The sequence below is a fragment of the Streptomyces sp. NPDC059092 genome (genome assembly GCF_042756365.1).
In the GTDB taxonomy this organism is placed as follows: Bacteria; Actinomycetota; Actinomycetes; order Streptomycetales; family Streptomycetaceae; genus Streptomyces.
Genome location: NZ_JBHZEJ010000035.1, coordinates 1 through 81,291 on the forward strand (window position 1 = coordinate 1; position 81,291 = coordinate 81,291).

The 81,291-nt window shown below is 73.0% G+C and carries 77 protein-coding genes; 39 read left to right on the forward strand and 38 right to left on the reverse strand.

What is annotated here, in order from left to right; translation table 11 throughout:
* Positions 1-129 precede the first annotated feature (129 nt).
* Both ACFXPL_RS20820 and ACFXPL_RS20825 read right to left on the reverse strand, forming a co-directional pair.
* Complete coding sequence (locus ACFXPL_RS20820) at positions 130-1,659, reverse strand: DEAD/DEAH box helicase (RefSeq protein WP_384921351.1); 1,530 nt, start codon at positions 1,657-1,659, stop codon at positions 130-132.
* Between the two features lie 144 nt (positions 1,660-1,803).
* Positions 1,804-2,007: a cold-shock protein gene (locus ACFXPL_RS20825; RefSeq protein ID WP_023543603.1), complete on the reverse strand. Its 204-nt coding sequence runs from the start codon at positions 2,005-2,007 to the stop codon at positions 1,804-1,806.
* A 597-nt stretch (positions 2,008-2,604) separates the two neighbouring features.
* Here ACFXPL_RS20825 and ACFXPL_RS20830 point away from each other — a divergent pair.
* From ACFXPL_RS20830 to ACFXPL_RS20890, 13 genes are all read left to right on the forward strand, one after another.
* Positions 2,605-3,258, forward strand: a complete 654-nt coding sequence (locus ACFXPL_RS20830; RefSeq protein WP_384921355.1) for a DUF6629 family protein — start codon at positions 2,605-2,607, stop codon at positions 3,256-3,258.
* A 100-nt stretch (positions 3,259-3,358) separates the two neighbouring features.
* Complete coding sequence (locus ACFXPL_RS20835; RefSeq protein ID WP_384921358.1) at positions 3,359-3,760, forward strand: hypothetical protein; 402 nt, start codon at positions 3,359-3,361, stop codon at positions 3,758-3,760.
* A gap of 169 nt (positions 3,761-3,929) precedes the next feature.
* Entirely contained in the window at positions 3,930-4,718 is a 789-nt protein-coding gene (locus ACFXPL_RS20840) for a beta-glucanase (RefSeq protein ID WP_384921361.1), read from the forward strand.
* 66 nt (positions 4,719-4,784) lie between these two features.
* A complete protein-coding gene (locus tag ACFXPL_RS20845; protein ID WP_384921364.1) occupies positions 4,785-5,555 on the forward strand; it encodes a VOC family protein in 771 nt (256 codons plus the stop codon).
* Between the two features lie 443 nt (positions 5,556-5,998).
* On the forward strand, positions 5,999-7,681 hold the full coding sequence (locus tag ACFXPL_RS20850) for an ATP-binding protein (protein WP_384921367.1): 1,683 nt from the start codon (positions 5,999-6,001) through the stop codon (positions 7,679-7,681).
* 2 nt (positions 7,682-7,683) lie between these two features.
* Complete coding sequence (locus tag ACFXPL_RS20855; RefSeq protein ID WP_384921370.1) at positions 7,684-8,094, forward strand: roadblock/LC7 domain-containing protein; 411 nt, start codon at positions 7,684-7,686, stop codon at positions 8,092-8,094.
* Positions 8,091-8,465: a DUF742 domain-containing protein gene (locus ACFXPL_RS20860; RefSeq protein ID WP_384921373.1), complete on the forward strand. Its 375-nt coding sequence runs from the start codon at positions 8,091-8,093 to the stop codon at positions 8,463-8,465. The genes ACFXPL_RS20855 and ACFXPL_RS20860 overlap by 4 nt, the downstream gene beginning before the upstream one ends.
* Positions 8,443-9,051 (forward strand): ATP/GTP-binding protein, encoded by a 609-nt coding sequence (locus ACFXPL_RS20865; RefSeq protein WP_384921376.1) that lies wholly within the window; start codon positions 8,443-8,445, stop codon positions 9,049-9,051. Before ACFXPL_RS20860 ends, ACFXPL_RS20865 begins: the two co-directional genes overlap by 23 nt.
* An 83-nt stretch (positions 9,052-9,134) precedes the next feature.
* Positions 9,135-10,340: a cytochrome P450 gene (locus ACFXPL_RS20870; RefSeq protein WP_384921561.1), complete on the forward strand. Its 1,206-nt coding sequence runs from the start codon at positions 9,135-9,137 to the stop codon at positions 10,338-10,340.
* A gap of 146 nt (positions 10,341-10,486) precedes the next feature.
* Complete coding sequence (locus ACFXPL_RS20875; RefSeq protein ID WP_384921379.1) at positions 10,487-11,506, forward strand: alpha/beta hydrolase; 1,020 nt, start codon at positions 10,487-10,489, stop codon at positions 11,504-11,506.
* Positions 11,507-11,569: 63 nt separating this feature from the next.
* On the forward strand, positions 11,570-12,607 hold the full coding sequence (locus tag ACFXPL_RS20880; RefSeq protein ID WP_384921382.1) for a helix-turn-helix domain-containing protein: 1,038 nt from the start codon (positions 11,570-11,572) through the stop codon (positions 12,605-12,607).
* A gap of 117 nt (positions 12,608-12,724) precedes the next feature.
* Positions 12,725-14,188, forward strand: a complete 1,464-nt coding sequence (locus tag ACFXPL_RS20885) for a PLP-dependent aminotransferase family protein (RefSeq protein WP_384921386.1) — start codon at positions 12,725-12,727, stop codon at positions 14,186-14,188.
* A 34-nt stretch (positions 14,189-14,222) separates the two neighbouring features.
* On the forward strand, positions 14,223-14,948 hold the full coding sequence (locus ACFXPL_RS20890; protein WP_384921389.1) for a class I SAM-dependent methyltransferase: 726 nt from the start codon (positions 14,223-14,225) through the stop codon (positions 14,946-14,948).
* Between the two features lie 24 nt (positions 14,949-14,972).
* On the opposite strand, the gene ACFXPL_RS20895 is transcribed toward ACFXPL_RS20890, so the two are convergent.
* Together ACFXPL_RS20895 and ACFXPL_RS20900 are read right to left on the reverse strand one after the other, a co-directional pair.
* Positions 14,973-15,908 (reverse strand): serine hydrolase, encoded by a 936-nt coding sequence (locus ACFXPL_RS20895; protein ID WP_384921392.1) that lies wholly within the window; start codon positions 15,906-15,908, stop codon positions 14,973-14,975.
* Positions 15,909-16,005: 97 nt separating this feature from the next.
* A complete protein-coding gene (locus ACFXPL_RS20900) occupies positions 16,006-17,307 on the reverse strand; it encodes a D-arabinono-1,4-lactone oxidase (RefSeq protein ID WP_384921563.1) in 1,302 nt (433 codons plus the stop codon).
* 161 nt (positions 17,308-17,468) lie between these two features.
* Between ACFXPL_RS20900 and ACFXPL_RS20905 the strand changes: the two genes are divergently transcribed.
* Entirely contained in the window at positions 17,469-18,158 is a 690-nt protein-coding gene (locus ACFXPL_RS20905; RefSeq protein ID WP_384921395.1) for a YoaK family protein, read from the forward strand.
* Positions 18,159-18,239: 81 nt separating this feature from the next.
* Here the strand turns inward: ACFXPL_RS20905 and ACFXPL_RS20910 are convergent, their stop codons facing one another.
* From ACFXPL_RS20910 to ACFXPL_RS20920, 3 genes are all read right to left on the reverse strand, one after another.
* Complete coding sequence (locus tag ACFXPL_RS20910) at positions 18,240-18,803, reverse strand: NUDIX hydrolase (RefSeq protein ID WP_384921398.1); 564 nt, start codon at positions 18,801-18,803, stop codon at positions 18,240-18,242.
* A 137-nt stretch (positions 18,804-18,940) separates the two neighbouring features.
* A complete protein-coding gene (locus ACFXPL_RS20915) occupies positions 18,941-19,570 on the reverse strand; it encodes a DUF6461 domain-containing protein (protein WP_384921400.1) in 630 nt (209 codons plus the stop codon).
* Between the two features lie 12 nt (positions 19,571-19,582).
* Complete coding sequence (locus tag ACFXPL_RS20920) at positions 19,583-20,383, reverse strand: SAM-dependent methyltransferase (RefSeq protein WP_384921566.1); 801 nt, start codon at positions 20,381-20,383, stop codon at positions 19,583-19,585.
* 145 nt (positions 20,384-20,528) lie between these two features.
* On the opposite strand from ACFXPL_RS20920, the gene ACFXPL_RS20925 reads away from it, so the two are divergent.
* The 5 genes from ACFXPL_RS20925 to ACFXPL_RS20945 all read left to right on the forward strand — a co-directional run bounded on the left by ACFXPL_RS20925 (position 20,529) and on the right by ACFXPL_RS20945 (position 24,479).
* On the forward strand, positions 20,529-20,729 hold the full coding sequence (locus ACFXPL_RS20925) for a hypothetical protein (protein WP_384921403.1): 201 nt from the start codon (positions 20,529-20,531) through the stop codon (positions 20,727-20,729).
* A gap of 203 nt (positions 20,730-20,932) precedes the next feature.
* Entirely contained in the window at positions 20,933-21,733 is an 801-nt protein-coding gene (locus tag ACFXPL_RS20930; protein ID WP_384921406.1) for a sulfite exporter TauE/SafE family protein, read from the forward strand.
* Positions 21,734-21,748: 15 nt separating this feature from the next.
* Entirely contained in the window at positions 21,749-22,906 is a 1,158-nt protein-coding gene (locus ACFXPL_RS20935; RefSeq protein ID WP_384921409.1) for an ABC transporter permease, read from the forward strand.
* Positions 22,907-23,020: 114 nt separating this feature from the next.
* Positions 23,021-23,551: a DUF4232 domain-containing protein gene (locus ACFXPL_RS20940; protein WP_384921412.1), complete on the forward strand. Its 531-nt coding sequence runs from the start codon at positions 23,021-23,023 to the stop codon at positions 23,549-23,551.
* Between the two features lie 145 nt (positions 23,552-23,696).
* Positions 23,697-24,479, forward strand: coding sequence for a VOC family protein (locus ACFXPL_RS20945; protein WP_384921569.1), 783 nt, complete (start codon positions 23,697-23,699; stop codon positions 24,477-24,479).
* A gap of 83 nt (positions 24,480-24,562) precedes the next feature.
* Here ACFXPL_RS20945 and ACFXPL_RS20950 read toward each other — a convergent pair whose 3' ends face one another.
* A complete protein-coding gene (locus tag ACFXPL_RS20950) occupies positions 24,563-24,880 on the reverse strand; it encodes a UBP-type zinc finger domain-containing protein (protein WP_384921415.1) in 318 nt (105 codons plus the stop codon).
* Positions 24,881-24,975: 95 nt separating this feature from the next.
* Positions 24,976-25,749, reverse strand: a complete 774-nt coding sequence (locus ACFXPL_RS20955) for a polysaccharide deacetylase family protein (RefSeq protein ID WP_384921418.1) — start codon at positions 25,747-25,749, stop codon at positions 24,976-24,978.
* 526 nt (positions 25,750-26,275) lie between these two features.
* Here ACFXPL_RS20955 and ACFXPL_RS20960 point away from each other — a divergent pair.
* Positions 26,276-26,755, forward strand: coding sequence for a hypothetical protein (locus ACFXPL_RS20960; RefSeq protein ID WP_384921421.1), 480 nt, complete (start codon positions 26,276-26,278; stop codon positions 26,753-26,755).
* Positions 26,756-26,910: 155 nt separating this feature from the next.
* On the opposite strand, the gene ACFXPL_RS20965 is transcribed toward ACFXPL_RS20960, so the two are convergent.
* Positions 26,911-28,179 (reverse strand): RICIN domain-containing protein, encoded by a 1,269-nt coding sequence (locus ACFXPL_RS20965; protein WP_384921424.1) that lies wholly within the window; start codon positions 28,177-28,179, stop codon positions 26,911-26,913.
* Positions 28,180-28,598: 419 nt separating this feature from the next.
* Here ACFXPL_RS20965 and ACFXPL_RS20970 point away from each other — a divergent pair, with 419 nt between their 5' ends.
* The 5 genes from ACFXPL_RS20970 to ACFXPL_RS20990 all read left to right on the forward strand — a co-directional run bounded on the left by ACFXPL_RS20970 (position 28,599) and on the right by ACFXPL_RS20990 (position 32,783).
* Complete coding sequence (locus ACFXPL_RS20970) at positions 28,599-29,447, forward strand: endonuclease I family protein (protein ID WP_384921427.1); 849 nt, start codon at positions 28,599-28,601, stop codon at positions 29,445-29,447.
* A 95-nt stretch (positions 29,448-29,542) separates the two neighbouring features.
* Positions 29,543-29,905 (forward strand): DUF1304 domain-containing protein, encoded by a 363-nt coding sequence (locus tag ACFXPL_RS20975; protein ID WP_384921430.1) that lies wholly within the window; start codon positions 29,543-29,545, stop codon positions 29,903-29,905.
* On the forward strand, positions 29,902-30,471 hold the full coding sequence (locus ACFXPL_RS20980; protein ID WP_384921433.1) for a TetR/AcrR family transcriptional regulator: 570 nt from the start codon (positions 29,902-29,904) through the stop codon (positions 30,469-30,471). Before ACFXPL_RS20975 ends, ACFXPL_RS20980 begins: the two co-directional genes overlap by 4 nt.
* 65 nt (positions 30,472-30,536) lie before the next feature.
* Positions 30,537-31,049: an SRPBCC family protein gene (locus ACFXPL_RS20985; RefSeq protein ID WP_384921436.1), complete on the forward strand. Its 513-nt coding sequence runs from the start codon at positions 30,537-30,539 to the stop codon at positions 31,047-31,049.
* A 177-nt stretch (positions 31,050-31,226) separates the two neighbouring features.
* The gene (locus tag ACFXPL_RS20990) at positions 31,227-32,783 is read left to right on the forward strand and encodes a PP2C family protein-serine/threonine phosphatase (protein ID WP_384921440.1); all 1,557 of its coding nucleotides are present in this window, start codon (positions 31,227-31,229) and stop codon (positions 32,781-32,783) included.
* A gap of 142 nt (positions 32,784-32,925) precedes the next feature.
* On the opposite strand, the gene ACFXPL_RS20995 is transcribed toward ACFXPL_RS20990, so the two are convergent.
* Positions 32,926-34,413, reverse strand: coding sequence for a hypothetical protein (locus ACFXPL_RS20995; protein WP_384921443.1), 1,488 nt, complete (start codon positions 34,411-34,413; stop codon positions 32,926-32,928).
* A 232-nt stretch (positions 34,414-34,645) separates the two neighbouring features.
* Here ACFXPL_RS20995 and ACFXPL_RS21000 point away from each other — a divergent pair, with 232 nt between their 5' ends.
* Positions 34,646-35,770 carry an aminoglycoside phosphotransferase family protein gene (locus ACFXPL_RS21000; RefSeq protein ID WP_384921446.1) on the forward strand — a complete coding sequence of 375 codons (1,125 nt, stop codon included), beginning with the start codon at positions 34,646-34,648 and terminating at the stop codon, positions 35,768-35,770.
* A 288-nt stretch (positions 35,771-36,058) separates the two neighbouring features.
* A complete protein-coding gene (locus ACFXPL_RS21005; protein WP_384921449.1) occupies positions 36,059-38,038 on the forward strand; it encodes an N-acetylmuramoyl-L-alanine amidase in 1,980 nt (659 codons plus the stop codon).
* Positions 38,039-38,142: 104 nt separating this feature from the next.
* Here ACFXPL_RS21005 and ACFXPL_RS21010 read toward each other — a convergent pair whose 3' ends face one another.
* The 4 genes from ACFXPL_RS21010 to ACFXPL_RS21025 all read right to left on the reverse strand — a co-directional run bounded on the left by ACFXPL_RS21010 (position 38,143) and on the right by ACFXPL_RS21025 (position 42,657).
* Positions 38,143-39,252, reverse strand: coding sequence for a chemotaxis protein (locus tag ACFXPL_RS21010; protein ID WP_384921452.1), 1,110 nt, complete (start codon positions 39,250-39,252; stop codon positions 38,143-38,145).
* 99 nt (positions 39,253-39,351) lie between these two features.
* Positions 39,352-41,706 carry a glycoside hydrolase N-terminal domain-containing protein gene (locus ACFXPL_RS21015; RefSeq protein WP_384921455.1) on the reverse strand — a complete coding sequence of 785 codons (2,355 nt, stop codon included), beginning with the start codon at positions 41,704-41,706 and terminating at the stop codon, positions 39,352-39,354.
* A gap of 103 nt (positions 41,707-41,809) precedes the next feature.
* Entirely contained in the window at positions 41,810-42,310 is a 501-nt protein-coding gene (locus ACFXPL_RS21020; RefSeq protein WP_384921458.1) for a hypothetical protein, read from the reverse strand.
* A 104-nt stretch (positions 42,311-42,414) separates the two neighbouring features.
* A complete protein-coding gene (locus ACFXPL_RS21025; protein WP_384921461.1) occupies positions 42,415-42,657 on the reverse strand; it encodes a DUF397 domain-containing protein in 243 nt (80 codons plus the stop codon).
* Between the two features lie 369 nt (positions 42,658-43,026).
* On the opposite strand from ACFXPL_RS21025, the gene paaK reads away from it, so the two are divergent.
* A complete protein-coding gene (gene paaK / locus ACFXPL_RS21030; protein WP_384921464.1) occupies positions 43,027-44,322 on the forward strand; it encodes a phenylacetate--CoA ligase PaaK in 1,296 nt (431 codons plus the stop codon).
* Between the two features lie 22 nt (positions 44,323-44,344).
* Here paaK and ACFXPL_RS21035 read toward each other — a convergent pair whose 3' ends face one another.
* Entirely contained in the window at positions 44,345-45,451 is a 1,107-nt protein-coding gene (locus ACFXPL_RS21035) for a calcium:proton antiporter (protein ID WP_384921466.1), read from the reverse strand.
* 149 nt (positions 45,452-45,600) lie between these two features.
* On the opposite strand from ACFXPL_RS21035, the gene ACFXPL_RS21040 reads away from it, so the two are divergent.
* On the forward strand, positions 45,601-47,421 hold the full coding sequence (locus tag ACFXPL_RS21040; protein ID WP_384921469.1) for a serine hydrolase: 1,821 nt from the start codon (positions 45,601-45,603) through the stop codon (positions 47,419-47,421).
* Positions 47,422-47,445: 24 nt separating this feature from the next.
* Here the strand turns inward: ACFXPL_RS21040 and ACFXPL_RS21045 are convergent, their stop codons facing one another.
* The 3 genes from ACFXPL_RS21045 to ACFXPL_RS21055 form a co-directional block, all read right to left on the reverse strand.
* On the reverse strand, positions 47,446-48,978 hold the full coding sequence (locus tag ACFXPL_RS21045; RefSeq protein WP_384921472.1) for a phytoene desaturase family protein: 1,533 nt from the start codon (positions 48,976-48,978) through the stop codon (positions 47,446-47,448).
* Between the two features lie 149 nt (positions 48,979-49,127).
* The gene (locus ACFXPL_RS21050) at positions 49,128-51,422 is read right to left on the reverse strand and encodes a tetratricopeptide repeat protein (RefSeq protein WP_384921475.1); all 2,295 of its coding nucleotides are present in this window, start codon (positions 51,420-51,422) and stop codon (positions 49,128-49,130) included.
* Positions 51,423-51,441: 19 nt separating this feature from the next.
* Positions 51,442-51,708, reverse strand: coding sequence for a hypothetical protein (locus tag ACFXPL_RS21055; RefSeq protein ID WP_384921478.1), 267 nt, complete (start codon positions 51,706-51,708; stop codon positions 51,442-51,444).
* A 419-nt stretch (positions 51,709-52,127) separates the two neighbouring features.
* On the opposite strand from ACFXPL_RS21055, the gene ACFXPL_RS21060 reads away from it, so the two are divergent.
* Positions 52,128-53,687 carry an ATP-dependent DNA ligase gene (locus tag ACFXPL_RS21060; protein WP_384921481.1) on the forward strand — a complete coding sequence of 520 codons (1,560 nt, stop codon included), beginning with the start codon at positions 52,128-52,130 and terminating at the stop codon, positions 53,685-53,687.
* A 61-nt stretch (positions 53,688-53,748) separates the two neighbouring features.
* Here the strand turns inward: ACFXPL_RS21060 and ACFXPL_RS21065 are convergent, their stop codons facing one another.
* From ACFXPL_RS21065 to ACFXPL_RS21115, 11 genes are all read right to left on the reverse strand, one after another.
* A complete protein-coding gene (locus tag ACFXPL_RS21065) occupies positions 53,749-54,795 on the reverse strand; it encodes a phosphatidylinositol-specific phospholipase C domain-containing protein (RefSeq protein WP_384921484.1) in 1,047 nt (348 codons plus the stop codon).
* Between the two features lie 577 nt (positions 54,796-55,372).
* A complete protein-coding gene (locus ACFXPL_RS21070; RefSeq protein ID WP_384921487.1) occupies positions 55,373-55,579 on the reverse strand; it encodes a hypothetical protein in 207 nt (68 codons plus the stop codon).
* Positions 55,580-55,653: 74 nt separating this feature from the next.
* Positions 55,654-57,606, reverse strand: coding sequence for a potassium channel family protein (locus tag ACFXPL_RS21075; RefSeq protein ID WP_384921572.1), 1,953 nt, complete (start codon positions 57,604-57,606; stop codon positions 55,654-55,656).
* Positions 57,607-57,785: 179 nt separating this feature from the next.
* On the reverse strand, positions 57,786-58,949 hold the full coding sequence (locus ACFXPL_RS21080; protein ID WP_384921489.1) for an NAD-dependent formate dehydrogenase: 1,164 nt from the start codon (positions 58,947-58,949) through the stop codon (positions 57,786-57,788).
* A gap of 248 nt (positions 58,950-59,197) precedes the next feature.
* Complete coding sequence (locus ACFXPL_RS21085) at positions 59,198-60,151, reverse strand: LysR family transcriptional regulator (RefSeq protein WP_384921575.1); 954 nt, start codon at positions 60,149-60,151, stop codon at positions 59,198-59,200.
* A gap of 159 nt (positions 60,152-60,310) precedes the next feature.
* Complete coding sequence (locus ACFXPL_RS21090; protein WP_384921492.1) at positions 60,311-62,299, reverse strand: ABC transporter permease; 1,989 nt, start codon at positions 62,297-62,299, stop codon at positions 60,311-60,313.
* A 151-nt stretch (positions 62,300-62,450) separates the two neighbouring features.
* Entirely contained in the window at positions 62,451-63,263 is an 813-nt protein-coding gene (gene modA, locus ACFXPL_RS21095; protein ID WP_384921495.1) for a molybdate ABC transporter substrate-binding protein, read from the reverse strand.
* Between the two features lie 99 nt (positions 63,264-63,362).
* Positions 63,363-63,758, reverse strand: a complete 396-nt coding sequence (locus ACFXPL_RS21100; protein WP_384921498.1) for a molybdopterin-binding protein — start codon at positions 63,756-63,758, stop codon at positions 63,363-63,365.
* Between the two features lie 105 nt (positions 63,759-63,863).
* The gene (locus ACFXPL_RS21105) at positions 63,864-65,066 is read right to left on the reverse strand and encodes a methyltransferase (protein WP_384921501.1); all 1,203 of its coding nucleotides are present in this window, start codon (positions 65,064-65,066) and stop codon (positions 63,864-63,866) included.
* A 50-nt stretch (positions 65,067-65,116) separates the two neighbouring features.
* On the reverse strand, positions 65,117-65,362 hold the full coding sequence (locus ACFXPL_RS21110) for a hypothetical protein (RefSeq protein WP_384921504.1): 246 nt from the start codon (positions 65,360-65,362) through the stop codon (positions 65,117-65,119).
* A gap of 4 nt (positions 65,363-65,366) precedes the next feature.
* Positions 65,367-66,167: a TetR/AcrR family transcriptional regulator gene (locus ACFXPL_RS21115; protein WP_384921507.1), complete on the reverse strand. Its 801-nt coding sequence runs from the start codon at positions 66,165-66,167 to the stop codon at positions 65,367-65,369.
* A 280-nt stretch (positions 66,168-66,447) separates the two neighbouring features.
* On the opposite strand from ACFXPL_RS21115, the gene ACFXPL_RS21120 reads away from it, so the two are divergent.
* Together ACFXPL_RS21120 and ACFXPL_RS21125 are read left to right on the forward strand one after the other, a co-directional pair.
* A complete protein-coding gene (locus ACFXPL_RS21120; protein ID WP_384921510.1) occupies positions 66,448-67,824 on the forward strand; it encodes a DUF2252 domain-containing protein in 1,377 nt (458 codons plus the stop codon).
* Positions 67,825-68,037: 213 nt separating this feature from the next.
* Positions 68,038-68,613 carry a transposase gene (locus ACFXPL_RS21125; RefSeq protein WP_384921513.1) on the forward strand — a complete coding sequence of 192 codons (576 nt, stop codon included), beginning with the start codon at positions 68,038-68,040 and terminating at the stop codon, positions 68,611-68,613.
* Positions 68,614-68,798: 185 nt separating this feature from the next.
* Here the strand turns inward: ACFXPL_RS21125 and ACFXPL_RS21130 are convergent, their stop codons facing one another.
* The gene (locus ACFXPL_RS21130) at positions 68,799-69,131 is read right to left on the reverse strand and encodes a transposase (protein WP_384921516.1); all 333 of its coding nucleotides are present in this window, start codon (positions 69,129-69,131) and stop codon (positions 68,799-68,801) included.
* A 382-nt stretch (positions 69,132-69,513) separates the two neighbouring features.
* Positions 69,514-70,260, reverse strand: a complete 747-nt coding sequence (locus tag ACFXPL_RS21135) for a DUF4118 domain-containing protein (RefSeq protein ID WP_384921518.1) — start codon at positions 70,258-70,260, stop codon at positions 69,514-69,516.
* 254 nt (positions 70,261-70,514) lie between these two features.
* Between ACFXPL_RS21135 and ACFXPL_RS21140 the strand changes: the two genes are divergently transcribed.
* Positions 70,515-71,063 (forward strand): GNAT family N-acetyltransferase, encoded by a 549-nt coding sequence (locus ACFXPL_RS21140; protein ID WP_384921523.1) that lies wholly within the window; start codon positions 70,515-70,517, stop codon positions 71,061-71,063.
* A 31-nt stretch (positions 71,064-71,094) separates the two neighbouring features.
* Here the strand turns inward: ACFXPL_RS21140 and ACFXPL_RS21145 are convergent, their stop codons facing one another.
* The gene (locus tag ACFXPL_RS21145) at positions 71,095-71,319 is read right to left on the reverse strand and encodes a hypothetical protein (RefSeq protein ID WP_384921526.1); all 225 of its coding nucleotides are present in this window, start codon (positions 71,317-71,319) and stop codon (positions 71,095-71,097) included.
* 183 nt (positions 71,320-71,502) lie between these two features.
* Here ACFXPL_RS21145 and ACFXPL_RS21150 point away from each other — a divergent pair, with 183 nt between their 5' ends.
* The 3 genes from ACFXPL_RS21150 to ACFXPL_RS21160 all read left to right on the forward strand — a co-directional run bounded on the left by ACFXPL_RS21150 (position 71,503) and on the right by ACFXPL_RS21160 (position 75,412).
* Positions 71,503-72,732, forward strand: coding sequence for an aromatic acid exporter family protein (locus tag ACFXPL_RS21150; protein WP_384921529.1), 1,230 nt, complete (start codon positions 71,503-71,505; stop codon positions 72,730-72,732).
* 452 nt (positions 72,733-73,184) lie between these two features.
* Positions 73,185-73,859, forward strand: a complete 675-nt coding sequence (locus ACFXPL_RS21155; RefSeq protein ID WP_384921532.1) for an LAETG motif-containing sortase-dependent surface protein — start codon at positions 73,185-73,187, stop codon at positions 73,857-73,859.
* Between the two features lie 500 nt (positions 73,860-74,359).
* Positions 74,360-75,412, forward strand: coding sequence for a PHP domain-containing protein (locus ACFXPL_RS21160; RefSeq protein WP_384921535.1), 1,053 nt, complete (start codon positions 74,360-74,362; stop codon positions 75,410-75,412).
* A gap of 62 nt (positions 75,413-75,474) precedes the next feature.
* Here ACFXPL_RS21160 and ACFXPL_RS21165 read toward each other — a convergent pair whose 3' ends face one another.
* Together ACFXPL_RS21165 and ACFXPL_RS21170 are read right to left on the reverse strand one after the other, a co-directional pair.
* Positions 75,475-75,729 carry a DUF4190 domain-containing protein gene (locus ACFXPL_RS21165; protein ID WP_384921538.1) on the reverse strand — a complete coding sequence of 85 codons (255 nt, stop codon included), beginning with the start codon at positions 75,727-75,729 and terminating at the stop codon, positions 75,475-75,477.
* Entirely contained in the window at positions 75,729-75,887 is a 159-nt protein-coding gene (locus ACFXPL_RS21170) for a hypothetical protein (RefSeq protein WP_384921541.1), read from the reverse strand. Before ACFXPL_RS21170 ends, ACFXPL_RS21165 begins: the two co-directional genes overlap by 1 nt.
* 119 nt (positions 75,888-76,006) lie before the next feature.
* On the opposite strand from ACFXPL_RS21170, the gene ACFXPL_RS21175 reads away from it, so the two are divergent.
* The gene (locus tag ACFXPL_RS21175; RefSeq protein WP_384921544.1) at positions 76,007-76,666 is read left to right on the forward strand and encodes a TetR family transcriptional regulator; all 660 of its coding nucleotides are present in this window, start codon (positions 76,007-76,009) and stop codon (positions 76,664-76,666) included.
* Positions 76,667-76,708: 42 nt separating this feature from the next.
* Here the strand turns inward: ACFXPL_RS21175 and ACFXPL_RS21180 are convergent, their stop codons facing one another.
* The gene (locus ACFXPL_RS21180; RefSeq protein ID WP_384921546.1) at positions 76,709-77,776 is read right to left on the reverse strand and encodes an NAD(+)/NADH kinase; all 1,068 of its coding nucleotides are present in this window, start codon (positions 77,774-77,776) and stop codon (positions 76,709-76,711) included.
* Positions 77,777-78,103: 327 nt separating this feature from the next.
* On the opposite strand from ACFXPL_RS21180, the gene ACFXPL_RS21185 reads away from it, so the two are divergent.
* The gene (locus ACFXPL_RS21185) at positions 78,104-79,021 is read left to right on the forward strand and encodes a DUF2382 domain-containing protein (RefSeq protein WP_384921549.1); all 918 of its coding nucleotides are present in this window, start codon (positions 78,104-78,106) and stop codon (positions 79,019-79,021) included.
* Between the two features lie 100 nt (positions 79,022-79,121).
* Here the strand turns inward: ACFXPL_RS21185 and ACFXPL_RS21190 are convergent, their stop codons facing one another.
* On the reverse strand, positions 79,122-79,523 hold the full coding sequence (locus ACFXPL_RS21190; protein ID WP_384921552.1) for a cupredoxin domain-containing protein: 402 nt from the start codon (positions 79,521-79,523) through the stop codon (positions 79,122-79,124).
* 34 nt (positions 79,524-79,557) lie between these two features.
* Entirely contained in the window at positions 79,558-80,196 is a 639-nt protein-coding gene (locus tag ACFXPL_RS21195; protein ID WP_384921555.1) for a hypothetical protein, read from the reverse strand.
* 456 nt (positions 80,197-80,652) lie between these two features.
* Between ACFXPL_RS21195 and ACFXPL_RS21200 the strand changes: the two genes are divergently transcribed.
* The gene (locus ACFXPL_RS21200; RefSeq protein WP_384921558.1) at positions 80,653-81,237 is read left to right on the forward strand and encodes a TMEM165/GDT1 family protein; all 585 of its coding nucleotides are present in this window, start codon (positions 80,653-80,655) and stop codon (positions 81,235-81,237) included.
* Positions 81,238-81,291 lie beyond the last annotated feature (54 nt).

Consider the following 81,291-nt stretch of genomic DNA (forward strand, 5'->3'; position numbering starts at 1 on the left):
TGCGCGCCCGCGCCGCCCGCCCCACCCCCCCACCGCCCGTGACACCGGGGGGGGCCCCCGGACCCCCCCTGGTACCGGGGCCCCTCCCCTGTTTCTTCCCGTTCCGGAGCGCCCGCGCTCCGCGCGCCGTCAGGCGGCGTTGCCCCGGGGGGCCCGGCGCTGCACGGCGGCGGCACGCGCCGCGGACTGCTCGGCGTTACGACGCGACTGCGGCGAACGCCCGCCGGCCCGGCCGCGCGACGAGGGGCCGCCGCGCCGCGGGCGGTCGGCGACCGGCGCGCTGACGGTGACGGGGACGCCCGACGGTGCCTGGGCGCCGGTGATCCGGGCCAGCTCGGCCTCGCCGGAGCGGACCTGGGTGGTCTGCGGCGTAATGCCCGCGTCGGCCATCAGCCGGGTCATCTCCCGGCGCTGGCCCGGCAGCACCAGGGTGACGACACTGCCGGACTCCCCCGCGCGGGCCGTACGGCCGCCGCGGTGCAGATAGTCCTTGTGGTCGCTGGGCGGGTCGACGTTCACGACGAGGTCGAGGTTGTCGACATGGATGCCGCGGGCGGCGACGTTGGTGGCCACCAGCACCGTGACCTGGCCGGTCTTGAACTGCGCGAGGGTGCGGGTGCGCTGGGGCTGGGACTTGCCGCCGTGCAGCGCGGCGGCGCGTACGCCGCTGTTCAGCAGGTGCTCGGTCAGCCGGTCGACGGCGTGCTTGGTGTCCAGGAACATCAGCACCCGGCCGTCGCGGGCGGCGATCTCCGTGGTGGTGGCGTACTTGTCGGCGCCGTGGACGTGCAGCACATGGTGTTCCATCGTGGTGACCGCGCCCGCGGACGGGTCGACCGAGTGGACGACCGGGTCGTGCAGGTAGCGGCGGACCAGCAGGTCGACGTTACGGTCCAGGGTCGCCGAGAACAGCATCCGCTGGCCCTCGGCACGCACCTGGTCCAGCAACTCCGTGACCTGCGGCATGAATCCCATGTCGGCCATCTGGTCGGCCTCGTCCAGCACGGTGATCGCGACCCGGCCGAGCCGGCAGTCGCCGCGCTCGATGAGGTCCTTGAGCCGCCCGGGCGTGGCCACGACGATCTCGGCGCCGCCGCGCAGCGCGCTGGCCTGCCGGCCGATCGACATCCCGCCGACGACGGTCGCCGTCCGCAGCCGCAGGGCGCGGGCGTACGGAGTGAGCGCGTCGGTGACCTGCTGGGCCAGCTCCCGGGTGGGGACGAGGATCAGGGCCAGCGGCTCGCGCGGCTGGGCCCGCTGTCCGGCGGTACGGGCGAGCAGGGCGAGACCGAAGGCGAGGGTCTTGCCGGAGCCGGTACGGCCCCGGCCCAGTACGTCCCGGCCCGCCAGCGAGTTGGGCAGGGTGGCGCCCTGGATCGGGAAGGGCTCGGTGACGCCCTGTCCGGTGAGTGTCTTCAGCACCTCGGCGGGCAGGTCCAGCTCGTCGAAGGCGGTCACCGGGGGCAGCGCCGGGGTGATGGTCACGGGGAGCGCGAACTCCCCCTTCGGCGCGGAGGGGCGCCGTCCGTAGCCACCGGAGCGGCCGGGGGCGCCCGAGCGGCCGGCGGGCTGACCGCCGAAGCGGCCGCCCCGCCCGGCGGCGGGGCCACCCGAACGGGTGCGGGAATAACGGTCGTTCGTGCGCGGTGCGCGGTTCATTCAGAACCTTTCTCGATGGGCACGTATCGAGAATTCCCGGCAGAGAAGCCGCGCGGAGAATCGCAAGAACGAGCCGGATAAATGCAACGTAGCTGGGGCCCGCATCTCAAGGGTGCGGGCCCCAGCTACGTCATACGTTCAACGTCAGGCGGGAACGATGTTCTCCGCCTGCGGGCCCTTCTGGCCCTGCGTCACGTCGAAGTTCACCTTCTGGCCCTCCTGCAGCTCACGGAAGCCCTGGGCGGCGATGTTCGAGTAGTGGGCGAAGACGTCAGCGCCGCCACCGTCCTGCTCGATGAAGCCGAAGCCCTTTTCCGAGTTGAACCACTTTACGGTGCCACTGGCCATGTTTGATCTCCTTCGGGGCAATGCCCGGGGGTGTGCACTGTGCGCACCCCACGTCGCCGCGATGATTACCCCGTCCGGACCATATCCGGAAATACAAAAGCGCACCCACCGGCACAGAAAGCCAGCAAGAGCACTTGAAGTCTTTGGGAACCACAACCGCAACTGAGATCAACAGTAGCACGGCGTGAGCATCCGGCACGGCGTGCATTTATCACTCCGCCGGTCGCACCACAAAACTTCACCGGGCATGAAGATTATTTCTGCTGTGGCGGCCACAGATATTCACGAATCGGCAACGCCGCCCCGGCCGGCGGAGGACCGGCGCGGCTCGTCGCCGAGCCGCGGCGCGGCCCATCGCGCGGGCGGGGCGGTCGCCGCCGAAGCGGTCGGTGGAACGCGGCGGGGACCGGGCTCACACGCACTTCGTCTTCCGTCACTCGATCCCGACGGAACCCTGAACCGCGCACGGAACCATGTCTACTCCCGTCGGCACAGATTCCCTTGCTCCGGCGTGGAAGAATCCGCTCCGGACACCGGCGGCAGCGCTCCAGGCGACCGAGCGCCCTTCCGCACCGCGCGCCTATTTTGGAAGACGTCATGTGCTGGAGCGCGACGGCCGACCTCGTGGCAGGCACCGCGATCACCGCGATCGGGGTGGCCTGTGTGGCGCGGGTGCGCTCGGCCCGTGAGCTGCCGCTCGCCGCGCTGCCGCTGATCCTGGGGGCGCACCAGATCATCGAGGCCGCCGTGTGGCGGGCCGGCGGGGGCTCCGGCCCCGCGACCCTGGCCTGGGCGGTGGTCGCCCTGCCGCTGTTGGCCGCGTGGGTGCCCGTGGCCGTGCTGCTCGCCGCGCCGCCCACCGCGCGGCGCCGGCTGGCGGTTCCGGTGGCCGTCGGGCTCGCCACGGCCGGGGCCCTCGCGTACGCCCTCACGCGCCGTACGGTGACCGCCGAGATCCGGGGCCACACCGTCGGGTACGCGATCGACCTGCCGTACGCCGGGCCGCTCGTCGCGGGCTATCTGCTCGCCACGGTCGGCGCCCTGCTGCTCGGCGGGGACCGGTGGGTGCGGCTGCTGGGTGCGGTGGTGGCGCTCGGCGCGGTCGTCTGCGCGGCGCTGTGGCGCCTGGAGTACGTCTCCACCTGGTGCGCCCTCGCCGCGGTGGCCTCCGTGGTGCTGCTCGTACGGGGGAGGGCGCCGCTCGCCGGGGCGGTGACCCCGGCGAACGGCGGGAATCGGCCACGGGGGTGAACACCGGGTGGCGGCGGCCCGTACCACTGGACAGCACCCGCGCCCGCGCGGTGCGGCCCTCTCCGCCAGGGTTCCGTTCCGAGACCCAGAGGATCAGTCCATGAATGACCCCGTCAACACCTCCCTCCGCGCGCTGCCCGACGGGGAGGCCGAACTCCGTCTGGTGGTTCGGCTGGGGTGGGAGGACGTCGCCTCGCTGGGGCAGGAGGCCAGTCGGCTGGCCGCCCAGATGAAACGTCCCGTCAGTCTGGACGAGGCCGCGAGCCACCGGTTGCGCACCCGGGCCGCCGCGGGTCACGCGAAGCCCGCGCAGGACTGGCCGGTCGCCGGCCCCGCCTCCACCGTGTCGTCGCTGACGTCCCGTACCCCCGGTGAGCACGCCCGGCAGGCGATCGAGAAGATCAACGGATCCGCCGGTGACCAGGGGGCGGCGCAGCGCTCCGTGCAGCCGGGGGTCCAGCCCGCCGTGCAGGCCGCCGCGCCTCCCCCGGCCTCGGCCTGACGGGACACCGCCTCACCCGCGGGGAGCAGTCTCCGAACTGAAGGTCGCCCGGGCCCGCGTGGCGGGTTCTCCGCGGGTCCTGCCCCGCTCTTCCTAGCATGGCGGGACAGCGCGGTCGTGCGCCGTCCGTGACCGCGAGCACGGCCACGGCCCGGGGAAGAGGGACACCATGGGGCAGCGCGGTTCCGCAGTTCTGGAGTGGCTGGCGGGCCGGCTCAGGCCCTGGCCGCGGCCGACCGTGCCGGCTCCCGGCGGTCCACCGGGGCCGAGCGGACCGCCCTGCTTCACCGCCGACTTCTCCTCCACACGGCAGTGGGTCGCAGGCCGGTCCTGGGCGTATCCGGGCGGTGGGCCGACCAATCCTGGCGACAACAAGCTGGATCATCTCGTCGCCGATCCGGAGTACAGCCGCGACGGTGTCTTCCGGGCGACCCGCCGCCCCGACGGCGGCTGGGACACGGGTCTGCTCACCACGGAGGGCAGCCCCGACGGGTTCATGCTGCGCACCGGCGACGTCCTGGAGACCCGGGTGAAGCTGCCCACCGGGCTCGGCGCGTGGCCCGCGATCTGGACCTGGCGGGACGGCGGCAACGAGATCGACGTCTTCGAGTACCACCCCGACAACCCGGGGCTGCTGGAGCTGTCGAACCACGTCAGGGGCGGCGGGTTCGTCTATGCCCATCCCTCGGTCCGGCCCGGCGCGTGGGTGACCCTGAAGGTCGAGTTCCGGGCCAGGACCGTGGTCTGGTGGGTCAACGGGATCCGGGCCTTCGCGGACGGCGCGGGGGTCGGCCGTGACTGGTCGGCCTCGCTGATCGTGAACCTGTCGGTCTCCTCCGGCCGGTACCACGCGGCGCCGGACCCGGCCACGTCCGCCCTCTCGTACCAGGTCGACTTCCTTCGTGTTCACCGCTCCCGCACCTGGGGCGCCGACATGCGCGGCGCCCCGCCCGGGTGAAGCATGGCTACGGGAGGGTCGAGGACCGACTCCCGCGGACCCGTCAGAACGGAGTGGACCAGAGCCATGCCGGCGTCACCACATGCCGTGATCGGGGCCCCCTGCTGGGTGAGTCTGATGGCCCGCGACCTGCGCGCCGCCCAGGAGTTCTACGGCACGGTACTCGGCTGGACCTTCCGCCCCACCGCGCTGGGTGACGCGTTCTCCGTGGCGCTGTCCGACGGCCGGGCCGTCGGGGGCATCGGGGCGCTGGCCCCGAGCCTGCAGGCCGCGGTCGCCTGGACCCCGTACTTCGCGGTGGACGACGCGAACACGGCCGCCGCGCGCATCCGGGAACGGGGGGCGACCGTGGCCGTCGGCCCCCTCGCCATGAGTACGGGGCGCGCCACGCTCGCCGCGGACCCGGACGGCGCCGTGTTCGGATTCTGGGAGGGCAGGACCGTCGTGGGCTGGTCGGTGGGCCGGGGTGGCGGGCCGGCGCGGCTGGAGCTGCGGACCCGGGACGCCTTCGCCGCGGCCATCTTCTACGCGCAGGTGCTCACCTGGGGCTCCGACGAGGGGCGGAGCTGCGAGGTGCACTACGAGAACGACCAGGTACTGGTCCGCGACGGTACGCACACGGTCGCCGCGCTGCGCGGCGGGGCGGTCGAGAGCGCGCCCGACCCACAGATCCGGCCCCGCTGGCACGTCTACTTCCGGGTGGCCGACGTGGCCGGCGCCGCGTCGGCCGCCGCCGCGGCCGGGGGCGGCGTGGTCGCCCACCCCGCCGTCTCCGACTCGGGCCACGAGGCCACGCTCCGCGACCCGGACGGGGGCCTGTTCACCGTCGTCGCGTGAGCCGGGCGCCCCGTGCGGCGGGGGCCCGGCGTTCGTGCGACGAACAAGCGGCGGCGGGTCGAGCGCGTGAAGGGCTGACGGCACCCACATGGCCGAACAGGCCGTCCGTTGCCCTTCACGGACAGGCAGCACCAGTCAGCGAGGGTCAGCGCCGGTCTTTTTCTGTCGGCATCAGTCGATAACGGTCGATTTATTTTCGTGACCCTCCGTATTCGTTAAGTTACTTCGGAACCGGTCCGACGGGGATACGATCCCCAACAACGTCTGGTGAAGAGGTAGTTCATCTCATGATCAATTCGCATGAAACCGGTGGGGCCGACGGCGTCCGGCGCCCCCCGGTCCCGCGCCAGGTCATACCGGCCGCGCGCCGTCGTCACCTCCCGTGACCTCCACCGGGTGACCTCCGCCGGACCACGTTTCCTCAGCGAACCCAAAGGTTTTCCATGGCACGTTCCCCCGCGCCCCCTTCTCTGCCCCGGGGCAGCTCACCGTGGCTCTGGCCGGCCACCCTCGTGGTCGCGCTCGTGGCCTTCGCCATAACGCTGGTGCCCCTCGCCCGCATGAGCGCCGGAGCGGCCGTGGCGTACGGCGCGGCCGCCGCGCTGCTGCTCGTCGCCCTGGCGGTGCTGCGCGGCCGGCATCAGCGCGCCGAGTACGACGCCGCCCGGTTCCTCGACGAGGCCAGGGAACGCGAGGCCGAGGCCGTACGCCGGGAGACCGGCCGGCGCGCCCACGCCGAGCAACGCTCCCAGCACCAGGCCGAGCTGGTGAAGAAGGAGGTCGAGCACCTCGTCAACCAACGGCTGCCCGCGGCCCTCACCCGTTCGGAGATTCCCGCGCCGCTGCACGGCGGCGAACAGCTCGGGCGCGCCGTGAGCGACGGGTTCGACCTGCTGCTCTCCTCGGTCACCGGTTCCGTGCAGTACCGGGAGGAGTCCCAGCGCCTGGCCCTGGTGGAGCTGGCGAGCCGTGTGCAGACCTCGGCGCACCGGATCCAGGCCGCCGTCACCGGTCTCGCGGACCGCTTCCCCGGCGACGCCGACCTGCTGGAGACCACCATGCGGGTGGACCACGCGGCGACCCAGCAGGCCCGGCACGCGCAGAGCCTCAAGGTGCTGTGCGGCGAATGGCCGGGACAGCAGTGGCAGAAGCCGCTGGCGATGGTGGACGTGGTGCGCGCCGCCTCCGGCCGGATCGTCGCGTACCAGCGGGTGCAGGTGACCGGCGACCCGGACCTCGGGGTCACCCCGTCGATCGTCGAACCGCTGATCCACCTGCTGGCCGAACTGCTCGCCAACGCCACCGAGTACTCGCCGCCCCGGACGGCGGTGCCGGTGACCGTGCGGACGGTGCAGCGCGGCGCCGTGGTCGAGGTGGACGACGGTGGTCTCGGCATGGACGAGTACCGGCTGGCCGAGGCGCGCGAGATCGTCTCCGGCCGCAGGCTCCTCGGGGTCGGCGAGGTCGGCGAGATCCCGCAGACCGGTTTCGCGGTCGTGGGCCGCTTCGCCGACCGGCACGGCTTCCACGTCGACCTCGGGCCCTCCCCGTACGGCGGGGTGCGCGCGGTGGTGCTGGTCCCCCGCGACGTGCTGGAGACGCTTCCCCCCGCCGGTACGGCCATCGTCCCGCTCGTCCGCAGGAGGCTCGGGGTGTCCGCGGCGGAGGGATCCCCGGGCGCGTCCGAGGCGGCGCCGACGGTACGGGACGGGTATGAGGTACGCGAGCCCGCCGGGGTGCCCGAACCGGTGACGCTCTCCGTGCCGGTCGCCTCCGCCGAACCGCCGCCGCCCGTACCGGCGGTGGCCGAGGCGATGACCGACGCCGTGACACCGTACGTCCACGAGTCCGTGCTGCGGCCCGTGCCGGAGCGTGCCTCCCTCGTACAGAGACTGCCGCAGCGGCGCTCGCGCCGTGACGAGTACGCCCCGGTGGAGACGGGCCCCGTCGCGGCCGTTCCGCCGGGCACGCCCGAACAGGCGGGCGACTGGATGGAGCAGTTCATCGAGGGCGGCCGGTCCGTGCCGTCGCCCGACTGCGTACCGCATCAGGGTCACTCCGTACCCCACCAGGGCCAGCGAGGCCTCTCCTACCCCACCCCCGATTCACCGGAAGGACTGACGTGAGCATGAGTTACACGGAGAACCCGGAGCAACGCGGCTGGATGATCGCCGAAGTGGCCGCCGTGCCGGGGGTGCGCGAGGTGATCGTCTTCAGCGCCGACGGGCTGCTGCTGGCCAGCTCCGAGGGGATGGACCGGGACTCCGCCGACCGGCTGGCGGCCAACTGTTCGGGGCTCCAGTCCCTCGCCCGCAGCCTCGGCAGAGAGTTCGGCGAGGACGGCGGGGCGGTCCACCAGCAGATGGTGGAGTTCAACGGGGGCTATCTGTTCATGCGCAGCGCCCGAGGCGCCCATCTCGCGGTGGTGACGGGCCCCGTGGTGGACCCGAAGCTGGTCGCCCGGCAGATGCAGGCGCAGGTGCTGCGGATGGGCGCGGGGAACCTGAGCAGTCCGCCCCGGCCGGAATCCGTGCGGTGAGTGGCCCGGACGGCGAGTACGGCGAGTACGCGGGGAACGCCCTCCGCCCGTATGTGATCACCAAGGGCCGGTGCAGGCCCAGCCGTAACACCGTCGGGGTCGAGAGTCTTCTCATCGCCGCCGACTCCCCGCGCGACCTGCCGGTCTCCGCGACCCGCGAGGAGCGCGCCCTGGTGCGGATGTGTGAGCGGCTGCTCTCCCTCGTGGAGGCCGCCGCCCATCTCGAACTGCCGGTGAGCCTGGTGAAGGTGCTCGCGTCCGATCTCATCGACGACGGTCATCTCTGCGCGCGCTCCGGCGTCCCCCAGGCCGTTCTCCCCGATTCCCAACTCCTTCAGGAGGTACTGGATGGTCTCCGTCGGCTCCGCTGACCGCTATTTACCCGACACGATCCAGCAGGCCGTCAAGATCCTGGTGGTGGGCGCGTTCGGCGTCGGGAAGACCACACTGGTCGGCTCGGTCAGCGAGATCGAACCGCTGCGTACGGAGGAGGTGATGACCGAGGCGTCCATCGGTGTGGACGATCTGGCCGGGATGAGTACGAAGACCACCACCACCGTCGCCATGGACTTCGGCCGGATCACCCTCAACTCCCGGCTGGTGCTCTATCTGTTCGGCACCCCGGGGCAGCGCCGGTTCTGGGATCTCTGGGACGGACTCGCCGAGGGCGCGCTGGGCGTCCTCGTCATCGTCGACACGCGGAGGCTGATGGACAGCTTCGACGTCCTCGAACAACTGGAGCTGCGCGGGCTGCCGTTCGCCGTCGCCGTCAACCAGTTCCCCGACAGCGAGGTGCACGGGACGGCTGAACTGCGCGGGGCGCTCGATCTGCTGCCGGACACCCCCGTGGTGATGTGCGACGCGCGGGAGCGCATGCCGTCGGTGGACGCGCTGATCAGCCTGGTCGAGTACGTCTCGCACGTCGGCGCCGAGCCCGCCAAGGAGACCGCCTCATGACCCGTCCCCCCGCGCTCACCCCGCTCTCACCGCCACCGGAGTGCCCCGCGCGCTACGGCACGCCCGTCGACGGGGAAGCGCCCATGCCGCTCTCCGCGGCCACCGGCGCGCCGGACCCCCGGGAGGTCTACCGCGCGCTGCGCGCCCGGTGGGGCAATGTCGCCAAGGTCGAACTGGCGCCGGGCGTGCACGCCTGGCTCGTCCTCGGCTACCGGGAGCTGCTGACCATCACCCGGCAGGAGCAGATCTACTCACGTGACGCCAGGAACTGGCGCGACCTCAACGACGGGGTGGTGTCCCCGCGGTCGAGGCTGCTCCCGATGATGGGCTGGCGCGCCAATGTCCTCGGCGCCGACGGCGCGGAACACCGCAGGCTGCGCCAGCCCCTCGACGAGGGGGTGGCCAGGATCGACCAGCGCAGGGCGCGCCGTCAGGTCGAATCGGTGTGTACGGAGCTGATCGCGGCGTTCTCCCAGCGCGGCCGGGCGGACCTGGTGACCGAGTACGCCACGATCGTGCCGATGCTCTCCATCGCGTCGCTCTTCGGGCTGAACAGCGACGAGGGCCAGAAGCTGCTGGGCACGCTGGTCGCCGTGTTCGGCAGCGCCGACGACTCCCAGGACGGCAACCGGGACTTCGAGGGGATCCTCGCCGACGCGCTGCGCCAGCGGCACAGCAACCCGGCGGACGATCTGACCACGTCGTTCATCAACCATCCGAACCTCCGCAACGACGAGGAGCGGCTGCAGTCGATGGCGGCGATGATCTCCGCCGGTACGGAGGGGGTCAACGCGTGGACCTCACTGGCGCTGCGGCTGCTGCTCACCGATCCGCGTTTCGCCGCCCGGATGCACGGGGGCCGGCTCGGGGTGGACGACGCACTCGACGAAGCGCTGTGGCGCGACCCGCCGATGAACAACCAGCCCGCCCGCTACGCGCTCGCCGACACGGAGCTGGGGGGCCGGCTGATCCGGCGCGGTGACGCGCTGATCCTGGGGATCGCCGCCGCCAACGACGATCCGGTGATCCGTCCCGACGACGCCGCGAGCGAGCCGGGCAACCGCGCCCATCTCGCCTTCTCGGCGGGTCCGCACGTCTGCCCCGCGCAGGTGCCGGCGCGGCTGATCACCCGTACCGCGGTCAACACCGTGCTGCATCTGCTGTCCGACATGAAGCTCGCGATCCCCGCCGAGGAGGTGGCCTGGCACCCCTCCCCCTGGACCCGGGTGCCCAAATCCCTGCCCGTGGAGTTCTCCCCGGCGCGTATCCCGGTCCGCGGCGGGGAGTGACCGGCGGCCGGGTGCGGCGGCCCCGGTCCGATCACCCGCCGTCCGGCGGGTGATCTCCGCCGTTTCGGCACTCCCGGTGGCCGTGGTCGCTGCCGCACCATGGTCGTCACCGGTCGCAGGGTGTGACCGCGGACGAGGGAGAGCCGATGACCGCCACGGATCCGCAGCCCACCGGGACCGGCCGGCCCGTCCCGCCGCCCCCTCCGTTCGACCCGGAACTGGCGGCGGCGCTCGATGTCATCTTCGCGGCGATGGGCGGTGCGCTGGATTTCACGGACATCCCCGCCGTCCGGAGGGGGCGGGGGACCGGCCCGTCCGACGAGGATCTGCGCCGGGACGGAGCCATCGAGTGGGAGGAGCGTACGGTGCCGGGGCCGCCGGGTGAGCCGGACATCTCCCTGCTCATCTGCCGGCCCGCCGGAACCGGTCCGTCCGCCGCGTCCCCGGGGCTGCCCGCGCTCTACCAGATCCACGGCGGCGGCATGATCCTCGGGAACAACAGGACGGGGCTGGAGAACGCCCTCGGCTGGGCGCTGGAGCTGAACCTGGTCGTGGTGTCGGTGGAGTACCGGCTGGCCCCCGAGCATCCGCATCCGGCGCCCGTGGAGGACGCGTACGCGGGGCTGGTCTGGACGGCGGAGCACGCCGCCGAGCTGGGCATCGACCCCGAAAGGATCGTTGTCGCCGGCGGCAGCGCGGGCGGTGGACTGGCCGCGGCCGTGGCGCTGCTGGCCCGTGACAGAAGCGGTCCCCCGCTCGCCGGGCAGATGCTCATGTGCCCGATGCTCGACGACCGCAACGACACCCCGTCGAGCTTTCAGATGGCGGGCCAGGGTGTGTGGAACCAGGCCGCGAACCACATCGGCTGGACGTCGCTGCTGGGCGGGTCGCGGGGTGGCCCGGACGTCTCCCCGTACGCCGCTCCCGCGCGGGCCACGGACCTGTCGGGGCTGCCGCCCGCGTTCATCGACGTCGGCTCCGCCGAGACCTTCCGGGACGAGGACGTGGCGTACGCGTCCCGGCTGTGGCAGGCGGGCGGCCGGGCGGAACTGCATGTGTGGCCCGGTGGCTTCCACGGGTTCGAGACGCTGGCTCCGCAGACCGCGCTCGCCCAGGAGGCCAGGGCCGCCCAGTTCCGCTGGCTCGCCCGGCTGCTGGGGAACTGAGCCGCGGGCGCGGCCGGCCGGGGCGCGCTTGGCGCCGGGCGCCCGGCGTCGCAGGATGAGGGGGTGAAGGAACTCGCGGGCAGACTCGCCGCGCTCGATCCCGACGCGGGGGCGGCGCTCCATGTGATCGCGTACTTCGACCGGCTGGTCGAGGGCCGGGCGGGTCTGGAGGCGCTGGTGCGCGGCGCGGCGGTGCTGTCCGGGGATACCGCCCGGCTGGTGGACGAGGGGCGGGGCGTACGGATCCGGGTGGGCGCCGACGGCGTACGGCTGGCCGGTGGTGCTCCGCCCGATCCCCGCTGGATGTCGGCCCCGCTGGAGCCGGGCGGCGTCCCTGCCGTGTGGCTGGAGCGGGCCGGGCCGCCCGGTGGGGTCCACGCGATGGTGCTGGAACGGGCCGCGGCGGCGGCGCGGGTGGTCCTCGACCGGACCCGGGGCCGGGCTCCGGTCCAGGGGCCCGGCGACGATCCGGCCTCGGTGGAGGTGCTGCTGGACGCGTCCGCGTCGGAGCACGCGCGGCGGCAGGCGGCCGGACGGCTCGGTCTGCGGGACACGGTCCTGGCCCGTGCGGTGGCGCCGGCCGGGGCGCCGCCCGTCGTCGAGCCGATGCCCCCGCCGGGGGCGCGGGTACCCGCCGCTCGGGAGCCGTCGGCGGCCGGGGGCCGGCGGGCCGGGGTCGGCCCCGCGGTGCCGGTGCTCGGCCTCCCGGTCTCCTGGGCCGCCGCGCGGGCCGCGCTGCGGTTCACGGCGGAGGGCGACGAGCGGGACCCCGGGCCGAGGACGGTGTACGCGGACGACCTGGGCGCCCTGGTCCTGCTGGCGGCCGCGGTCGGCGCCGGGACCGAACCGGTTCCCGACGTACGGGCGCTGGAGCGCGCGGTCGCCGCGGCGCCCTGGGCGGCGCTCACGCTGCACACGGTCGCGTTCGCCCCGAGTCTGCGCGCGGCGGCGACGGAGCTGACCCTGCACCACTCGACGCTCCAGGACCGGCTGGCGCAGGCGGAGCAGTGGCTCGGCTGGCCGGTGCACGATCCGTACGGGCGGCTGCGGCTCCAACTCGCCCTCATGGCACGGCGGCTGCACCGGACCGCTGGAGGCTGACCGTGCCCGCCACTGCCCGCGGGGTCAGCGACCGGACAGGAGTCCATTTCACTCCATGAAGTCTGATTGGCCGGATTTCACATACCACTCCATGATCCATCTCATTACAGTGGCCTGATGAATGGATTGCCGCCTCTCAGCAGTCGCACCATGGGCCGGATCTCCGCCGCCCGGCTGGCGAGCACGCTCGGGCAGTGGCACGTGGGCGGTCCGCGCGGCGGCGGGCACGCTCTGGCCGACGCCCTCGCCGGCCGGATCCGGGACGGCAGGCTGCCGCCGGGCACGCGGCTGCCGTCCGAGCGGGAGCTGGCCGCCGCGCTCGGAGTCAGCAGGACCATGATCGGCGCGGCGCTGGGGCGGCTGCGGGACGCGGGACTGGTCGCCTCCCGCCAGGGCTCCGGATCCTGGACGGCGGTTCCGCCCGGGGGACGGCCCCCGGACGCCGGGCTGCCGGACGGCGGCGAGCCGATCAACCTCACCCGGGCTTCTCCCGGCGCGGCGGACGGTCTGCTGCCCGCCTTCGAGGCGGCGCGGCGGGCCCTGCGGGAGGCGCTGCGGGACGAGACGTACGACGATCTGGGCATCGCGCCGCTGCGCGAGCGGATCGCCGCCCGGTACACGGTGCGCGGTGTGCCCACGGCACCGTCCCAGATCATGATCACCAATGGGGCGCACCACGGTTTCGCCCTGGCGCTGCGGCTGCTGGCGGGGCCCGGCGACCGGGTCCTGGTCGAGGAGCCCGGCTATCCGCACGCCTTCGACGCGGTGACGGCGGCGCGGGGCCATCTCGTCCCCGTGCCGGTCGACCCGTTCGCCGCGTCGGGCTGGGACATCGACGGGATCGCGGCGACGCTGCGCCAGACCTCGCCCCGGCTGGCGTATCTGATGGTCGACTTCCACAACCCCACCGGCCGGCGCATGGGTGCCGGGGACCGCGAGCGGCTGGGCGCCGTGCTGGCCGCCACCCGGACCCACGCGGTCGTCGACGAGTCGGCGGTGGATCTGAGCCTCGGCGGCGGGGATCCGGGCGGGGACGGGGACGGGCCGGGGAGCGCGCCGCCGCCGCTGGCCGCGTTCGCGCCGCGCTGGACGATCACGGTGGGCTCCCCCGCCAAGACCCACTGGGGCGGTCTGCGCATCGGCTGGGTCAGGGCCTCCGAGGAGCTGATCGGCCGGCTCGGGGAGATCCGGGCCTCACTGGATCTCGGCTCGCCGCTGTTCGAGCAGCTCTGGCTCTCCGGGCTGCTCGGCGACCCCGGGCCAGCTCTGGAGCCGCGCCGCCGTGAACTGCGCGCGCGGCGGGACGCGCTGGTCGCCGCGGTACGCGCCGAGTGCCCCGACTGGTCCTTCCGTACGCCGGACGGCGGTGTGAACCTCTGGTGCCGGCTGCCGGAACCGATCGGTCCACGGCTGGCCGCCGCCGCGCGGCAGTACGGCGTGCTGCTCACCCCCGGGGACCGCTTCGGGGTACGGGACGGGCTGGAACGGTGGCTGCGGCTGCCCTTCACCCAGCCGCCCGACCGGCTGCGGGAAGCCGTGCGCCGGATCGCCGCCGCCCGCGCCGGGCTGGCGACCCGGTGAGGGCGCGCCCCGCACGGTGGCTACGCTGAGCGTGATGTTCACCCCTGAGGGCCCTACCTTCCGCGAACTCGCCGTGCAGGCGCTGTCGTCCGTCGAGCACGGTTACGACCTGCTGGCCCCGAAGTTCGACCGGACGCCGTTCCGTACGCCCGGTCCGCTGCTGGACGAGGTGGTCCGTACGGCCGCGCCGCTCGGTCCTTTCCGTACCGGACTCGACATCTGCTGCGGGACCGGCGCCGGTGTGGAGGTGCTGCGGCGGCTCTGCGCAGAGCGCGCCACCGGCGTCGACTTCAGCGCGGGGATGCTCGCCGCCGCCCGCGCCAACCTGGGGGACGCCGCAGGCCCGGTGGTGGACTGGGTGCGGGCCGACGCGCGTGCTCTGCCGTTCCGGGCCGCCTTCGATCTGGCGGTGAGCTTCGGGGCGTTCGGTCACTTCCTGCCCGGTGAGCGGCCCGAGCTCTTCGCACAGGCGTACGCGGCGCTGCGGCCGGGCGGCAGATTCGTCTTCCCGGTGCCCGCGCCGCCCCGGGTCGGCTCGACGGCGTACTGGGCGATGTGGGGGTTCGACGGGGCGATGCGGCTGCGCAATCTGCTCCGGCAGCCGCCGTTCGTCATGTACTACCGCACCTTCCGGCTGCCGGATGTACTGGCCGACCTGGCCGGCGCCGGTTTCACGACCGGTCTCCTGCCGCTGGCCTGGCTCGGCACCCGGCCGGACGGCAGCCCCCGCTGTGTCCTGGTGGTGGCCACCAGGAGCTGATCCGGGGCGGTGCCTCCGGAGGCCCTACGCCCACTCCCGGGAGGCCGAGACCGCGGTGGTGGCCGCCTTCTCCACCAGGGAGATCCCCGCCTTCATGCTGACGTTGCCGCGGGAGAGCACGGCGAGCAGGTAGCTGTGCCCGTTCTCCTCGATCCGTCCGATGCTGTTCACGTCCCACAGGCCGGTCGCGCTCCGGGAGAGCCAGCCGTTCTTCAGTCCGGTCGGCGTGCCCGCCGCCGAGACCCCCCACTCCTGGTCGGCCGCTATCCCGCCCATCAGGCCCCGTATGTACGCGCGGGAGGAGGTGGTCAGCGGGGAGGTGGCGCTGTCCCCGAAGACCGACGAGAGCAGGGAGATCTGGTCGGCGGCGGTCGACTGGGTCAGCCCCCACAGTTTGCCGCTGCCCGCGGTCGTGCCGGTCAGGCCCAGCCGCCGGTTCGCCGCGTCGAGGCCGTCGCCCCCGCCGATCGCGCGCCAGAGCGCGTTCGCGGACACGTTGTCGCTCACCTTGATCATCTTGGTCGCGTAGGACTTCTCCGCGGTGGTGAGCGCGCGGTGCTCGTCCTGCGCGCGCAGCAGCAGCGCCGCCAGGATGTCGACCTTCACGATGCTCGCCGTGTCGTAGGTCTTCCCCGCACCGACGCCGTAGTCCGCCTCGCGGCCGTCCTTGAGGTCGATCACCGCCACCGAGACCGAGGCCTTGGCGGGCTTCGGCAGGGCGGCGAGCCGCCGGGTCAGGACCTGGTCGGGATCGGCCGGGGACGACGGCGACACGAGGGCGGCGGAGGCCTGCCGGGAGATGTCGGCCCCCGGCACCAGGCCGGAGTCGCCCAGGGACGGTGACGGGAAGCCCGTCGCCGTCCATACGGTCAGGCAGGCGGCCGCCGCGACGGCTGCGGGGAGGGCGGTCCGGCGCGACAGGGAGAGGCGGGCGGAGGGTGCGGAACGGTGGTGGGGCATGCCCGTGAGGCTAGGAACACCGACTGAGGTCTGTCTGTGTCCCAGGTTAAACTTCTATGACATATTTTCTGACACACCATCGAATGAGTGATGCGTGTCACCTTGCGCCAGGGAAATACCGGTTCAGCATGGTGTTGCGGAACACACCTCGTGGGTCGGTCCTGGCCGCCAGTGCCTCGAAGTCGGCGTAGCGCGTGTACAGCTCCCTGACGCGCTCGGGCCCCATCACGAAGAGCTTGCCCCAGTGCGGCCGGGTGCCGAACGGGGCGAGCGCCTCCTCGATCGCCTCCAGCACCGGGGTCACCGCGTCGGTGTCCGGGAACCAGGTGAAGTGGAAGGCGACCGTGTCCCGTCCGTACGCCGGGCTGAGCCAGAGGTCGTCGGCGGCGACGGCGCGTACCTCGCCGATCTGGAGGACGGGCGCGATCCGCTCCCCGATGCGGGCCAGCGCGTCGAAGGCGGCGGGGCCGTCCTCCCTGGCCACGAAGTACTCGCTCTGGAGTTCGTCGCCGCTGCTCGGGACGTAGCCGGGGCGGAAGTGGGGCAGCCGTTCGTGCCACGGCCCCGGGACGCCGGCCTGCTCGGTGCAGGTCGACGCGTCCACGCCGGGCACCGGGTGGCGGGGGCCGTCCGCGGGCCTGGCGCCGTGCCAGGTGTCCGGCGCGGAACCGGTGCCGGGGTCTCCGGTCCGCTGCTTCAGCCACACCTGGGCCGCGCCGTCGGGGCGCCAGTCGGTGAAGACGCTCACGCTGTAGGCGGCGGACAGGATCTCGTCGAAGCGCTCGCGCAGCCGCTCGGGCGCCAGTCCGTCGTACACCCGCTGCCGTATCTCGTAGGCGGGTACGAGGCCGAGCGTCATCCGTGTGACGATCCCGAGGGCGCCCAGGGCGACCACGGCGCCAGGGAAGTCCGCGTCGCCCCGGGTGAGCCGCAGCAGTTCGCCGTCGGCCGTGACGAGCTCCAGCGCTTGCACGGCCGACGCCAGGGTGCCGTTGCCGGCCCCCGAGCCGTGGGTGCCGGTGGAGCAGGCGCCGGCGACGGAGATGTGCGGGAGCGAGCCGAGGTTGTGCAGGGCCAGACCGGCCGCGTGGACGGCGTCGGTGAACTCGGCGAACCGCAGCCCGCCGCCGACCGTGACCGTGGCCGACGCCGGGTCGACCTCCACGGTCCTCGGCAGTCCGGCCACCGAGACCAGGTCGCCGTGGGTGTCGGCGATCGTGTTGAACGAGTGGCCGCTGCCGAGGGCCCGTACGGCGTGGCCGCCCGCGACGATCTCCCGCAGCCGCTCCACCGACGTGGGGGTGTGCAGACGCGCCGCCCGGAAGGTGATGTTGCCCGCCCAGTTCCGTACCGCCGGCGGTACGGAGGAGTCGCGCGGTTCTTCGGTGCGTCCGGGCACGTGGGGCACGGAGGTCTCCTTCGCTGCGTCGGGGGCGCGGGGGCCACTCCCGCTCGGGGTTCTTCTTATCAGGAGTCCTACCTGCTTGGTTAGGGTCTGTGACGTGCTCGCACGGCACCTGGGACGGCACAGGAAGCACGGCAGAGAGCGGGTGGAGCGTGGTGGCCGAGGATCTTCCCGTGGCGCGGCGGTGGGCAGTGGGGGCGCTGCTCGTCATGACGTTCGCGACCGGTCTGGTGGACGCGGTGAGTTTTCTGCGGCTCGGCCATGTCTTCGTCGCCAACATGACCGGCAATGTGGTCTTCCTCGGGTTCTCCGTCGTACGGAGCGACCGGCTGCCGGTCGTCGCGCCGATCGTGGCGATGGCGGCCTTCGTGCTCGGGGCGTTCCTCGGCGGTCAGCTCAGCAGGCTCCTCGGCGGCCGGCCGAGGCTCTGGCTGGGCGGCGCGTTCGCCGGGCAGGCGGCCGGGCTGGCCCTGACGGCGCTGCTGATCGGTACGGGGTTGCTGCGTGCCGAGGGCCGGGCGCTGCTGGTGATCGTCGCGCTGCTCGGTCTCTGCTGCGGGCTGCAGAACGCGACGGTACGGCTGCTGGGGCCCCGGGATCTCACCACGACGGTGCTCACCCAGACCCTCACGGCGCTCACCGCGGAGAGTGTGCTCGGCGCCGGGACCGGTGCCCGGCCGCACCGCAGGGTGGGGTCGGTGCTCGCCATGTTCGCCGGGGCGGCCTGTGGGGCGCTGCTGCTCCAGGTGACCTTGGCGGGGGTGGTGGCGCTGGCCGCCGTGCTGGTCGCCGGCGTGGCCCGGGTGTTCGCGCGGGCGCCGCTGCCGGAGGGTGTGCCCGCCTGAGGGCCGGGTCCTGACCGGGTGCCGGGCCGGTGCGTACGGCGTGCTCCGTGTCCCCCGCCCCGGCCCCACGCATCCGGCGGGTCAGCCCGCCGCCGCCAGCAGCTCGCCGACGCGCCGCAGCGCCTCGCGTACGTTCTCCTCGCTGGTGGCCTCGGACGCCTCGGCCGGGGTCATCCAGCGCAGGGGCGCGTCGGGCCGCTCAGGCCGGATCGTGTCCGGACGCGCCGTGGTCAGCACATACCGGAGGTCGGCGTGTTCGTGCGCGGGCTCGTCGCCGCCCGCCGGCACGGGCACGATCACCACGTGGACCGGGGAGGCGTCCTGCCAGGGCGTCAGGTCGCCGAGGCCGGTCTCCTCGCGGGCCTCCCGCAGCGCGATGTCCACGGGCTCGGTCTCCCCCGGGTCGCCGTGGCCGCCGACCTGGAGCCAGGTGTCCATCCGGGGGTGGCGGCGCATCAGGACCCGTCCGCTGCCGGGGTGCACGATCAGGGCGGAGGCTGTCACGTGCAGGGGAATGGAGCGCAGCCAGGGGTCCTCGGCGGCGCGCGCGAGTTCCCGTACGCGGGTGACGTCGGCGGCCTCGGCCGGATCGTGGGGCCGGTAGCCGTCCAGCAATTCGTCGATCCGTCGTCCGGCCGTGCGCATACGCCTCTCCCCGCCCCTGTCCCCGTGCCGGTGTGCCTGTCTCCGTGCCGGTCGCCGCACGGGGGTTGGCGCGGCCGGTGCGGTGATGGTGGTGAGGTTACGGAGTCCGGCGCCCGGTGTCCCGCGGGTTTTCCGGCTCAGCGCTCCCGTACGAGATGGAGCGGCAGCCGGCCCTCGACGACGTCGTGCCGGGGCAGCCGCAGCCCGAAGTGGTCCTGGACGGCCAGCATGGTCAGCCGGTGGGAGCGCTCGCGGCGGGCGCCGTCGGACCACCGGGGGCCCGGCAGGACCGCCAGCGCCGTCAGCGCGGGCACCAGCAGGTCGGGGTCGCTGCCCAGACGGTGGGTCTCCGCCCCGATCCCGAACGAGCAGATGTGCCGTCCGTCCTCGTAGTGCCGGAAGACCGACGGCGGATGCCAGGGTGTCAGCAGGAAATTGACGGCGTCGACGCCGCGGTGCGAGACGGCGGCCAGACCGTCCGGGGTCGGGCCGACGGCGTCGCCGTACTCGACGGCGAAGGACCAGCCGGCCGCCCGGCCGACCCGGGCGACGCTGCCGACGCCGGGAGCCGCGAGCGCGTCCAGGGCCTCCACCGCGGTGGCGAGCCGGACCGGGCCGGCCGGCCGGGCGCCGAGGCGCGCGACCAGTTCTCCGGGGCCGATGCCGCGCGCGAAGGTCACGCAGTCGACGACGTACGGCTCCAGGAGCCACCCGATGCCGTCCTGGGCCACCGGCCCCGCCCCCTCCGTCGTCGTCCGCGCGAACACGCCCCCGGGGCCTCAGGGTTTGCGGCCCACTCCGCCCCGCATGGGGACGGCTCGCGGCCGTTCGTCCCCGGCGTCGGGCCGCCACTCGGGCAGGGCGACGACCCCGGGTGCGAGCAGCTCCGTACCGTCGAAGAACCGTGTCACCTGCTCGTGGGTGCGAGGGGTGGCGGCGCCGTGGGCGGCGGCCCGCTCGTTGTACAGCCGCATCGACTCGGCCACCTCGTCGGCGTGGATGCCGGCCGCGGGGTGGGAGAGGACGAGGTGGCTGCCGGAGGGCAACGCGTCGAGGAGCGCGGCGGTGACGGCGTACGGGTCGTCGGCGTCCGGGAGGTACTGGAGGACGGCGACCAGCATCAGCCCCACGGGCCGGTCGAGGTCCAGGGTGTGCGCGGCCTCGGCGAGTACGGTCCCCACGTCGCGGGCGTCGGCCTCCGGATACTCGGTGCGCCCCTCGGGCGAGCCGACGAGCAGGGGGCGGGCTTGCGCGAGGACGACCGGGTCGTTGTCCACGTAGACCACCCGGGCTTCGGGGGCCTGGGACCGGGCGACCTCATGAGTGTTGTCCGCCGTGGGGATGCCCGTACCGATGTCCAGGAACTGCCGGACACCGGCGCCGACGAGATGGCGGACCGCCCGGCCGAGAAAGGCGTGGTTGGCGCGGACGGCGCGGACGATCCCGGGGTTGGCCGCGGCGGCCGGCTCGGCGGCCTCCCGGTCCGCGGGGAGGTGATCGCCGCCGCCCAGCCAGGCGTTGTGGACGCGCGCCGGACGAGCCGCGCCCCTGCCGGAATCCGGTGACCGCCGCACACCCATCGCCGCCTCGCCCACCTCGGCTCCCCCCGGCCCGTACCGGCCGGTTCTCACCCGCCCCAGCCTACGCACGCGAGCGCGCCACCGGACCCCCTCGGCAGGGCTTCTGGCGGTCTCGGTGCGAGCCGGTGACCGCTTCAGGTCAGTGATGCTCCACCTCACGGCGCCGTTCGAGAGGGACACGGTGGTCGCGCTCTCCGGCGGTCGGCCGGTCGCCACGCACTACGGCGTCCTCCTCACCGTCGCCGGCGTGGGCATCACGCCGGGCAGCCTCGCCACCGGGGCGCTGTGTGACCTCGCGGGGCGCCAGGGCGCCAGGGCGCCCGCCGGCTGCCCTGGACCGTACTGACCGTCACGGGGCCGGGCTGCGCCGGGGTGGTGGGCGCGCCGGCGCGGAGCGGCCGACTGGAGCGCCCGGAACGGGGGCCGGTCCCCGTCCGACCGGTGGGTCACCATCTCTGGGATCCCGTGCCGCCTGGCACGGTCCCCTGCTGTCCGTCGCCGTCCCCGCCCGACGGTCCGTGAAGCCGGGGGCATAGCATCGCTGCCGCAATGGACATCTCGTGGTGGGGACTGGCCGCGCTGGCCGCGGCGGCGACACTCGTCGGCTTCTCGAAGACGGCGGTGAGCGGCGCGAACACGGTCAGTCTGGCCGTGTTCGCCGCCGTGCTGCCCGCGCGCGAGTCGACGGGGGTGCTGCTGCCCATCCTGATCGTCGGCGATGTGCTCGCGGTGCTCACCTACCGGCGGCACGCCCACTGGCCGACGCTGTGGCGGCTGTTCCCCGCGGTCGCGACGGGGGTGGTGCTGGGCACGCTCTTCCTCGTCCGGGCCGACGACGCCGCCGTCCGAACCTCGATCGGCGCGATCCTGCTGCTGATGGCCGGGGTCACGGTGTGGCGGCGGCGCGCCACACGGAAGAAGGCGGAGGCCGAAGCGGAGGGCGCCGACGCTACGGACACCGGTGGTGAGCGCGACGGTTCGGCCGGATCACCCACCGGACGGCTCACGGCGCGTTCGTACGGTGTGCTCGGCGGCTTCACCACGATGGTCGCCAACGCGGGTGGCCCCGTCATGTCGCTCTACCTGCTCTCCGCCGGCTTCCAGAAGCTCGGTTTCCTCGGCACCTCCGCCTGGTTCTTCCTGATCGTCAACGTGTCCAAGCTGCCCTTCAGCGTGGGGCTCGGGCTGGTCGACGGGCCGTCGCTGCTGCTGGACGCCGCGCTCGTCCTGTTCGTCATACCGGGCGCGCTCATCGGCAAGGCCTGTGTGGACCGGATCAACCAACGGCTCTTCGAGCGGCTGGTCATCGGGGCGACCGTTCTCGGGGGGCTTCAGCTTCTGCTGCGCTGAGCCCGACCGATAGGCGTGGTTTACGGTGCTTTTATCGACGCGGAGCATGAAGCCGACCCCGGTCCCGACCCCAGCCGTCAACCCAACGACGGCCCCGGCCCCGAACCGGAGTCCGGTTCCGAACCGGAGCCCGGTCCCGGACCTGACGGCGCGCACCGTCGAGGGAGGACGGCGGCGGAGCGCTGGAGCGCCTTCACCGCGTCGCCCTTCCTCCCCGCCGTCGTGCTGGTGTTCATCCTCGCGGCGGCGGCCGGCCTCTTCGCCGGTTCGTACACGTACAACATGGCGAACCCGACGCCACGCCGTATCCCCGCCGCCGTGGTGGGCCCCACCGGGACGGCGCACGCCCGCGCCTTCGTGGACGGCATGGAGAAGGCGCTCAACGCGTCACTCGAACTCCACCCCTACCCCACGGACGCGGCGGCCCACCACGCGGTGGAGCAGCAGGAGGTGTTCGCGATCCTGACGTTCCGCGGCACCGGCGTCGACTTCGCGGTGGCCGGCGCCGCCGGGGCGTCCGTGGCGCAGGTGCTCACCGAGACGGCGCCCGTGGTGGGCCACGCCGTCGGCGTGCCCGTACGGATCAGTGACGTCAAGCCGCTCCAGAAAGGGGATCCGCGCGGGCTCGCGCTCTTCTACATCTCGCTCGCGGCCGTGATCATCGGTTTTGTCGGTGCCATCCAACTGAGTGTCCACGCGCGGGGGCTCAACCCGGGCGAACGCATCGCGTTCACCGTCGTCTACTCGCTGCTCGGCGCCTTCGCCATCGCCTCGGTGGTGGACTGGTGGCTGGGCGCGCTGCATCTGCCGTTCGTCGAGTCGTGGCTGATCCTGGCGTTCACCATGTTCACGTCCGGCATGGTGTTCACGATGTTCAACACCCTGATGGGCCGGTGGGCGATGCTGCCGACCTGGGGGCTGATGGTGCTGCTGGGCAATCCGTCCTCCGGCGGAGCGGTGTCCTGGCCGCTGCTGCCGTCGGCGCTGGGGCACATCGGGCGCTGGCTGCCGCCTGGCGCCTCCGTCAACGCCCAGCACACAGCGGTGTACTTCGGGGGCGCGCAGCATTTCTTCCCGTTCGCCGTGCTGGCCGGCTGGTCGGCCGTCTCGACCGCTGTGTTCTGGTTCTGGCGGCACCGCCATCCGGGCGGCAGGACGGTGGAGGACCTGTGACCGGACCTCGGTGACCGGCACAACCACCGCGGCCGTTCGGGTGTCTACAGAGCGACAGACCACAGACCACGAGTTCGGCAGACCCACAGCTCGACCGAAACGGGGAAACACACCATGCGTATCCGTCCTGCCCTCGTCGCCGCGACCGCCACCGCTCTCGTCCTGCTCCCGGTCGCCACCGGCGCCTCTGCCGCCGCCGTACCCACCGCGTCACCGGCGGCCGTCGCCGTCTGCCGTGCGGGCGCCGTCGAGACGACCGCGACCAGGACCGCCACCCCGCACGTGATCCGGATCAGCGTCACCCACAAGGGTGGCGCCGCCTGCGTCGTCGACCGGATCCCCACCGTCACCTTCGGGGAGCTCGACGGCGCCGCGCGGCCCGTACCGGCGGCCGCGAGCGCCCCGTACCGGCTGGCCGCCGGAGGCTCCGCGTACGCCGCCGTACGGACGCTCGACCCGGCCGCCGAGGGGTCGCGCGCCGTCGCATTCCTCACCGTCGCCGCTGATCCGTCGCACCACGGGACGCGCTTCGACGCGGCCTCGGTGGGCTCCTCGGGCACCATCCGGGTCTGGGATCCGGTCACCACACTGTGGCAGTCCACCGCGGCGAAGGCCGACGCGGCCCTCGCCGCCGCCACCCGCTGACGTCACACACCGGCTCCGGTGCGGGGGCGGCACGCCGCGATCAAGTTGCGTGCGGCCTGGCAGAGTAGAGACACCGAACGGCGGCAATACGTATGAGCAAGACGTGTCTGACGAGGGCGGAGTGAGCGGTGTGGAGCGGGACAAGATGGACTCACAAACGGTGGCCGGCGCTCCATGCTGGGTGAGTCTGCTCGCGCGGGAGATGCCCGCCGCTCAGGCGTTCTACGGTGACGTGCTGGGCTGGACGTACCGCCCCGCGGGGCTGGGCGAGGACTTCACCGTCGCGCTCTCGGACGGGATGGCCGTCGCGGGCATCGGGGCACTCGCCTCGTCGCTCCAGGTCGCCGTCTCGTGGACGCCGTACTTCGCGGTGAGCGACGTGGACGAGGCGGCGGCCAGGATCAGGGAGCGCGGTGCCACGGTCGCGGTGGGGCCACTGGCCTTCCACTCCGGCCGCGCGGCGCTCGCCATGGACCCCGACGGCGCGGCCTTCGGGATCTGGGAGGGCGCGGTGCGCTCCGACTGGACGGTGGGCCGGGGCAGTGCGCCCGCGTGGCTGGAGCTGCGGACGCGCGACACCCTGGAGGCGGCCCGTTTCTACGGTCAGGTCCTCGGCTGGGCGCCGGAGAAGGAGGACGGCTTCACGCTCGTCCACGAGGACGACCACGCGGTCCTGCGCCAGGACGGGCAGATCGTCGCGAAGATCCGCGGCGGCGCCGTGCAGGCCACACCGGATCCGCAGTTGCGGCCGCGCTGGCATGTCTACTTCCGGGTGCCCGAGGTGTCCGGGTCCGTCGCGGCGGCCCTGAGCGGCGGCGGCGCGCTGGCCGTACCCGAGGAGGCGTCGCCGGACGCCCGGGAGACCTCGCCGCGGGAGGCGACGCTGCGCGACCCGGACGGCGCGCTCTTCACCGTCACCTCGGGCTGAACCCTCACCTCGGGCGACCGGGGACCACCTGCCCACGGACTCTCACCCTGGACCTCAGAGTGAGGGTCCGTGGGCGCGCCACCTCAGGCCGGACGCTCCGGGCCCACTCCCTCGACCTCGAAGACGATCTCGTCCTCGTAACACCACCACCAGCCCTCGCCGGGTTCGTACGAACGGATGAGCGGGTGTCCGGACGCGGTGTAGTGGGCGGTGGCGTGCTTGTTCTTGGAGGAGTCGCAGCAGCCGATGTGACCGCACGTCTGGCACTCCCGCAGATGCACCCACGTGTCACCCAGGGCGACACACTCCGGGCAGCTGTCCTCGCTGTCCGGGGTCACTTCCTCGACGTCCGCGAGATGGCTGCAGATCAGGCTGCCGGACCCCGCTTCACTGTTCGCCATCACGCCGCCTGTCCGACCGCACAGGTCTCCTGGAGATCATTCATCTTTTTCACCGTACGACCGGTCCACCGCCCCCGCCAGCAGAGCGGGTCCCGTCAGGGCTTGTAGACCTTGCCCGGCTCGGCGACCCCGGGGGCCAGCAGCTCGGGAACGGTGACGAAGGTGTAGCCGCGCTTCTTCAGTTTCTCGATGATGCCGGGCACGGCGGGCACGGTGCCCTCGTAGATGTCATGCAGCAGGATGATGCCGTCCCCCTCCGCCTGTTCGAGGATGCGCTTCTCGATGAGCGCGGAGTCGGTCGTGGAGTAGTCCTTGGCGGTGGCGCTCCACATGATCTGCGCCAGCCCGAGTTCGCGGCTCACCTCGGAGACCTCGTCGTCGGTCCGGCCCTGCGGCGGGCGCATCAGGGTGGGGCGGTGGCCCGTGATCTTCTCGACGGCTTCCTGGGTGCGGGTGAGTTCCTCACGTACGCCGTCCGCGTCCAGATCCGTCAGGATCTTGTGCGACCAGGTGTGATTGGCGACCTCGTGGCCCTCGTCCGCGATCCTGCGGACGAGATCGGGGTACTTGACGACATGGTTCTCGCCGAGCAGGAAGAAGGTCGCGTGGACCTTCTCCTTCTTGAGTGTGTCCAGCAGTTGGGGCGTGTACGCGGAGGGGCCCGCGTCAAAGGTCAGGGCTATGCAGCGGGCCTTCGCGCAGTCGACGGCTCCCGGCGCGAGGGCCGCCCCCTTCTTCGCGTCCTTTCTGGCGTCCTCGGCGGAGTAGCGGTCGTACGACGTACAGCCGCCCAGCATCAGCGTCAGCGACGCGGCCGTCACGACGGCGGCGCAGGCGCGCCTCCCGAACACCGATATGCACCAAGGCATGAAGAACCCTCTTTCCCAGGGCGAGCGGGCCCCTGACCGGGCGTGCGCGGGCGGCACCGGGCCCGCTCACGACACGGCGAAGAACCGGCGCACCCAGGGGCACCGGTGGCGGTGAATGAACCGCACCGCACTATACATACGACGTATACATGCGATGCATAGTGGAGTACGAGAGCCCTGGGAACATTCCGCGCCGGCCCTCCGTTGTTACGGGTGAGGGTGTGGGTGGAACTGAGTCCCCGGGCCCACCTGAGAAGAGCCTGTGGGGAAGATCGTTCGACTGAAGCCCCACGGAGCGCACCGCCGCGAGGCGACCGCCATCCGCACTCTCCCTCGAACGACCCCGATCGGCGTCCCCCCGTCCGGTCGGGGTCTCGCCACGCCCGCCCGCGCCCGCCGGGCCGGCGCGTCTCCCGCACGGCCCGTCCGCCTGAGAGCATCAGCTCGGACCGGCTGAGCACATCGGTCGGACGGTCCTCCCGGCAGCCGGGCGGACCACGGGACGCGAGGACGGCGGGGGCGCACGATGACGGTCGACAACGCGGCGGAACGGCCCGGCGGGTTCGAGGCGGCCACGGGCGACGGTCCACCCGCCGCCGCGGCACCCCGGGAGCGGGCGGCCGAGGTGCGGATCGCGTTCGAGGGGCTGCTCCAGATCAGGCGCCTGACCCACACCGGGCCCGGCGATCCCGCCGCCGCTCCCGCGCCCTGGGAGCGTGGCCGCCCGGTCCGGGCGGTCGCGCTCGCGCTGGAGGCGGCCTCCTTCGCCGCGTCCGCCGAGGACGCCTCCGGCGAGCGGACCGCCACGGGGTACCGCGTGACGCCGGGCGAGCGGGAGGGCACCGTACGGGTGGAGTGGCTCGGGCCGCACGGCGGCGGGGCCGCGCGGCAGGAGGAGCGCGCCCTGACGGAGTGCGCCGCCGCGCTGACGCCGCTGGGCTGGGAGGCTCTGCTCTACCGGGGCCCGCGGCGCCGCCGGTTCCTGGAGGTGGAGCCGGCCCCCTGAACGCGAACCGGCTTCGTGGCCCCGATCCGGTCCGGCCCCGAACCGGATCGGGGCGCTCACGGGATCACGCCGCCCGTACGGGTACGTGCTGACGCGCGAAGGCCCGGCGGGCCCGCCTCTTCAGGCGGGCCCGCCGGGCCTCGTGACGGCGGGGATCAGGACCGGTTGACGGTCCACTTCTGGTTCGGGGTGCCCCCGCACGTCCAGATCTGGAGCCGGGTGCCGTCGGCCGAGCTGTTGCCGGTGGCGTCCATGCATTTGTCGGCCTGGACGTTCACGATGTCCCGCGCGCCGGAGATCCCCCAGCGCTGGTTCCCGCCGCCGTTGCAGTCCCAGAGCTGCAACGGGGCTCCGTCGGCGGTGCTGTTGTCCTTCACCGTCAGGCACTTGCCGAAGGCCCGGATCGTACCGTCCGTGCCGACGGTCCACTGCTGGGCGGCGGCGCCGTTGCAGTTGTGGAGCTGGATGGGCGTGCCGTTCGCCGAGCTGGCTCCGGCCACGTCCACGCACATGCCGCCCAGCCCGGTGATGGTGCCCGTGGTGCCGCCGGGGGCGCTGTCGCCCGTGGTCACGCGGACGTAGTCCACGACGAGCTGGCCCGGGAAGGGGGTGCTGCCGTTGGGGTCACCCGGCCAGTAGCCGCCGACCGCGAGGTTCAGGATGAGGAAGAACGGCTTGTTGAACGCCCAGGCGCGGCCACCGAGATCGGCGGGGGTCCGGCGCTGGTAGACGTTGCCGTCGACGCTCCAGGTGATGGAGTCGGGCGCCCAGTCGACGGCGAAGGTGTGGAAGGCGTCCGCGAACGCCTGGCCGCCCGGGAGGGTGTAGCCGGCGCCGATACCGCCCGAGCCGGAGTAGCCGGGGCCGTGCAGGGTTCCGTGGACGGTGCCGGGTTCGAAGCCGACGTTCTCCATGATGTCGATCTCGCCGCTGTTGGGCCAGCCGACGCTGCCGATGTCGTTGCCGAGCATCCAGAAGGCGGGCCACATGCCCTGACCGCGCGGGACCTTCATCCGCGCCTCGACGTGCCCGTAGGTCGAGGTGAACTTGCCGGAGGTGTTGAGACGTGCCGAGGTGTACTCGCACCGGCCGTACCAGCACTGGTAGTTGCCGGGGTTCTCCTTGCGCGCGGTGATGACCAGATTGCCCTGGCCGTCGAGGGCGGCGTTGTTGTTGCCCGCCGTATAGAACTGCCGTTCATGGTTGTTGACGTTGTCGCCGGTCTCGATCTGCCACTTCCCGCCGTCGACCGCCGATCCCGCGGCACCGTTGAAGTCGTCGCTGAAGGTCACGGCCGCGGCGGCGGCGGGCGCGGCACCTCCGTCGGGCGCGGCGGCGGAGGCGGGCACCGCCGTCAGCACGCCGGTACAGCAGAGAAGGGCGAGGGCGCACTGCGCCGCTCGGCGTGCCAGGGAGATTCGCACGGGGCATCACATCACTTCACGTGGGGGGCATGAGCATGACAAACACCCCGGGCGGCGTACGCGGTTGCGCGAACGGGAAGGGCCGCACCGGAGGGTTCTGTCGGTCATTGATTTACGGCAGGGAGTGAGGGGGCGTCAAGGAGTTGGTATGGACCAAAGTTCACGAGTGCGTCACACCTCCTCACCAAAGCCCGCCAAACCGGGGGCAACAGGGCCGCGCGACCGTCAGCTCCGGCTTCAACAACCCCCGTCACCCCATCCCGCAACTTGACCTGCACATGACCGACACGGTGTGTTCACACGCACACACAGGAGCTGTGGAAAACTCCCGCTGAACCGTTTCGTCATGCCCACCGCGGCACCGCCCCCACCCTGTTGGCCCGTGCCGCGACGGCTCCCCCGGAGAGGACAGCTCCCCCATGTCCCGTCGCCATCTCCCCACCCGGCGCGCACTGTTGGCGCTCGGCGCCGCCACCGCGGTACTCGCCACCACGGCCGCCGCCGCTCCGGCGGCCACCCCGCCCCGGGCCGGCACCACCGCGACCACGGCGGCGTCCAGTGCCGCGGTGGTCGCGGCCGCGCTGGACGACACGTACTACCAGAACGCGATCGGCAAGAGCGGCACGGCGCTCAAGTCCGCGCTGCACACGATCATCAAGGACCAGACGAAGATCTCGTACGCGGCGGTCTGGGAGGCGCTCAAGAACACCGACCAGGACCCCGCGAACTCCTCGAACGTGATCGAGCTGTACACGGGCAAGTCGATCTCGAAGTCGAGCAACGGCGGCAACACGGGCAACTGGAACCGTGAGCACGTCTGGGCCAAGTCCCACGGCGGCTTCGGCGAGGCGACCGGCCCCGGCACCGACATCCACCACCTGCGCCCGGAGGACGTCACCGTCAACTCCATCCGCGGGAACAAGGACTTCGACAACGGCGGCAGCGCCGTCTCGGGCGCGCCGGGCAACTACACCGACTCGGACTCCTTCGAGCCGCGCGACGCGGTCAAGGGCGACGTCGCCCGGATGCTCCTCTACATGGCCGTCCGGTACGAGGGCGACGACTCCTGGCCCGACCTCGAACCCAACGAGAAGGTCAACAACGGCTCCAGTCCGGCGATGGGGAAACTGTCGGTCCTGAAGCAGTGGAGCGACGAGGACCCGCCGGACGCCTTCGAGAAGCGCCGCAACGACGTCATATACAACCAGTACCAGCACAACCGGAACCCGTTCATCGACCACCCGGAGTGGGTCGAGTCGATCTGGTGACCGCCGCACGGCTCGCGTGAGCACCCTGTTGGACATGTGTCTATAGTTCATGGACACATGTCCAACAGTTGTCTCCGCCACGGAGGTTCCCGATCATGCAGACAGCCGCACACGTCCTGGTCGGCCTGGTGGCCGCGCTCCACGCGTACATCCTGGTGCTGGAGATGTTCCTCTGGGAGCGGGCGCCGGGGCGCGGACTCTCCGGCTTCGACGCCGAGATGGCGCGCGCGACGGCCCCCCTCGCCGCCAATCAGGGCCTCTACAACGGCTTTCTCTGCGCCGGCCTGGTCTGGGGGCTGATCGCCGCCGACCCCACCGGGTACCGGGCGCAGATCTTCTTCCTGAGCTGCGTGGTCGTCGCCGGGGTGTACGGCGGGGTCACCGCGAACCGGCGCATCCTGCTCGCCCAGGCGCTGCCGGGCGCGATCGCGCTGGCCGTCGTCCTGGCGGCGGGATGACCGCGGAGCCGGCGGGCGATCCCCGTACGGCACGGACCCGGGCCAGGCTGCGGCAGGCGCTGCTCGACGCCTGCGCGGAGCGCCCGCTCGACGAGCTCGGCGTCGCGGCACTGGCGCGCCGGGCCGGGATGGGCCGGGCCACGTTCTATCTCCACTACCCCGATCTCCAGGCGCTGGCGGTCGACGCCTGCGCCGAGGTGGTGCGCGACGCGGTGGACGCCCTGCACGCCTGGCGGGGCACGCCCGATCCGCGGGTACCGCCGCCCGCGCTGACCACGTTCTTCACCGGCCTCGTGCCGCACACGGCGCTCTACCGGACCTTGCTGCGGCCCGGGGGCAGCGGCCCGCTGGGCGAGCTGCTCCACCGCGAGCTGCGCGAGCGCAGCCGTACGGAACGCGTCCTGGCCGGGGCGCCCGAGCCCGATCTGATCGCCTCGGCGGTCGCCGCGTCCTTCGCCGGGGTGCTGGCCGACTGGCTGCACGGGCTGATCGAGGAGACCCCGGAGACCGTCGCCACCCGGATCTGGCGCGTACTGGTCGGCCTGCACCGGATCCCCGTCGTCTGAACCGCCGGGCGCCCGCCCCGCGGCCCGGGTCCGCGTTACTGTCGGGGTCCAGGATCGGAGTTCCCATGCCGCGCACCCTCACCGTTTCCGGCTCCATCATCGTCACCGCCGCTCCCTCGGCGGTCTACGCGCAGGTCAGCAGACCGGCGCTGATGGGGCGGTGGAGTCCGGAGAACCTCGGGGCCACCCTCCGCGACAGCGACGGGGAGACCCGGGTCGGGACCGTCTTCGACGGCCACAACAAGCGCGGTCCCGCCCGCTGGACCACGCGGTGCACGGTGACCGCCGCCGACCCCGGCGAGCGGTTCGCCTTCCGCGTCCACGGCATCGGCGTACGGACACCGCGGCTGCGGGGCCCCATCGCCACCTGGGAGTACCACTTCGAGCCCGTACCGGAGGGCACCCGGGTCACCGAGACCTGGACGGACGACCGGCGGTCCTGGCCGGACTTCGTGGCGAACGCCTTCGACCGGATCGCCACCCGGGGTCACACCTTCGCCGCGTTCCAGCGCCGCAACATCGCCACCACGCTGCGCAACCTCAAGCGGGTCATGGAGGAGCCACCGGCGTCGGGTTGACGGACACGGGCGGCCGCCGGGCACGCCACGACAAGTATCAACCAGCCTGCGGCATATGCCAGAAGCACCACCGGATCGAGTGTTGCCAAATGCCTTACGGGCACGGGGCGCTTGTGCAACAGTCATAACGGTCCATCACCCGGACCAGGCCGTGCCGCGCCCGTATCGGAGTACGAGATGTCGTCCCCCCTGTTCGCGGACCACCCCGTCCCGCAGCCTGTCGAGCGGGAGACGGTGGACGCGCTCATCGCCAGGACCCGCGCGCTGCGCGGGGACATGGAGGCGGTGCGCCAGGACAGCGCGGTGGACGGCGACGAGGCCCTGCGGCGCTGGCAGCGGGCGCTCTGCGATCTCGCGGTGCGCCAACTGGACCATCTGGGTGTGCATCTGGACCAGCTCAGGGCCGGCCGGCCGGAGAGCCTTCCGGCGGACGGCCGTACCGAGAACTGCCCCGCGGAGGACGGTGCCGCTCCGGACGGCCGTCCCTCCCCGGACGGTCCCCCGCGGGGACAGCGGCACACTTCCACGGCATGCGCCACGAGCTCAGCGGTCACCGGCGCGGGCCCGGCCGCGGACCGGCCGGAGCGTACGGCCCCGGTGTCCGGCCGGGTCGGCAGCGCCGAGTGGAACCTCCTGACCGACGAGGTGAACTGGTCGGCGGAGATGTACGAGATCCTCGGCCGGGCGCGCGAGCGCGGGCCGATGACGCTGGACGAGGTGCCCTCCCTGGTCTTCCCCGACGACCAGGCGCTGCTCACCGGCATGGTGACGGACTGCCTGATCGACGGGAAGCCCATCGACGGCGAGCTGCGCGTCGTCAGAGCCGACGGCCAGGTCCGTACGGTGCATCTGATGGGCGAGCCGGTGGTGGACGCCGACGGCTGCACCGCGTCCCTGTGGGCGGTGCTGCGCGATGTCAGTGCCCTGCGCAGGAGCGAGCGCGCGGTGCGCGAGAGCGGCCGGTCGGTCCAGCGCGAACAGCACATCGCCCAGACCGAGCGCAGGCTCGTGACCGAGTTGCAGGAGGCCGTCGTCCCGTCGTGGCGCGGCGCGCTGCGACTGTCGCAGAGCGGCCCGGGCGCGCTGGAACTGGCCGCGCGCCATCTGCCCTCCGCGGCCAACCCGCTGAACGGCGGGGACTGGTACGACGCGCTCGAACTGACCGGCGGCGACACCCTGCTGACCCTGGGCGACCTGACCGGGCACGGCGTGGCGGCGGCCTCCTCCATGGCGATGCTGCTGGGCGCGCTGCGCGGGATGGCCGTGGCGGGCATCGAGCCGGGGGCCCTGCTGGGCCATCTCAACCAGCTTCTGAACATCACGGAACAGCCCGTGCTGGGCAGCGCGCTCTGCGCCCGCTACCGGCCGGCGACCGGAGCGCTCTCCTGGGCGCAGGCGGCGCACCCCGCCCCGCTGCTGTTCCGCGACGGGACGGGGCGGGCGCTGACACCGCCGGACGGCGTGCTGCTCGGCGCGACCTCGGGGGCCGGGTACGAGCAGGCCGAGGTCCGGCTGCTCCCCGGTGACGTCCTGGTGCTGCACACCGACGGGCTGACCCGGGACGGCGACGCCACCGGGACGCGGCGGGAACGGCTCCTGGCGCTGGCGCCCCGGATGGCGGGGAACCGTACCGCGCAGGATTGGGTACGGGCGGTCGACGAGGAGTTCGGCATGGCCGAGCGCTCGGACGACGCCTGTGTGATGGCCGCCAGGATCGGCGGGAGAACGCGCTGAGCAGCGCCGAGTCGGGCCTTCGTGGAATCCTTCCGTGAGGCCGTGAGGCCGTGAGGCCGTGAGGCCGTGAGGCGGGTGAGCCGTGGCCTTGGTCCCTGCCGTGAGGTCTTGGGGGATCAGCGCGGTCTCAGGGGCTCAGCCCTCAGATGTCGGCCGTGCCGAGTCCCGCCCTCTTCGGCATCGCGAGTTTGATCTCCTCGCGCAGGTCCTCGATCTTCTCGTACCCCGCGTACTGGCCGGTGAGCCGGTACATCTCCCGCAGCCGGTCCCAGGTGCGGTGCGAGGAGGTCTCCCCCATCGACACCAGCGCGAGCCGCGCGTAGCGGTCGGCCTGGTCCGGGTCGTCCGCGATGAAGCAGGCGGACGCCAGCGAGATGTAGTCGAAGATCTTGGACCGCTGCCGTCCGCCGCCGCGCAGCTCCAGCGCCTTCTTGGCGTGGCCCTGCGCGATGGCCGCAGCCTTCGGGTCGTGCTCGGCGAGGGTACGGAAGGCCAGCGCCTCCATGCCGTGGAGGTCCGCCTCGTCGAACATCTGCATCCAGCAGGGCGGCGGCACGTCCCCCTTGTCCGAGACGAAGAGCTCCTCCGCCTCGCCGAGGGTTCTGCGCATGGCCTGGCCGCGTCCCATCGACGCCTGGGCCCACGCCTCGATCGTGCGGAGCATGGCGTGGGTACGGGGCAGATTCTCCTCCCCTGAGCCCGACTTGGCGAGCTTCATCAGATCGAGGGCCTCGTCGGGCTTGCCCAGATGAATCATCTGACGGGCCGCCCTGGACAGCGCCTCACCGGCCCGGGGCCGGTCCCCGCCCTCGCGCGCCGCGTGGGTGGCGATGACGAAGTACTTCTGGGCGGTGGGTTCGAGGCCGATGTCGTGGGACATCCAGCCGGCGAGGACGGCGAGGTTGGCGGCGACGCCCCACAGGCGCCGCTGAAGATGGTCGGGGTGACGGTAGGCGAGCATGCCGCCCACCTCGTTGAGCTGGCCCACGACGGCCTTGCGCTGAAGTCCGCCGCCCCGGGCGGCGTCCCAGGCGCGGAACACCTCGACCGACCGCTCCAGCGCCTCGATCTCCTGGGACCCGATGGGGGCGGCCTCGTAACGGTCGAACCCGGCGGGCTCGGCGTCCAGATGATCGACGGCGTGTGACGGGTCGGAGGAGCGTGCGGGGTCGGAGTGCAGCCAGTCGTTCATGGCGCTGGTGAGTAGGGATCCTGCGGTGAGCGCTGCACCCGCGCCCACCAAGCCGCGACGGTTGAGCATGAGGTCCATTCCCGTGAATTCGGTGAGGACCGCCGCCGTCCGGTCGGGCGCCCAGGGCAGGGCGTCGGGGTTGTCCGCTTTCCCGGAGTCCCGTCGTTTCCCCGCGCGTCCGGTCCGTACGAACCCGAGGTCCTCGATGGTCACGACACGACCGAGCCGCTCGGTGAACAGCGTGACCAGCACTCTCGGTACCGGATCGCGCGGGGTCTCCCCCATGTCGATCCAGCGCCTCACCCGCGAGGTGTCGGTGGACAGTTGGGGATGGCCCATGGCCGCCGCCTGCCGGTTCACCAACCGTGCGAGTTCGCCCTTGGACCAGCCGGCCAGGCCGAACAGATCCGACAGACGGGTGTTGGGTTCACCGCTCACGTCAAGCCCCCAGGTTCTCGGCTGACTTGACAGTAACGCTCAGTCAGATGCCTGGCGACTATTCGCCAGGGTTCGCCAGGGTTCGCCAGATGGTGTGCCACCCGTTCGCCGGTGTCGAGTAGGAACGCGCCACCCCGGCCCGGCAGCCGGACGTACTCCCCAGGGTGCCTCACGGCTGCCGGGGCGGGAAGGCGCCGTAACTCGTCGGCACACGAAGGGATCTGTATCGCCCATGTACACAGCATCGTCCTCCGTGTCCGCCCCCTCCCGGTCCGGGCGTCCGGTCACCCCGGGCAGCGGACCGTATCTCGACCCCACCCACGCGGGGCGGACTCGGCTCAGGGCGGGGACGGTCACCCAGACGCTCAGCGGGAGACTCGACTTGTCCGGCCCCCAGGGCGCGCGGCTGCGCATGGCGATCACGGCGGTGCACCGGATCTGCCCCGAGTTCAAGCCCGTTCAGGTACTGCGCCGCAGCGGCCGGTCCGTCCTGCTCGTCGGGACCACGGGGCGCACCAGCGCGGTCGCCAAGTGCCTGCTGGACCACTCACCCGTCTGGACGGAGCGGTTCCGCCACGAAATAGCGGCATATCGCTCGTTCGTCCGGAACCGTCCGCCGGTCCGCGTGCCCCGGCTCATCGCGGCGGATCCGGAGAACTGCGCGCTGATCATCGAGCGGATGCCCGGTCGCGCCGCGGCGCTGACCCGTCACCCGACGGAGGCGCCGCCGCGAGCGGACGTACGGGCCGCGCTCGGCGCGATCGCCCGGCTCAACGCCTGGCGTCCACAGGCCGATCTGTTCGGCGCGCCGCTCGACTACGCGTCGCGGATCGCCCGTTACCACGAGCTGGGGCTGTTCACCGACCGGGATCTGGGCGACCTCCAGAAGCTGCTGCACGGTCTGGCGGGCGCCCGGCAGAACATGCGCCAGTTCTGTCACGGTGACGCGCTGCTCTCCAACATCCTGCTGTCCCCGGCGGGACCGGTGCTCGTCGACTGGGAGCACGCGGGCTGGTATCTGCCCGGGTACGACCTGGCGACGCTCTGGTCCGTGCTCGGTGACGCGCCGGCGGCGCGCCGTCAGATCAGCCAGCTCGCCGCGGCCAGCGGGCCGGTGGCGCGGGACGCGTTCCTCGTCAACCTGATGCTGGTGCTGACCCGGGAGATCCGGATGTACGAGACGGCGGTGCAGCGCGCGATGCGGGAGGCGCCCTCGCCGGGGTCCGCCGCGTCCGGCGCCGCGGCGCAGCAGGGTGGCGCGCCGACGGGCGAGGAGCAGCGGCTGTTGCTGCGCAGGCTGCACGACGACTGCGCGATGGCGCGGCGGGCGGTGCGCGCCGCGGTCGGCACCCGCTGACCGGCCCGCCGCCCGCTCGGGGCTTCCGAGGGTCCGCGGGCCGACCCGCGGACCGGCGGCCGGCCTCCTCCCGTCCTCCCTCCGCCCCGCCCGCCGTATACATTCATTGGTACATTCCACTGACGCGTCGCAGGCCGGGGCGCTACCGCCGGGAAACTCCGCGAAACCCATGCTGACGTGCGAAATCGTTCCTGTGGAGCCCGATTGACGGATCGTCCGGGAGCCGATACCTCTGGAGACGCACCGGACCGGTAGGACGTAGCGCACCACCCGTCACTGGAGGCCGCATTGCAAGGTTCTCGCCCCCCACGACCGAGACCGAACCGCGGGCGCGCGCTGCGGGCGGGCGGTGTCGTGGCGTCCGCCGCCCTGCTCCTCCCGCTCGTCTCCGCCGGTCCCTCCGCCACCGCGGAGCGGCCGGGACCCACCTCCCTGCAGGGCGAGTTCGCGGCGGCGGCCACCCGGTACCAGGTTCCGCCGAGTGTGCTTCTGGGGGTCTCGTACCTCCAGTCCCGCTGGGACACACACAGGGGCGCGCCGAGTGTGACCGGCGGCTACGGTCCGATGCACCTCACCGACGCCAGGACGGCGCTCGCCGAGGCACCGCACCACTCGGACGGTAGGGAGGACTCGCGCGGCGACACCTCGCGCCCGCTGACGACGCCCGCCCGCGTGGCGGTGCCGGCGACCGCCGAACTGCCCGCGCGGCTGCGCACCCTGGACCGCGCGGCGCGGCTGACCGGTCTGTCCGCAGAGGAGTTGCGGACGAGCCCCGCCGCCAACGTCCGGGGCGGCGCCGCCCTGTTGGCAGCGGCCCAGCGGGAGTTGGGTGAGCCGCTCGGCGCGGACCCCGCCGACTGGTACGGCGCGGTCGCCCGGTTCTCGGGGGCGGACGACTCCGCTACCGCCGCCGCCTACGCCCGTGACGTGTACGAGGTGATCCGCACGGGCGAGCGGCGCACCACGGACAGCGGCCAGCGGGTGGCGCTCGGCGCGCGCCCCGGGGTCTCCCCGGACACCGGGCAGCTCGCCCGGCTCGGGCTGCGGGCGGGCGACCGGGCGCGCACGGAGTGCCCGCGTACGGTCTCCTGCGCGTGGGTTCCTGCGCCGTACGAGGAGTTCGGCGACGGGGACTACGGCAACCACGATCTGGCGGACCGGCCGGACTCCCAGAAGATCGGCTTCATCGTCATCCATGACACCGAGGGCTCCTGGGACACCACGCTCAAGCTGATCAAGGACCCGACGTATGTGTCGTGGCACTACACGCTGCGCTCTTCCGACGGGCTGATCGCCCAGCACGTGCCGACCAAGGACGTCGCCTGGCACGCGGGCAACTGGTACGTCAACGCCAGGTCGGTCGGGCTCGAACACGAGGGCTTCCTGGCCGCTCCCGACGCCTGGTACACGGAGTCGATGTACCGCGCCTCGGCCCGGCTGGTGGCGTATCTGGCGAAGAGGTACGGGGTGCCGCTGGACCGGCAGCACATCCTGGGCCATGACAACGTGCCCGGTACGACCGCGTCGACGATCCCCGGGATGCACACCGACCCGGGGCCCTACTGGGACTGGGCGCACTACTTCGAGCTGCTGGGCAAGCCGCTGAGGGCGAGCGGGGGCGCCCGCCCCGGCGTCGTGACGATCCGGCCCGACTACGCGGCCGGCGGGGAACCGTACACCGGATGCGAGGGCGCGGGCACGCCGTGCGCCCCGCACGGCTCGGGCGCGGTCCGGCTGCGCACGGCGCCGGACGGGAACGCCCCGCTGGTCAAGGACGTCGGGCTGCGTCCCGGTGGCCAGGACTCGACGGCGGACGTCAACGACACGGGGGCCCGCGCGTCGACGGGCCAGCAGTACGCGGTGGCCGGGCGGCAGGGCGACTGGACGGCGATCTGGTACCTCGGCCAGAAGGCGTGGTTCCTCGATCCCCGCGCGAAGCCGACGGCGGTGGGCGCGAAGGCGCCGGTGCTGACGCCGAGGGCCGGGCTCGCGGAGGTGCCGGTGTACGGGCGGGCCTATCCGGAGGCGGCGGCGTACCCGGCGGGCGTGCCGGTCCAGACGGTCTCCCCGCTGCCGTACAAGCTGCTCGCCGGCCAGCGGTACGTGACCGGGGGCAAGGCGGCGGGCGAGTACTACTACGCGGTCACCTTCGCCCCGGCCTCCCACCGGGTGGTGCGGGGCACGGAGCAGTACTACGAAATCCAGTTCGGGCACCGGGTCGCGTTCGTGAAGGCGGCCGATGTCGAGGTGCGTCCGGCGGGTCACTGACCGCGGCCGGAACGGGGGGCGGGGAGCGTACGGGCGTCGCGGGCCACGGGGGAGCCGGTGACGTCCGTACGTTTCCGTCTGGAGCGCGTCAGCAGCGCGTCACGTCAGTAGCGCAGGACGGCGGCGATCCGGTCGTGCGCGGCGAGCGTGCCGTCCGGGACGAACACCACCTGGGCGCCGCCGTCGAGCGCCCCCTCCACCAGTTCGTCCACGATGTCGTCGCGTACGCCGGGCTCAGTGGCGGACGCGTCGTCGACGGGGACGAGATGGCCGTCCTTGACCCGGACCGTACGCCGGTAGTGCTCTTCGAGCGCGATCAGATCGGCCCGCTTCTCCCGTACCGACTCCCAGACCTCGTCCAGCCCCGCGGCGAAGGTGCGCCGCCCTTTCGCCTCGTCGAGACGGTTCAGCACCTCGGACTTCTCACGGCGCGCGTGCTCCTCGACCACGGGGCCGATCTCCTTGAGCAGGACGCGGGCGGGACCGTCCGTGAGGCCGCCCTTGACCAGCCGTCCGACGGCTTTGTGGGTGGTGTTGCCCGCCTCCGCCAGCAGGGCGAGCGCGGGGGCGAGGCCGACCAGGTGCAGGGGGCGGGGGCGGCATCCCAAGACCGTGCCCATGGCGTGGTCGACGGTGCGCAGGAAGCGGCGGGTCTCCTCGTCGCTGAAGGTGCTCGGGATGTTTCCGATCCGTTCCTCGCGCTCGACGTCCCAGCTCTCCTCCGGGGGCGCCATCGGGAAGCCGTCCGCGCGGTGTTCGTGCACCGACTCGCCGGAACCGCTCCAGAGGGTGGCCCGGTCGGCGGCGATGCCGAGCACCCAGTACGGCCGGGACTGCGCGGTGGCGGCCACGAGGTTGCGGGTGAGGTAGGTGTCGGCGAGCACGACGCGCTCGGGCACCTCGCGCGGGAGGTACCAGATCCGGTGCTCGTGTGCGTCGGCGAGGACGAGCAGTCCGTCGAGGGCGTGGCGCAGATCGATCTCGGCGACGGCCGCGGTGAGCCGCTCCATGACGGCCGTCCGCGTCCTGCGGTCCACTCCGGGGTCGGCGTCGAGCCGGTGGCCCGCCGCCGCGAGGAGGTTGCGCAGCCGTACGGTGTCCTGCTCGTTGTGGCGGTCGCGGCGGTGCGTGGGCATCGTCAGGGACACGGCCGGGTACGGGCGCGGCGCGCGCAGCTCCCGCAGGACCTCGGGTGTGAGAGCGTTGCTGTCCATACTGTCCCTTCGCTCACCGGCCCCCGTACGTGCGTCCATCCTGCGGGATACCGGCGGGTTCCGCAGGGGGTGCGCCGCCGCCGGACGGCGCTCACGCGGTCAGGGCAGGTCCGACGGCGCGGGGAAGGTGTAGGTCCGGCCCGCCGTGGCGCGGAAGGTGCGCTCCCCACCGGGGAGCAGGGTGGCGCGCAGCGTCAGTTCCCCCGTACGGCTCGCGCGCAGCACGATCCGGGTGGCGCGCCCGCCGGACCAGGTGATGTCGAGGGTGGCGCCACCGCGCGCCCGAAGCCCGGTCACCCGGCCTTCGGGCCAGGCCGCGGGCAGGGCGGGCAGGATCTCGATCGGGCCGTGGTGGCTCTGGAGCAGCATCTCGGCGATGCCGGAGGTGGCACCGAAGTTGCCGTCGATCTGGAACGGCGGATGAGTGTCCCAGAGGTTGGCGAGGGTGGAGCCCGTGAGCTGTTCGCCGAGCATGGCGCGGGCGTGGTCGCCGTCCCGCAGCCGCGCCCAGAAGTTGATCTTCCAGGCCTTGCTCCAGCCGGTCCCGGCGTCGCCGCGCGCGGTCAGCGAGACCTTGGCGGCCTCGGCCCAGGCGCTGCCCGCCTCGATCTGCCGGCCGGGGTGGAGGGCGAAGAGGTGGGAGACGTGGCGGTGGTCGTCGGTGGGGTCGTCCAGGTCGGCCTTCCACTCCTGGAGCTGGCCCCAGGAGCCGACGCGCAGCCCGGGGTCGAGCCGTTCGAGGGTGTCCTGGAGCCGGGTGCGGAAGGCCGGGGTGTCTCCGAGGGTGGTGGCGGCCTCCAGGGTGTTGGTGAGCAGGTCGTGGACGATCTGCTGGGACATGGCGGCGCCCGCCGTGAAGTCCCCGTGCTCCGGCGAGTAGCTGGGGGTGACGACGAGGGCGCCGTCGCGCGGGTCCGTCCTGAGGTTGGCGAGCCAGAACTCGGCGGCCTCCTTCATCACCGGGTAGGCGGTGGCGCGCAGGTAGTGGGTGGAGCCGCTGAAGCGGTAGTGGTCGTAGAGCTGCTGGGTGAGCCAGGCGGCGGCCTCGGGGAACCAGAAGGCGGTGGGCCAGTCGTGGACCCCGGTGAACCCGTACGGGTTGGTCTCGTTGTGGACGACCCAGCCGGGTGTGCCGAAGAGCCGGCGGGCGCTGCGCCGGCCGGGGGCGCGCAGCGATTCGACGTACCGGTCGTAGGGGGCGGTGGTCTCGGCGAGATTGGTGACCTCGGCGAGCCAGTAGTTCATCTGGAGGTTGATGTTGACGTGGTAGTCGGCCGACCAGGGCGGGTTGGTGGTGTTGTTCCACACGCCCTGGAGGTTGGCGGGCGGCGATCCCGGACGGGACGAGGCGATGAGCAGGTAGCGGCCGTACTGGAAGTAGAGCGTTTCGAGCGCCCGGTCCGCGGGTCCGCTCCCGCCGGTGTATCCGGCGAGGAGCTGGTCGGTGGGCAGGTCGGGGAGGCGGCCTCCGAGGTCGAGGGAGACGCGGTCGAAGAGGGCGCGGTGGTCCCGTACATGGGCGGCGCGCAGTGCCTCGTACGGGCGCGTGGCCGCGTGGTCGACGGTGCGGGTGACGGCCTGGTGCGGGTCCTCGCCCCGGTGGGCGGGTCCGGTGTCGGCGTAGTCGGTGCCCGCGGCGAGCACGAACCAGGCGCGGTCGGCGCCGCTGACGGTGAGCGTGCCGTCCGCCTCCGCGCGTACGGTGCCGCCCTGGGTACGGACGCGGATCTGGGCCTCGAAGCGCAGCCCGTTGTCCTGGAGCGCGCCGCGCACGGTGAGCCGGTCGCCGCTCGCCGTGGTGGTGAAGTCGGTGCGCGGGGAGGTGTAGCGCAGGGTGAAGGCGGTCCGTCCCGGGCGGTCGGCGGCGAAGTGTCCGGCGATCACCCGGTCGGGGAAGGAGGCGAAGAACTCCCGGGTGTACGCGGTGTCCTGGTGGGTGTAGGCGACGGCGGCGACGGCGTTCCTGATGTCGAGCGAGCGGCGGTAGGAGGCGTCGGGGGCGTCCGGCGCCCCGGGTACGGCGATGTCCAGATCGCCGAGGACCTGGTAGGCGCCGTAGCCGCTTCTGGCCTGGCCGAGTTCGGCGGCGACGGTGTCCGGGGCGAGCCGTCCCTCGCTGTCCAGACGCTGTTGTACGGAGGCGAGGGCGCCGGGGCGCGGCGCGGTCCAGTCGCCGTGGTCGTAGCCGTCCGCGGTGCCCGGGCCGCCGGTCCAGAGGGTCTTCTCGTTGAGGGTGAGCCGCTCGGTGGAGAGGGTGCCGTGCACCCCGGCGCCGAGGGCTCCGCTGCCGATGGGCAGGGAGTCGCGCTCCCAGTCGGCGGCGGGGCTCCGGTACCAGAGCGTGGATTCATCGGACGGGCCGGCCCCGGAGGCCGCGTCGGCCATCGCCGGAACTCCCCACACCAGGGCCCCTGTTGCACCGAGGGCGGAGGCGATCGTGGTTCTGCGGCTCATCCCGGGAGTCATGGTCAGTCACGGTAAAAGTCCGATGACTCATCCGGCAAGAGAGCGGACGGTCCACCTCACGCATGGCGTGAAGTGGACGGTCTCCCCGGGGTCAGCCCTGCTGGAAGAGCTCGGCGGGCAGGGGCTTGAGCAGGGCGTAGAGGTCGTCGGTGATCGGCCGGTCCCAGCTCGCGATGGTGACGAGGACGTTGTCGCTGCGGTCGAACTGCACGCAGGAGATCCGGCTTTCCGAGAGCTTGAGCCTGCGGACGATCAGCAGGTTGTCCCCCTGCATCACCGGCATGTCCTCGGCGCCGATGACGTCGACCGGCTCGTCGTTCTCCAGCGCGAGCAGGAGTTGCGCCACCTCGAAGGGGATCTGCCCCTCCCCCAGCTCGCGGGCCGGGGAGCCCGCAGGGAGATTTCCGATGATCATCGCGGGCCCGCGGCCGCCGAACAGGTCGTACCGGAGGAAGACCCCCTGGCAGCTTCCGTCGGGGGCGGGCAGCAGACCGGCGCCCAGATTGCCGGGCCAGTCACCCGGGTCCATGGCCAGGACGTCGAAGTCCGGGCCCGCGGGTGTGGCGGCGCTGCGGCGGCGGAGAAAGGACATCCCACCATGGTACGGGTTCGCGCCACCGCTCAGGAGCCGGGTGAGGCCCCGAAACGCGGGCCCGGACGGCTCCGGGCCGGCGGGCGGGGCCGGCGGGGGTCACCTCACGTGAGGTCGAACTCCCCGTCGCGCGCGTTGACCACGAAGGCCCGCCACTCGGCCGGGCTGAAGATCAGTGAGGGGCTCTCCGGCCGACCGCTGTTGCGCATGGCGATGAAGCCCTCGACAAAGGCGATCTGTACATCGCCCGCGCCCCGGCTGCCCGACTGCCAGTCCGCGCCGCTCAGATCGAGCTCCGGCTTGTCCCAGCCCGAAAGCGGCTTCTGGGTGGTGGTGCTCTCAGCCACGTCCTGCTCCTCCCGCTGCGTCGTCCCGGGCCAGACTATCCACCACCGGCGCTCCGGGGACAGACCGCACCGGAGGGACCCGGGACGGGCACGGGCCGCCGCCGCGACATGCGCTCGGGCAGCGTGTGCCCGGGGCCCGCGTCCCGGCCCGGGGACGCGGACCGGTGTTCCGCCGCGCGTCAGGCCGCTCGCACGCGGCCCGCCTCCGCCGCGCACGGCGGGGTCCAGGAAGTCCGCGACCGTACGGAGCCGTGTCTCTTGACGCTCGTGGGACGCTCCTGCGTTACTGGCTCCGGGACGATCAACCGAATGATCGGTCGCCCGGCTGACCGGGTCGCCGGTGCGTCCGGTCGGATCAGGGAGAGCGCCATGACCCCTCTGCTGGACGCGGCGGAACGGCTCAGCCGCGAGGAGCTGGCCGTACTGCAACTGGAACGGCTGCGGTCCACGCTGCGCCACGCGTACGAGAACGTGGACTTCTACCGGCGCTCCTTCGACCGGGCCGGGCTGCGCCCCGACGACTGCCGTTCGCTCGCGGATCTGGCCCGCTTCCCGTTCACCACCAAGTCCGATCTGCGGGACAACTATCCGTTCGGGATGTTCGCCGTGGACCGGACCGAGGTACGGCGGCTGCACGCGTCCAGCGGTACGACGGGGCTGCCGACCGTCGTCGGGTACACCCAGCGGGACCTGGACATCTGGGCCGACGTGGTGGCCCGCTCGATCCGGGCGGCCGGCGGGCGCCCCGGGCACACGGTCCATGTGGCCTACGGCTACGGCCTGTTCACCGGCGGGCTCGGCGCGCACTACGGGGCGGAGCGGCTCGGCTGCACGGTGGTGCCCGCCTCCGGGGGCATGACCGCGCGTCAGGTCCGGCTGATCCAGGACTTCCGGCCCGAGATCATCATGGTGACCCCGTCGTACATGCTCACGCTGCTGGACGAGTTCGAGCGTCAGGGCGTCGACCCGCGCGCCACCTCGCTGAAGGTGGGGATCTTCGGCGCCGAGCCTTGGACGGAGGAGATGCGGCGGGAGATCGAGGAGCGGTTCGCGATCGACGCGGTCGACATCTACGGGCTCTCGGAGGTGATGGGCCCGGGGGTGTCGCAGGAATGTCTGGAGACCAAGGACGGGCTCACCGTCTGGGAGGACCACTTCTATCCGGAGGTCGTCGATCCGCTCACCGGTGAGGCGCTGCCGGACGGCGAGGAGGGCGAACTGGTCTTCACCTCGCTGACCAAGGAGGCGATGCCGGTGATCCGCTACCGCACCCGGGATCTCACCCGGCTGCTGCCCGGCACGGCCCGGGTCTTCCGCCGGATGGAGAAGGTGACCGGCAGGACCGACGACCTGGTGATCCTGCGCGGGGTCAACCTCTTCCCCACCCAGATCGAGGAGATCGTGCTGCGCACCCCGGGGATCGCCCCGCACTTCCAGCTCCGGCTGGCCCGCGAGGGACGGCTGGACACGCTGACCGTACGGGCGGAGGCGCGGGCGGCGGCCACACCGGAGCAGCGCGCGGAGGCGGCGCGGACGATCACGGCGGCCGTCAAGGACGGGGTGGGGGTGTCCGTGTCGGTCGAGGTGGTCGATCCGGAGACCCTGGAGCGTTCGGTGGGCAAGATCAAGCGAATCGTCGACCTGCGCGGCCTCCGCGCGACGTGACCGCACGCCCCGTGGCGGGGCGTCAGGGGCTGATGGCGAGGAACACGAACGCGGTGAAGATCCCGAGATGGACCCCGCCCTGCAACAGGGTGGCCCGGCCGGGCGCCACCGTCAGCGCGCCCACCACCACGGTGAGGACGAGCAGCACCATATGGGTGGCGGTCAGCCCGAGGACGAGCGGGCCCTCCAGCCAGATCATGGCGAGCGCGATGGCCGGGATCGTCAGCCCGATGCTCGCCATGGCCGAACCCAGGGCCAGGTTGAGGCTGGTCTGGACCCGCTCGCGGCGGGCGGCCCTGACAGCGGCGAGGGTCTCCGGCAGCAGCACCAGCAGGGCGATGACGACGCCCACCACGGCCTGCGGCAGCCCCGCCGACTCGACGCCCGACTCGATGGTGGGTGACACGGCCTTGGCGTCCCCGACGACGGCGATCAGCGCCACCACCAGCATCACCAGACTCAAGGTGGTCGCTCGGCGGCTGGGCAGCGGGGCGTGCGCGTCCTCCTCCTGCACGTCGCCCTCCTGGGTGACGGGAAGGAAGTAGTCACGGTGACGCACGGTCTGCACGGCGACGAACAGCCCGTACAGGACGAGCGAGGCGACGGCGGCGAACCCGAGCTGCGCCGGCGAGAACTGCGGCCCCGGCTTGCTGGTGGTGAACGTCGGCAGGACGAGGGTGAGGGTGGCCAGGGTCGCGACGGTGGCCAGCGCGGTGCCGGTGCCCTCGGGGTTGAAGACGGCGACCCGGCTGCGCAGGGCGCCGACGAGCAGGCACAGGCCGAGGATGCCGTTGCAGGTGATCATGACGGCGGCGAAGACGGTGTCACGGGCGAGGGTGGCGCTCTTGCCGCCGCCGTCGACCATCAGGGTGACGATGAGCGCCACTTCGATGACGGTGACGGCGACCGCGAGGACGAGCGATCCGAACGGCTCCCCCACCCGGTGGGCGACGACCTCGGCGTGGTGCACCGCCGCGAGCACCGCCCCCGCGAGACAGAGGGCGACCAGGCCGACCGCGAACCCCGGGAGGCTGCGCCCCCAGCTCAGCACGAGGGCGACCACCGCGAGCAGCGGCACCACCACGGTCCACCGGGAGATCAGGGACCGGACGCCGATGCTCGTACTCATGCGCCACACGCTGCCAGAGGTGGCACGGGTCCGCTCGGTGACCGCGCGGAGCCACCCGGCCCCGGAGGGTTGACACCTGCGGCGGCCCGCAAGAAAGTTTCAGCACTCGATCCGGATCTCGGAAGACACTTTCAGGGGAGGGCCTTTCCATGGCGGAGGAAGCGGCCGGCGGTGGGATCAGCCGGCGCAGGCTGGGCGGTGGGGTGCTGGCCCTCGGCGGGGCGTTCGCGGTGGCGCCGGTGCCCTTCGCCGACAGCGCCTTCGCGCGTACGGCCTCCCCGCACGGTTCCGGACCGGCCGGCCGTACGCTGCGCCGCGGCTCCGCCGAGCGGGCCGGGCTGATCCAGCGGGAGCTGGACGGGCTGGTCGCCGCCGCCGAGACGTTCCTCGGCCCCTCCCCCGTCCATCCCTGGTACGCGGGCGCCGTGCTGCTCGCGGGGCGCGGCGCGACGGTCGCCCTGCACCGGCCGATCGGCCACGCCGTGCGCTACTCGGCGTACGACGAGACGACCGGCGCGGGGGTGGAGCTGCCCGCCGGGCGGCGGATCGCGATGGCCGAGGACACGGTCTTCGACCTCGCCTCGGTCTCCAAGCTCTTCACCTCGATCCTCGCCGTCCAGCAGATCGAGCGCGGCGCGCTGGAGCTGGAGCGGCCCGTCGTCGCGTACCTTCCGGAGTTCGCGGGCGCGGACGCCGCGCGAGCCGCGGGCAAGAGGGACATCACGGTGCGCCACCTGCTGACGCACACCTCAGGTCTCCGCGCGTGGATCCCGCTCTACACGGCGCCGACCCGCGAGGGAAAGCTCCAGCTCCTGTGGGACGAGGTGCCCACGGACCCGCCCGGCACGGTGTACCGGTACTCGGACCTCAACCTGATCTCGCTCCAGCTCGTCCTGGAGCGGATCACCGGCCACCCCCTGGACGCACTGCTCCGTACCGAGATCACCGCTCCGCTCGGGATGCGCCGCACGCGCTACAACCCGCCCGCGTCCTGGCGGCCCGGCGTCGCCGCCACCGAGGACGCGCGCCCACCGTGGTCGGGGCTGGACCGCGGGCTGGTGTGGGGCGAGGTGCACGACGAGAACGCGTACAGCCTCGGCGGTGTCGCGGGCCACGCCGGGGTCTTCTCCGACGCCTGGGACCTGGCGGTCCTCGCCCGTACGCTCCTCGACGGCGGTGCCTACGGACGGGCGAGGATCCTGCGTCCCGAGTCGGTGGAGCTGATGTTCACCGACTTCAACCCGGCCTTCCCCGGCGACGCCCACGGGCTGGGGTTCGAGCTGTACCAGCACTGGTACATGGGGGCGATGGCCACGCCGGCCACGGCGGGCCACACCGGGTTCACCGGCACCAGCCTCATCCTCGACCCGACGACGGACTCGTTCCTGATCGTGCTCGGCAACTCCGTCCACCCGGTACGGAACTGGCGCTCGGGCAGCGCGCCGCGCGTGGCCACCGCCGACCGGATGGCGCGCGCCGTGGCGGTCGGCCCGGCCCGGCGCCGTACCGCCTGGTTCGGCGGGATGGCGAACGCGACGACGGCCACGCTCACCCTGCCCACGCTCACCCCGGCCTCCGGCCGCGGGCGGCTGCGCTGCTCCGTGTGGTGGGACACCGAACCGGAGGCGGACGCCCTGTTCCTGGAGGCGTCCGGGGACGGCGGGGTGAGCTGGCGGCCGGTGCCCTTCACCACCCTGGCGGCGGGGCAGGAGCCGCGGGAGCGCCCGGTGGGCTCGGTGACGGGCTGGTCGGGGCGGGTCTGGCACCGGGTGACCGCGGAACTCACGGAGTGGCGGGGACGCGAGACCGTGGTGCGCTGGCGGTACACGACGGACCGGCTGTACGTGGGGCGGGGCGTGTACGTCAGCGGACTGCGGGTCGAGGACGGCGGCCGTACGCTCTTCGACGAGACGCGCGCCCGGGACGCGGCACGGATCACGGCGGCCGGCTGGGCGCCCTCGGCGGACTGACACCCGTGCCCCCGGCACCGTCGGCTACCGGCCCAGGGCCGCCATCGCCGCGTTGTGGCCGGCCACCCCGCTGACCCCGCCGCCACGCACCGCGCCCGCGCCGCACAGCAGGACGTTCGCGTGCGCCGTGGCCACGCCCCAGCGGCCCGAGGAGCCGTCCTCGTACGGGAAGGCGAGGTCGCGGTGGAAGATGTGGCCACCGGGCAGCCGCAGTTCGCGTTCGAGGTCGAGCGGTGTCTTCGCCTCGATGCAGGGGCGGCCGTCCTCGTCGAGGGCGAGACAGCCGGCGATCGGTTCCGCCAGCCGCTCGTCGAGCTGGGCGAGCGTCGCCGTGAGCAGTTCCGCGCGCGCCGCGTCGTTGTCCTGCGCGAAGAGCCGTGCGGGCGTGTGGAGTCCGAACAGGGTCAGGGTCTGGTAGCCCCGCGCGGCCGGTTCCGGTCCGAGGATCGACGGGTCGGTGAGGGTGTGGCAGTAGATCTCCGACGGCGGGGCGCCGGGCAGGACGCCGGCCGCCGCCTGTTCGTACGCCGTGGCCAACTGACCGTACCCCTCCGCGACATGGAACGTGCCGGCGAACGCCTCCCGGGGGTCGACGGACCGGTCGCGCAGCTCCGGCAGCCGGCGCAGCACCATGTTGACCTTGAGCTGGGCGCCCTCGGCGGCGGCCGGCGGCTCCTCGCCGAGGAGGGCCGCGAGGGCCTGGGGAGAGGCGTTGACGAGGACCTGACGGGCCGCCACCACTCCGTCCGCGTCGCCCGTCCGGTAGGCGACCTCGGCATGCGTTCCGTCGGTCTCGACGGCACTCACCTCGTGCCCGGTGGCGATCTCCGCGCCCGCCGCCCGCGCGGCGTCGGCCAGCGCGTCGGTGAGCGCGCCCATGCCGCCCACGGGGACGTCCCAGTCGCCGGTCCCGCCGCCGATCACGTGGTAGAGGAAGCAGCGGTTCTGTACGAGTGAGGGATCGTGGGCGTCGGCGAAGGTGCCGATGAGCGCGTCGGTGAGGACCACGCCCCGGACGAGGTCGTGGTCGAACCGTTCCTCGATCGCCGCGCCGATCGGCTCCTCGAACAGCATCCGCCAGGCCTTCTCGTCGCCGATCCGGTCGCGCAGCGCGGCCCGGGTGGGCAACGGTTCCATGAGGGTGGGGAAGATCCGTCCGGCGACGCGCGCCGTCGTCGCGTAGAACTCCCGCCACGCCGCGTACTCCGCGTCCGAGCCGGTCAGCGCGGCGAAGGAGTCCCGCGTACGCCCCGCGCCGACCAGCAGTCCGCCGTCGCCCAGGGGGGTGTACGAGGAGACGGTGCGCTTGCGTACGGCGAAGCGCAGCCCCAGCTCCCGCACGATGGTGCCGGGCAGGAGGGAGACCAGGTACGAGTAGCGGGAGAGCCGGGCGTCCACCCCGGGGAAGGGGCGGCTGGAGACGGCGGCGCCTCCGGTGGCGCCGAGCCGTTCGAGGACGAGGACGGAGCGTCCGGCGCGGGCGAGGTAGGCGGCGGCGACCAGTCCGTTGTGGCCGCCGCCCACGATGACGGCGTCGTACGAGGCGTGTGCGGGCATGGCCCTTGGTAACACGCGGATGATCTCGGGGCCAGACCGGGCGCCGAAGCGGTGTACCCGAAAGCCGCGGGGCGACGGGCGGCGCGCCGGGCCAGGGCGCGGGGCGACGGGCCCGCGCGCCGGGCCAGGGCGCGGGGCGGCGCGCGCGGTCAGTATCCGCGCGCGCCGTGCTGCTGGCGGAGCGCCGCCACCTGCCGGTAGAGCTGCACCGCCTCCGCTCCCCTGCCGAGCTGTTCCAGGCAGTGCGCCTCGTCGTTGCGGCTGGCGAGTGCGTCGGGGTGGGTGGCGCCGAGCACCCGGTCGCGGGTGTCGGCGACCTGACGGTAGACGGAGAGTGCGTCGGACCAGCGGCCGAGCCAGCCCAGGCCGACGGCGATCTCCCGGCGGCTGACGAGGGTGTCGGGGTGGTCGGTGCCCAGGACGCTCTCGCGGACCGCGCAGACGTCACGGGACTCCGTGAGCGCTTCCTCCCAGCGGGACAGGCGCCCCAGGTTGACGCAGAAGCCGTGCCGGGCGCGCAGCGTCTCGGGGTGGCGCGCGCCCTGGATCCGGGTACGGTCCTCCACCAGCGCGCGGTACAGCTCCAGCGCCTCCGTGCTCTCGCCGAGCCGCCCGAGGCTGATGCCGACCTCGTAGCGGGCGGCGAGGGTGTCGGGGTGGTCCGCGCCGAGGGATTCGGCGCGGGCGGCGGCGACCTCGCGGTAGGCGGTCAGCGCCTCGGGCCAGCGGCCGAGCTGACCGAGCGCGTACGCCACCTCGTACCGGCTGATCAGGGTGTCGGGGTGGTCGGGGCCGAGCACCCTGGCGCGCGCGGCGGCCACCTCGCCCGCGAGCCGGTGGGCGTCGTCGAGACGGCCCAGCCTGCCGAGGTTGTAGGCGAGGTTGTGGCGGCAGCGCAGGGTGTCCGCGTGGTCGGGGCCCATGGTGCGTTCCCGGGAGGCGAGGACCGCGGCGAAGACCTCGTGGGCCTCGAAGTGCCGGCCGAGCTGGCCGAGTACGTACGCCGTCTCCTGACGCGCGGCGAGCGTTTCCGGGTGGTCGGGGCCGAAGACCCGCTCGCGGCCCTCCGCGACGCGGGTGAACTCGCGCAGCGCGTCCGCCGTACGTCCGGTCCTGCTGAGGGTGAAGCCGACCTCGTAGCGGCTGCCGAGGGTGTCCGGGTGGTCCGGGCCGAGCGCGTGTTCGCGCTCGGCGGCGACCGCGCGGTGCACCTCGCCCGCCTCCTCCCAGCGGCCGAGCCGGCCGAGGCTGAGACCGGCGTTGTGTCTGCTGGTCAGGACGGCGAGCTGGTCGGGCGACGGGGTGGGCCGTCCCGAGGCGAGCGGCCGGGGGAGCCCGGCACGCGGGTCGACCGGGGTGGTCCACTCGCCGGTCAGCCCGGCGGTGCGGTCGGGCGGGGTGGGCCGCGGGTCGGCCAGGCCGATCGCCTTGTGCCCCGTGGTCATGGAGCGGCTCCAGGACGGCAGGGGCGCGCCGTCGGGGCGCCCCGCCCCGTAGCCGCCGACGGAGTACGCGGCCGTCCCCGCGCCGGGGCCGCCGAGCGCCGGACGGCCGTAGCCGCCCGCGAGCGTGCCGAGGCCGCCGCCGAGTCCCGTGCCGGCGCGGGCCTCGCTGATCCTGCGCCGGAGGACGCCCGCGTCGGCGGGGCGCTCCTCGGGGGTCTTGGCCAGCAGGTCGAGGACGATCCCGTCGAAGAACGCGGGCAGCTCGGAGCGGTGGCCGCTGGGCGCCTCGGGGATGGTGTCGCGGTGGCCGACCAGCACCGACCAGGCGTCCGCCAGGTCGAACGGCGGGGCGCCGGTGGCGATCTCGTACAGCACGCAGCCGAGCGAGTAGAGATCGCTGCGGTGGTCGACGGATCCGCCGCCGATCTGCTCGGGCGACATGTAGTGCGGGGTCCCCATCGCGATGCCCGTACCGGTGAGACGCGAGGTGAAGCCGATGTCGTGGCCGAGGCGCGCGATGCCGAAGTCACAGATCTTCACGGCGCCGCTGGTGAGCCGCATGATGTTGGCGGGCTTCAGGTCGCGGTGGACGATGCCCTGTTCGTGGGTGTACGCGAGGGCGTCGGCGACCTGCTCGGCGATGTCGACGACGTCGGGCACCGGGAGCAGGTTCCCGTGGTCCTCCAGGAGCTGGCTGAGGTTGCGTCCCTCCAGCAGTTCCATGACGAGGTAGAGGACCCCGTCGTACTCGCCGAAGTCGTGGACGACGGTGACGCCGCGGTGCTGGAGGGCCGCCGCGACCCGGGCCTCGCGGCGGAACCGCTCGCGCATGATCCGGGTGAAGGAGTCGTCGCGCTGCGGGCCGAGCGGTTTGAGGCACTTGACGGCGACCTGCCGGCCGAGCGACTCGTCGCGTGCCCGCCAGACCTCGCCCATCCCACCGCGCCCGATGAGATCGAGCAGCCGGTAGCGGCCCTGGATCAGCATGCTGTCCGCCATCGCGTGCCGTGGCCCCCCATCACCCTCGCTGCGCCCTCCCCGGCCCGTCCAGTATGGCGGCCCTGGCCTGGAGTGTGTACGGGGCGGGACACGTGTCGGGGCCGAGCCGCGCCGTCGCGCGCTCGATGTGGCGCGGCGGCGGCTTTCCGCGGGCCCGGCCAGGGCCGCGGCGCAGCAGGTCGCCGGCGGCGAGGAGCCGGTGGGTGACGGTGTCCGGGCCGGGTGACAGCCCGGGACCGGCCGCCGGGGCCGGACCCGCCGTCCCCGCCGCCGCTGTCTTCTTCATGGCCCCTGCCTCCCCTGCCCGTACCGCCGCCGCCCCGGTGGTCGGCCCGCGGCACGCCCTGGAGGCTCTGTCTGACACATCCCGCCTGGCACGCGACGCCTGGCACGCACGCTCGCCGCGTTGTCGGAGTCGTCCACGTACGTCCGGGTCGTCGAGAGCGCCGATCCTCCGCCTTGCGATCGCGCTCGGCATCCGAAGGGCAATTCAGTGCGCCGAGAGGAGCGAGTGCAGCGCACCGGACGCCCCGCGCCCCGCCCTACGGGCGGACGGCGCTATTCGTCAGACAGAGCCCAGCGCCGGGTGCGGGCGTCGCGTACGTACGTGACCGTGGCGTACGTACGTCACGGTCGCGCAGGTACGCCGGGGGCACGGACCGCTCCTGACGGGCGGAGCCGCGTCCGGCGTTGCACGATGGCAGCATGCTGCTGGCACCGCTGGCCCGTGTCTCCCGGGAGGTCGCCGAAAGCTCGGCACGGACCCGGAAGATCTCCCTGCTGGCCGGTGTCTTCCGGTCGGCCGGGCCGCGGGACGTGCCCGTCGTCATCCCCTATCTGGCGGGGCGGCTGCCCCAGGGGCGGATCGGGGTCGGCTGGAACGCGCTGAAGGACCCGCCGCCGCCCGCGGACCGGGCCTCGCTGACCGTGCACGGCACCGACGCCGTGTTCAGCGCGCTCGCGGCCGTCTCGGGGGCCGGGGCGCAGGGTGAGCGTCGGCGGCTGGTGCGGGAGTTGCTGGGGGCGGCCACCGGGGAGGAGCAGCGGTTCCTGGTGGGGCTGATCTCCGGGGAGGTGCGTCAGGGCGCGCTGGAGGCGGTCGCGGTCGAGGCGCTCGCGCAGACGTCGGGCGCCTCCTCGGCGGCCGTACGGCGGGCGGTGATGCTGGCGGGGTCGCTGCTGCCGGTGGCCGAGCGGCTGCTGGCGGAGGGTCCGCACGTACTGGAGGAGTTCCTGCTGACGGTGGGCCGTCCCGTCCTGCCGATGCTCGCGCAGAGCGCCACGAGCGTGGCGGAGGCGGTCGAGCGGCTCGGGGAGTGCGTGGTGGAGGAGAAACTGGACGGGATCCGGGTGCAGGTGCACCGGGACGGGGCCACGGTACGGGTCTTCACGCGCACCCTCGACGAGATCACCGGGCGGCTGCCGGAGGTGACCGCGGCGGCGCTGGGGCTGGGCGGCGACCGGTTCGTGCTGGACGGGGAGGTGATCGCGCTGGACGAGCGGGGCAGGCCGAGGCCGTTCCAGGAGGTCGCGGGGCGGGTCGGGTCGCGTACGGACGTCTCGTCGGCCGCGACGGCCGTGCCGCTGTCGCCGGTCTTCTTCGACGTCCTCGCGGCCGACGGGGAGGATCTGCTCGATCTGCCGTGCGCGGACCGGCACGAGGTGCTGGCGCGGCTGGTGCCCGAGCCGATGCGGGTACGGCGGCTCGTCGTCCCGGCCGGTCCGGGGGCTCCCGCCGATCCCGGGGCCGGGGAGGCGTTCCTCCGGGAGACCCTGGACCGGGGGCACGAGGGGGTGGTGGTGAAGGCGCTCGACACGCCGTACAGCGCGGGCCGCAGGGGCGCCGGCTGGCTGAAGGTGAAGCCGGTGCACACCCTGGATCTGGTGGTGCTGGCCGCCGAGTGGGGTCATGGCCGGCGGACCGGACGGCTCTCGAATCTGCATCTCGGCGCGCGGCGGGAGGACGGCTCGTTCGTGATGCTCGGCAAGACGTTCAAGGGGCTGACGGACGTGATGCTGGAGTGGCAGACGGGCCGGCTGCGGGAACTGGCGCTGCGGGACGACGGCTTCACCGTGACCGTACGTCCCGAACTGGTCGTCGAGATCGCGTACGACGGGCTTCAGCGGTCGTCCCGCTATCCGGCGGGGGTGACGCTGCGCTTCGCGCGGGTGGTGCGCTACCGCGAGGACAAGACGGCGGAGGAGGCGGACGCGGTCGGGACGGTACTGGCGGCCCACGGCCGGGCCCCGCAGCGGCCGGACTGAGCGTCCGCGCCGTCCCGGGAGGCGCACGCCCCGGAGGCGCCGTCCCGGGAGGCGGTGCCGGTTACGGGGCCGTCGTGGCGCGCGGGACCACCGACGCGAGGACGGTCGGCAGCGCGTGCCAGTCCGCCGAGATCAGGCTCGCGTTCCGCTGCGCGAGCAGCACCAGCCGGTCGCGGGCCTGCTGCTCGGTGGGGTTGGCGCCGTCGATGGCGGGCGCCACGTTGTGCGCGTCGGTCATCAGCAGGAAGTAGTTCCGCTGGGCGTACCAGGCGGTGTCGATGGTGCCGGCCGCGTACGCGGCGGCGTCGCCGTCGAAGAAGACGAACCAGGGCCTGAGCGTGGCGTCCGTGTACCGGGTACGGGGATCACCGGCCGCGGCCTTGTGAACGGCGGGGAAGGCCGAGGCCTCGCCCAGCCGGCCGGCCGCCTTGAGGTCGCGCAGGTAAATGGCGTACTCCCGGTCGGTCCACAGGGTGTCGAGCGGGTTCTGCTCCTCCACCGTGCCCGGGATGAGTTCGACGATGAACTTGCCCGCGAGCTGCGCGCGCGTCGGCCAGGCGCCGGCCTGGGCCGCCTGGTCGAGGTCGGCGTGGCCACCGGCCAGATCGGCGGGGCGGTAGAGCGCGTCGCCCAGCTTGGCGGTCAGCAGCGCGTCGAGGGCGGCGGGGCCACGGCCGCCCTGGCCCTGGAATCCGTCCTTCATCTCCAGCTTGAGCACGACGGGGCGGTGGCCCGGGTTGGCGTCGTGCCAGACCTTGATGTCGGCGAGGCAGCCTGGCAGATCGCGGTTACGCGTCTTGGTGCGCAGTTCGGCGGCGCTCGCCGCGTTGACGCAGTTGTTGTCGTTGCCGATCGGGTTGGAGTGCGACACGCGCCAGGAGGCGCCGTACACATTGGTCCAGACGTCGAGTTCGAGCATCCCGGCGCCGGAGTCCAGGGCGTCGGCGAAGTAGGGGAAGGTGGCCTTCTCGTACGCGTTGTGGACACCGACCCCGGTGCCGGAGGGGTAGGGCAACTGGCCGGTGTCGGCGGCCCCGGCCGGGGTGGTGACGAGGGCGAGCACGGCGGCGGCGCCGGCCACCAGGGTCGTACGAAGAAGCTTTGCCATATCCCTTGGGTTCCTCTCGGCATGCATGTCTTGGGCATGTCAACAGAGAGGCAGCGTAAGGGAGTTCGGTGACAAGCGGGAGGACATCGGGCCTACGGAAGCGATCACCGGGGAAACGGGCAGCGCCGGGGGTGGTGGCGGAACGCGGCGGTGCGGTGCCGGGACGTGACAGCGCCAGGGGGCGACGGCAGGGCGGGCTGCCGGGGCCGATGGCGGGCCGGCTGGGGCCGGGCGCGGCAACGCGGCCCGGCTGAGGGGGCGCGTCGTGCGGGCCCGCGTTCGTGCGGGTGCGCACAGGCTGAGGGGGCGCGTACCGGCCGGGGCTGGCTGGTATGCGCACGGGCGCCTCCGTTCGGCGCCTTCTCACGGCGCCTTCGTACGGCCGCTCTCGTACGGGCGCCTTCTCACGGCCCCCGGCGCGTACCGGCCGGGGGCCGGCCGCACCCGTACAGGCGCTTTCGTACGGGCGCCTCCATAGGGCCGCTCTCGTACGGGCGCCCTCGTACCGGCGCCTCCTCACGGCCGCCCTCGTACGGCCGCTCCCCTCAGCGGTCGCCGTACGGGAGAGGCCCGCTCGTCACGGAAGCTGCTCCTCGATGGCCGCCCGCCCTCGCTCGGCCAGTCGGCGCCGGGCCCAGGCGAGGCTCTCCGGGGTGAGGTCGCGGCCGGAGGCGAGCGCGAGATCCTCGGCCGTCACCTCTTCACAGGCTCCGGTGTGGAGCAGCCGGTCCGGGGTCGCGCTCTCGATCTCGATCTCGGGCTGCGCAGCGGACTCTTCGTTCATGCCGGCCTCCTCGTTCGTCCGGTGGGGCCATTCTCGTGCCCCTCCGGCCCGGTCGCATCCCCGGTGGCCCCCGGTCAGCCGCGCTGTCCGGGGTCCGGAGCCGGCCTGGCCCTGGCGGCGTACTGCCGCCCGAGCAGTTCGGCGAGGCCGCGCCGGGTGGCGGCGAGGACCACCCGGTCCCTGGCGTGCAGCACGTAACCGGGATGCAGGTCCCACACGAGCCCGGGGGGCCGCCGCCCCTCGGGGCCCGGCCGCGTGTCCGTGAGATCCGGCGCCCGGTCCCCCGGCTCCGCCGTGTCGAGCGCGATGACCCGCCAGGCGCCGGGCCTGAACACCTCGGCGACCGTACGCCCCTCAAGCCGGGGGTGGCCCGCGACATCGATCGCGGCGACCAGCAGCACCCGGCGCTCGACGGGGATCGCCCCGAGGATCTGCCGCCCCATCATGGCGATGGCGAAGGCCGGGGCCGCCAGGGTGGAGACACTGCGGCTTCGGGTCAGCGCCCCGGGGTGGGCGGCGCGCAGGGTGCGGTAGACGGCGGTCGCGAAGTCGTCGTCGTACAGCCGCAGGGCCACCCGCAGATCGGGGGTGACGGAGCGGGCGTAGAGCGCGGCCTCCAGGTTGGTGGTGTCGACGCTGGTGAGGGCGAGCAGGGCATGCGCCCGTTCGATCTTGGCCGCTTCCAGCACCCCTTCCTGGGTCACGTCGCCCAGGACGGTCGGGATCCGCAGCCTGCGGGCGAGCGCGATGCCGCGCGCCTCGGGGTCCTCCTCCACACAGACCACGGGGATGCCCAGCTCGCGCAGGGCGACCAGGACGCGGGTACCGACCTTGCCGAGGCCGAGCAGGACGACATGGCCGGACAGGCCGCGCGGCGGACGGCGCAGCGCGGACGCCGTACGGAAGGTGCCGAGGGCCTCCAGGACGGCGGCGAGCACCACGGGCAGCAGCAGAATCCCGGTCACCATGGCGAGGAGCTGCATGACCTGCCGGTTCACGGGCTCGCCGACCGCCGGGTCGCCGATGGCGAAGAGGTCGAGCAGCGTGAGGTAGAGGGCGCCCAGCGGGCGGACGTCGGTGGCGATCCACGAGGCGACGGCCAGCGCGAGTACGGCGGCGATGATCCCGGCGAACGACCAGCGCAGCCGGCGGGAGAAGAGCGAGGCGAGCGGGGCACCCCGGCCGGCGAGCCGGCTCGTCGGCAGATCGGGGCCGGCGTGGGACACGGCTTCCAGGACGACCGTACCGCGGCCGGTGGCGGCGGCGGCGCTCGCGTCGTCGGGCAGCAGCTGCGGGGCCTCCTGACCGCTGTTCTCCGAACCCTCCGTACCCGCGGGGTCGTTGGTGGTGGCCGAGAGGAGGGCGAGGGTGCACAGCCCGGGATCGGCGACCCGGCCGGGGCCCGGCGGGACGCGTTCCACGGCGCGCAGCAGCAGACCGTCCGCGCGGATGACCTTGCTGGTGCCCGCGACGGCGGTGGCGGCGAGCGCGGGGGCGGCCGTGTCCGCGTCCGAGAGGACGGTGGTGGTGGCGTCCAGCGCCCTCGCGTCGAGGCCGGGGACCGCGACGGCGGCGGCCTGGTCGAGGAGCCCTTCGAGGTGCTGGCCGAGCTTGCGGTTGTAGAGCCGGATGACCAGGCGCAGTTGGGGGTTGAGGCGGCGGGCGGCGAGGGCGGCCCGGATGTTGATCTCGTCGTCGTCGTGGACGAGGGCGAGGGCCGCCGCCTCCGCCACCCCGGCCTCCACGAGCACGTCCTCGTCGAGTTCGTCGGTCTCCAGGACCCGAGGCCCGCTCCCCCCTCCGCCGGGGTCGCCGCCCGCCGGGTCCGGCAGGGTCGCCGCGGTACGGGCCATGGCCGCGGACATCCGGCCGAAGAAGGCCGAGGCCCTGCCGGACCCGGCGACCGGAGCCGGCGGCAGCCGGGAGGCCCGTACCGGCGGCACGACCAGGGTGACCTGCTCGCCGTAGACATGGCGCAGCTCGCCCGCCAGCCGGTGGGCCAGCGTGTCGTCGCCGCAGACGACCATGTGGCCCGCCGTGGAGCCGTGGGGTACCTGGTGAGGAAGTGTGGACACCGCACCAGTGTGCCGCGCCCGTGTTCGGCAACGGCACAGCCGTCCCCGGCCGGGGGCGCGGCGGGGACGGCTGTTTTCCCGTCAGATGATGTCCTTCAGGACATTTCTGATGTCCAATCAGATCCGCTCAGTCAGGACTTGTTGACGGAGTAGGAGTGGGCTCCCGTCCCGGCCAGGGCGCCCCGGTCGACGATCAGGTACTCCTCGCGCAGGGGTGTGCCGGCGAACCAGGACTCCAGGATCTCCCGGGTGCCCGCCGCGTAACGGGCCTGCGCGGAGAGCGAGGAGCCGGAGATGTGCGGGGTCATGCCGTGGTGCGGCATGGTCCGCCAGGGGTGGTCGGCGGGCGCGGGCTGCGGGTACCAGACGTCACCGGCGTACCCGGCGAGCTGTCCGCCGCGCAGCGCGCGGTCGATGGCGTCACGGTCGGCGATCTTCGCGCGGGCGGTGTTGATGAGATAGGCGCCGCGCTTCATGGTGGCGATCAGCTCGTCACCGAACAGGCCCTCGGTCTCCGGGTGGAGGGGCGCGTTGATGGTGACGACGTCGCAGTGCGGGACCATGTCGGCCGTGCTCGCGTGCCAGGTGAGGTTCAGCTCCCGCTCGACGGACTCGGGCAGCCGGTGCCGGTCGGTGTAGTGGAGCCCCACGTCGAAGGGGGCGAGACGGCGCAGGACGGCGAGTCCGATACGGCCGGCGGCGACCGTGCCGACCTGCATGCCCTCCAGGTCGTACGAGCGGGAGACGCAGTCGGCGATGTTCCAGCCGCCGTCCAGGACCCACTGGTGGGAGGGGAGGTAGTTCCGTACGAGTGACAGTGTCATCATCACCACGTGCTCGGCGACGCTGATGCTGTTGCAGTACGTGACCTCGGCGACGGTGACGCCCTTGGCGATGGCGGCGTCGAGGTCGACGTGGTCGGAGCCGATGCCCGCGGTGACGGCGAGTTTCAGTTTCTCGGCCTTCGCGATCCGATCGGCCGTCAGATAGGCGGGCCAGAAGGGCTGCGAGATGACCACGTCGGCGTCGACCAGTTCCCGGTCGAAGACGGACCCTTCCCGGTCCTTGTCGGAGGTGACGACCAGGGTGTGGCCCTGGGACTCCAGAAAGCCGCGCAGCCCCAGTTCTCCGGAGACGCTGCCGAGGAGTTCGCCCGGGGTGAAGTCGATGGCCCGGGGGGTGGGGGTGGTCTGGCCGCCGGGGTAGTGGTCGATGCGGGGAAGGCCGTCCCTGGCGTAGGACTTGGGCCGGCCGTCCACCGGGTCGTCGTACAGCACACACAGCACCTTTGCCATGACTGCGGCTCCTCATCCGTTGCAGCGGGAAGGTGCGTCCACCTTCCCGGGGGCCGGTGACCACGGTCAAAGCGAACTTTCCTATGGCGGGATAGGACGCGGCTATCCCACCCTGTTCCGTACGGCCCCCGCGGTGACGACGTCGTGGGCGCTCATGCGGGGGACGGTGGCGCGGTCGGCCGGTGGTCCCGTCCTCAGGGGACTGCCGGGCCCGGGTACGCGTCGTCGAGGCGTCGGCCCGGGCGCGGCTACCGCCGCTGTCCGGGCGGGGTGGCCGGGCGCAGGTGGATGTCGAGGAGCCGGTCGAGCGCTTCCCGTACGTCCGCCTCCCTGGCGGTCTCCAGCAGGGCCCTGGCCAGGACGGGTTCGGGCGAACGGTCGGCGATGACCAGGCCGACGCGGGGGCCGCGCGCAGGGTGCTCCAGCGGAACCACCCGCATCCCGTCGGGGACGCCGAACATGTGCAGCCAGGCGTGCGAGATGACACTGGACCAGTGGCCGGCCGTGAGGTGCGCGTACAGGCCTGCGACCGAGTCCGTCTCGATGGCGGGGTCGACGGCGGGCACCCCGTCGGCGGCGAAGTATTCGTCCATGATCCGGCGGTTGCGCATCTGCGGGGAGAGCAGACAGAGCGGCTGCCGCGCGATGCTCGCCCAGCGGACGACCGGGTGGCCGGAGAGCGGGCCGTCGTACGGGGTGAGGAGCAGATAGCGCTCCTCGTAGAGCGGGGTTCTGCGGACCTGACCCAGGCTGTCGTCGTCCAGATAGGTGAGGGCGATGTCGAGTTCGAACGCGGCCAGCTTCCGGGCGATGTCGCGCGAGGAGAGCGAGTCGAGCGAGACACGGGCGCGCGGGTGGCGTTCGACGAAGGGGGTGGTGAGCAGGGAGGCGGCGGTGAGCGCGGTGGGGATGGCGCCCAGGCGCAGGGTCCCGGCGAGGCCGCCGCGCATCGCGGAGAGTTCATGGCGCAGGGCGTCGCGCTCGGCGAGGATGCGGTGCGCCCAGAGCAGGACGCGCTCGCCCTCGGGAGTGAGCCCTTCGAAGCGGCGGCCACGACGGACGATGGGCACGTCCAGCTCGTGTTCGAGTTTGCGGATGGCGGCGGAGAGCGACGGCTGGGAGACGTAGCAGGCCGCCGCGGCCCGGGCGAAGTGGCGTTCCCTGGCCAGGGCGACCAGATACTCCAGTTGACGCAGCAACAACACTTGCTCCCCTGCTCGTGCGGTGGCTTCGGCCCTTCCCCGGTTCCCCCTCCCCGGGTGGGGCTGGTGCCCCGTCGGCGACCGCCGTCACCCTGTCAGGCTCCCGGTCCCGGGGGAACGGCCCGTCCGGTGGCGGTACCCGGGGCGCGGGGGTACGGGTCACAGGGGTACGAGGGTGACTTCCGTGGCCTTGACGCCGGTCCAGACCGGGACCCCGTCGGCCAGCCGGAGTTCGGCCGCCGCCTCGGGGGTGATCTCGGAGACCAGGTCGGGCGCCTCGTCCGAGGTGATCAGGACGCGCAGCCGGCTGCCGAGCGCGGTGATCTCCCTGACCGTGCCGGGCCAGACGTTACGGGGGCTGCCGCCGGGCCGCTCCCGGTGGACGGAGACGGCCTCCGGAGCGATGATCGCCAGCGCCCGCGCGCCCTCCGGCAACGGCTCCGCGACCACCAGCCGGCCGCCCGCGTCGAGGATGAACCCGTCCGGGCCGAAGACGCCGGGCCAGGCGTTGCGGCCGAGCATCCGGGCCACCCACGGCGAGCGCGGATGCCGGGTCACCTCGGCGGGCGGCGCGTCCTGGAGGACCCTCCCCTCGTCGAGTACGAGGACCCGGTCGGCGAGGGAGACCGCCTCGACCGGGTCGTGCGTGACGATCAGGCAGACCCCGCCGAAGCCGTCGAGGTGGCCGCGCAGGGTGTGCCGTACCTGGGCCCGGGTGGTCTGGTCGAGCGCGGCCAGCGGCTCGTCCAGCAGCAGCAGCCGGGGGCGGGCGGCCAGCGCGCGGGCGAGTGCGACGCGCTGCGCCTGCCCGCCGGAGACCTGGTGGGGCTTGCGGTGGGCGAGCTGTCCGACGCCGAGCCGGTCGAGCCAGCGCTGTGCGGTACGGCGGGCCTCGGCGCGGGGTACTCCGTGGGCGCGCAGCCCGTACGCGGTGTTGGCGAGGGCGCTGAGGTGCGGGAAGAGCGCGCCGTTCTGCGGGACCCAGGCGACGCCCCGGCGGTGCGGCGGCAGGGAGGTGACGTCCAGTTCGCCGAGGCGCAGCTCCGCGTGGGCGCGCGGGGTGAGGCCGAGGAGCGCGCGGAGCAGGGTGGTCTTCCCGGCGCCGTTGGGGCCGACGACGGCGAGGGTGGTGCCGGGTTCGGCGTCCAGTACGAGCCGGTTGAAACCGCTCACCTCGGCGTGCAGCCGCCACTGCTCCGACGCCCCTTCCCGCCCTTCCGGCTCTTTCGGCTCTTTCGGCTCTTTCGGCCCGGTGGCACCGGGGGCGGCGGGGGTCGCCGACGCGGGCGCCAGGGGGTCCCCCGTGACGTCGCCGTCCGGCAGCGGGCCGCGCCCCGGCGCGCGGTCGGCCGCATGGCCGGTCCAGCGTCCGCGCAGCGCGATCAGGACGGCCATGGCGATGGCGAGCAGCAGCAGGGAGACCGAGGTGGCGGCCTCCGGTGAGTCCTGGAGCAGCAGATAGACCTGGAGCGGCAGGGTCTGGGTGGTGCCGGGCAGATTCCCGGCGAAGGTGATCGTGGCGCCGAACTCGCCGAGCGCGCGCGCCCAGGTCAGCGCGGCGCCCGCGGCGAGCCCCGGCGCGACCATCGGCAGGGTGACGGTGAGGAAGACCCGTACGGGCGAGGCGCCCAGCGACGCGGCGGTCTCCTCGTAGGCGGGCCGCAGCCCGGCGAGGGTGCCTTCGAGGCTGATGATGAGGAACGGCATCGCGACGAAGGTCGCGGCGACCACGGCGCCCGAGGTGTGGAACGGCAGGGTGATGCCGAAGGTGTCCTCCAGCCAGGGGCCGAGCAGCCCGCGCCGGCCGAAGCCGAGCAGCAGCGCCACACCGCCGACGGTCGGCGGCAGCACCATGGGCAGCAGGACGAGGGCGCGCACGAGGGTCTTGCCGGGGAAGTCCACCCGGGCCAGCAGCCAGGCCAGCGGCACACCGAGCAGCAGCGAGAGCGCGAGCGCCCAGAAGGAGACGAGCAGCGACAGCTTCAGCGCCTGGACCACGCCGGGGCTGGTGAGATGGGTGCCCAGCTCGCCCCAGGTGGTGCGGGCGAGGATCCCGATCAGGGGCAGCAGCAGGAACGCGACGGCGAGCAGCGCGGGGAGCGCCAGGGCGACGGGGGCGCGGAGCCCACGGATGCGGGAACGGCTCATCGGGGCCCCCGGGCGGGATCGGGTGGGAGGAGGTCACGGGGCCGCGCGGGTACGACGGCGTGGGTACGGGCGCGGGTGCCGCACAGGTACGGCGCGGGTGCCGCACGGACGACCGTGCGGCGACGCGTCGTGACAGCGGCCGGCGGGGCCGTTACGGCTTCTGGAAACCGGCCGCCTGGAGGATCTTCTGCGCCTCCGGGCCGCTGAGCCAGGTGACGAACGCGGTGGCGGCGTCGGCGTTCTTGGACGTCTTGAGCGTGGCGGCCGGGTACTGGGCGATCGCGTTCTGCGCGTCGGGGATCTCCACGGCGTCGACCTTGTCCGTCGCCGTGGCCGCGTCGGTCTTGTAGACGATGCCGGCGTCGGCCTCGCCCAGCTCGACCTTGCTCAGCACGGCGCGGACGTTCGGCTCCTGCGAGACCGGCTTCACCTCGATCTTCCGCGCGTCCAGCACCTGCTTGCTGTAGCGGCCGACGGGCACCTCGGGGGCGGCCAGGACGACCTTCAGCTTCGGGTCGGCGAGGTCCTTCAAGTCCCCGACCTTCTCCGGGTTGCCCTCACCGGTGGCGATGACCAGGCGGTTCTTGGCGATGACCGTCGGGGTGCCGGTGTCGCTGCTCAGCCCGTCCATGGTCTTGGTGTCGGCGGTGACCAGCGCGTCGGCGGGGGCGCCCTGGTTGACCTGCGCGGCCAGTTCCTGCGAACCGGCGAAGGAGAACGTGAGCTCGGTGCCCGGGTTGGCCTTCTCGTACGCGGCGCCCGCCGTCTTGAACACGTCGGTGAGCGAGGCGGCGGCGAGCACGGTGAGCTGGGCCTTGGGGGCGCCGCCCGACGAGGCGCCGTCCGTGGCGGCCGAGCCGGAGTCCTTCGCGTCGTCCTTGCCGCCGCAGGCCGCCAGCGGCAGGAGCAGGGCGGCGGTCACGAGCGCGGTGGCGGCGCGGCGGCGGGTCGGGGCGAGAGACATGAGGGTGCTCCTTGGCGGTGGGGCGGAGTAGGGCGCGGGGCGTGGAACGGCACCGGGACCGGCCGCGCGGCCGGGACGTTCGGGCGCGGCCGGCTCGGTTCAGACGCGGTCGACGTGCACGCTGGTGGCCTTCACCCGGGCGGTGGCCCGCATGCCGACCTCAAGGCCCAGTTCCTCGACGGCTTCCCGGGTCAGCAGCGAGACCAGCCGGTGCGGCCCCGCCTGGATCTCCACCTGGGCCGCGACATCGCCGAGGGTGACGGCGGTGACGATGCCGGGGAAGGCGTTGCGGGCCGAGGTGTACGAGACCTCGTCCTCGTCGGTGCCGTTCTGGGCGACCTCGACGGAGAACGCGGCCAGCGCGCGGCCGTCGATGAGACGGCGTCCGCCCTCGTCGCGATGGGTGGCGACCCGGCCCGCGTCGGCCCAGCGGCGCGCGGTGTCGGGGCTCACGCCGAGGAGCCGGGCCGCCTGACCGATCGTGTAGGAAGGCATGTGCGACAAGATAGGCCGGACAGCCTCGCATTTACAATTCTTCAGATGATGCTTCCTCGCAGATGAGAGGCGTTCGAAAAGGGAACGCGCGGCCGGGCCGGCGCCTCAGCGCTTGACGGCCCGCAGGATGACGAACTTCGGGTCGCTCGTCACGGTCTCGCAGTTGCCGAAGAGCCTGCGCAACTTGGTGTGGTAGCCGAGGTGCCGGTTGCCGATGACCCACAGCTCTCCTCCGGTCCGCAGCGCCGCGCGTGATCCGGTGAACATCCGCCACGCCGTCGCGTCGGTCGTCGACTGGTGCGTGTGGAACGGCGGGTTGATCAGGACGAGATCGGCCGACTCGGCCGGTACGCCGGTCAGGCTGTCGCCGAGGACGAACTCCGCGGGCGTTCCGGCGTCGACGTTCTTGCGGAAGGTGGCCTCGGCCGAGGCCACCGCCGCGTACGACTCGTCGATGAAGGTCACCGTGGCGTCCGGGTTGTCCAGTGCCACGGCGGTGCCGACGACCCCGTTGCCGCAGCCCAGATCGATCACCCGCTCGGGTCCCTGGCTCCGCGGAAGGTGGCGCAGCAGGAACCGGGTGCCGATGTCGAGGCGTTCCGCGCAGAAGATCCCCGCGTGGTTGACGACGGTACGGCCCGACACGGAGCCGAGTCCTTCGGGCAGCGCGTAGCTGTGCGGCCAGGGGCTGGCGGTCCGTACCCGCCCGGCCGCGGGGGTGCAGAAGATCAGCCGGGCCTTCTTGGCGGCGAGGGAGGTCTTCGTGGGGCCGAGGATCTGTTCGAAGAGTTTCAGGGTGGACGTGTGGATCTCCGTCACCCGGCCCGTGCCGATGACCAGGGTTCCCGGGTGCACGGCGGGTGACAGGCGGTGGAGCTGGTCCTCCAGCATGGCCAGGCTCTTGGGGACGCGGACCAGCAGCACATCGATCCGCTCGGGCGGCGTGTCGCGGCTGGACAGCAGCCGTACACCGTCCGCGTCGAGACCGGCGCGGCGCAGATTGGCACGGGTCGCCTGCTGGGTCAGGTACGAGTCGCTGATCTGTACGAGGTCGGCGGAGCCCCGCTCCCGGTGGCCGGCGAGCGCGGTGGTCAGCGCGCCCCACCGGTCCCCGACGACCACGACGGTGCCGGACAGGCCGGCCGGTCCGGGTGTGCCGGCCGGGGCGCCGTCGCCTTCCTGTCCGCCTTCCCCGAGGTGCCGCAGCAGGTACTCGTCGGCGGCGTCCCACGCGCGCAGCGTCTCGCGGGGATGTTCGGGGAATCGGGTGAGGCCGAACTCGCCCCAGGGTGTCGTCAAACGGTTCATCGTGCCCTCAGGCTATCCGCCCGGCAGCGCACCGTGCGCGGCGCGGCCTGCTAGGTGGCGGCCCCGTTCCGTGAGGAGAGTCTGCGGGCCCGGTCCAGGGCGGCCTGGGCCTGGCTCGGACTGAGTACCGCGGCGAACTCCGTACGCGCGATCTCCAGGACCACCTCGGCGTCGGCCGGGGGGCGCGGGTGGTCGCGCAGGGCGATGTCCGCGGCGGCCTGGGCCAGCAGGTCGTCGTCGGGGGATGCCCCGGGCTGGGACATGGTGTGGAGCACTTGGTGCCAGAGTCCGGTCATCGCGTCATTTCCCTTCGTCCGTCAGGAGGCCGTCGGCGGGGATGCTGTCGGAGGGGTTGCCGTCGTTGGGGATGCCGAGCGTGGCGAGCGCGTGGTGGACGAGTTCGTCGGCCAGCAGCTCCCGGGGGAACGCGGTGGCGTCGCGGGCCCAGTGCGCCACCAGTTCGTTGATGGCCCCGATGAGCGCCATGATGGCGAGGGAGTAGTCCCGGGGAACGGCCTCGCCCCGCTCGACGGCGCGCTCCGCCTCCCCGCTGAGGAAGTCGGACCACAGGCTCCGCCACAGCAGCCGGTGTTCCTCGACCGCGCGGCCGGCGCCGACGACCTCGACGAACGCGATCCGGGTGGCGGCGGGCTCCGCGGTGACGGCGGCCAGGTAGGAGCGGGTGAGGGCCGAGATCCGGGCCCTGGCTCCCGCCGACTCCATCCCGGGGTCGCTGAGCACCGTCAGCGCGGCTTCCATGCCCGCCCGCGCGACGTCGTTGTGCAGCGCGATCAGCAGCGCCTCACGGCCCTCGAACTCCTCGTAGAACGCGCGGATCGAGACATGGGCGGTGGCACAGATCCGCTCGATGGAGGTGGCCGGGTAGCCGCGGGTGGTGAACAGGTCGGTCGCGGTCATCAGCAGCCGCTCGCGGCGCGCCGCCCTGCGGTCCTGCCCCGTACGGTCCTGCTCCGTACGATCCTGCCCCGTGCGTGCGGGGTCGGTGCGGTTCGGGTCCTTGTGGCTCGGGTCCGTGCGGGCCTCCTTGGCTCTCGTACGGGCAGACGATGTCGTGTCCGCGGAATTCCGGCCCGGATCCATCCGACCTCCCCGAATCGCCCAGGGAACACGCGGTGTTGTCACCGATAAGGGCGCTTATCGAGCATCCCACGCACCAGGGGCCGACACGCCGCGTTCGGCGAATGCGCGCCGAACCGCAAACACGTCCGGACGGTACGGATCCGCTCCGTGCGCCGTACGGGATCGGCGCGGGCCGCCGGATCACTCGAACGGCCGTCGCACCGGGCTGCCCGGCCGCCCAGGCGGGATGCTCGTGCTGACCGGCCGTGCCACGGCACCGACCACGGGGAGAGGGGCCGCCATGACCACTCCCGCGGACCGGGCGGAGCGCGGCCGGGCGGCCCGCAAGGACGCGTCCCGGTCCTCGCACGGGCTGTGGATACCGGGCGCCGACCGGCTCGACCCGCTCGCCGTGCTGGCCCGGCAGGCCGCCCACCGGGTCCCTGAGCTGGTGCCGCTGCGCTACGAGCGGATGGCCGCGTCCCCGTACGCCTTTCTGCGCGGCGCCGCCGCCGTGATGGCCGCCGATCTGGCGACCCAGCCGCGTACGGGGCTGACCGTGCAGCTCTGCGGCGACGCCCATCTGCTGAACTTCGGGGTCTTCGCCGCACCCGACCGTGGCCTGCTCTTCGATCTCAACGACTTCGACGAGACCCTTCCCGGCCCGTTCGAGTGGGATGTGAAGCGGCTCGCGGCGAGCGTCGTGGTGGCCGCCCTCGACCAGGGCGCCCCGGCGGCGGACGCCAGGGACGCGGCGCGGGCCGCCGCCGGCGCGTACCGGACGTCGATGCGGCGGCTCGCGCGCCTCGGTGAACTGGGCGTCTGGTACGAGCGGATCGACACCGCGGACCTGCTCCCGCTCGTCCGGGCGGCCCGGCGGGGGCACGTCGGGGCGGATCTGCCGCAGGACTGCCGGCGCACCGGTCTGCGGGCGGTGGAGAAGCTGACCAGGACCGACACGACGGAGGGGCGGCGCCGGATCATCCACGACCCGCCGCTGCTCGAACCGGTCGGCCGTCTCGACACGGCGATGCTCCGGCGGCTCTTCATCGGGTACCGCAGCACGCTCCCCGAGGAGCAGCGGGTGCTCCTCGACCGGTTCCGGCTCGTCGACGTGGCCCGCAAGGTCACGGGGGTGGGGAGTGTCGGCACGCGGTGCTTCGTCGTGCTGCTGGAGGGGCGCGACGCGGGGGATCCGCTGCTCCTCCAGATCAAGGAGGCCGAGCGGTCGGTGCTCGCACCGCATGTCCAGCAGAGCGTGTACCCCCATCAGGGCCGGCGGGTGGTCGCGGGGCAGCGGCTGCTCCAGGCGGCGGGCGACATCTTCCTCGGCTGGGTCACGGGGCCCGAGGGGCACCACTTCTACTGGCGTCGGCTCCGGGACATGAAGGGGCCTGCCGTCGTCGAGGCCATGCCGCCGCCCCTGCTGCGGGCGTACGCGGAGCTGTGCGGCAGGGCCCTGGCGCGGGCGCACGCCCGCTCCGGGGACCGGATCGCCCTCGCGCACTACCTCGGCGGCTCGGACACCTTCGACCGCGCCGTGGCGGATTTCGCGCTGCGCTACGCCGACCGGAACACGGCCGACCACGCCGCGCTCGTCGCCGCACTCGCGGCCGACCGGATCCCGGCGGCAGCCCGTGAGGACACCGCCGTACAGGCAGGCTCGTACGGGCTCTGACGGTCCGGGTCGTACAAGTCCTGGGCTCTGTCGGGGATCTTGGGTTTTCCCGGTGCGGCAGCATGATCAGCAGGCATGCTCGGGTGGTTCCGATGACCGATGCAGCTGTCGGGGTGCCCGCTGTCCCTGCGCCCGCGTTCCGGTGAGCACGTACCGTCTCTGACTGCGCGGATCGCGCGAGCGAGCAGCCCGGTTGGTACGACGGCGATATGGGTGCGCGATCGGCTGGACGGGCTGTGGTGCGACGAGGACTTCGCCGACTGGCACCCGTGTGACGGACGCCCGGGTCTCTCGCCCGCTCGACTGGCCACCGTCTGTGTGCCGCAGTTCCTGCTCGGCCTGTCGGACCGGCAGGCCGCCGAGGCGGTCCGCTGCCGCATCGACTTCAAGTACGCGATGGCCATGGAGCTGGACGACCCCGGCTTCCGCCACAGCGTGCTGACCGGTTTCCGCGACCGTCTCGCCGAAGATGACCGTGCTGACCGACTCCTCGACCTCGCGCCGGCCCGCCTCAAGGAGGCCGGACTGGTGCGCGAGCGCACCACTCGGCGGACCGACTCCACTCACGTCCTGGCCTTGGTGCGGGACCTGACCCGCCTGGAGCTGATCACCGAAGCGGTCCGCGCCGCCCGCGCCTCCGCCCTCGGCGCCGTCGCACTGATCGCCTCCCTGTCGCTGACGGCCTGCCAGGGCGACGACGGGACCGGCGCCGGCTCCTCCGCTCCGGCGGACTCGGCCACGAGCGTCTCCTACTGGCAGGCGAGCATGGACCTGGCACTCCAGTACTGAGCCCCGTCACACACCGGGGACAGCCCGGGCCCCGGCCGACCGCTGACTCCCCCCGATCGGCGCCATGGCCATCTCCGCGCACCTGCACCCACGGCGCGTGCGGCCCGTATCCCGAAAGTCCGGGATACGGGCCGCGACCGTGCCGCCTCAGCTTGGCTCTCTCGGGGATCTTGGGGCTGTCGAGGTCAGGTGCCCAGGGTTCGCCAGGATTTCGGTCGGGGTAGCTCGCGCTGGTCGAGGTAGTTCTGGAAGGCAGTGGGTCGGCGGGGTGCAGGTGCTTCCTCAGCCGGTGGCAGTGCGCTGAGGCGCTCGATGTTGACGGCGATGGCCGTCAGGACGTGTTGGATGTGCGCTTTTCCCTGTCCTCGGTAGCGGCAGCGTCGCATGCCGTGGCCATTCACGAACCCGCTGATCGTGCTCTCGATGGCGGCCCGCAGCGAGTAGCGCGAGAGCCATTCCTGGGTCTGCTGCTCGGTGCGTGACCAACACCAGGGAGCACGAACGATGTGTTCGCCCAACGGTCACCGGGACAACGACGCGTTCCCCGCCACACCCCCAGGCAGTACACCGACCCTCTGAGCGGCGAAAACGGACCGTCCACTCGGAATGTCCATCAGGATCGGTACTTTCGGATTCCAAGATCCCCGACAGCGTCACACCCCAGGCTCTGTCTGACACATCCCGCCTGGCACGCGACGCCTGGCACGCACGCTCGCCGCGTGGTCGGAGTCGTCCACGTACGTCCGGGCCATCGAGGGTGCCGATCCTCCGCCTCGCGATCGCGCTCGGCATCGAAGGGCAATTCAGTGCGCCCGAGACGGAGCGAGCGGAGCGAGTGCAGTGCACCGGACGCCGCGCGCCCCGCCCTACGGGCGGACGGCGCTATTCGTCAGACAGAGCCTAGCGGTCCAGGACCGGGGCCGCCGCTTCGAGTGCCGCGCCCGCGTCGTCGGCGAGCGTCACCGCGACCTGCCGGATCTGCCGGGTGGGGACGGCCCCGGGCGTGGGCCGGAGCATGAAGCGCCCCTGGTAGTGGCCGCCCGCCTCGGCCCGGAGTTCGATCTCACCGTCCGGCCAGCCGCGTCCTTCCAGGTCCCAGGGCTCGCGGTCCACGACGACGGTGCCGTCCTGATCCAGCCGCGCCGGGTGCCCGAGCAGGCTCCCGTACTCGAAGCGGCAGCTCCGCAGCCGCAGGATCTCGACCAGGTGGCGGCCGACCTGGTCGACCACGTCGGCGGAGGAGCCGGTGGTCCGTGCCAGCCGGGCGGTGTCGTGGATCCGGGCGAGGAGCCCCGCGTCGACCACGGTCATGACCCGCAGCCGCCGGGCCCGCGCGGCGAGTTGGGAGACGGCGAGCCCGACGGCCAGCAGCAGGAGGGCGGTGGTGAGGTCGTTCGTGTCGGTGACGGCGAAGCGTTCGAAGGGCCGGGCGAGGAAGAAGTCGAACCAGAGGGCCGCGGAGAGCGCGGCGAGCGCGCCCGCGACGCGGTTGCCGAGGGCGGCGACCGCCACGACGACCACGACGAGGATCAGCGCCAGATTCGTACTCGCCACCCCTGTACGGAACGGCACCAGCACCCCCGCGGTCGCCAGGGGCGCGAGCAGCGCGGCGCCGAGCGCGACGCGGTCACGGAGCGAACAGCGCATGGCCCACCTCGCCGTGCCGGTACGGAGGTCCGGCGGAACCGGGGCCGTCGGCCCGGCGGCCCTCGACTCCAGCGTGCGCCCGCCGGCTCCACGGCGGCGGGGCCGGCCGGGGTCTTGACGGGGCCCTGCCGCGGGCCCGGCGGACCTTGACGCGCCCTTGACGTCCGGCCGGCCGTACCCGGCGCGAAGGACGGTCGACGCACATCGCGTGAAACGCCGGTGGCACGTCGGGGACCCGTGATACCCCTGCCGTCATGGACGATCTTGTGACGGAGCGGCTGGTGCTCCACCCGCTGAGCGTGCTCGAAGCCGAGCGGGTGGCGGCGGGCGAGCCCGCGGACGAGGACCGGTGGGCGCCCGGGTACCCGGCCGAAGGGGACATCACGGGCGCCCTGCGCTTCCTGACGACGTGTGCGATCACCGGTGATCCGGGGCCGTTCGGCGCGTACGAGATCCGCCGCCGCGCGGACGGGCACGCGATCGGCGGTCTCGGTTTCCACGGCGTTCCCGACGAGGATCTCGCCGTCACGATCGGCTACGGACTGATCCCCTCCGTCCATGGGCGGGGGTACGCGTCCGAGGCGTTGCGCGCGCTGCTGCGGTTCGCGCGGTCCGGCGGGGTCAGCCGCGTCCAGGGGGACGCCGATCACGACAACATCGCCTCGCAGCGCGTGATGACGGCGGTGGGGATGCGGCTGGTCGCGCAGGACGAGGCGTTGAAGTACTACCGCATCGCCTGGCCCGTCGACGAGGCGGCGGCCGACACACTGCGGTCATGGACGGACGGCCGACGGGCCGGGTGACCCGCTGGGCCCTGGCCCGGTGACGGTGCGGCTATTTTCTGCGCGAGGTGAGCGTACGGGTGCGGGTGGTGGTGGTCGCGGGCCGGTCGAAGAAGCTCTCCATGGGGGCGTCCTCGTCGCCCTCGACCTCGTGCGGCGGCAGTTCGACGGTGTAGTGGGGTTCGAGGAAGATGCCGTGGTGCTGTGGCCGCGCGCTCGGCGCGGCGCCCGCGGTGGAGTTCTGAACCGGGTCCTGGCGGGACGATGAAGAAGGCATGCACAACCGTTCGGAGAGTCGAGCGGCCACTCGGCCCCATGCCGGTCGACCCGCTGAAGAGCTGTCTACCCCATCCTTCCCCGTCCCGCACAACCGCGGGTGGCCGGAGCGCGTCGCGGGCCGGCTCGTCCACCCGGCCTACCCGGCGGTCCGGCACGGCTCCTGAGGGGGAAGGGAGAGGTCGTGCGTGATGTCGGAGTGTCCCTGAGCGGACCGGTGGCGGAGCTCGTGAAGTGGCGCCGGGAGCCCATCGTCGCCCAGACGCTGCGCTCGACCGCCGCCGCGACCATCGCCTATGTGGTCGCCGTACGGCTGAGCAACGAGCCCGCACCGCTCACCGCCCCGCTGACCGCGCTGCTCGTCGTACAGGTCACGCTCTACTCCACCCTGACGACCAGTATCCGCAGGGTGAACGCCGTGGTGACGGGGGTGCTGGTGGCCAGCGCCTTCAGTGTGCTGGTGGGCCTGACCTGGTGGAGTCTGGGACTGATCATCCTCGCCTCGCTCGTCGTCGGACGTGCCGTACGGGTGAGCGAGTTCGTGCCCGAGGTCGCGATCAGCGCCATGCTCGTGCTCGGGGTGCCCCGGGTGGCGTCCACCGCGTGGGACCGGGTGCTGGAGACGCTGATCGGCGCGGTGGTGGGGCTGCTCTTCAACTTCCTGCTGGCGCCGCCGGTGTGGGTCGCCACCGCGGGCGAGTCCATGGACGGCCTCGCGCGCCGTATGCGCCAGCTTCTGCTGCGGATCGGGGAGGGGCTGACGGAGCCCGTCCCGGTGGAGCGCGCCGCCTCGCGGCTGCACGAGGCGCGCCGGCTCGACCACGACATCAGCGAGGTGGACGCGGCGCTGCGCCAGGCGGAGGACAGTGTCCGGCTCAACCCGCGGGTGAAGGAGGGGCTGTTGCACCGGGTGGTGCTGCGGACGGGCCTGGACACGCTGGAGATCTGCACGGTGGTGCTGCGGGTGCTGGCCAGGACGCTCACCGACCTCGCCAAGGAGCGGGAGCGGGAGGCGCTGTTCACCCCGGAGGTGGGAGCGGCGCTGCGGGAGTTGCTGGCCGAGGTCGCCGACGCGGTGGTGAGTTTCGCCGTCATGGTGACCACGGACGTCACCCGGAGCGCCGAGACGGCGGAGGCGCGGCTCGCCGAGGACCTGGAGACGGCGCGGACGAGCCGGGCGCGGCTGGCGGGGCTGCTGCTGGCGGAGGTGCGGAGCGATCCGGGGCAGTGGCAGCTCCACGGCGCGCTGCTGGCCGAGCTGGACCGGATCCTGGACGAGCTGGACATGGAGCATCGCTCCCGGCGGCTCATGGAGGAACTGGACCGGGCCTCCAGGGAGGAGCGGGAGCGCCATCCCCGGCTGACGGCCGCCCGGCATTGGGTACGGCGAAAGGTCACGCGGCGGGGGCGATAGGGAACCGGCCGCGAACGGGTCGGGGAAGGGGGAACGGAATACGCCGGGGCCTGACGGCAATCGGCCGCCGTCCCGGCGGGATTCGCAGGATCCTGGAGCAACGGAAAGCTCCTGGCCAATTATTGACGGAATATTTACCACCGGCATGACATGTCGTCGTGAATGAGGGCGGGGAAGCGCCGGGTTCACCGGTCCACACCCCCGTATTGGCGGGCGAAAGCAGTGATGACGGCATGATCGGGCCATCCCTCCGGTTTGCGATCATGGTTACCGCTCCCGTTGCCCCGGCCCTCCCCCGCACGGACCTCGTGGCCGGTCCTCGGCGTCCCCGCAGGTCCACGGGGCTTACGGAGAGGACGAGTTGGGTGGGGCGATTGTTGGCGCCCGCACCGATGGCGGTACTGTGCGCGCGCGCCGTCATCGTGGGCGGCGCGGTTATAGCGGAGGATTTTGTGACCCAATTCAGCAGATCATGGCGGCGTAGAAGCGCCTTCATAGCGGTCGCGGCGACCGGCGCCCTCGGCGTCGGCCTGTCGGCGGCTCCGGCGTTCGCGCACACGCCGACCTGGTCGGTGACGTGTTCCGAGGTGAGCCTGAACCTGACCGCCTACGGCCAGAGCGACAAGAACACCGTGACGGTCACCGTGGACGGCAAGGACCTGCTGCCCACGGAGAATTTCCGTAACAACTTCAGCAAGAAGCTGGACCTGCCCGCGCACAAGAGCGAGCTGACGGTCCGTCTCGTCGTGAAGGCCGCCGACGGCGACCAGTTCTCCAAGGACGAGACCAAGACCGCACCGGTCTGCGAGGGCGAGGAGTCCACCCCGCCGCCCGCGGAGTCCACCCCGCCGCAGGAGCCGGCGTCGCCGCCGGCCCCGTCGGAGTCCGCCCCCGAGGCGACGCCCAGCGAGGACACGCCCACCACCGAGGCACCGGCCCCGACGGGTGAGGCGAGCACCGCGCCCGCCACGGTTCCGTCGTCGCAGCCGAGCCCCGCCGGTGGCGACCTCGCCGAGACGGGTTCTTCCAGCTCCACCCCGCTGATCGCCGGCGCCGCCGGTGTCGTGCTGGTCGCCGGAGCGGGCATCATGTGGGCCGCGCGCAAGCGTCGTTCCGCACAGGGCTGATCCGAGCGTTCCCCCGTACCACCCGCACCACAGCTTCACCCGCACCACCCGCACCATCCGCGCCACTCGCCGTCATGACCGGGTCGGCCTGTGACCCGGCCCGCCCAGCCCCTGCCGCCCCTGCCGGACGGCGTCCCGCACCGCCGCCACGCGGCGCGTCCGGACGCCGGACACCCGGCCGAAGGCATGGACCGAACGGCAGGGGCCGTACGTCGCCGCACCGGCCCACGGTGCGCGCGGAGATCCGGTCGGGACCGGCACCGAGGGCCTGCGGTACGGACCGGTCCGGGCCCCCTGGGCACACACCCCGGGGGTCCGGACCGGGTCCGGGCGTGGCCCTCGGCCCGTGTGAGGCCCCGCGACCTCGTTCGCGGGGCCTCACCGTGTTTCCCGGGCGGGATGCACGGCGCGCCCGCCCCGCCGACAATGAAGGCGCGCGTCCGGACGACGGAACGGACCCGGACGCGGAACGTACGGCACACCGACAGTCTGGGGCGCCCATGGATCCGGTGGAGGCGCTGGACAGGATCGCCTTCCTGCTGGAGCGCTCGCGGGCGGACACCTACCGGGTCAAGGCGTTCCGTACCGCCTCCGCGACCGTGGCGGCCATGGACCCCGACGAGGTCGCGCGGTGCGCGGCGGCCGGCACGCTCGGCCGGAGGCGCGGCATCGGCCCCAGGACCTCACAGGTGGTCCAGGCCGTGGTGGCGGGCTCCGTACCCGAGTATCTGGAGCGGCTGGAACGGGAGGCCGGGACGCCGCTCGCCGAGCTCGGGCACACGCTGCGTGCGGCGCTGCGCGGGGACTGCCATCTGCACTCCGACTGGTCCGACGGCGGCAGCTCCGTCGAGGCGATGGGGCGTACGGCGGCGTCGCTCGGCCATGAGTGGGCCGTACTGACCGACCACTCCCCCAGGCTCACCGTGGCGAACGGCCTCTCGGCCGAGCGGCTCCGCGAACAGCTCGACGTGATCGCGGAGCTGAACGCGCGATGGGCGCCGTTCCGGCTGCTGACCGGTATCGAGTGCGACATCCTGCCCGACGGGTCGCTCGACCAGGAGCCCGGACTCCTCGACCGGCTGGACCTGGTGGTGGCGTCCGTCCACTCGAAGCTGCGGATGGACGCCGCCTCGATGACCCGGCGGATGATCGCCGCCGTACGCGATCCGCGCACCGATGTGCTGGGCCACTGCACGGGACGTCTGGTCATCGGCCGTACCCGCCGGGACCGGGGTTCCGGCGGCGGCCGGCCCGAGTCGCGGTTCGACGCGCGGGCGGTGTTCGAGGCCTGCGCGGAGACCGGCACGGCGGTGGAGATCAACAGCCGCCCGGAGCGTCTCGACCCGCCCCGGCGGCTGCTGCGCGAGGCGGTCGCGGCCGGGGTCCTCTTCGCCGTCGACACCGACGCGCACGCGCCGGGACAGCTCGACTGGCAACTCCTGGGCTGCGCGCGGGCCGAGGAGTGCGGCGTCCCGGCGGAGCGGGTCGTCAACACCTGGACGGCCGAAGGGCTGCGGGAGTGGACCCGCACCCGGCGCGCACCCGGCGCGTAGGGCGCCTCTCGTCCGGATCCCGCCGGGCTCGCGTGCCACGGGGAGCCGCGGAGCGGGGCGCGTCAGCCGGCGAGGCCCCAGGACACCGTACGGTCCGCGCCGACCAGCACGGCGAGGACGACGAGATCGGTGATTCCGAGGAACAGCCCGAGGGCGGCCCGGCCCCTGCGCGCGGTGGAGCGCCACAGGGCGAGGGATGCCAGGACGATCGCCATGGGGCCGAGGACGAGGTTCAGCACGAGCAGGCCGAGGAGGCCGAGGACGAACGAGGCGACGGCCATGCCGTCGGCGTCGCGCTGCTGCCGTACGGCGGGCATCAGTACCGCCGCCCGCGGGCGCGGAACTCCCGGGCGGCGAACAGCAGCAGCCAGCCCCCGATGACGGCGGCGGCGACCAGGGTGACGGGCAGCGGAACATGTGCCACCGCGCCGAGCACCACCCCCATCAGGAGGAGAGCCGCGACGAGGAACATCATGAAATGCCTCCTTGAGGAACACGGTCGAGCGGGGTGGAGCAGGCTTTCCGAGAACACTTGTGCACTGAATGATGAGTCTAAACTTCCTCTCTCCGGAGAACGGTTGTTTACTGAATGGCATGAGTCACACCCAGGGCGTCCGGCAGGCCCGGAAGCAGAAGACCCGTCAGGCGCTGCTGGACGCGGCGCTGCTGCTCCTGGAGGAGCAGAGCCTCAGCAGTCTCGGACTGCGTGAGGTGACCCGCGCGGTGGGCGTCACCCCGACGGCCTTCTACCGGCACTTCCGGGACCCGGCCGACCTCGGGGTGGCCCTGGTCGAGCAGGCGCTCGACAGCCTGCACGGGACGATCGGCACCATCCTCGCCGCCACCGACGGCGACGAGGAACGGATCGACCGCACCGTCGGCGTCATGGCGGACTACGTCCGCGCGTACCCCTCCCATGTCCGGTTCATCGCCCGCGAGCGGCACGGCGGCGTACGGTCCGTGCGCGAGGCCATCGCCGCCCAACTGCGGCGCTTCTCCGAGGAGGTGGCCGCCGCGCTCGCCGCCGAGCCGGTGTCGGACGGATGGAGCCGGGAGGATCTGCGGATGCTGGCCGATGTCTATGTCGACCAGATGGTGATGACGGCGTCCGCGTTCCTCCACGCGGCGGAGCAGCACCCCGCGGCGGAGCCGGTCGGGGCGCGGGCGCGGGTCGAGGCGGAGGCCCGGGTGGCGTCCGCGGCGCGCCGCAGGCTCCGGCTGATCGCCCTCGGCCGCCGCCACTGGCTCGACTGACCGCCCGGACGGCCGGAGTTCACCCCCGGGCCGGTCCGGCCGTCAGCCGTGGCGCTCCCCCGGTGGCGGCGGCAGCCGCAGATGGGCCAGGTCGTCCGGGACCGGGCTGTCCGGGCGGAACAGCGGGGCGGCCTGGCCGTCGGCCGCCGTGGCGGGCGCGTCGGTGAGCCGGAACCGCTCGCGCAGCCGGGTGTAGAAGTCGGTGGGCCCCAGCCGGACCAGCCGCAGCCGGTACGTGGCCCCGTAGACGCCGACCCAGTCCCCCGGCTCCAGCGCCCCGCGCAACTGACCGTCGATGCTGAGCGCCACCTCCCCGGAGTGCGGCAGGATCCGCAGGGCCACGGACTCGTCGGGGGCGGCGACGACCGTACGGCCGAAGGTCATGTGGGGCGCCACGGGGGTGAAGACCACGGCGTCCATGTGCGGGGAGAGCACCGGCCCGCCGGCCGCGAAGCTGTAGGCGGTGGAGCCGGTCGGGGTGGCGACGATGAGCGCGTCGGCGGAGTACGAGGCGAGCAGCCGGCCCGCGACGTACACCCCCAGGGCGACCTGCCGGTCGCGGGCGAGTTTCTCCAGGACGACGTCGTTGAGGGCGATGACGTCCAGCGGGACGCCCCATCCCTCTCCGGTGGCACCGGGCCGTACGTGGGGCGGGGGCAGCGTCGGGCCCCGGCCGTGGCTCAGCAGAGCGGCCACCTCCGAGGGCATCGTCGGCGGGCGTGAGGCGCGCATCGTCAGGGTCATGCGCTCCTCGACGGCCGCCCGGTCCTCGTGGACGGCGTCCAGGGCGTGGCCGACCTGCTCGGCGGGGACCTCGGTCAGGAAGCCGACATGGCCGAGGTCGACGCCGAGGACGGCGGCGTCGCTCTTGGCGGCGATCCGCGCGCCACGCAGGAAGGTTCCGTCGCCGCCGAGAGTGACCACGAGGTCGGGGTGGCCGGCGGCCGACGCCTCCTCCTGACCGCCGTGGCGGGGTTCGTGGTCCCGCCACACGTCGATCTCCTTGCAGGGGACGCCGTGCGCGTCGCACCAGGCGTGGACGGTACGGGCCGTCTCCACCGCCACCGGGCGGCCCTGGTGGACCACGAGACCGACACGTTCCACAGACATGGGCCCGCTCTCCGTACGTCACGTCCGGCCGGCACATCGGCCGTCGGTCTCCAGGATGACGGAGGAGGGGGGCGGAGCGCGCGCGGAGCCGTTCACGCCGCACCCGCGCACCCCACCCACCGTTCACCCGAATGGCGGATAGCACAGCGGCGGAGCCGACCCCCGGGAACACCGTCCGGCCTGGGCTGCGGGGCGATGCCGCCCCGTCCCACTGACCCGTTCCGGTTGCCGACGGCCCCGTACGGATGCGCGATGGTGTCGTGCGCGCCTGACCGTGAGGGGCCTCATCCCGCAGACGCGCTTCCCCCACGCGAGGAGTGATCGCTGATGTCAGCCGAAGGCGTGTTCAACAACCCGAGCAGTCTGAACGGCAGGAGCATGTACGACAGGGACGGCGACAAGATCGGCAGCATCGGTCAGGTCTATGTCGGCGACCGTACGGGCCGCCCGGAGTGGGTCACCGTCAGGACCGGTCTCTTCGGGATGAAGGAGAGCCTCGTTCCGCTGTCCGGCGCCCGCCGCGCCGGCGAGGACATCCACGTGCCGTACGCCAAGGACACCGTCAAGGAGGCACCGCGCCTGGATGCCGACGAACACCTGGACCCCGGCCAGGAGAAGCAGCTCTACCAGCACTACGGGCTCACCGCGGCGGGCGGCATCGGCACCGCCGCGAGCATGGGCACGTCGGCCGGAGGCCGGTCGCGCGCGGGCACCGGCACGTCCGCGGCATCGGGCATGTCCACCGGCCGCGCCGCCACGCCGGAGGGGACGCGGGGACCGGCCATGGCCGGGTCCGCGACACGCGGCGCCGACCTGGGCGACATGCGCACGGGCGAGAAGCACGGCGAGGAACTCATCCGCTCCGAGGAGGAGCTGCACGTCACCGCCGAGGAGCGCGAGGTCGGCCACGCGCGGCTGCGCAAGGTCGTCGTGACGGAGAACGTCACCACCTCCGTGCCGCTCAGTCACGAGGAGGTCCGGGTGGTCCACGAGGCGATCTCGCCCGAGGACCGGAACGCGGTCCGCGACATGCGGATCGGTGAGGCCCAGACCGAGGTGACGCTCCACGCCGACCAGCCGGTGATCAGCAAGGAGTCCATCCCCGTCGAACGCGTCCGCATGGAGACCGAGAAGGTCACCGAACAGCGGGAGGTCTCCGCGGAGGTCCGCAAGGAGCAGATCGAGTACGACACGGACCAGGACGAGAAGGGCACGCGCGGCGGCAAGCGCGGCCCGGGCCGCTGAACCGGCCCCACCGGCTCCCCTGGGAACACCGAGCCCCCGTCCACCGCGTACGCGTGGTGGCGGGGGCTGTCGTCCGGCCGGTCGTGCTCGCCGGATGTGCTCAGCGGACCGTGAGCGTCCCCTTCATGAAGGGGTGGATGGTGCAGGTGTACGGGTACGCGCCGGCCTTGGCCGGTGCGGTGAAGGTGGCGGTCTTCCCCGGACCGATGGTCCCGGTGTCGAACGCCTTGCCGGTGGTGGCGGTCACGGTGTGGGCGACCGAGTCCTTGTTGACCACGGTGACCTCGGCGCCCGGGGCCACGGTCAGGTGCGACGGCGCGTAGGTGAAGTTGTCGATCGTCACCCGCGCCGATCCGCCGGCTGACGCGGGCGGCGACGGCGACGCGGACGGGGTCCCGCCACCGCCACCGCCGCCGCCGGAACAGCCGGCGAGCGTGGTCACGAGGACGGCGGCGAGTGCGACGGCGAGGGACGACCGGCGGCCGGCGCCCGGGAACGGCATGGGCTACTCCGAGCTGTCGGTACCGTCGGCGGGATCAGTAGCTGGCGCTGGAACTGGGGGTGGCGCTCATCCCCGCGCTGGGGCTCATGCTCCCGCTGGGGCTCGTGCTCGGGCTCGGCGGCGGGGTGGTGACCTGCTTGCCCGCGACGTCGACGACGTACCACTTGGCACCGAACTCGGTCACGTCCTGGCCGTGCGCCTCCCCCGGTGCGCGGTCGGACTTGTACGTGTACAGCGGGTGGTTGTTGTACGTGACCTGCTTGGTGTTGTCGGTGCGGGTGACCGTGGACAGCAGGTTCTGCTTGACCCCGCTGCCCGCCTTCGGCTCGACGCCGTTGGTCACCAGCACGGGGCGCCAGACCTTCGCGCAGTCCCCGGTGCAGGTCGACTCCTTCGTCTTGTCCGCCGCGAAGAGGTACAGCGTCCGCTCGCGGCCGTTGACCAGGATCTTCCCGTACGGCGCGATGTCCTTCGCGTTCACCTTGCCCTCAAGTTCGGAGGGCAGGGCCGACGGCGAGGCGCTCATCGACATCGACGCGGAGGCGGCGGCCTCGGCGGCTCCCGCTTCCCGGGCCGACTCCGACGCGCTGTCACCGCCCGAGCATCCCGCGAGGGCGGTCGCGCAGAGTACGGCCGCGGCCATCGCGGTGACTGCCCTGGTGTTGCTCTTCATTCAGAACTCCTCGGATCAGGCCGCCCCAGGGGCAGCACGGCGCCCGCCCGAACGCGACCGCAGGACCCACTACACGGCAGCCCCGGGGGGTGGGCCAGCGGACAGGGCCGTCCGGGCCCCCGTACGCCGCACGGTTCACACGTACGCCGCACCGTTCGCGCGTACCGCGCGGTTCGCTGGTACGGGGCCGCCCGGCACGCACCGCGCGGCCCGGGTGCGGTACCGTAGGGGCCTGCGAAGGGGAGTAGCCCCGCGAACCGGTCGTCGACACACTGGAACCCCCGGGTTCCCGGTGGCCGGGCCCGCTGATGAGGCGGGTGGGCGAGACCTTCGGTCAGGCACTGACACGTCCGCGTCCCGCGGGCAACACCGTCGTGCCGGGCCGAGTGGTCCTCCTGGCTCCGATACGGCGCTTCGCGAAGACCCGGGCCCGGCCCCCAGAGAAAGCCACCCGGAATGTCTCTCGATCCCCTGGCGATCCTCACCGCCTTCGGTCTGATCTTCCTCGCGGAGCTCCCCGACAAGACCATGTTCGCGTCCCTCGCCATGGGCACGCGCATGCGTCCGCTCTACGTGTGGTTCGGCACCTCCACCGCGTTCATCGTGCACGTCGCCATCGCGATCGGCGCCGGCAGCCTCATCGGGCTGCTGCCTGACTGGATCGTCAAGCTCGTCTCGGCCGCGCTCTTCGCCTTCGGCGCCTTCATGCTGCTGCGCAGCGGGAGCGGCGACGAGGACGAGGAGACGGAGACCAAGACCGTCACCGGGTTCTGGCCGGTCTACTCGACCGCCTTCATGGCCGTCTTCATCAGCGAGTGGGGCGACCTGACCCAGATCACCACGGCCAACCTCGCCGCGAGCAACGGCACCTGGTCGACGGCCATCGGGTCGGCCGCCGCGCTGATGTCCGTCTCGGCACTGGCCCTGCTGGCGGGCCGGTTCATCGCCACCCGCGTCCCGCTGAAGACCGTGCAGCGCATCGGCGGCCTGTGCATGCTCGGCCTCGCCATCTGGTCGGTGACCGAGATCTTCGTGGGCTGACGCGCCCGTACGGCAAACAGGAAGGGGCCCGGTTCCGTCGGTACGTACCGACGC

Bases quoted from the DNA above. Each gene is read 5' to 3' on its own strand.
- ACFXPL_RS21190 (WP_384921552.1), bottom strand. From the start codon at position 79,523: ATGCCGTTCCCGGGCGCCGGCCGCCGGTCGTCCCTCGCCGTCGCACTC.
- ACFXPL_RS20895 (WP_384921392.1), bottom strand. From the start codon at position 15,908: ATGCCCCACCACCGTTCCGCACCCTCCGCCCGCCTCTCCCTGTCGCGC.
- ACFXPL_RS20990 (WP_384921440.1), top strand. From the start codon at position 31,227: ATGTCGTCCCCCCTGTTCGCGGACCACCCCGTCCCGCAGCCTGTCGAG.
- ACFXPL_RS20890 (WP_384921389.1), top strand. From the start codon at position 14,223: ATGTTCACCCCTGAGGGCCCTACCTTCCGCGAACTCGCCGTGCAGGCG.
- ACFXPL_RS21000 (WP_384921446.1), top strand. From the start codon at position 34,646: ATGTACACAGCATCGTCCTCCGTGTCCGCCCCCTCCCGGTCCGGGCGT.
- ACFXPL_RS21115 (WP_384921507.1), bottom strand. From the start codon at position 66,167: ATGGATCCGGGCCGGAATTCCGCGGACACGACATCGTCTGCCCGTACG.
- ACFXPL_RS21105 (WP_384921501.1), bottom strand. From the start codon at position 65,066: ATGAACCGTTTGACGACACCCTGGGGCGAGTTCGGCCTCACCCGATTC.
- ACFXPL_RS20855 (WP_384921370.1), top strand. From the start codon at position 7,684: ATGAGTTACACGGAGAACCCGGAGCAACGCGGCTGGATGATCGCCGAA.
- ACFXPL_RS21055 (WP_384921478.1), bottom strand. From the start codon at position 51,708: ATGAAGAAGACAGCGGCGGCGGGGACGGCGGGTCCGGCCCCGGCGGCC.
- ACFXPL_RS21100 (WP_384921498.1), bottom strand. From the start codon at position 63,758: ATGCCTTCCTACACGATCGGTCAGGCGGCCCGGCTCCTCGGCGTGAGC.
- ACFXPL_RS20925 (WP_384921403.1), top strand. From the start codon at position 20,529: ATGCTCCACCTCACGGCGCCGTTCGAGAGGGACACGGTGGTCGCGCTC.
- ACFXPL_RS20825 (WP_023543603.1), bottom strand. From the start codon at position 2,007: ATGGCCAGTGGCACCGTAAAGTGGTTCAACTCGGAAAAGGGCTTCGGC.
- ACFXPL_RS21140 (WP_384921523.1), top strand. From the start codon at position 70,515: ATGGACGATCTTGTGACGGAGCGGCTGGTGCTCCACCCGCTGAGCGTG.
- ACFXPL_RS21160 (WP_384921535.1), top strand. From the start codon at position 74,360: ATGGATCCGGTGGAGGCGCTGGACAGGATCGCCTTCCTGCTGGAGCGC.
- ACFXPL_RS21050 (WP_384921475.1), bottom strand. From the start codon at position 51,422: ATGGCGGACAGCATGCTGATCCAGGGCCGCTACCGGCTGCTCGATCTC.
- ACFXPL_RS21120 (WP_384921510.1), top strand. From the start codon at position 66,448: ATGACCACTCCCGCGGACCGGGCGGAGCGCGGCCGGGCGGCCCGCAAG.
- ACFXPL_RS21165 (WP_384921538.1), bottom strand. From the start codon at position 75,729: ATGCCCGCCGTACGGCAGCAGCGCGACGCCGACGGCATGGCCGTCGCC.
- ACFXPL_RS21045 (WP_384921472.1), bottom strand. From the start codon at position 48,978: ATGCCCGCACACGCCTCGTACGACGCCGTCATCGTGGGCGGCGGCCAC.
- ACFXPL_RS20920 (WP_384921566.1), bottom strand. From the start codon at position 20,383: ATGGGTGTGCGGCGGTCACCGGATTCCGGCAGGGGCGCGGCTCGTCCG.
- ACFXPL_RS21135 (WP_384921518.1), bottom strand. From the start codon at position 70,260: ATGCGCTGTTCGCTCCGTGACCGCGTCGCGCTCGGCGCCGCGCTGCTC.
- ACFXPL_RS20820 (WP_384921351.1), bottom strand. From the start codon at position 1,659: ATGAACCGCGCACCGCGCACGAACGACCGTTATTCCCGCACCCGTTCG.
- modA (WP_384921495.1), bottom strand. From the start codon at position 63,263: ATGTCTCTCGCCCCGACCCGCCGCCGCGCCGCCACCGCGCTCGTGACC.
- ACFXPL_RS21200 (WP_384921558.1), top strand. From the start codon at position 80,653: ATGTCTCTCGATCCCCTGGCGATCCTCACCGCCTTCGGTCTGATCTTC.
- ACFXPL_RS20885 (WP_384921386.1), top strand. From the start codon at position 12,725: ATGAATGGATTGCCGCCTCTCAGCAGTCGCACCATGGGCCGGATCTCC.
- ACFXPL_RS20955 (WP_384921418.1), bottom strand. From the start codon at position 25,749: ATGCCTTGGTGCATATCGGTGTTCGGGAGGCGCGCCTGCGCCGCCGTC.
- ACFXPL_RS21060 (WP_384921481.1), top strand. From the start codon at position 52,128: ATGCTGCTGGCACCGCTGGCCCGTGTCTCCCGGGAGGTCGCCGAAAGC.
- ACFXPL_RS21145 (WP_384921526.1), bottom strand. From the start codon at position 71,319: ATGCCTTCTTCATCGTCCCGCCAGGACCCGGTTCAGAACTCCACCGCG.
- ACFXPL_RS21065 (WP_384921484.1), bottom strand. From the start codon at position 54,795: ATGGCAAAGCTTCTTCGTACGACCCTGGTGGCCGGCGCCGCCGCCGTG.
- ACFXPL_RS21175 (WP_384921544.1), top strand. From the start codon at position 76,007: ATGAGTCACACCCAGGGCGTCCGGCAGGCCCGGAAGCAGAAGACCCGT.
- ACFXPL_RS20875 (WP_384921379.1), top strand. From the start codon at position 10,487: ATGACCGCCACGGATCCGCAGCCCACCGGGACCGGCCGGCCCGTCCCG.
- ACFXPL_RS20865 (WP_384921376.1), top strand. From the start codon at position 8,443: ATGGTCTCCGTCGGCTCCGCTGACCGCTATTTACCCGACACGATCCAG.
- ACFXPL_RS21070 (WP_384921487.1), bottom strand. From the start codon at position 55,579: ATGAACGAAGAGTCCGCTGCGCAGCCCGAGATCGAGATCGAGAGCGCG.
- ACFXPL_RS21015 (WP_384921455.1), bottom strand. From the start codon at position 41,706: ATGAGCCGCAGAACCACGATCGCCTCCGCCCTCGGTGCAACAGGGGCC.
- ACFXPL_RS20960 (WP_384921421.1), top strand. From the start codon at position 26,276: ATGACGGTCGACAACGCGGCGGAACGGCCCGGCGGGTTCGAGGCGGCC.
- ACFXPL_RS20845 (WP_384921364.1), top strand. From the start codon at position 4,785: ATGCCGGCGTCACCACATGCCGTGATCGGGGCCCCCTGCTGGGTGAGT.
- ACFXPL_RS21035 (WP_384921466.1), bottom strand. From the start codon at position 45,451: ATGAGTACGAGCATCGGCGTCCGGTCCCTGATCTCCCGGTGGACCGTG.
- ACFXPL_RS21170 (WP_384921541.1), bottom strand. From the start codon at position 75,887: ATGATGTTCCTCGTCGCGGCTCTCCTCCTGATGGGGGTGGTGCTCGGC.
- ACFXPL_RS20940 (WP_384921412.1), top strand. From the start codon at position 23,021: ATGCGTATCCGTCCTGCCCTCGTCGCCGCGACCGCCACCGCTCTCGTC.
- ACFXPL_RS21180 (WP_384921546.1), bottom strand. From the start codon at position 77,776: ATGTCTGTGGAACGTGTCGGTCTCGTGGTCCACCAGGGCCGCCCGGTG.
- ACFXPL_RS21110 (WP_384921504.1), bottom strand. From the start codon at position 65,362: ATGACCGGACTCTGGCACCAAGTGCTCCACACCATGTCCCAGCCCGGG.
- ACFXPL_RS21010 (WP_384921452.1), bottom strand. From the start codon at position 39,252: ATGGACAGCAACGCTCTCACACCCGAGGTCCTGCGGGAGCTGCGCGCG.
- ACFXPL_RS21075 (WP_384921572.1), bottom strand. From the start codon at position 57,606: ATGGTCGTCTGCGGCGACGACACGCTGGCCCACCGGCTGGCGGGCGAG.
- ACFXPL_RS21020 (WP_384921458.1), bottom strand. From the start codon at position 42,310: ATGTCCTTTCTCCGCCGCCGCAGCGCCGCCACACCCGCGGGCCCGGAC.
- ACFXPL_RS20970 (WP_384921427.1), top strand. From the start codon at position 28,599: ATGTCCCGTCGCCATCTCCCCACCCGGCGCGCACTGTTGGCGCTCGGC.
- paaK (WP_384921464.1), top strand. From the start codon at position 43,027: ATGACCCCTCTGCTGGACGCGGCGGAACGGCTCAGCCGCGAGGAGCTG.
- ACFXPL_RS20850 (WP_384921367.1), top strand. From the start codon at position 5,999: ATGGCACGTTCCCCCGCGCCCCCTTCTCTGCCCCGGGGCAGCTCACCG.
- ACFXPL_RS20975 (WP_384921430.1), top strand. From the start codon at position 29,543: ATGCAGACAGCCGCACACGTCCTGGTCGGCCTGGTGGCCGCGCTCCAC.
- ACFXPL_RS20945 (WP_384921569.1), top strand. From the start codon at position 23,697: ATGGACTCACAAACGGTGGCCGGCGCTCCATGCTGGGTGAGTCTGCTC.
- ACFXPL_RS20930 (WP_384921406.1), top strand. From the start codon at position 20,933: ATGGACATCTCGTGGTGGGGACTGGCCGCGCTGGCCGCGGCGGCGACA.
- ACFXPL_RS20870 (WP_384921561.1), top strand. From the start codon at position 9,135: ATGCCGCTCTCCGCGGCCACCGGCGCGCCGGACCCCCGGGAGGTCTAC.
- ACFXPL_RS21090 (WP_384921492.1), bottom strand. From the start codon at position 62,299: ATGAGCCGTTCCCGCATCCGTGGGCTCCGCGCCCCCGTCGCCCTGGCG.
- ACFXPL_RS20950 (WP_384921415.1), bottom strand. From the start codon at position 24,880: ATGGCGAACAGTGAAGCGGGGTCCGGCAGCCTGATCTGCAGCCATCTC.
- ACFXPL_RS20910 (WP_384921398.1), bottom strand. From the start codon at position 18,803: ATGCGCACGGCCGGACGACGGATCGACGAATTGCTGGACGGCTACCGG.
- ACFXPL_RS21080 (WP_384921489.1), bottom strand. From the start codon at position 58,949: ATGGCAAAGGTGCTGTGTGTGCTGTACGACGACCCGGTGGACGGCCGG.
- ACFXPL_RS20835 (WP_384921358.1), top strand. From the start codon at position 3,359: ATGAATGACCCCGTCAACACCTCCCTCCGCGCGCTGCCCGACGGGGAG.
- ACFXPL_RS20830 (WP_384921355.1), top strand. From the start codon at position 2,605: ATGTGCTGGAGCGCGACGGCCGACCTCGTGGCAGGCACCGCGATCACC.
- ACFXPL_RS21195 (WP_384921555.1), bottom strand. From the start codon at position 80,196: ATGAAGAGCAACACCAGGGCAGTCACCGCGATGGCCGCGGCCGTACTC.
- ACFXPL_RS20985 (WP_384921436.1), top strand. From the start codon at position 30,537: ATGCCGCGCACCCTCACCGTTTCCGGCTCCATCATCGTCACCGCCGCT.
- ACFXPL_RS20980 (WP_384921433.1), top strand. From the start codon at position 29,902: ATGACCGCGGAGCCGGCGGGCGATCCCCGTACGGCACGGACCCGGGCC.
- ACFXPL_RS21185 (WP_384921549.1), top strand. From the start codon at position 78,104: ATGTCAGCCGAAGGCGTGTTCAACAACCCGAGCAGTCTGAACGGCAGG.
- ACFXPL_RS20840 (WP_384921361.1), top strand. From the start codon at position 3,930: ATGGGGCAGCGCGGTTCCGCAGTTCTGGAGTGGCTGGCGGGCCGGCTC.
- ACFXPL_RS21040 (WP_384921469.1), top strand. From the start codon at position 45,601: ATGGCGGAGGAAGCGGCCGGCGGTGGGATCAGCCGGCGCAGGCTGGGC.